Source organism: Gorillibacterium sp. CAU 1737 (genome assembly GCF_039888655.1).
GTDB lineage: Bacteria > Bacillota > Bacilli > Paenibacillales > NBRC-103111 > Gorillibacterium.
Window position 1 is genome coordinate 287,496 of the sequence record NZ_JBDQQO010000001.1, and the last position, 115,343, is coordinate 402,838.

A 115,343-nucleotide genomic window follows, 5' to 3' on the forward strand; every position below is an offset into this window, starting at 1 on the left:
ATGAAGCCCTTGCCCGTGTGAATGCGTTCCAGCTGTTTCGTGTTCATGATGGTTCCTCCTCCTGCATTTCGGTGATGGATGATTCATTTTCTTCTATAGTATACCACTTTCTTCCCGGTTCATCCTCTCGCGGGAGACTTCGAAACCTCTGCTACAAGAGCGAGATAGGGTAGTAGAGGTCGCATTCGCAATACTCCCGGCTGCACTTGGCATAATCGATCCATTCAAAGTGAAACGATATCGAAAGCTTGCGTTCCACAGTGGGCAGCCATACCTTGGAGACATAAGTCCAGATTCCTTGCAGTGAGCGGGCGGTAATCTCCTCGGGACGGTGGTTCCCCATATAGGTGAACACTCCGTATTTGTATGCGGGAAGGCGCCGTGCCTTCAGATCGGGCGGAATGATGCTGGCCGAGTTGATCTGGGTCGACGGCTGGTAGAGGGTTGATCCGCGAAAAGGCTCCGGGATCTCCGTGTAGCCGATATAAACATCCTTGGCGACCGGATTGATGATTCGGGGGCGATCCCGGTAAAAGAATTCGATCCCGAGTTTGTTGGCTGTATGGTGGTGCAGATTGTCCTCCACATCCACCTCGGTTTCCCGCCCTGCGAACGAGAAGGAAGGCCTTACGGTTATCGAGCGATTAAAAATGAGGCCGTCCCCGGCCAGATGAAGAAAGTCCGCGTTGAAGCGGTCGAGGATCTTGAGGGGAATCGGGTTTCGGCGCCACTTCGAGGGGGTGGTGCGAAACTCGTCCTGAAAGGCGCGGATGTAGGTCCGTTCACAGCCGAAGGCATATTTGGCAGCCACATAATCGATGCTGCTTCGTCCTTCGATGAGGTCACCGAGCGACTCGGCAATGCGCCTTCGGCGGACGTATTCCATGAGCCCGGTGGCGGTAGCCCCTTTCCAGATCCGCAGCAGGTGGAACTTCGACAGGTTCACCTGCTCGGCGATTCGGTCGAGGTTGAGCTCCTCCAGCAGATGGTCCTCGATGAAGGAGGTCGTGTCATTGATCGTTGTCAGAAGTTGTTGGTCCATACTCGCTCCCAAGACAGCAATTTTTGTCCGTTCTCTATTTTTTCTCTGTAGTATAATTCTACCATATCGGCTAAGGAGAACAAGCATTCGCAACAGAATCATGAAGATCGAACAAAGGAAGGCAGCAGGGGAGCGCGGAGGAAATGGATTACGACCAGAGGGGGATTCGTATTGACGGAGCTTGAGCAAGCAGAATTGCGGGAGCGGTTTCTTGCAGCAGTGGACAGTTTCATTGGGAAGATCAAGGATGATCCGAATGTGTTGGCCGTCATCGTAGGAGGAAGTCTTGCCTATGACGTCATCTGGGAAAAGAGCGACGTGGACATGACCGTCGTGGTGCGCGATCAGACCTTGAAGCGAACGTCGTACAGCATCATCGAAGACGGCATTACTCTGAACGTATCGCTCGTGGTAAGGAGTGAATTCCGCCGCTTGCTGGATCAACTGACAGGAGGTTCGTTCTTTCATTCTTACCTGTCCAAGAGCAAGATGGTCTATACCACGGATGACAGCCTGGCGAACGTATTCGAGGAGATGAAGGTGGTCGGCCGCGACGATATGGCTTTGTCCGCCATGATTTGTGCGGGTGAACTCATCTCCCTCATGGAGAAGACGGAGAAGTGGTTAACGGTTAGAAAGGACCCGCAGTACGCTCAATATTATGTGCTAAAGGCGGCGGAGGCTCTCGCTCACATGGAGCTGCGTCTGATGGGTGAACCCAGTTCTCGGGAGTCCATTCAGAAGGTAATGAAGACCCGTCCCGAGCTGCTTCGCCCCTTTTACGAGGAGCCGATGACTCATTTCCTGACGGAAGAAGAAATTCGGGAGAAGTTGAACCTGCTGGATAATTACTTGGTGCTTCATCTAGATGTGATCGCCAGACCCGTCCTGGAGTTCATGGCCGATCAGGAGATCAAGACGCTCACGCAGATTTCGAAGTGGTTTCATAATGATGGACACTTCTTGGTCCTCATTTTCGATTACCTGGTGGAGAAGGGTATCATCGAGAAAGTGGGCCAGACGATCCGCATCACCCCGAAGAGCAAGCTGGCCGTAGAAGAGATTGGATACCTGTACATCCCCATTTCCTAAGCAAGAGGAGGAGCGTCCACTCATGTCAGTACGTACAACCATAGAAATTACTGGAGCTAAGCAAAACAACCTCAAGAACATCTCCGTCGAGATTCCGCGCGACAAGCTCACCGTGATCACCGGGGTATCCGGCTCCGGGAAATCATCGCTCGCCTTTGACATCATCTATGGAGAGGGACAGCGGCGCTTCCTGGACTCCATCTCCACCTTTGCCAAGAGTCGGATCAGCCAGGTCAAGAAGGCAAAGGTCGAGTCCGTGCGCGGGCTGTCCCCCGTCATCGCCATTGAGCAGAAGAAGAGCAACAACAATCCTCGTTCCACGGTCGGAACCGTTACGGACATCAACGACTATCTGAGGCTGCTCTACTCAACAGCGGGGGTCGGCTGCTGCCCGGAGTGCAGCCAGTCGCTATCACAGCTCTCCGCCGCCCAGATCGCCGAGCACATTTCCTCCCTTCCGACAGGCACGGTGGTCGAGCTGCGCGCCCCGGTCTACAAGCTGTTCAGTGAAGGGTATGAACACACCTTTCAGACGCTTCGGGAAAAGGGCTTCAAGAACCTGCTCGTGGACGGCGAGCCGTTCTCCCTGGCGGACAAGAGAGAGCTGGATGAGACGAAGGAACATGTGATCGAACTGATCATGGAGAAGTTTACAGTGAAGCCGGATGTTTATATCCAACTGACGAAGTCGATCGAAGCCGCTATGGTCGCTCTGGATGAGGACATCATGATCAAGGTGGAGGTAGAAGGCGGAGTAGACCGTTCCTTTTATGAGGGGTTCGGCTGTCCGGAGCATCATGTCTTTCTGTGCGACCTCCAACCCTTTCACTTCTCATTCAACGTCCCGGCGAGCGCCTGTCACACCTGTCTTGGAGTAGGCATGTCTTATGTGGTGGAGCCGCGCTTCCTTGTGGTTGCCCCGGAGAAGAGCATCAACAAAGGTGCGTTGAAGAATACCATCTACAACACATCGAGCAAGGACAGCTACCGAATGGTGACGATGTACAGCTTGTCCCAGAAGTACGGCTTCAGCCTGGAGACGCCGTTTTGCGACTTGCCCAAGGAAGTTCACGATATTCTGTTCTATGGAACCCGCGGGGAAGTTGTTCCGATGATCCAACCGCCCAATGCGACGAAGAAGAATTGGAGTATCGGCCGGGATCGTCCGTTCTGGGGCTTCGTTCATGAGATGGAGTATTGGTATAAGCAATACATACGCAAAACCGCAACAGGAGAAGCCTACGAGCCGAACTTCATCAAGGATTGCATGATTGAGAAAATCTGTCCGGAATGCGGGGGAGCGAGACTCAAGAAGCAACGGCTGTCCGTTACGGTCGGCGGCAAAAACATGGACCAGCTCAGCCGAATGCAGCTCCCGGACCTGCATCGCTTCCTCTCGTCGCTCACGTTCGACGAAGATACCCGGGAGGTTGCGGAGACGATCATCCGGGAGATTCAGAACCGCTTGAGCCTCCTCATCGAGATCGGGCTGCATTATATCAGCCTGGGGAGAAGAAGCGACAGCATCTCGGGCGGGGAGATGCAGCGGATCAAGATGTCGACCCAGATCAGCAGCGAGCTGATGGGGATGCTCTATGTCATGGATGAGCCGAGCATCGGGCTCCATCCGCGCGACTCCCACCGCGTTATCGAGACGATGAAGAAGCTGCGCGATATCGGCAATACGCTGATCGTCGTCGAGCATGACATGGATACGATCAAGAGCGCCGATCATATCATCGAGATCGGCCCTGGTCCGGGCATCCACGGCGGGAACGTCGTTGCTCTAGGAAGTGCCGAAGACCTCATGAAGGAACCGGAGTCGGTCACAGGCCGATTCATGTCCGGCCAGGCGGTCATCCCGGTTCCAAAGAAGAGAAGATTGCTTGGCGACACGTTCCTGTCCATTCAAGGGGCCCGCGAGAACAACCTGAAAGACGTTCACCTCGACATTCCACTCGGCGTGTTTCTGTGCATCACCGGGGTCTCCGGCTCCGGCAAGAGCTCGCTGATCAACGAGATTCTCTACAAGCAGCTCAAGATCAACATGTCGGGAGCCCGGATTATAGCGGGAGAACACGACTTTGTCTTCGGAGCGGACCTGCTGAACAACGTCATCAACATCGACCAGACGCCGATCGGCCGCAACAGCAAGTCCAACCCGGCGACCTACATCGGTCTCTATGACAAGATCCGCGATCTCTTCGCGATGCAGCCGGAGGCTGTCGATCGGGGCTATACCTCGCTGGACTTCAGCCTGACCCATGCAAACGGGACACGCTGCGAGCACTGCTCGGGAGACGGGATCATTGTGACGAACCTTCAATTCATGGCAGACATCGAGACGATCTGTCCCGTGTGCAAAGGCATGCGCTTTAATGAAGAGGGCTTGGAGATCAAGTACAAGGGCAAGAATATCTCCGAGGTGCTGGAGATGACCGTCGAGGAGGCGTGTGCCTTCTTCCAGGACCACAAATACCTCCGCCACAAGCTCGCCATCATGCAAGAGCTTGGCCTTGGGTACATGGGCCTCGGGCAGAGCTCAACCACGCTCTCCGGCGGGGAAGCACAGCGCGTCAAGCTGGCTTCGGAGTTGGCCAAGATCAAGCGGGGTGCCCACAATCTCTACATCCTCGATGAACCGACGACCGGGCTTCATCTCTCCGACATCCAGAAGCTGCTCCTCTCGCTGAACAAGCTGGTGGATCAAGGCCATACGGTGATGGTCATCGAGCATCACCTGGATGTCATCAAGTCGGCCGACTACATCATCGACATGGGGCCGGAGGGCGGACATGAAGGCGGCCTCGTCGTTGCAGAAGGAACGCCAGAGCAGATCGCGAGGATAGAAGCATCACACACCGGAAGGTATCTTCGCGAAGTTTTGAATTCGTAATTCCATAAGTTGGATAGCAGGGAGCCTCCCGTTTCTTTCGCGAAACGGGAGGCTTTATTTGCGAATAAACAAGGCTTCCTGCCGGGAAACTTAGTTCTATCAGGAAGACAAAATGAAACCTCTTGTAATTCCGAGTATTCCGCTATATAATGACAAACATCACACACAGAAACTACATCAACGTAGGGGGAGTCTTCACATGCTGAAACGCCAAACCAGCTTTATCGTTCTGATCCTGTTAACCCTTCTGGTGACCGCTTGCTCCTCCGGGAATAACGCGGCTTCGCCTTCCGCTTCCGCTGGCGGTAATTCTCCGGCGGCTACCCAGCAAGCCGAGACCGGCACGCCCAAAGACGGCGGCAGCCTGATTATCGGAGTTGCGTCCGACCCGGTTTCCCTCAACCCGCTCTATGCCGGCGACCGCGTCAGCCTGACCATCGACCAGGCACTGTTCGCTCCGCTGTTCCAAGTGAACAACGGCAAGAAGACGTTCTATCTGGCCGACAGCCTGACAGCTTCCGCCGACAACCTCACGTATACGCTCAAGCTGAAAGATGGGCTCACCTGGCATGACGGGCAAAAGCTGACGGCAGACGATGTGGTCTTCACGGTTGACAGCATCCTCGACGAGAAGCAAAACAGCTTCCTGCGCGAAAACTTCTTCGTGAACGGCAACCCGATCAAGGCTGTCAAGGTAGACGACCTCACGGTGGAATTCAAACTCCCGCAAGTGAGCCCGGCCTTTGAAGCTACGCTCGTTCAAGTTTCTCCGATTCCGAAGCACGTCTTCGAGAACGAAGCGAGCATTGAGAAGAGCACGAAGAATGCCGCTCCGGTCGGTTCGGGGGCATTCAAATTCAAGGAATACAAGACCGGTGAGTATGTAACGCTGGACCGCTTCGACAACTACTTCGGCGGCAAGCCTCACCTGGATTCCGTAACGTACCGCATCGCCAAGGATACGAACGCGGCAAACCTCGCCCTGCAAAACGGCGAAATCAACGTGAAGTACCTGGACCCGCAGGACGTATCCACGATTCAAGCAACCAACAACTTTGAAATTCTGCCTTATAGCGAAGGACGTCTGGCTTACCTGATGTTCAACGCAGACAGCAATACCGGCGCTCTTGCCAAGAAGGAAGTTCGCCAGGCTCTGTCCTACGCTTTGAGCCGCGAAGAAATCATTCAAACGGCTTACACGTCCGGTGAATATGCGGATCCGGCCAAGTCGTTCCTGACTCCTGACGCCCTGTTCTTCACCAACGATGTCGCTTCCTTCGACAACGATCCGGCCAAAGCCAAAGAACTGCTGGAAGCGGCTGGCGTCAAGAACCTGAAGCTGCGCTTCATCGTGCAAAGCGGCAACAAGGCTCAAGAAGCCGTATCCCTGTACGTGCAGCAAAAGCTGAAAGCCATCGGCGTTGAAGTGGAACTGCAAAACATGGACTCCAGCGCTTGGGTGCAAAAGTTCATCGACCTGAAATCGACTGATTTTGAAATCGCGATGACCGGGTATATAATGGGGTATGACCCGGATGCTTACCGCATCCTGTACACCTCGACAGGAAGCTCGAACTACGCTCGCTACAAAAACACCGAAGTCGACAAGCTGCTGAATGACGGAGCAGGTGAAGCGGATGCGGCGAAGCGCGAAGCGCTGTACAAGAAAGCGCAAGAGCTGGTAGCAGACGATGCTCCGATCTATCCCATTGCCTACACGAAGACCGTCGTGGCGGTATCCAAGGAATACGGCGGCATCGACGAAGCGGTGCTGAAGCCGGTCGTCATCTTCGAAGACCTGTCGAAGGTTTACAAGAAATAACAGTACGTTCAAAAAAATAAGCCGGTCCTTGCCGAAGCTGGTGATCCCGGCTTATTTTTTTGTCATGGGGCATAAGGGGGAGTTCGATGAAACGAATGATCATCCGAAGACTGCTGCAGACGATCCCGATGCTCTTCTTCGTCTCGGTGGTTTGTTTTTCTATGATTAAGCTGGCGCCGGGGGATCCCGTCCTGTCCTTCGTGACGCCCAATATGCACGCGGAGGACATTGAGCGCATCCGACATAACCTGGGATTGGACCAGCCGGCTTATGTGCAGTATGGAATCTGGCTGAAGGAAGTGCTCCAGGGCAATTTCGGGTACTCGCTCGTCAACCATCAACCGGTGCTGGATCAGATTACCGCCCGTCTTCCCGCAACAGCAGGACTCATGGGCAGTGCGATTTTGCTTGCGGTTCTGTTAGCCATTCCGCTCGGGTTGCTCGGCGGGGCTAATCGCAACCGGTGGGTGGACAAGACGATCAATTTCTTTTCCTACCTGGGGATCTCCGTCCCCTTGTTTTGGCTGGGCATTCTGCTCATCTACCTATTTGCGATCCATCTGCGCCTCTTGCCTAGTATGGGAATGCGAACGATCGGCGTGAATTCCGCCTGGGACGTGATCAAGCACGGCATTCTGCCCTGCGTGACGCTGGCTTTCGGCTTCCTTGCCGTGTATGTCCGCTACATCCGGTCAAGCACGATCAGCCAATTGAAAGAAGAATACGTTCAAATTCAGTATGCCTTCGGCTCGAACAAGCGCACGGTGCTGTTCCGTCACGTATTGAAGCATGTCATGCTCCCGGTCATCACCTTGCTGGGGCTCTCCATGGGGGACCTTGTGGCGGGAGCCATCGTGACCGAATCGGTCTTTTCCTGGCCGGGGATCGGCTCTCTTGGGATGACTGCCGTAAGAGGGATGGACTATCCGCTTATCATGGGCATTACGCTTCTGTCCTCGGTCATGCTGATTCTGGGCAATCTGCTCGCCGACATTCTCTATGGCATCGTAGATCCGCGCATCAAAGGAGGGAGGTGACGGAAGATGAACCGACGGACCTGGAAAAATGTTTACTACGAGCTGACCCGCAATCGGTGGGGGCTAGCGGCTCTTTTGCTCTTATTTGTACTTATCTTGGGGGCCTTGTTCGCTTCCTTGTCCCCTCATGACCCCAATGCCATGAATGTTCTGCAACGCTTGAAGGGGCCGGGACCGGGCCACTGGTTTGGTACGGATGAATACGGACGTGATTACTTGACCCGTGCTCTGTATGGCGGCCGCATCTCGCTTCTCGTCGGCTTCTCGTCCATGGTGGTGGCGACATTTATTGGGGTAACGGTTGGTGTCGTGAGCGGTTACTTTGGCGGATGGATCGACAGCCTGCTCATGCGGATGCTGGATATCATCCTGTCGATTCCGTCCTTCCTGATCCTGCTGCTCCTGAGTGTCTTCCTGAAGCCGAGTGTGGGGAACATCATCCTCATTATCGCCTTCCTGATGTGGATGAACATTTCGCGGATTGTTCGCGCCGAGACACTCACCATCAAGGAGCGCGAGTTCGTGCTCTATGCCAAGGCATCAGGGCAAAGCCACCTCGGGATCATTGTGCGTCATATCCTGCCGGGCCTCATCCCGGTAATTATCGTAGGTGCAACAAACAGCATTGCTTCCGCGATCATGATGGAGTCGTCGCTCAGCTTTCTTGGCTTCGGCGTTCAGCCGCCGAATGCGACATGGGGAAGCATGCTGAACAATGCGCAGGGAGCGATGGCGCAAGCGCCTTACCTGGCAGTGTTCCCCGGGCTGCTCATTTTGCTGACGGTGCTTTCTTTTAATGTATTGGGTGATATTTTACGAGTGGGCTTCGAGCCGAAGCTCATCAAACGATAGGAGGAGACGAAGCATGACGGAACCGTTGTTGTCCGTTCAGGATCTGCATGTCTCGTTTCTGACGCGAGACGGGGAGAATCAGGCCGTTCGCGGAGTCAGCTTCCAGATCGAAGCGGGTGAGACGCTCGGCATTGTCGGAGAATCCGGCAGCGGCAAGAGCGTTACGGCCAAAGCCATCATGGCGCTCATCGCACCCCCCGGTGAAATTCAGTCTGGCGAAATCCGCTACCACGGCAAAAATCTGTTGGATTTATCGGAAAAGGAGTGGCGAACCCTTCGCGGCAATCGCATCTCTATGGTCTTCCAAGACCCCATGACCTCGCTAAATCCCGTGAAGCGCATCGGCGACCAGATCACCGAGGTCATCCGCCGCCACCGCGGCTTGTCCAAGACGCAAGCGGACGAGGAAGCCGTGAAGCTGCTCGCGCAGGTGGGCATCTCCAATCCCCGCGAGCGCTTGAAGCAGTACCCGCATGAGTTCAGCGGCGGCATGCGGCAGCGGGTCATGATCGCGATGGCGCTGTCCTGCTCGCCGGAGCTGCTTATCGCCGACGAGCCGACGACCGCGCTCGACGTGACGATTCAGGCGCAGATCCTAGACCTGTTCAAGCAGCTGAAGCAGGATTCCAAGACCGCGGTAGCTCTCATTACGCATGACCTCGGTGTAGTCGCTCAGGTGTGTACGCGCGTCGTGGTCATGTATGGGGGCCTGATCATGGAAGAGGGGAGCGTCGAGGACATCTTCTATCGTCCTCAGCATCCGTACACGCTCGGGCTGCTGCGCTCCTTGCCTCGCCGTGGGGAAAAGTCGCGCGAGCGGCTCGTTCCGATCGAGGGCTCTCCGCCCGATCTCATTAATCCCCCGAGCGGCTGTCCGTTCCGGGACCGCTGTCCGCATGCGTTCGAGCGCTGTGTCGAGCGGCCGCCAGCCTTCGACCTCGGTCCCGGCCATCACTCCATGTGCTGGCTGGCCGATGACAAGGTGACACGCGAAGCAGCGACTCCCGCATCGGACGAAGGAGGTGCCGCGCATGGCTGATTCGAATATTCTAGTAGATGTTCGCGGCTTGAAGAAGCATTTCGGCAAGGAAAAGTCCTGGCTGGGCGGCGAAACCAACGTCCTCAAAGCGGTGGACGGGGTCAGCTTCCAGATTCGCAAGGGCGAAACCTTCGGGCTCGTCGGTGAATCGGGGAGCGGCAAGTCCACGGTGGGACGCTGCCTGCTTCGGCTCTACGACTATACGGCAGGAGAAGTGGCATTCGACGGCCAGTCCATCGGCAGCCTGAAGGAGAAGGCCTTGAAGCCCTTCCGCCGCCGTATCCAGTCGATCTTCCAGGACCCTTACTCCTCGCTCAACCCAAGCTTAAGCGTGCAAGAGCTCATTGCGGAGCCGATGAAAATCCATGGAGTTTACCGTGGAGCGGAAAGCAAGGAGGAGATCGCCGCCCTTTTGGAGAAGGTAGGGTTAAAGCAGGAGCACCTGACCCGTTATCCGCATGAATTCAGCGGCGGTCAGCGCCAGCGGATCTCGATTGCGCGGGCCTTGTCCGTGCGACCGGAGTTCGTCGTCTGCGACGAGCCGATCTCAGCATTGGATGTGTCGGTTCAGGCTCAAGTGGTGAACATGCTAGAGGACCTGCAAGCGGAGTATGGGCTGACATACCTGTTCATTGCCCACGATCTCTCGATGGTCCGTCACATTTCGGATCGGATTGGCGTCATGTACGGAGGCCGCCTCGTCGAAGTGGCCGACAGCGACGAGCTCTACGAGAACCCGCTGCATCCGTACACGAAGGCGCTGCTCTCCTCGATCCTGGAGCCAGACCCTCATGCCAGTCGGGAGCGCATTGCCTTTGATCGAAGCGCGTGGCAATTCACGGCAGGCGAGGGATCGGAGCTTCGCGAGGTTCGCCCCGGCCACTATGTGGCTGATTATCAGTTAGGTTAGGTGCGGGAGCAAGCAGAGAAGGTTGCGCCGTGCTGAACATTACGATCAGAAAAGGAGTGGGGAACATGTCTCATCCTTCCACGAAGGTAAAGCTGTCCCAATGGGATGCCCTGTTGATCGAATCGCTGAAAGGCTTCGGGTGGTCCCCCGAAGAGATCGAAACCCGCGTCAAGTCCGGCGATCTGCCTGACGACGAGAGCAAGTTTCACTTTGATTACCGAGAGCTCGGCAAGCTGCTGGAAGCGAGCCCGGACGACTTCCGCCGTGCGCTCCGCGAAGGCTACCAGATCAAGTACAACACGATCGGCGGCATTCGCAGCTGGATCGAGGTTACCCTCGACCGAGAAGCACTGCTGGAGCTGGCCGAAGGCAAGCAAGCCGTCGAGGTGCGCCTGACCGAAGAGGAGAAGGCGAAGCTGGACGGCGTCCTGTCCCACGGCTGGCACATCGCCAGCGCGACTCCCGAGGACAACGGCGAAGAGTTCTACGTAATCGTGAAGCCGAATCGTTCCTGATTCGGATGAAAGGAAATGAAGATCGCCACTCCCAAGCTTATCAGGCTTGGTGGGTGGCGATTTTTTAAGTTCGTATTTGAATTTAATTGATAATATGGAGGATATAGATTTTTGACAAGTGGTATTATATGAGCGCATCACCATTTCTCCAAGTTCTCCGGGTAGCATTTTTAAACCTGATTCTTTCATCTTTTGCTTGCATAGAAGTAAAGTCCACATGATCAACAACTATTAATTGAGGTTTTATACCAGTATCTTTGAAGATTTGATCAATTTCATCAAACATAACCTTATACATTTTTGTAACAGCAAGTTTGTCATTCTGAAGTTCATGCGTAGACTTTTTGTTGTTTTTTCTTATAGTATCTTGTGGAAAGTAAACTTGGCTTGGTTGATCAAAAAACATAATTAATGGCATTGGAGATTTGCTTTTCTGAGAAGTAAAATATCGTAAAAGGCTTAAAAAAAGAGCAATATGGCATGAGACCCAGTTAGCACCGCTCCCCATTTCACTTAAACTGACTCTCTCACCGTTTTTTCCTTTCAAAGCGAGTTCGAATTCATCTAGATTAAAAGATAGGTGGTATTGCTTGAATTCTTCCTCGAAATCCAAATGACTTTTTAGGCGATTCATATTTTGATTGATCTTTTTTAATGCAATATTCTTTTCAGCATCGAAATTGAATTTTTCTAATTTCTTATTGCAATCATTAATTTTGTTAGTAATATCCTCTAACTCATTGTTTAAATTAATGAAAAGTCCCTTGTCAATCGTTTCAATGTATATTTGAATTTCTAATCTACAGTACTCTAATTTTTTTTCTAAGTTGAACTCATTACTTTGAGATAAATAATTACGTTCTATATTCCTTTTTTGTGCCCATAAACTTCTTATTTGCTTAATAACAGAATCTATTTGATCCGAAATTTTTCTTCTTTCTTCAGAAAAATGATCACTGCTCGTTGAAATTGAACTTATTTCGTCTACTAGCCATAAGTTAGCTTGTTGTAATTCTATGGCAATATCATGAAGATTCTGGCACTCAGAACCACATAGAGGGCAAGAATGGTTAGAGTCAGGGATGCTGGCCATTTCTGACTTATCTTTTAGTGTCTGTAGAGAAGTGATATAATCATTACTGTTATTTGAGGCTGATTCTAGTTTTATCAATCTACTTTTTAGAAGTTGTTCTTGTGCTCGTAGTTCTTCAATCTCCTTATTAATTTCTTCATATCGCGAAATAATTCGATCTGATGTATATGAGTTTTTATTAAGCTTTGGCAAATTATTAACTATGGTGATGAGTTCTTCTAAAGTATATTTACTTTTCATTTCTTTTCCAATGAGTGCATAGTAATTTTGCACTCTTGGTAAGAGATTGTTTAATGCATCATCTTTAATCCTTTGATCGCTAATTATATTATTCTGAACTTTTTTTAATTCTTTTTTGTAGGTGTTTAAGAGCATGAGTGTTGTATAGTATTCTTGCCCAACAATTCCAGCAAAGATTGGAAACTGTTGTATGACATCTTTTTTCTTTTGATAATCGTCAAATCTATAAAAAAGTGCAAATTTGCTTGCCATCAAATTTTGATGTTGAAACATGTAAGAGGTCATATGTCTTAGAGAGGCTGCTTCTTTAGTATCTTCAGCATTATCCTTTAGATTAGATACCCTCAAATTCAAAACTTTCTCTAATTGTTTTTGCACAACTTTATAGTCTTTAAAATTTTCTTCATCGAAATATGATTTAGTAATTGTTGAGAAAGTTATTTCGGGCGCTATTGGTGAAAAAAACATTTTTTTCTTCTCAAGATAAATGTTCTTTCTTGCTATAATGTATCTTTTTGTGTTAATTATGAGTATCAATGCAAATATACTCGCGAATTCTGTAATTTTGCCCTTCGGAATTGTTGATCGAGAACTACACAGACAATAGTCTATAATCTCAACGAGAGCGCTTTTTCCTGTTTTAGACTCTCCAGTGACTATATTAACTCCATCACGAAAATCCACGAATTTCTTTTCCCCATCATCATTCAATATAATGATTGCTTCAATTATGCTCTGCATAAAGTTCACCTACGCTTCAATATGGATTTCTAGAAAGTTTTCTAACTCTAATATTTCTATATTTCCGAATATTACCCCTAGATAATGTGAACTTTTGAAATACTCACGAATAGAAGGGGGTGTTTTTTTATAGTCAAATTGTTCTAGTAAAACAATTTTCTCTTTTATTTGTATGCTTTTTTGAGATCCAAGAATCAATAGACATTTTTTTGTTGTATCGATGTATTCCTCGAATAATTCAGCAACTTGGCTAAGAGTGAACTTTGAATTCAACTTTGAGTTATAGTCAGTAAATTCAACTTCTCTTAAGAAGATAGAATATAAGGTGCTATCTATTCTGGCAGTGTTGAGTCTATCCCTAGAATCCTTATACATAATGATTGGTAAGACGTAGAAAATAGTTTTTAAGTCGGCTTCCTTTTTATAACCAGTAAGAAATGATTGAATTATTTTACTTAAGAAGAATGGATTATACATTAAAGTTTCTATGTGCTGTATGTTCATCAGTTATCACCTATATGCCAAGTAAGTTCTTTATCGTCAACCATGCCGTGAATAACTCCTCTTTGAAAAAAATCACGATTATTACTTATTCCATTAATTTGTCTTGCTTCCAGTGACATTGATCCGAAATACAATTTTTGTGATTCGGTTAGTATTTTTGTGAGATCATTTTTGCAATTTATTATAGATAGCTTTTTATGGGTGACTAATGTTTTATGCAGTTGGCTTCTGTAATCTTTTAAGTCTTTTGATTTAACAATGTTAGTTTCAAAAAACGAGATTATGGTTTTACTGGCCCTGCAATAATCATTGATTGCATCTGTAACCTCATCTGTCAGATCAATTCTTTGAATTTCCGATACAAAATGTTTTTTTATTAGAGATTGATGCTCAGAAGGAGTTGGTTCATAAAATTCAAATTGAAGTTGCATTGGGGTTTCAGAACTTCCCACAAAGCGTTTTGCATATTCTCCAAAAAGGTTGTTAAAAACATCGTAAGTAACTTCCCATTTTTGATGTTTTATTGGTATTGTAAGTAAGTGTCCGACCATAGAAGATACGAATTCTTCCATTCGCTGTTTATCTTCAAGAAATCTAAAAGTCGTTTCATAATACTGATCAATAATTGTTTTTATAGTCTGTTGTTCAGAAAGAATTTTGAAACGAGAAAGAATGCTTTTTAATTTCTCTGGATCATGTTTAGGCGAGAAAATTTTGTTGTATGTTTGGCGAAATTGCTGCTCGTTTTTTTTGAAAATCTCACCAATTCTTTTGAATGCAAGATACCTTTGTTCAGCATTCATTGTAGCCCAATGACTAAACATAGATTTTTGTGACAGTTTTGAGGTAGTAAAAAGTATGAATTCATAATTTCCCGAATACTGTTTGGAATTATTATACCAATTCCAAACAGTGTTCCAAATCTCTAGACTACGATCTGTGAGAGTCGCATCTTCAAAATGATGTTTAACCTCAATTTGTTGTGATACTGAAGAGATTGAGATTTTGGTTACGTCTCCTAAGTGTTCCATAATAACTCTTTCCCCAGGTCTTAATTCGAGACATTTAATTAAGCCAATATACGCCTGATATATGAAACCTATGGTTTTTAGTGTGTTATCGTTAGTAGTCATGATATCCCTCCAGATGCTGCATTTGTTTCTAGATCAGTGGTCCAGGAAACGATGCTCTATTGGAATTATTTCTCTACTATTACTATACTATATAGGTCTAGGGGAGGGGAACCATTGGAGGTTTAATTGAGTTTGGGAGAATAGGCTGGAGATGGGGGTAGTAGTTTTCAAATTAATAAAGCGTTACGTTTAGCAGGGTGTAATATTTAGATGTTGTATTTTAATAAATAATACAAATTTTATGCTCCGCGAAGGCTACCAGATCAAGTACAACACGATCGGCGGCATTCGCAGCTGGATCGAGGTTGCCCTTGACCGAGAAGCATTGTTGGAGCTGGCCGAAGGCAAGCAAGCCGTTGAGGTGCGCCTGATCGAAGAGGAGAAGGCGAAGCTGGAGGGCGTCCTGTCCCACGGCTGGCACATCGCCAGCGCGACGCCCGAGGACAACGGCGAAGAGTTCTATGTGATCGTGAAGCCGAATCATTCCTATGCGGATGCAAGGAAAGGAAGATCGCTACTCCCCAAGCTTACCAGGCTTGGTGGGCGGCGATTTTTTATTAACGAGTGTTACTAACAACTTCAGAATTGAAACGGTAGAGAATCAAAATCCTCCTAAAAAAGCACCCCCTATTTCGACAATAACAATACATCAATGTTATCAAGTTAAAATTTTCCCATTTATTTGAATGAACTAATCGAGATCCTTTGCAAAACAAGTAACAGAAGAAAATAATAATAGTTGAATAATTAACATATTATTTTGGTTACTCATAGTCTAGATAGGCTCTTACTTGCTAGTATTTCTATCTTAGAAATAGGTATGTGATACGAACATCTTGATTAATAAAGAAGCTACCGTATTTATGTTTTTTGCATGACCCACGAAAGTCAAGTTTTATTGAAGGCAATAGCAGAGTGTTTATAGAAATAGCGGAATGTGCCAGCAAATACCGCGAATAAACAATACTTGCGACTTACGTCTGGGGGGGATTTTTGCGGAAGGGATCAAAGTTCTGAAAATGACTTAATCGTCCAGTAAAATGAAATATAGTGTCAAAAAAAATATATAGACTATTTACATATAAAAGTAATTGAATTACAATAAAATACATATACAGGAAATCGGCCGACTAATGTATAAATAATCCAAGGAGAATGAATTCTATATGAAAAGGAAGATTCTCTTTTTAACGTTAGCCCTAACTCTTTTACCGACTTTTGCATACGCAGAAAAGGTCAACAACGAAAAAGTAAAGCTACTCACTCAACAAGAGATTAGTATACTTATTGATGAAGTGGGATTTATTAAAGAAGATTTTGAAGCTGTACCAGTAGAAGTTGCACGTGATCTTATTGAGCAGAAAGCTAAAAAGATATCCAATGGAGTTGTTAAATCGTTCACAATGGAAAAGCAACCCCAGACAGGTATTGTTCCTATGTCTCTAGAACCAGTAGACATTGATCTATACGGAAATGCTTATGTAACTCAAGGGACTGATCTGCCTGGTTTCAAGAAGATCTTAATGGTAGCTTCGTTTAAGTGGAAGTTCAATCCCAATTGGAGGCTAACCGATAAAATGAGTATTGGTTATCCTGCAACTAACAAGTTTATTTTAAACGCATCAAATGGACAAGTCTTGGGCCATACGAATAGAACATACCTTTTACAAGATCCATCTCTCAGATCTGAATCTTATACACCTAGTGATTTCGTCCTAGGTGCTGGTGTGGCAGCTACCTTTGAGCTATATAATGCGCCAACTGGTGGCAGTATTATTCAATATGTTTATGTTCCTGATAGTGAGAGTGGTACAAGCAATGTTTTAGTTCGCTATGGTCACAAAAAACTAACATGGGGTGCTCCATCTATTGGTGTTTACCCAGCGGGGTTGGCAGTATCTCCTTCGACAAATGTTGAGAATGCAGACTATTGGTTAACATTAACGTGGTGAGGATTTTCCATAATGCTCTAAAAGATGATTATCTAATAAGGAGAATGATCGAAAGTGAAAAGAAAATTACTTTCCATAACGTTAGCTTTATCACTATTACCGACATTTTCATATGCTGAAAGCAAAAGTTATGAAGCTCAAGAAAAGAAGCAGCTCTCTCAGCAAGAGTTGCGTGTGTTAACGGATGAAGTTGGATTCACTAAAGAAGATTTTGAAGCCGTTCCAGTTGAAGTTGCACGTGATCTTATTGAACAAAAGGCTAGAAAAATTTCGAACGGTGTGGTTCAATCGTACACAATGGAAAAGAATGATCAACCTTCGACAGTCATTGCTCCCATGTCTTTTGATGCAGCAGATATCAATCTATACGGAAATGCTTATTTAACACAGGGAACTGATAAGCCTGGTTTTAAAAGGATCTTAATGGTAGCTTCATTTCAGTGGCAAAGCCAACCGAGATACAAATATACAGATAAGATGAGTATAGGATATCCTTCAACAAACAAATTCATCTTCAACACTTCGAATGGAAAAATCCAAGGACACACCAACAGGAGTTACTTTTATTTTGAAGATAACTTACTCAATTTCGAAAGCAATACTCCTACTGATGCTGATCCAGGTGCAGGAGTTGCTGCGGATTACTATTACCATCCGTTTGCTGAAAAACTGAATGGTAGCATCATCCAGTACGTGTATGTTCCAGATAATCAATCAGGAACTAGCAATGTTTGTATTAGATATGGGCACAAATATTTAACTTTAGGTTCACCATCTGTTAGTATATATCCATATGGACTTTCGGTAACACCCTCCACTACTGTTCAAACAGCGGATTACATACTAACACTAACATGGTAAAATTAATAGAAAAGTGTGCAACTCGTTTGCACACTTTTCTCTATCGAGATAAACTCTTTATATTGTTGAGGTGCCAATTTTGAAAAAGATAATTATATCGATTATGGTTTTAGTTGTAATTGGAGCTATTCTTATTGTATGTTATGCCAATAATTTTGAAAAAACAATTAAGGCAGCAATAGAGCGAAAAAGTGGATATACGGTTAATGATTTTATGAATATTCAGATAAGCAATAGAGAGTATTATGTTATCTTTAATGAGAATAATAAGCTGCATTCCGCTTCGATTACTAAAAATATGTTTGGATATAAATTACAAATATTAAATTCATATACATTAGAAGTGCCAATTAATAGTGAAGATGATTTATTGCATAGAAATTTGATTGTCGATAGAAAAACAAATATTGTTTATGGTTTAACCAACAATATTGAATCATTAACAGTTAATAATTCTCCAATCTATGAGTTACCACTATCCATGTATTTTAAGGATTTCAAGAAATCTTCTTTGAAATTTTGGTATTTTAGGCCCGGAGTGACTTTTGATCATTAAACACAATATCGATTTGTGTGAATTGCCAATCACTCATTAATCGTTGCATAAGTATTTATTTGAATCTCTTGGATATCTTAATAAGTGCTACATTCACATATACTCAACAAAAATTCGGTTTCCCGCCTCGCGCTACAACTCTCTCCGAAACTCCCCAGGGGTCTTGCCCTCCAGCTTCTTGAATACCTTGCTGAAGTATTTCTCATCCGGGTAGCCGACCATTTCGGCGATCTGGACGATGCGCAGGTTCGGGTTTTGCAGGAGAAGCTTGGCCTTGCCAATGCGAACCCGGCCGAGGTAGTCGGACAGATTCTCCTGAAACTCCTGCTTGAATCGGCGGGAGATGTATTCCCGACTAAGGTAGAAATGATCCGCAATGTCCTGTAAGCTCAGGTCGCGGGAATAGTGTTCCTCCAGGTAGCGGGCAATGTCCTTCATGCTGCCTTTTTCCCGTTGGCAGCGTTCCTGTTCGCCAAGCAATTGTTCCAAGGAGGCGGAGAACTCATCGGCCCATTTCCCCAGATCGACGCTGCCGTCCGCATGAAGCGGGATGCAGCGCTCCGTTTGCCTTTCCCCAGCCTCATCTGCCCCCAGGTCAGAGCCATGCCGTGTCCTTCGGAGCTTGGCGAGGAGTGCCCTCCATTCCTCGCTCCAGCTCAGCACTTGCTCCCAGGTGATGCAGGGCAACTCCTGGACAGCCGTGAACCAACTGCCCACTGCCTTTGCGATCTCCTCGCGCCTGCCGCTGAGCAGAGCGACCCGAAAGAGCTCGGTACTATCGGTTAAACGAAGCATACGGGAAGCGCCAGAAGGCTCACTTTCCGCATGAATCCACCGATTCTTCACCCGCATGTTGCGCAGCAAAAGCGTCGTGCGAGCTTCCTTCGCCGAGCGTGCGGCCCCTGCCGGAAACGGTTCGGTGCTGCCAACTCCGATCATCAGGCGGGTGCCGAAGGTTTGTAGGATCCCATCGCTGATTTGCCGGAGCAGGAGAGGAAGCTCCTCTGTCCTCGACCAGACGAGCACCAGCACCTCCTGGTCACTGTTCCAGTTTCGGCAAGCCAGTCCGCGGTTGCTGCGCCGCAAAAACTCGTTGGCGATGTTGGCCAGGCTGAAGAAGAGAAGGTCCCGATTGTCGAGGAATCGGTTCAGGATCGCATCGGCAGCGGAATCCAGGCTGATGATCGCCACCCGGCATTCCTCGGTCACGCCTTCTCCAAACTCGTCGATCAGCTGAGAGCGAAGGCGAACGGGATATTCCGGCGGGTTGGCAATGAGTCCCGACATTACTTTATCCCAGTAGACTGGCTTAATCTGGTTCATCTGCATGCTTCGTTTGTGGTTGGACTGGCGTTCCGCTTCTGCCTGATGCCAGCTTGCGACGGCGCGGGTGAGCGCTTCCGACAGCTGGGTCGGATCAATCGGCTTCAGCAGGTAGTCCTGCCCGCCGAATTTCATCGTGCTGCGAACGAGTTCAAAATCCGTATGCCCGCTGATCACGATCTTCTGCATTTGCGGGTGATTCTTTTGTGCGTATTCTAACAGCTTGACGCCATCCTGGATCGGCATGCGCATATCCGTCAGGAGGAGCTCAGGGTGTGCCGCATCGATCAGCTCTGCCGCCGTCTGCCCGTTATCGGCTTCCAGCAGCTCGGTGATGCCAAGCTTCCTCCAATCGGTCAAAAGCCGGATGGCCTCTCGCACATGCTGTTCGTCATCGACGATGAGTGCCTTCACTCGGGTTCCTCCTTTTTCTCTTCGAACGGAAGGGTAATCGTTACCTGAAAGCCTTGACCCCGCTCGGCTTCGAGCTGGATCGAGGCTTCTTCGCCGTAATACAGACGAATACGCATGGCCACGTTATGAAGGCCGATATGATCACCTTCGACTTCCCCCTCTGCCTGGTTGAAACCGGGACTGTAGAGCCTTTCGCTCAGCTCCCGCAGGTCGAACGCATCCATTCCCGCCCCGTTATCCTTCACTTGCAGCACAAGCCGCCCATCCGCTTCCACGAGTGAGGTGATGTGCAGAATTCCGGTTCCGCCTTGAGGCTCGAAGCCATGCTTGAAGTAATTTTCCACCAGCGGTTGAATGATCATCTTCGGTACCCGAATGGCAAGAGAAGAGGGGGCAATGGCGTAGTCCACCTCGATCCGGTCGGCAAAACGCTGCTGCTGCAGCTCCAGGTAAGCCTTCACATGCTCGATTTCGGCGGAGAGCGGGACGAGCGTCTCCTCGGTGTTCATGCTGTAGCGCATCATCCGTGCGATGGCCGAGATGAGCGAATAGACCTTTGGAGCGTCTGCTTGCAGGGCGAGGGTGCCGATCGACTGAAGCGCGTTGTTCAGAAAATGCGGATTCACCTGGGCTTGCATCGCCTTCAGCTGATTGGTTTTGTTCGCGAGCTCCAGCTTGTATTCCCGGTTGATCAGGTCGTTGATGGTCTCCGTCATCGTATTGAAGCGCTGCGCGAGGATGCTGATTTCATCCTTGCCCTGCACGGGAACACTTCCCTGGAAGTGTCCGGTCTGCATCCGGGCAACATGGCGGGTGAGCCGCTTGATCGGCTTGGTGAACGAGACCGAGATGAACAGGGTGGCGATCACCACAATGATGAGGCTTACGGTGATGATGAAGGTGTTGATCGTGTTGATGGTGTTCGCATTTTCGTACAGGTAGGAGTCCGGCAGCCGCTTGATGATGATCCAGTTCATGTAATTGGTCTTGAGTGTATCGTAGAGGATGATTCCGCTGAAGTGATCGTCCTTCCAGAGCAGATGGCCGCTGTCCTTCCCCGAGGAGAGAATCGGGTCCATCCAAGGCTCCTGACCGGCGCGGGTTCGAAGCGCTTCCGGCACATTTTTGGTCCCGATGATGGTTTTGCTCGGGTCGATTACGTAGAGCTCTTCCTTGGAGGAAGGGGTGAGATCCTCGCAAATCTTGTTCAATTCACTCGTCTGCACATCGATGCTGAGGTAGGCAATGACCTCGTCGCTGGGCGTTCGGATGATGGGACGGCGCAGGGTGATGACATCCGCGTCAGGTATACTGCGATTGAAATCGAGCGGGTAGTGGACGCTCGGATGGGTCGCTTCCACAAAGGGCTTCGGATCGTCAATTCGGTCGGCAGGCCAGGCGATAGCGTTTTCAAACCCGCTGCGAAAAAAGCCCCGTGACATCAAATACGAGAGCTTATCTTGACCTGCGAATTGCAGGTGGATTTGATGAATTTCCTTTTGCGTTTGATACATATTCAGCATGTGGGCGTAGAGAGCCATCTGGTTTTTCAGGTTGAACTCCTCGGGCTCCTTCGTGGCCTGGCCTTTTTCAATTAGCGCGTATAGAGAGTTGGAGGAGTTGAGGGAATTGTAGACCGTGAGGGAGATGCGGTTCAAGGAGTTCATGTAGGAGAGAAGGTTGGTTTTGCCCAACGAGAGCAAGCTCTGATTCTCGGCAATCGACCGCTCGGTGACGGCCCGCTTGATATAGAAATTGGACAAGGTCATGGAGATGGCAATGGGAATGATGGTGGCGGCAAGCAGCAGTGACATCAGCTTGCGGCGAATACTGGTCGTAAACAAGCGGTTTCCCTCCCGATTCTTGCAGGTCAATATATTCCACCAAACCCATCATATCCGTCAGTGTTCAAAAAGACAACGCCCCCTTATGATGAGGCTATCCTCCCCGGAAAGGGAAACCATAGCTCGATCGGAAAGGAGACTTATCATGAAAGCATCCAAACGGGTGAGCGAGTGGACGCAGCAGACGATCTTCGTCGGTCCCGGCCTCCTTGCCTTCACCCTCATCGTGCTCATTCCGTTCCTCCTTGGCTTCTACTACTCCTTCACCGAGTGGAACGGGCTAGACCTCGACAAAGCGAAATGGATCGGGATGAATAACTTTCAACGGATCTTTCTGCATGACGACAACTTCTGGACGGCGTTTCGTTTTACCCTCAAGTTTACGGTGCTGACGGTCGTTGGGGCGAACCTGCTCGCGTTCCTGCTTGCCTTGATGCTGACGAGTGCCATGAAGGGGCGCAATGCGCTGCGCACGATCTTTTTTCTGCCGAATGTCATCGGCGGCATCCTGCTCGGTTACATCTGGCAGTTTATCTTTACCAAAGGGTTCAAGACAATCGGAGAATTGACCGGCTGGTCTCTGTTCGAGCTCCCTTGGCTCGGCACGCCCGGGACGGGCTTCTGGGGCTTGGTCATCGTCTTCATCTGGCAGACAGCGGGCTATATGATGGTTATCTACATCGCGGCCATCGTGGGCGTCCCGAAGGACCTGATCGAAGCGGCGCGAATCGATGGTGCCAGCTACTTCCAAACCATCCGCAAGGTAATGCTGCCCCTCGTCGTTCCGGCGATCACCATCTGTCTGTTCCTGACCACATCCAATGCCTTCAAGATGTTCGACCTCAACCTCTCGCTGACAAAAGGAGGCCCGGGCACTTCGACGCAATCACTCGCCTATAACATCTATGCGGAAGCGCTCGTCAACAATCGGTATGGGCTCGGTACGGCGAAGGCGCTGTTGTTCTTCCTCGTCATCTCGATCATCTCGGTCACCCAGGTCTGGTTGACCAAGCGCAAGGAGGTCGAAGCCTGATGCTTACTTGCTCGCAGCGAATCCGGGTCGGATTCGTTCATGTGCTGGTCGTGCTGCTCGCCGTTCTTTTTCTGGCACCGTTCTATTTCGTCCTTGTCAATTCCGTCAAATCGCTTGGAGAGATCATGGTGGACGCCGCTTCCTTCCCGCAAAAGTACTTGTTCAGCAATTACTCAAAGGTGTGGGATATCATTCGGTTTCCGAAGGTGTTGGGGAATTCGGTTCTGATTACCGTACTCAGCGTAGCAGGGATCGTGGTCTTGAGCTCGATGACGGCCTATCGTCTGGCCCGCAAGCCTACCTGGTTCAACCGGATTTTGTTCACCGCCTTCATCGCGGCCATGATCATTCCGTTTCAATCGATTATGCTTCAATTGGTGCGCGTAACCAGTCTGCTGGAGCTCCGCGGCAACCTGCTCGGTATCCTGGTGTGCTACCTCGGCTTCGGGATGTCCCTGTCCGTCTTCCTGTTCCACGGGTTCATCAAGTCGGTCCCCTTTGAAATCGAGGAAGCCGCTGTTGTCGATGGCTGTTCGCCCTACGGGGTCTTCTGGCGGATTGTCTTCCCGCTTCTGCGGCCTATTGTGATGACGGTGGTCATTCTGAACGGACTCTGGATCTGGAACGACTACCTGCTTCCCGTGCTGATTATCGGCTCGAACAAGGACATGACGACGATTCCGCTTGCTGTCACCCGCTTTTTTGGACAGTTCACCAAGCAGTGGGATTTAGCACTGGCCGGCTTGACCATGAGTGTAGCTCCGATCATCGCTGTCTTCATCCTGCTGCAAAAGTATATCGTGGAAGGAATCGTAGCCGGTTCGTTGAAAGGGTGAAGAAGGCAGATCAATATAATGCACCTAAGAGGTCAAATCCGTCGGTTTCCGAATCTGCAAACGTTTCCTAAAATGGACTTATACCAGAACCAAACATATTAGGGAGGTTAAGGAATGAAACGTTATTCTCGTTTACCCCTTCTTCTGTTGGCTGCGACTCTCAGTCTTGCACCGCTTGCCGGATGCAGCAAGAAGTCCTCGGAAGAAGCTTCACCGTCGGGCACATCCACAGAGGCCAGCAAGGCTCCTGAGAAAAAGAACGTCACGATCAAGGTATTCCAATTCAAGGTTGAGATTGCGGATGCCCTGACCAAGATGGCGGCGGAGTATGAAAAGGAAACCGGAGTGAAGGTCGATATCGAAACCCACGGCGGGGGAGAAGATTACAACGCCTTGCTGAAAGCACAGATTGCTTCGGGCGACGAACCGGAGATCTTCAACGCCGAAGGCTTTGATGCTTTGAAGGCGTACTACGACCGAGCTGCTGACTTGGCTGGTGAGCCTTGGGCCAGCAGTGTTATTCCGGCAGCCGCTGCCCCGGCTCAAGTGGACGGCAAGCTCTTGGGCATGCCGATGAACATCGAAGGCTACGGGATTATCTACAACAAGGACTTGTTCGAGAAAGCTGGAATCACGGAGCTGCCGAAGACGTTGACCGAGCTTAAGGCGGTTTGCGAGAAGCTGAAGGAAGCGGGCATCACCCCGTTCTCGACGACCAACGAATGGTGGTCGATCGGTCATCACACCATCAACATCGGGATTGCAGAGCAGCCGGACCCCATCAAGTTTACGGACGACTCGAAGGCAGGAACGGGGTCCTTCAAGGGCAACGACGTCTTCAACAATTGGATCAACTACGTGGATGTTGTGTTCGGCAACAGCCAGAAGGATAAGCTGACCACGGACTATGCCACCCAGGTCGCGTACTTCGCCACGGGCAAAGCAGCCATGATCCAACAGGGCAACTGGATTCAAGGAGATGTCGACAAGGTCGCCAAGCTGAACCTCGGCGTGCTGCCGATTCCGATTGACGACAGCGGCAAGGCTCGCATCTATACCGGTCCCGCCAACTTCTGGATCGTGAACAGCAAGTCCGAGCATCCGGATGAAGCGAAGGCTTTCCTCAACTGGATGGTCACCTCTGATCTCGGCAAGCAGTACCTGACCAAGGAATTCAAGTTCATCCCCGCCCTTACCTCGATCAAGGCTACCGCAGAAGACATCGGCCAGATTGGAGCCGCCGTCTCCGAGCAAGCGGCAACCGCCGGCGGCTGGCATTGGGGCCGCTATCCGGACGGAGTCATTCAAGCCTGGGGCGCTGCGATGCAAGAATACGAAGGCGCTCAGATCGACAAAGACAAACTGTTCGAGAAGTTCGATAAGGGCGTTGAAGACATTGTGAAGAAGTAAGCGAATCTTTCGCGCCAAGCTCCCCCGCAAGAGCCGTTAACAGCGGTTCTGCGGGGGAGTTTTTTTGCGGCCGGAGAATGCAGATAAATGCTGCGATGGGGTGGTTATTGCGAAGCGATTGGTAAAACTGAACGAATTCATCGAAAAAAACCTTGAAATCGAGAAGTGAGTCCCGATATGCTGGAGATAAGAGCATGAACACGGAGGACTCCGGTTGTTATGAACGAAAAGCAGAAGTATCAAATCATCATGCAGGGGATCAAGAGCAAGAACATCTCCCGCGTATGCAAGGAGTATGGAATCTCGCGGACCTTGTACTATCGGTGGAACAAGGAATATCGCGAGCATGGGATGAAGGGGTTGGCGGCAAAAGAACGGAAGCCGCGCATGCCCAATCGGGCTGATCGGCCGACGGAGAAACGCATCCTTCAACATGCGGCGAAATATCCGCAGGACGGACCGAAGCGGATTTTCTATGAATTGCGCGACGAAGGATATCCGCTTGGCGAATCCGGGGTTTACAATGTGCTGAAGCGAAATGGGCTGTCGACGCGAAAGGAGCGGGAAGCTTTCTCCGAAGGGAGTAAGGGCCGACAGGGGAACCGACGGGTTCTCTCCAGATCAGAGGTCCCGTCCACCCAGAGCGGCAGGATCAAGCAGTTGGAGTTCGGGTTGAAGCAGCCGGAGAACGCCAGACCCGGCTATCTGTGCCTGCAGAGCATTCACAACATGGGACGATTCCCGAAGATCGGGATGGTCTACCTGTACACGCTCTTTGATGTTCATTCCCGCCTTGCGCTCGTTAAGCTGTACCCCCGCAAAGATTCCATTCAAGTGAAGGACTTTATGGAGACGAAAGTGCTCCCCCTCCTGAAAACCTTCCAGTTCCGCATCGAACATCTCGTGACCAACCGGAGCCGCGAATTTATGACGCATTGGGAGCGCGGAACACATTCCTATTCGGCGTTTTTGTCTTCGCACGGCATCATTCAGATCGGTGTTCCCGCCTCCCGCGAAGAGATGTTCCGCCCCATCCATCAATTTACTGCGCTTGTTGCCAAGGATTATTTCCAGCAAGCCTGGTCTAATGAGACCTTGACGAGCTTTGATGAGCTGGAGAGGGGCTTAAAGGAATTTTTGGTGGAATACAACTTCACAAGAGAAATCAAGGACGGACCCAATCGGGGGAGGACGCCTGCTGATGTGGCTTTGGCTACGGTGGGGCAGCAGGAACCGCTTCCCCTGTGGGTCTTTACAAGGAGATAGCGCATGCAGACGAAGGAACATCAGCCTGCCATCGGCATCATCGGTTCCGGAATGTCTGGAGCCGCTGCCGCTCATTATTTGAGAAAAAAGGGATACACACGCCTCACCTTGCTCGAAAAGGAAGACAGTGTCGGCGGGAAGTGTCATTCCATCACCTACCGAGGCCGAACTTACGAGATGGGGGCTTTGATTGGCCTGCCTACCTCCCGCTATACGATGGAGCTGATGAAGGACTATGGTCTGGAGGACAAGGGTCCGCTTCTGGAGCGGGGTTTTTTCGATCGGGAGGGCCGTAAGATTTCCCAAATCCCCGTGACTCATGTTCCCGAGTTCGTCAAGGAATTCAAGGACCTCCCTGCTCTATTGGAGCGGTACCGAAAGCTTCAAGAGCCGGGCTTCCTCGGGCTTCCGCCCGATTTGTGCCAGCCCTTCGATCAGTGGTGCGCCGACAACGGCTTGTCCGTGACCCAGGAGGTCTTTCGACATTACTACAGCACGTTTGGGTTCGGCAGTGTCGAGCAGATTCCAGCGGCGTATGTGCTTAAATTTTTGAGCTATGAGAACCTGCTGTCCTTCATCGAGATCACTCACATGATTACCTGGCCCTCCGGAGTGCGGGAGCTTATCCGGCGAATGGCCGAACGGGTAGAAGATTTGCACCTTACCTGCGGAGTAACCCGTATGGTGCCTCTTCCAGAGGGGGGCGTACGGGTGGAGACGGATCAGGAGCATTTTGTCTTCGATCGTGTGATTTATACGGCTCCTATGCACCGATTAAGCGAAGTACTCGTCCTGCCGGAGGAAGATCAGGAACTGCTTCGATTGATTCGTCATGAGCACTTCCGTGTCTACGCTTACAGCGTGAAGAATCTGCCGCCCCATTCCGGTTATCTCCCCGAGAACTTGGACCCGGAGCGGAAGGGAGAGATGATGGCCTGGTACTTCCGCTGGAAAAGCCGGGAGGACAACGATCTGGTTACCATCTACGTGATGGAGGACGAATCCCGCAGCGAGGCGGAAATGCGGGAGGGCATCGAGGAGACGCTAAGGCGTTTGGGCGGAACGGAGGTCCGGTTGTTTATGATGAAGCGGTGGCAGCATTTTCCCCACGTGGATGCAGAGGCGCTTCAAGCCGGGTTCTACGAACGGCTGGATCGGCTCCAAGGAAGAGATGACATCTACTACGCGGGGGAACTGTTCAATTTCCCTACCTTGGAAAAATGCGCTGCCTACTCGAAGCATTTGGTCGATCGATTTTTCTGACGAAATTTTACTTTGGAGATAAGTGTACACACATAAATAAGAATGCGCTTTCATTTCGAGTGGTTGTGCGGTTTTTGCCATCGCATCTAATTCGCAAGACCCAAGCTTATGTAGGTGAAATCGGGAGATTCCGACATGCAAACCGGACTTCAAAGAGATTCAAGAAAATTGCGTCAGATCAAGGTTTTTGCAAAATTGCTTGATGATTTCTCCCTGAGCTATAGTCGTGGTGAAGAGGTTACACTATTTAGGGGAAGGAAGTCATCATTATGTTTCTCTTTGAAGCAATGCCGTGGTATTCTGTGGCCATGTGGTTCATCGTTCTGGCGGGTCTCATGTTGGTCAATGAACTCGCTCGGCTCAGCAAGTGGGTTTCCATCGGCTTGTTCCTCGTCCTGCCTGTGATCTTGACGATCGCGGTATGGCCGAATACAGCAGGGGAAGGCTCCAGCGTCGGAACCTGGTTCCACTGGGTCAAGGTTTATTCGGCTCTTGCCGGTTGCCTTGGGTTCCTCGCCATCCGGTTCATCAAGGGCTGGAGCAACAACAAATACGCTCTCCTGTTCCCGCCTGCTATTCTTGCCTTGAATATCCTCGAAGCGGTCATTCGGGATTTCCAAGTGTACGGGCTGGATGGAATCGTAGACGGTGTTATGATGAACGGTGGTCCGTGGAACATCATGAACGGGATTGCCGGGATCTTGAACATCATCACGATCTCCGGCTGGATGGGCATCTACATCAGCAAGGATCGTCAAAAGGACATGATCTGGCCGGACCAACTCTGGTTCTGGGTCATCGCGTATGACATCTGGAATTTCGCTTATGTCTACAACTGCGTCTCCGATCACTCGTTCTATGCAGGCGCTGCGCTCCTGATCTCCTGCACCATCCCGGCCTTCTTCTTCAAGAAGGGCGCTTGGCTGCAACACCGCGCACAAACCCTGGCGATCTGGATGATGTTCACGATGTCGGTTCCGGCCTTCGTCGGCACGTCCAAGTTCGCGGTACAATCCTCGCATAGCGAGGCAGCCTTGTGGACCGTGAGCGGCTTGTCTCTCGCAGCTAACGTTGCGGTGATGATCTACCACGTCTACAAGATCGTCAAGAAGAAGCGCAATCCGCTGAAGGAAGAGGTTTACACCGACCTTCCCGCTTACAAGAAGCTTGCTGATCCGAGCCACACGATCGCCGGTTAAGCTCAACCTCCTTGCATGCACGCTAGGATAGAGGGGACTCCATCGGGACTTCGGCCCTTGGAATCCCCCGCTAAGAAGGGCGGCTCTCCTCGCAGGAATAAACCTGCAGGGAGGGCCGCCCTTTTCTTCCTAACGTAGAAACCAAAATCCCCATCCAAGCCGCTTGCGGGACGGCTTGGATGGGGATTTTGGCATTCGAGCGAGGATGCTATTTCCTGGGACGCTGGCCTCGCAGCGGTCCCAGGGAGTAGCAGAGGAGCGGGCCATCTGAGTAGACTTGTGGATTGAGAAAGTCCATTAATAGGAATCAGCCTGAGCTATGATGTGGCGTATGCCGGATCACATCAATAGCCTAGATGGGATCAGCCGAGGCCCGGATTAAGCTTCAGGCCCGCTGGTTCCCTTTAATGGCTAGATGAGACCCAGGCTGGACTTTTCAGCACAAGCGGCCTGAGCCAGCAAGATGTAGGCTCACGCTTTCTGGCGAAGCAGCAAATAGAGGAAGTAGGGGGCTCCAATGAAGGCCACCATGATCCCGGCGGGAATCCCGTTCGGGTCGGCTAGGTTGCGGCCGATTGTGTCTGCCACGAGCAGCAGCCAGCCGCCTGTGAGAATCGCCACGGGCAACGATAGCTGGCTGCGCGGGCCGGCGAGCGCCCGGGCGATGTGCGGAGCCATCAGTCCGATGAAGCTGATGCCCCCGGTTACGGACACCGAGGAGGCGGCGAGGGCAACAGCAGCGGTGAGCAGCAGCACCCGCTCACGGTGGAGACGGACGCCGACGCCTATGCTGACCGAATCCCCCAGCTCCAGCAGGTTCAAGGCGTTCGCCTTGAACAGCACATACGGGATGAGGAGGACTAGCCAAGGCAGCAAGGTCCAGACAAAGCCGGCATCGGTTCCCCAGATGCTACCCGCCAGCCATTTGGCGATGAAGTCCACCTTGCTCCGCTCGCTGGAGGAGATGAGCACCATCATCGTGCCCGAGAGGGCAAGCGAGAAGCCGATGCCGACCAGCACGAGCCGAATCGGCTGCAAGCCTTCTCCTCTTCGATAAGAGAAGGCATAAATGAGGGCGGCTGTTACGAGCGCTCCGGCAAATGCCGCGAACGGCAAGGTGTATACGAATGAGCCGGGATCAATAGGCAGGAATAGGAAGAAGACGGCGACGCCGACTCCGGCGCCGGAATTGATCCCGATGATGCCCGGATCGGCCAAATCATTGCGTGTTAGCCGCTGGAGGATAGCGCCCGATAGAGCGAGTCCCATGCCAGCCAAGAGCGTGATGAAGATGCGAGGCAACCGGATCGAGAAGAGGACGAAGGCCTCCTTTTTCGTTCCGTACCCAAACAGGACAGGCAAGAGACGATCATAAGACAGCGAGGAATAGCCCCAACCGGCGGCGACCCAGATGGTCGCGAGAATAAGCGAGAAGAGGGCGAGCAATATCCAGCGCTGTCGCCGAATGCGCCCTTCGGGAGTCAAGTGACACCGCCTCCCTTCTTGCTGACAATCCAGATGAAGAAGGGCAGTCCAAGCATCGCAACGATTGCGCTCACGGAGGTTTCGTAAGGAGCATTGATCGTTCGACCGACCGTATCCGCGAGCAGCATGAATACCGCGCCGGTCAGGGCGGACAAGGGAATGATCCGGCGGTAATCCGGTCCTGCAACCGTCCGCACGATGTGCGGGATCATCAGGCCGAGGAAGGCGAGGTTCCCGACCAAGGCAACAGAAGCCCCGGCAAGCAGGATAATGGCGAGAAACAGGATGCTCTTCACCCGCGCAGTATGCTGCCCGAGCCCGGAAGCCACCTCATCGCTCAAGCTGAGTACGGTCAATTGACGGCTGAAGAACAGGGCGATGAGGATGCCGACGGCAAGAAAAGGCGTGATGGCGCCAAGCTCCTTCCAGGTCGTCCCGATCACGCCTCCTGCGCTCCACAAGGAGATCTCTTGGGAGAGCCGGAAGGTAATCCCGATCGCTTCCGCGACAGCGGTTAGCAGCGTAGAAACCGCTGCACCGGCAAGCACCAGGCGCAGCGGAGAGAAGCCGCGCCGATTCAGGGCGCCGATGCCAAAGACGAGCAAGGTGCCGAATGCAGCGCCGAGAAAGCAGGCGGTCATGATGCCCAGGAAGCCGACGCCGGGGAGAAAGGCAAGCACGACCGCGAGCATCGCATTGGCGCCTGCTGTCAAACCGAGCAAGCCCGGATCGGCAAGCGGATTGCGCGTCATGCCCTGCATGATGGCGCCAGCTACGGCGAGTGCCGCCCCGACTGCGAGAGCGGCGAGCTCACGGGGAAGGCGCAGCTCGCGGATGAGCAGGCTCGCCTTGCCATCCGGCTTGCCGATGAGGGCAAGCCAGACGTCGCGCAGTGTGCTGTCCGCCGCCCCGAACAGCAGGGCGAGCAGGAACATTACGGCAAGCGCCGCAAAGCCGCAAATCAAGAGGACCCCGAAAGAGATCCGGTTGGAGGGTTCTTGCATGGAATCAACTTCCTTTACGGGTTTCAACGAGTCAGATCGGCTTATTTGTGGCCGAGGAAGAATTCCTTGAAGGTTTCCAACTGGTATTCCAGGGTGATGGCATCATTGAAGTAGAATTCCTTCATGGGAACCTCCAGGACATGCTGATTCTTGACGGCCGGAATGGTTTTATAGGTTTCCGTATCCTGATAGGAGTTGTCTGTATCCGGGTCCTTGCTGACGATGAGGTAATCTCCGGTGTAATCGGGCAAAACCTCGGCGGAGAGGGCAAAATATCCATCCTTCGTGGTCGCTTCCTTCACTTTATCCGGCATCACCAGCTTCATGCCTTGATAGAGAATTTCAGTGCCGCGGCCCCAGTGATCGCCGTACAGATAAAGCTGCTTGCTGAAGTTCTCGATGACGGAAACCGATGTGTTCTGGCCGAGTTTGGCCCGGATTTCGTCTCCTGCTTCTTGCTCGCGCTTGCGGAAATCGTCAGCCCAGGCTTGCGCTTCCTCGCCTTTATTCAGCAGCTTGCCGATTTCGACATGCTGCGCTAGGTAATCCAGCTTGCCATAGGTGAATGTAACGGTCGGAGCGATTTCCTTCAGCTTGTCGACATTCTTGATTGTAGAGAGACCGATGATCAGGTCTGGCTCGAGCTCTAGAATTTTCTCGATGTTCTCATCTGAGACTTCCACCGCGTCCTTCAATTTGTCTTCAAAGCGCGGATTCATCTTCGCCCACGAGTCCACACCCACAACGGGGACACCCAGCGCAAGAACACTGCCGGCATAGGACGAGAGGACAACAACTCGCTTTGGATGAGCAGGAACTTCAACCGGACCGTTCTCCGATTGATAGGTGATGGTGTCCGAATTACTGGCAGCGGGGGATGCACTGGCTGGAGCAGTAGTGGCAGATGGGCTTGCACTTGGGCTCGTGCTGGAGATGTCGGCAGATTTGCCGTTTCCGCAGGCCGACAGGACGAGAAGGAAGATCATAATGAGAGGCAGGGTGAGCTTTTTCATAAATTCAGGTCTCCTTATGTAACTGATAATGATTCTCAATATCATACTAGATGAATTATTACTCATTTTGTGTTCGCCTGTCAATGGGATTTTCTTGACGATTTGCCTGATGAGGATGGACAGAATACCCGCCATTCAAATGATAAGAGGTGCTATCTATTCGTGATAAGGGAAACTTTCTACGAATTACGTTCTTTGTTTCACAAGGGGGATAGCTAGGGTGCGGAATGTCCCGTATAATGAGGATTTTAAGGGATGTGCGAGCGCTGGGATAGGCCGGGTCACACTCTAGTCTGATAGAGAAAGGAATCGATCGAAATGAGCTCGAATTCGTCGATCATGAAGAAATCGGTAACCGTCGTGGAGGCTCTGGCCATTGTCGTGGGGATGATTATTGGTTCAGGGATCTTCCTTAAGCCCTCCATTGTGTTGAGCGATGCAGGGACGCCTACCCTCAGCATTCTGGCGTGGACGCTTGGCGGTATCATCACGTTGGCCTCGGCTTTGTCCATCTCGGAGATCGCAGCGGCGATTCCGAAGCCAGGCGGTCTGTATGTGTACCTGGAGGAGCTGTACGGGGGGGTCTTCGGCTTTCTGCTGGGATGGGTGCAAACCATCATCTCCTATCCCGCTTCGGTTGCCGCGCTGGCCATCGCATTCGCTACATACTCCGGTTATTTTCTCCCCATGAATGAGGGAGAGCAGAAGCTTCTCGCCATCGGGATTCTGGCGTTTATCTTGACTATGAATGTCCTCTCGACCAAATACGGCGGCTTCATTCAGACCGCCGCAACGATCGGAAAGCTCATTCCCATCATCGGCATCGTTGCGTTTGGGCTTCTCTCCGATGCGGCGCCCGGGCTGGACGGAATCTCTGCGGCGGCTTCTTCGGCGGGGTTTGGGGTGGCGATCCTGGGAACCCTGTGGGCTTATGATGGATGGATCGGAGTCACCAATATGGCCGGGGAGATGAAGAACCCGTCCCGAACGCTTCCCCGGGTCATTACGGGTGGTGTCCTCTTTGTCATTGTGGTTTACGTCCTGTTCAATCTAGCAATCTTCCAGGTACTTCCGGTGGAAACAATCATCTCTTCCAAGACGCCGGGAGCGGATGCGGCCAAGGTGCTCTTTGGCAGCGATGGAGCAGCATTTTTAACAGCAGGGATCATGATATCCGTACTCGGCGCACTAAACGGGTACTTGATGACCGCTGCTCGTGTTCCCCAGGCTATGGGCCAGGAAGGCAAACTGCCCTTTTCCCGGTTTCTCGGCGGCATTCATCCTCGCTTTAAGACCCCTGCCAATGCATTGGCGCTACAATCCGTGCTTGCCGTGATCTATATTCTGTCCGGGAGCTTCAACACGCTGACGGATATGCTGGTGTTCGTGCTCTGGATTTTCTTCACGATGGGTGTGTTCGGGGTGTTTCTGCTTCGTCGGAAGTATCCGGTAGAGAAGGGGCGCTACCGCGTTCCGCTCTATCCCATCACTCCTCTTATTGGGGGGCTGGGAGGAGCCTACATTTTATACAGCACCATCGTGGGCGATCCCGTGCGCTCGCTGGTAGGGATCGGCATCACCCTCATCGGGCTTCCGGTTTATTTCATCATGCGTAACCGCTCCACTTCGAGAGGGGCTTAATAAACAATAGAATTGGATCATGTTTGTAGATAAGCAATTTGGAGAAAGGGCGAGGTTACAATGGAAATGGAAAACGCTACGGAAAGCTGGTTAAAGAGCAACCGCACCTTCATGAAAAGCGATTTTGCCGATGAGGACATCGAGTCGGATCAAGAAAAAAAGCTGCCACAGCCCCCGCTTTCTAAGGCAGCTGTGCGAGAGGAACGCATCCCGCTGCCTAAGGAGTATTCCGAGGTTATTCAAACCTCGGATTATCTTCAATTGTTGGGCCAGAGAAAAAGCAGTCGAGTCTTCCAGCAGGAAGCCCTCACGTTGACGGAGCTGGCCTTCTTGTTGTGGAGCACGCAAGGGGTGACCGGTATTCGGGGGTCTCATTATGCGACCACTCGCCCTGTGCCCTCAGCAGGTGCTCGGCATCCGTTCGAAACCTATTTGGCGGTGTTCCAAGTGGAGGGACTCGAGCCCGGAATCTATCACTACCTTCCGCTTGAACATGAGCTGGAATGGATCTCCCATCCCGAGGAATTGAAGGAGCTCGTCGGTGTCAGTCTGTGTGATCAGACGTGGGCTGCAAAGGGAGCGGTAACCTTTTACTATACTGTTGTGCCTTACCGCAGCGAATGGAGGTACACGGTACGCTCCCATCGGGTCATGCTGATGGATGTCGGTCACGTCATGCAGAACCTGTACCTGTCCTGTCATGCCATTGGTTGCGGAACGTGCGCGATTGCGGCTTTTCATCAGGAAGAGGCCGACCGCTTGCTTCAAGTTGACGGAGAAGAAGAGTTTGTCCTCTATGCAGCTCCGGTTGGCAGGATAAAAGGCAGCAAGGAGGAATGACATGATCTTGGTCAGTGCTTGTCTGGCAGGCATGAAGGTTCGATATGATGGAAGAGACAATCTAGTAGAGACCTTGGGCCGATTCATCGAGGAAGGGCGGGCCCTTCCGGTCTGCCCGGAGGTGCTGGGTGGCCTGTCAACGCCGCGAGAGCCTGCGGAAATCGTGGGCGGCACAGGAGAAGATGTGCTGGATGGTCACGCAAGAATCATTGACCGAACCGGTTGCGATGTCACGACGGAATTCGTGAGCGGGGCTTATGAGGCGCTGCGGGTTGCGAGGGAAGCAAAGGCAACGGTCGTGGTGCTGAAGGAATCCAGCCCCTCCTGCGGCAGTTCGCGAATCTACGACGGCACGCATTCAGGGCACAAGATTCCGGGGATGGGCGTTACGGCCGCTCTGCTTCAAAGAGAGGGCATCCGGGTCTTCTCGGAAAACCAATTGGATGAGTTGTTCCGAGAGTTTGAGTAAGTAGATATGGAGTAGCCTCAACCCGGACTCGGTTCCCGGTTCAGTTAGCAGGCTCCGTGTTGATCGCAGCTAAGCAAATGATCATTCACCAAGCCGACGGCTTGCATGTAGGCATAGCAAATCGTAGGGCCGACGAACTTAAAGCCTCGCCTGAGCAAATCCTTGCTCATGGCCTCCGAGATGGAGGTTTTGGCAGGGACTTCGGTAACCTCGGTCCATTGGTTTTGAATAGGAGAATGGTTCACCCAGCTCCATAGGTACCGGTCAAAGCTCCCAAACTCCTCTTGTACGCGAAGGAACGCCTGAGCATTCAGCGGAAGAGCGGAAATCTTCGCTCGGTTGCGGATGATCTCCGGGTTTTGCAGCAACTCTTGCAGCTTGCCCTCATCGTAGTGGGAAATGAGATGGGGATCGAAGCGATCAAACGCTTTGGACATCGCCTCTCTTTTGCGGAGAATGGTTGACCAGCTTAGCCCGGCCTGCATTCCTTCGAGAATGAGCATTTCAAATAGACGTCGATCGTCATGCTCGGGTTTTCCCCAGACGGTGTCGTGATAAGCTTGGTCCAGCTCGGATTTGGCCCATGGACATCGTTGGATAGAAGGCGTTAGGGTGGAATTCGAGGGTGCGACGGTCATGGTCATCAAAACCTCCTTGGGAGAATTGTGTAACTTTGATCACACTGTTAGGCAACCCCTTGCGTTATAATCGAAAGGCTTTGCTTTCCGTAAGAGACTGCAACGAAATAAGTACCGCTAAATTGGTGACAAAACTCCCAAAACCGTGGAGCTTTTGTCACCAAAAGCGGATACTACTTTCCTTGCAGCTCCTAAGTCTATCGCAGGAGGGGTTTGAATGACGTACAAATCACTTGAGCTTGTAAAACCGGAAGAATACACCTTGGAAGGGCTGGAGATCGGCGTTACTTCCAATTGTAACTTTAAATGTGAGTACTGCTGTGCCTACAATCGCGACGACGGCCAATCTCTGGACAGCGGAGAGATTATTCGCATTCTGGAAGGGCTACCGGAGTTGAAACGTGTTCGTCTGTCCGGCGGCGAAGTAACATTGAATTTCAAGGATTGCGAGGAAGTCGTGGCCTACTGCTCCTCACGAGGAATTGCCACCCAATTGAACAGCAACGCGAGCTTGCTCAGCGCCTCCCGCATTGAGCGGCTAGATAAGGCTGGGCTAACCACCCTGCACGTATCTTACAACTATACGGATGCTGCGGAATGGTCCAGCTATTATCATCTGCCGGAATCCGTTCATCGGAAGATTCAGGAAAACCTTCGACTCGCGGCCCAAACGTCGTTCGACACCGTCGTGGAGACGCTCTTGTTCGAAGGGACCATGGAACGGCTTTCGGAAATCCATGAGTCAGCCTACGAGATGGGCATTCGCACCCATGAAATTCAAAATGCGATCCGTATGAACCACACCGGATGGTCCGCCATCGCTGCTCGCGACCAGTTGAAACAAGCGGTCGAGGGGCTTGTCCGAGCAAAGAAAGACGACATGAAGCTCTATTTGACCTGTATGGATCGGTTTGTGGATCTGCTGGGATTGCCGCAAGGAGACAACATTTTCTATTCCCACTGCATCGACGGCAAAACCCAGCTTCACCTGCACGGCAACGGGGATGTGCTCATCTGTGAGCTTTGTCATCCCGTTGTGATCGGCAATATTTACTCCGGCACCGATCTGAATACCATCTATCGAGATCGCCCTGCTGCTTTGGACTCTTACTTAAAGAAGCTTCCTTGCCCGGCGCTCGATGCGCTCTTCCCTCAGTCGACCCGATAAAAACGCATCATCTCCGCAGGAATTCCATTGCGTCGGAAGAACTGTTCAAGCGTCTCCTCCGAACCAGGCTCGTCCATTCCGGCGAGCAGGTGCACCGCGAACTCATTCGCTTCCTTCTCGATCCGGTCGATGGGATACAGCGTGTTGCTGCGGAGAAAAGGCGTGTTGGTCTTCGGGTGAATGACCCCGTGTCCCAACTCGTGCGAGCAGACAAAGCGCTGCCAGTCCTCATCAAGATTCTGATTGATGTGGATGATGGGAATGCGTTTGTACGTGCTGAAGTACCCCAAAGTAGCCCCTAACGGTTCAAAAAGAACCGGAATCCGGCGGGCTTCCGCGATCGCGAACGGATTGTTGGTGCCATAACGGCGGATGAGCGCCGCTGCCATTCCCTTGATCGTGTTCATGAAACGCTCCCCTCCGGGTTTCTATTGTCGGTATTTATGGGGTGTAAATCGTTGTTTTGAGAGCTGCTTGGCCAGTCGCATGGAATTTTCCAGCGAGAGGCGGAGCAGCTCTTTTGTTTGATCGTCCATGGCTTCTCCATGGAAGGCGAGGGCCTCGTTGCTTTCCAGGTCATTCATCATCTTCTCCAGATCTTTGGCGATATCGCGTTCCTCCTTCCTGCTGATCAATCCTTCACCGGCCAGTTCAGGGGCAGCATCCTGGCTGCGGCCGAGCAAGTAATCGACGCTCACCCCGTGAACTTCCGCAAGTTTGCCGATCATCTCGAGGTCAGGTCTAGCGATGTTGTTCTCCCAGGCATTGTAGCGGGCGCGCTTGACGCCAAGGCGGTCGGCCATTTCATCCTGGGTGAGATGCTCGCGGGCGCGCAGCTCGCTGAGGGTTTTGCCGATCTTCATAAGGCAGGCTCCTTTGCTAGGAATTGGTGTAGGGCGGTTGATAATAATTTTATCGCAATGGCGAATTGACGATAAGAATATTATCAACTATACTGAGGAGGAAGTCAACAATTTCCATATGCTGACGTTTTTTTTACCAGGATTGATAATAATTTTATCATTATGTCGTATAAGAAGATACCCATTTTTCGAAGGAGGAATCAGCATGAATCAGGAACAGGTCATTCAACAACTAAAGGGCTATAAGCGGATTGTAAGCCGCATCAAATACCTGGAGAAATTCCCCGTAGGAGGAGGCATTCGCCTGAGCACCATCAGCCAGGACGACAACCTGCAGCAGCTCCATCGGCAACTCCGGACGATGCCTACCACCGCCTATTTGACCAAGAGAGAGCAGGAGCTGGAGAAGACAGCCCATTCCTATTTAACCCGCTATCCAACCGGAACGAAAGCCCAGCTTCGGGAGGTTCAAGGGCTCTATTCCGAGGATCGAGAGGACGAGGGCAAGCTGCGGGAGGTGGAGCAGAAGATTCGCAAGGTGCTGGAGACGCGGACCGGACAATCGGAAGGGTTTCACGGCGTTTTGGAACGGTTATCCGAAATCCAGGACCTGGAACAGGAGAAGGAGCAGATCGACAATGCGCTCGAGGCACTCGGCGAATACAAACCGGAATACGCGGAGCTCCTTCGTCTTCGTTATATTGAAGGGAAAGCCGTCGATCAAGTGGCAGACGACCTTGCCATCTCCCGGGTGACCTTCTTTCGATGGAAGACGCGTTCCCTTGAGGAATACGCCAACGTGGCAGGCGGGAGAGAATGGTGATACTTTTGTGATCGCGAAGAGGGACGCGAAGGAAACGGAGTTGGCACCACAGCCCTGTTTTGACCGTGGTAAGATGATAACGTGCAAGAGATAGGGAATACGAGAGAGCGGCCTACACAGGGCCGCTTTTTTGTTTGCCGGTTGAGGAAGGAGGGGAAGCGAAAGGCGACTCGGTCGGCCCGTTAACCGTTGCACAGCTCAAGGCAGAAAGAAAGGGGGACGGCCCATGGCACTTACCCAAGCCATTCGGACCTCGTTGGAAGAGCTCCTTCGAGGATTCAATCCAGCCATTTCGATTCGCGGCATCGACAACCCGCCGCCCGCTGAGCCCTATTGGGAGCTTACTCTTCAGACAAGCGGGTCGACCCGGGAGACCGGACAGCGGATTCGCCAGTCAGACGGCTTCCAACTGGGATTGATCGGTGCTGGCGAGGAAGTCGGGATGGAGGCGATCTCTTATCTGTTTGAACAGCTGGAGTACTTGTCCATTCCGGGCAGGACGCTTGCTGGAACGGAGATCTCCGCCGAACGAACCGACAGCGGCCTGATGATTCGGGTTCGTTATGTGTACCACATGCTCAAGGCGCGGCCTGCCGTGCCCAAGATGCAAACTCTCCAACAGAAAGGAACGATCGCTCATGGCGAAGCGTGATTCCGCCAAGACGGCCCTTCCGAAACCGGACGCAAAGCTTGTCCCGGCGACAGTCTTTACCAAGAAGCAATTGCTGCAATCCAAGCGGTTCGAAACAAAGAAGGATCTCCTCGACATGCTCCTCGCTCCGAACGAACGAGTGACGATGGCGGAAGCAGAAAAACGAATGAAAACATTTTTAGCCAAGGAGGCGCGATAAACAATGGCAGGTGGAACATTTACGGCGCAAAACAAAGTGAGACCTGGGGTTTACATCAATTTTGCAAGCAATGGGGGAGCGCTCGGCGCGATCGGTGGCCGCGGAACGGCGGCACTGCCGATTGCTCTTTCTTGGGGAGAGCCGAAGAAGCTGCTTACCCTTCAAGCCGGCGAGGATCTGTCCACGAAGCTGGGCTACGATCTGACAGCACCGGAATTGGTGCTGGTTCGCGAAGCACTGAAGCGGGCAGGAACTCTGCTTCTTTACCGGTTGAATACTGGGGAAAAGGCCAAGGCAACGGCTGAGAATCTGACGATCACGGCCAAGTTCGGGGGAACCCGCGGCAACGATATTCAAGTTACCATTGAATCGAATGTGGACCGCGAGGGCCAGTTCGACGTTCATACCTATTTGGCTGGCAAGCAAGTGGATGTGCAGACGGCCGCTACGGTGGCCGAGCTTGCGGCGAATGCCTGGGTTGACTTCAGCGGCAGCGGTGTCCTTGCTCCAACGGCAGGAGTTTCCTTGACCGGCGGTGCAAACGGCACAGTCGTCAATCAGGACTATGTCGACTTCCTCACGGCTCTGGAGCTTCATGACTTCCAAACGGTAGCTCTGCCTTCCAGCGACGCGGCGATGAAAAGCTTGTTCGTCTCGTTCGTGAAGCGTCTGCGTGACGGCGAAGGCCGCAAGATTCAAGCCGTGCTTGAAAACTACCCGGAAGCCGACTCCGAAGGCATTATCAGTGTGAAGAACGGCGTTCAACTGAGTGACGGCACCGTCTTGACGGCGGCACAAGCTACGGCATGGGTGGCTGGCGCTACGGCGACGGCAGCTGCGAATCAGTCACTGACCTACACCGCTTACGATGATGCAGTGGATGCGGCTCCGCGCTTGACCAACTCCGAAATCGAAAATGCCTTGAAGAACGGGGAGTTCGTCTTTACCAGCCTGAGCGGCAAAGCGGTCGTCGAACAGGACCTCAACACCTTCAAGAGCTATACCCCGGAGAAGGGCAAATCCTTTTCCAAGAACCGAACGCTCCGCGTGCTGGACGGGCTGGCCGGCGACTGGAAGAAGGTATACGAGTCGTATTACATTGGCAAGGTTGACAACAATGCGGACGGCCGAAGCCTGTTCCGTAATGAATGCGTCAAGCTGGCTGAGCAATACCAGAACATGGGGGCTCTGCAAAACCTGAAGCCTGCCGATGACATTCAAGTACTTCCGGGAGCGGATGCGGACTCCATCCTCGTTGAAGCGACTCTTCAGCCGGTGGATTCCATCGAAAAAATCTACATGAAAGTACAGGTGATCTGATATGGGATACTTGAACGCAGGCGATACCATTTCCGGCAAGGAAGGCCGGGCTTATTCCGTGATTAACGGCGTGACGGAGGAAATGTTCTTCGTGAAGACGCTGGAAGCGAAGATCGAGAAGCAAAAGGCCGAGATCAAAACCCTCGGCAGCCGCCGAACGCAGCACAAGACGACCGGATGGTCGGGTACCGGCAGCATGACCATCTATTACATGACCTCGAAATTCCGCAAGCTGATGCAGGATTACCTGGAAACGGGCAAGGATACCTACTTTGACATCATGGTGGTCAATGAAGACCCGTCCTCCTCGGTGGGCAGCCAGAAGATTGTGCTGCGCAACGTCAACCTGAACAGTGTCATTCTGGCAAAGCTGGACGTGGAGTCGGATGCGCTGGAAGAAGAAACGGAATTCACCTTCGAAGGCGTGACCTTCGCCGAGCATTTCTCGGAGCCGGTTATCGGCTAATCGACAAACAAGGGAGGCCAAACTCGTGGCAGATTTAAGTGTATTTTTCGCGCAAAATGCGGTGGCAGGCGCCATCGAAGAATTTATCGTATCGGATCGGTTTCAAGAGGACGGCGTGCCGGTAGCCTGGAAGCTCCGCAGCATGACCGAAGAAGAGAATGAGGAATGCCGCAAAGCGGCAACCCGGCGCGTGAAAGCCAAAGGCGGCGCCATGATTCCGGAGACGAACCCGGAGGAGTATCTGGCTCGTCTCGCCGTGGCTAGTATCGTCTACCCCGAGCTCAAGAACGCGGAGCTGCAGCGCTCCTATGGGGTAATGGGCGCTGAAGTGCTGCTCCGGAAAATGCTGCTTCCGGGGGAATATGCTTCGCTGGTTCAAAAGGTTCAAGAACTGAACGGCTTTGACAAGGACATGAACGAGCTTGTCGATGAGGTAAAAAACTGATTCGGGAGGGCGATGGGGAAGCGAATTATGCTTACTACGCCCTCCACGAATTCCATCTCCTGCCGCATGAATTCGTCCGCTTGGATCGACGGGAAAAGGCGGCACTCTATGCGATGATCGACATCCGCATCGAGCAGGAGAAGAAACGTAAGAAGAAGTAAAATCAGACGTCGGCCCTCATGGGGTCGGCGTCTTACTTTTTTAGGAAAGGAGGGATTCGGATGGCAGAAGTAAAAGAAGCACAGCTTGTTGTGAGGCAATCGGCTTCGCCAACTGTGGTGAAGGCACTTCAACCGTTTGATCAGGCTACATCCCGATTCAGTCGAATGGCTAGCGGCTTTCAGCAGGCGGCACAGCAGATGGAACGGCTTACCCGTGCTTTGGAGCAAGGAGCCATTGCCATGAGGAGAGCAACAGAAGCCCAACGAACGATGACGCAAGGCATGAAGAATACGGGAAATAAAACGGGGAAAACCACAGACGGTGGAAATTCCGGCAAAGCAAGCGCTTCGAAATCGAATGGCTTCTGGAGGGAAATGGCCTCTACCTTTGGTCCTATCATCAAGACCAAGCTGGCAGAGCTTCTTGTTAACAAAATCATTCAAAAGTTTTCCTCGGCCAACACCAAAAACACAACCGGCAGCTCCTCAAGTAGTGCCGCATCTGATAAGAAAACGGGCGGATTTCGGCAAAAGATGACCGATGTGGGCGGGGCTTTTAAGAGTCTTATCCCGGTGGGGCAAATCAAGCAGTTGGCTTCCAGCTCGATTAAGGGTGCACTTGAAAACCAGAAGACTCGGGACTTATTCATTGCGAAAACCGGAAGCAACCAGCAGGGCGGGGCCATGTACGACACCCTGCGCAAGCAAGCCGTTCAATCGGGTGTGAAAGTGGATGACTCGATGAAAGGCTCGATGGCCATGCTCAGCAAGACTCAAGATGTCGGTCAGGTCTCGAAGCTTTCGGGCTTAGCTCAGCGGCTTGCCGCTTTTGACTCATCTGGCGGAGGAATTGGAGAAGCCATGACCCAGATCAATGACGTCATGTCGGGCAGTCTGGATAGTCTGGCGGCTCGCTTAAAGCTTCCAAAGGATAAGCTGATGGGGCTTAACCTGGAAAAGCTGGCCGCCGGCAAGGATTGGGACGGCTTGACCAAAGCCCTTGACCAGGTCATGACTCAGCAGGGAATGGGGCAGGATCGGTACCAGGATCTTCAACAGCAGCCGACGCAGCAGCTGGATACGTTGAAGAACAATGCCACAGCTGCTTTGCAGGATGCGGGAATGGGGGCGGTTGCCGCCTTGCAGCCCCTCCTCACCATGTTGAATGAGGCCTTCCAGGAAGGAAAGTTCCAGCCCTTCTTCGATGCCATTGCGGTTGGTTTCCAGTTTATCGGGTCCGTGGTGATGGAGGTGGCTTCCTTTATCATGGAGCATCTGGATACCATCAAGCTCATTTTGCTTGCCATCGGAATTGCGGCGGCAATATTTGGCGCGATCTGGCTTGTTTCGTGGTTGATTGCCGCGCTTCCGGTTATCGCGATTATCGCACTCATTGTGGTGATCTTGTTGGCTCTCCAGCAAATGGGGGTTACCACAGACCAAATTATTGGGTTCGTGATGGGCGTCTTCTACGGGTTGTTTGCCTTCTTGTGGAACTCTTTCGCTTTCCTGCAAAATATCATCCTATCGGTTGCCGAGTTTCTGATCAATGTCTTTAATGATCCGATCTATGCAATCAAAAAGCTGTTCTTTGACATTTTTAATTCCGTAGCGGATTTCGTCAATGGGATCATCGGCGGAATTATTAGTGGAGTAAACAAGGTACTCGGATTCATTAATAAAGTTACCGGATCCAGCTTTGGCGAGATCGAGCAATTTGCCATACAAAAGTTCGACACCTCGCAGCTTAAGTCGGATAAGGATGTCATCTCTCTCGATAAGTACAAAATGGAAATGAAGGATGTCAAAGAGTGGTCTCAAAAAGGATACGACAAGGGCAGCGGCATTGGCAGCAAATTAGGAGGGGCTACCGACAAGCTGAACTCATTCGGCAAAGGGTGGGGCGACGCAAAGAACCCCGCTGCGGATAGCTTGGCCACGATGGGAGCGGGCTCTGCTCTCACTCCAACCACCTCCTCGCCGGCTGTTGCCAATATCGGCAACGTGGATCGGGTAGGGAGTATCGGGAAGGTTGACGATACCGTGAGCGTTTCGAGCGAAGATATGGAAATGATGCATGATCTCGCGGAGATGCAGAGCATTCAGAACTTCGTTTCCTTGACCCCGACAGTCAATGTCAAAACCGGGGACATCAAGAACGGCTACGACATTGATACCATCATCGGTCGCATTCAATCCAGCCTGGAAAATGAAATCGCCATTTCGGCACAGGGGGTGTATGGCTGATGGCTACTCAACATGACAGTCCCGTTGCCATCTATCTTTCTTATAACAACCAAAAGGAAGGCTTTATCCTCCCTGTTCTGCCGGAATCCATCGAGATCAGCAACAGCGGAAACGATGCCACCTATTCGACAGCCGCGGGCGAAATTCAAGTGATCAAAAGCCCGAAGCTACGGGAGTACAAATTCAACAGTATGTTCCCTTATAATCCGTACCCTTTTATCATGGCCTACGATTACAATGCAAAAGATCTCATAGCAATGATGGAAAGATGGATGAAAACGAAAGCCCCCATTCGCTTTATCTACAAAGGGACCGGTTATTCCATCAACGAAGCAGTCAGCATTGCTTCGTTCACCTGGAAAGAGGTGGCGGGAACCCCGGGGGATATCGAGTACGACCTGACGTTGAAGCGCTATGTCTTCTATGGGGCTCGCTTGGTGAAGAATGAGAAGGAAGCGGCAAAAAGCGGGAAGACCGAGAAGAGACCGGAGCAGACCACACCGGCTACCTACAAGCTCAAGGCAGGAGACAGCCTGTGGAAGGTATCGCAGAAATTCAAGGTGAGTGTTGCTGCCCTGCAGAAGCTTAACAAAATCAGCGATGCGGAAGTTCGCCGTCTTGCGATCGGCCGCGAGCTTAAGCTGAGGTAGGGGGTGGGCATGTGGAAGTGATGGTGGACAATCGAGACGGGCTCATCTGGGATGTCTCTTCATTGGTGAGTGATGTAAGTTGGAAGACTAGTCGGGTAGGCAAGCCCTCGACCTTTAGCTTCACCTGTGTGAAGGGTAGCCCGTTCGAAGACAGCCGATTCAAGCTGGAGCCGGGCAATCTCATCAATGTGACGCGGAATGGACGCGGGATTTTCTTTGGCTATGTCTTCACGGTGGAGAGCTCCCAGGATGAAAAGCTGTCCATTACCGCGTACGACCAGGTTCGGTATTTGCAAGCGAATGACTCGATGAACTTCACCAATATGACGGCGACGGCGGTCATTCGCAAAATTGCGAATGAATACCAGTTGAAGACTGGCAAGCTTGCCGAGACAGGCTATGTCATCCCGAGCATGCCGATGAAGGACAAGAAGCTGATCGATATGATCTGCCAGGCTTTGGAGAAGACGACCGTCGGGGAAAAGAAGATCTACACGTTTTACGATCATTTCGGAGAGTTGACTCTTCAAAGTGCGCAGGACATGCTTCTGGACTTGTGGATTGGGGATGGAAGCCTGATGACGGGCTACTCGTACACCCGCTCCATTGACAACGACACGTACAATCATATCCAGATGCGGCAGGACGACCAACTGGAACAGGAAGGGAAGGAGCGGAAGCCGCTCGTCTGGAAGGACAGTGCCTCTATCGCCAAATGGGGACGGCTCCAATTCTACAAATCGATCGATGGCAAGATGAACCTGGCTCAGTTGGCGGAGTATGCGGCCAATCTGCTGGCCCTTCATAACCGGGAGCAGCAGAAGCTGTCGCTTGAAGCCATTGGTGATCTTCGCGTTCGAGCAGGCTGCTACTTGCGGGTGTACATCGAGGAGTTGGGCATCAAACAAGCTTTTCTGGTCGAAGAATGCACACATGACCAATTGGAAGAAGAAGAATCGATCATGAAACTGGAATTGAAGGTGATCTAAATGGGATTGTTGGAAACGATCAAAAAGGCAGGGAAGGACGCCGTGGCTTCGGATAGCCCCGTGGAGGTTTGTTTTGCTTCGGTGGTGGCAGAAACCCCTTTGCAGATTGCTATCAGTCAGCGGTTTGTGCTGGATGCGGATCAGCTGGTGCTCCCGGAATCGCTGCTTCCCCGAAAATTGGAGGTACACGGAACGGAGTATGTCCTTCAGGAGGGCTTGAAGATGGGGGATCGGGTAATCCTCCTGCAAATGCAGGGGGGCGGCCGCTATCTCGTATTGGATAGGGTGGTGATGGCATGATCCCCGCGGGAAGTCCACTCTTCACCGCAACTGAACAAGAGGTTGAACAGGAGACCAGCCGAACCTATCGATTGGATCTGGCGAACGGACGAATCTCGGGTATCGTTGACGGGCTTGAGGCGGTCAAACAGGCGGCGTTCAAACTTTTGCAGACCGAGCGCTTTGAATACCTGATCTATGATTCCGATTACGGAGCGGAGCTTCAGGCCATGATTGGACTGCCGGGGATCTTCGTCCCCACGGAGCTGGAAAGGGTCATTCGGGAAGCCCTGTTGTCGGATGAACGCATTGAAGATGTTCGCAATCTGGAGATGAGAACAAATCAGGATGAGACGTTGGTCCGCTTCGATGTCATTACATCGGAGGGGACCTTTTCCATGGATAAGGAGGTGAGCGAGTATGTATGAATCGGAAACGTATGACGCCATACTGCAGCGGATGCTGGACCGGGTTCCGGGTGAGTTGGATAAGCGCCAAGGGAGCGTTCTCTATGATGCGTTGGCTCCAGCAGCAGCAGAGCTGGCCCAGGCTTATGCCGGGTTGGATGCGGTCGCACGATTGATCTCGGCTACCACATCCAGTGGAGAGTTTTTGACTCGTAAAGCACAGGACGACGGAATGGAACGCAAAGCCGCCAGTCCAGCCAAACGGAAGGGAACCTTCGCAGACAGCAAAGGACAACCTCTCGATGTCCCCCTGGGTGCGAGGTTCGCCCGAGAGGATATCGTCTTCTTCGTAGAGTCGAAACGGGGCTCTGGCGATTTTGTGTTGGAATGTGAACAAGCAGGAACGGTGGGGAACGGGATTACGGGAACCCTCCTGCCGGTTGATTATGTTCCCGGATTAGCCAAGGCAGAGCTGGGGGATTTGCTTGTTCCGGGTGAAGATGTGGAGACGGATGAATCGCTTCGCAAGCGATACCTGGACCGGAACCGCAATCCCGCGACGAGCGGCAACAAGGCGCAATACCGGGCATGGGCTCTCGATTATCCGGGTGTTGGAGAAGTACAGGTTCTTCCGCTCTGGGATGGTCCCGGAACAGTCAAGGTGGTCATTCTGGACGCCATGCATCTTCCGGCGTCGGAATCGCTGGTGGCCGAGCTGCAAGCTTACCTGGACCCTTCTCCCGGTTTGGGAGAAGGCAAAGCTCCGCTTGGAGCGGTGGTGACCGTTGAGGCGGCGGAACCGGTTGTCATTCCACTTAAGGCGATGATTCTGAGAAATGGAAGCCGCACGCTGGCGCAAATCCAGGAAGATATCGAGCGGGAGTTCGCCGCTTATTTGAAGGGAATCGCCTTTGGAAACGACCCGTCGGTCAAGGTGGCGAAGGTGGGTGCCCTTCTGCTCGATGTTCCGGGGATTCAGGATTACTCCTTACTCCAGGTAGCGGATGGAACAGCCAACATTCCCATCTCCGCCGGTCAAGTGGCGGTTCCGGGGGCGGTGACCCTTCTTGAATGAACAAGTAATCGGGGTGTTGAGCGAAAAAGAAGATGAACTGATGCAGTATTTGCCGGACTTCTATAAGGGGGTCCGAGAGTTCCAGGTGCTGTTCCGCTTGGAAGAAACCGAGCTGGACCGCTTGCATCAGTCGGTGGAGGACGTACTGGATCAAGGCTTTGTGAGCACGGCCGACTGGGGGCTAGCCCTTTGGGAAGCCGAATTGGGTATCCCTACCGATATCGGGAAGCCGTTTGAGCAGCGGAGGAGCGTTATCAATTCAAAGCGACGCGGGATTGGCCCCGTCAGCGCTTCTCTCCTGCGGAAGGTAGCAGAAGCCTATGATCGAGGGCGGATTCTGGTGACGATCGAACCGAACGCTCATCGAATCATTGTCACCTTTATTGATACGAAGGGTTTTCCTCCTAATCTGGATGACGTGAAACGAGCGATCGAGGAGACAAAGCCTGCTCATCTTGACGTCGTATACCGATTCCGGTATTTGATGGTGGCGGAAGTGGAGCGCATGACGCTCGCTGAGCTGGAACGAACGACTATGGATCAATTTGCATGGGGGTGAAGGGAGTGACAACTCCGAAGACAACGAATCTAGGATTAAACAAAGTCGATCGCACGTCGCCTGAGACGACGACCTTCAACACGAAGACGCTGATCGATGATAACGCCGATCTGCTTGATGCCAAGTTCGGTGCGGATGCCAGCGGACACAAGCATGACGGTACGGCAGGCAATGGTCCCAAGCTGGACAGTGCCTCTCTCGCCGATGGGGCCGTCACCGATGCGGTGATCGGCAATCGCACGATCTCCGACACGGCCACGCCAACGGGAGATACCGCAAAGCCGGCCACCTTGTTCGGCTGGATCGCCAACATGGTGAAGCAGATCACCGGCAAAGCCAACTGGCGCACACCGCCGGCGATCACGCTGGAAGCGGCGAAGGGTCATGTGGATGCGACTAGTGCACATGGTAGCACATCTGCTTCGACACCGGGAGCGATTATCCAGCGTGATGCGAATGGCCGAGCCAAAGTAGCCGCACCATCGGCTGCCGATGATATCGCTCGTAAGGCGGAAGTGGATGAGGTCATGAACGAACTAAGTCCTGTTGGTAAATCCGGACTGAATTTAATGAACGGAAAGCAGACCATTAGTGTAAAAAAACCTTCGATTCTTTCAAATGTTAGGTTTCGAGGAAGAACTCTAGTCAACATTTTGGGCAAGGGTGGGAATTTCGAAACCTCTTCTTGGCTTAGTAATTCTGCTAACCTGGAACTGGCTTCTGATAAATTTATTTACGGATCAAAATCGCAAAAAGTTATTACCACAGCTACAACGGGAACGGCTTGGTCTACAAATTACATCGGTAAACTTGACTCTACCAAGAACTACATTGCGATTTGTGATGTGCTAAACGAGGATGCTGAAACAAAAGCTGCTGTTTATGTGGAAATTATCGGGGGTCAGTCTAAGACTGGAACACACGTCCCTTTAGGGACAACTTGGGGTTTGTCCTGGGTGAAAATTAGTCCAAATGATCTGAAGAATGGGACTGCTATTAATCTTCATTGTTTCGTTCAAGGTACAGTAAAGGGCCGAACTGCTTATTTCGATGGTTATCGTATTTATGAGATTTCATCGGCAGAATCAGCTGCAATCGATTCTATGAACGCTGAACAGATAGCGGTAAAGTATCCTTACACGGAAGGTATAGTCAATGTCGATCGAGTTTGGATACATCGATATGGTAAGGATGGGGCGACTGTTGAGGACCACCTGTATCTTACGAATATGCAAGCGGGCGCTAGCGTTGACGGGAGCGTTTTTGATGAGGTATATCAGGATAAGGATGGGCGGTTTCGAGTAAATCGTCAGTTCGGCATGATGAATTTGTCAGGAGATCTTCAATGGGCAATGGTATTTCCAGTAGTAAACAAGGATGGGTATAAGGTTATTCCCCTTGAGCTAACTAACGGGCAATTCACTTTTGGCAAGGCGGTTCTCGTTGATTACTTTGGGAGGCCTCTTTTTCACCATGTAGAACCTTCATCGGGGACTCTACCGAAAGAGAGTTTTTTTGTTAACAATAGTGCTTTACGAATTGCAATCTCAAATGATGACTCTGGTTGGAGTGACTCATATACACCATCCTCTGATGAAATCAGAGCATTTTTTAATGGTTGGACTATGTGGCAAAAGGATTCCGGAGATTCCAGAATTCCATATACTTCTGGAACCAAGGCATGGCATGGTCGATCGACGGGAATAGAACCTGTTAATGTAGTTCCTACAACTATTGAACCGGAATCTATTTATTACCAACCATATCGTCTTCAGTATAAGCTTACTGCAACCACGGATGATTCAATGAACCAAGAAGGTACGATCACTCTTTGCGCAGGAAGTAACCTGATCGAACTAGGGACGGGCATTGTCGTGCGGGAGCGAGCAAATCCGCAAGTATTAGATGGTCGCTGGTTTATCAATGATATGCTTCTGCCAGTGAGCAATCTATCTTTCCGTTTATCACATGCAATTGCTGCCTATCGTGGGCGGGCAATCGACAAATCGTGGGCATTGAGCACGTTTCAGCACCTCCACGCCAATGGATATTATTTCATGCACTCTGTCTACTATGACCCTACTTCCGTCTACACCGTTACCTACCTTGCACTAGACACGTACAAGCTCGGTATCGCCCCGGACATAATTACGGCTGAACACGAGCCTAACTTACGGGGGACGGTTGATACGTTGGTTGATGTGTTCCCAAGCGTTCAGACACGCCTCGATGCTCTAGAGAACGAAGCAGCCAGTATCAATCAATCACAATGGATCACACCGACATTGCTTAACGGGTGGATGGCTAGTACTCCTCCGATTCAGTACCGCCGCGAGGGAAACAAGGTTCGAATTCGAGGTCGACTAAAGTCCGGAGTTGTCGGTCAGTATGTGTTTAAACTCCCAGCCGACCTACTTCCCGAGGCATTCACATCGACACCAGCCTTCCAATTTAACGGTAATGTGTGGTCGCCTGGAGTTATTGATATTGGAACTAACGGAGCTGTAGTTGTATCTACCATAAATTCGGCAACGGCAGATGTTCTTTTCGGTGAAATCGTCATCGATATAAAGGGGGCATAAGCTATATGAAAGAAGCGGTAAAAATTATTGATACAAATGGCTATTTGCTGCGAGATTTAAATGAACCTATTTATGAGGCAAACCTCACACCGATCTATGAGACGTCGAATGGTGAGAATCAAGAATCCTTACTAGTTGGTTATCGCGCGGCTGTTCCAGTTACTCCAGGTCTTTTTAGGCCAAGATTCGATTTTACTGCTTGGAACGTGCATCAATCTGTATTGGAAAAGGCGCGGAAGGACTTTATGGAAGCGGTCGAACAGTGGTCAAGCAAGAACGTGAATACACGAGGCAAAACACCTGTGTTTACTCCCCCTGAAACTCCCGTATTTTGGATCGAGAGTATGACGTCTGAGGAATTCCAAGCGATTAAAGTTGATCAGAAGCCAACTGAGTTAGAGATGCTCAAAGCTAGTAATGACGTCTTACAGTTGGCAATCGCTGAATTGACTGTACTCTTGATGACAAAGGGGGGTGTTGCGCCATGATGTTCTCGAGAGAATCAGGATTGGTAAAAGTTTGGGTCGAGCTTGTCATAATTGGCGTATATAACGTCGAGCAGGTACCGCAGCTGTTCAACCTTAAAGAAGTCGTAACTGAGGTTGTAAATTCCTATAAGGAGTAAATGGATATCTTATCAAACTCTTTTTGCACCCCCGGATCGCTCCGGGGGTTTTTCATTTTCTACGAAAAGGAGGGAGGGTGTGATGCCCGAAACGGATCAAGCAGTCCTCATGGAAATTTTGCAGCGCATCACGAAGATTGAGACGAAGATCGAGAACCTGACCAACCTCGATCGAGTGGCCGCGGATGCTTACAAGGTGGCGAACGAAGCCCTTCAGTCCAGCAAAGCGGCTCACCATCGGTTGGATGAGCTGCAGGCGGTGAAGGCCACCGCCGAAGAAGCCGTCCGGCGTGCTGATGATGCACTAGAGCAGCTTGAGCAGATTCACCAGTCGAACAAATGGCTGCGTGATAAGGTGCTGGGGACAGCCATTACGGCTTTGGTCGGAATCCTCGTCGCCGCTGCGTGGGCCGCCATTCAAATCACCGGAGGTGGCAAATGAACGCGCTACACACAGTCAAGCCCATCGTCCAAAAAGGAAACTCCTACACCAACAGCAGCAGCCGGGACGGCCACGTGCCGTTCGTCATTGTCAATCACATCAGCGCGGGATCGATGACGAGCATGGACGCTTGGTTTACCTCGCCTTCGAATACGGTATCCAGTGCTCATTATGGTGTCAGCCGAGCCGGCGAGATTCATCAATACGTTCCTATCAATCGGATGGCCTGGGCGAATGGGCTGACCAAGGAGACCATTCCGAAGGCGACGGCACTGATCATCCGGCAGCATGCGCCGATTAATCCAAACAAATATACCGTCAGCATTGAGCATGAGGGAACAGACGGAGACCTGACGGAAGACCAATTTCAGGCCAGTGTATGGCTGCACCGATATATCGCGGACGAAGTGAAACGGCTTTATCATCAGGAGCTTGTGCTCGATGATCAGCATGTGATCGGTCATTATCAGGTAGACCCCGTTCGGAAGCCGAACTGTCCTGGTCCGCGTTTTCCATGGAAGCGGCTCTATCAAGCTCTATCTCAAGCGGAGTCAGCTCATGAAAAAGAGGAGGAATCTCTCGTGTCCAACGAAACCTGGACTGCCCTCACCAATCGCATCACCCAACTGGAGAAGCAGGCAGATGCCGCGGAAGAAATGCTGAAGCTGCTCACCCGGAAGCTGGTAGAGGTGGAGAAACAGACGGTGTTATCCCCACCGCCGGCATGGGCTCAGGAAGCGTATGCTTCCTTTGCGGAAGCCATTCATGAACCGACAGGCTCGACCGAATTCTGGCGCTTGCTTACCATCCTCTACCGGACGGGGCATATGCCTGCCAAAAAGGAGGAATCGCATTGAACGTGATGCCGTATCTTCAACCCTACCTGGAAGCGATCGTAACCGCCCTCGTCGGGCTGGGGGTGACGCTTCTCTTGGCCCTCATCGCCAAGCTCCGTGTTAGCGTCCAGCAATGGCTGGATGCTCGAACCACGGCGTCCGAGCAAGAGGTGCTTCACTTGCTAGCCAAAGAAGCCTATGCTCTCTCCGAGCGCTTGTACATCGAAGGCGGCGGCCCCGAGAAGCGAAAGCAAGCCATTGCCTATATCACCGAGCAGTTAGCGCAAAAGGGGTTGATCTTGTCCCCGGTCAAGCTGGAGGCCGCGATTGAAGCCGCTTGGCTGGATTACCAGACCCGAAGCCGGCGTAGTGAAGCATGATCTGAACAACAGAAGTCGAGCCCTCATCATCCGTAAGGAGATGGGGGCTCGACTTTTTTATTTGGAGGAAAGGTTCCAATAGACGTCCTTTCCCTTCTGAGTGACCAAATACTGCTTCGCCCACTCTTGAACGATCGTTGGTCCGGTGGTCAAATCGGAGAAGTCACCCGTTGCCAGCCCCGTCTCCACGTAAGGGACAACGGCTGGGGGCAAAGGGATCGTCATTCGTTTGCTGGGCGGATCGGAATCGAGCGAGTAGAATTCCAAAACCAATCCGAACGGCAGCAGAGGGACCGCGCCCGTCCGAATGGCTTTCACCATAGCCAGTTCCAGGCGGCCGTCCCGATCGTAATCCTGAATACCATAGGCGGTCACAGCCCTCTCTTCCACTGTTCCCTCCGCCAACGAGTCATAGATTCTCTTGGACACGGGAACCCTTTCCTTGTAGTGATAGGAGGGTACCTCCATCCATGCCGATTCCGCCTCATATTGGCTCATACGATAGGAGACTTGCTGAATCGATTCCTGATTGGTCCACACCTCTTGAGGCTGTCCATCCTTCCATTCAAAAAGCTGCAACTGCGCGGTGGAGCCAATCCCATTGGTTTTCCAAACAACGGAAGCGAGGAAGCGTGCAGGATCAGAATCGATTGTTGGCAGAATGCGCAATGCGGGCTCTTCCAAGACATTCTCGGGAGTAGCTGGGATTGAAGCCAGTTCCACGAGCCCTTGGTGGGTGCCGCTCCATTTCAAGGAAAGGGACTCCTCGCTCTCAATGAAGGAAAGGGATTCCGGTATTCCATCACCATCCAGGTCTTCTCGAATTGACGGAGAATGAGAGGGGAGGAATGGAGAAGCAGAGCCGATCTCTACTCCTATCAAGAGCAACAGCAGCAAAGGGAGGGTTATCGTCAATGGAGAACGAACACGTTTCATTTTGCACCTCAATCCGTGTTTTCATCTTCATAGACGATTCATCTGATTTCCTCGTTGCATATCAGGAAGAAAACGCTTGCCAATCCGAAACAATTGGTGTTAACTATATACATAATGGAATAGCTAATCGATTCATATAATTATTAATCCAACATCAAAAAGGAGCTGCTGACATGACTGCTTCCCAACCTGCGAAAACGACCTTGGTTACCGTTCGTCCCTCCGATCGTCCGGTTACGATCAGCAAACACATTTACGGGCACTTTTCCGAGCATCTCGGCCGTTGCATTTATGAAGGAATCTGGGTCGGAACCGACTCTCCCATTCCCAATACAGAAGGCTATCGCAACGATGTGCTGGAAGCTTTGAAGGAGCTCAAGGTGCCGGTGCTTCGTTGGCCGGGCGGTTGTTTTGCGGATGAGTATCACTGGATGGACGGGATTGGTCCGTATGAGAAGCGCGCTCGCATGGTGAACAGCCATTGGGGCGGCGTCGAGGAGAACAATCATTTCGGGACGCATGAATTTTTGCGTTATTGTGAGTTGATTGAGACGGAGCCGTACATCAGCGGCAACCTGGGCAGCGGAACGATTCAGGAGATGCAGCAGTGGGTGGAATACATGACCCTGGATGGGGAATCACCCATGGCCAATCTGCGCAAAGAAAACGGGCAGGAGAAGCCTTGGAAGCTGACCTACTTCGGAGTAGGCAACGAAAACTGGGGCTGCGGCGGCAACATGCGTGCCCAGTACTATGCTGATGAATATAAGCGGTATGCCACGTATGTGCGCAACTACTCCTCCAATCAGATCTACAAAATCGCTTGCGGACCGAGCGCGGACGACTACAACTGGACCGAGGTGCTCATGCGGGAAGCAGGCAATCACATGCACGGATTAAGCCTGCACTATTACACCCTTCCGACGGGCGATTGGGGTCGCAAAGGCGCCGCGACGGGATTCCCGGTCGAGGAATGGTTTGAAACATTGCGCCGCACGCTCTACATGGAAGAAATGATCGTCAAGCATACGGCGATCATGGATAAATACGATCCCGGCAAACGGGTTGGGCTGATCGTGGACGAATGGGGAACGTGGTATGACGTGGAGCCGGGCAGCAATCCGGGCTTCCTCTATCAGCAAAATACGCTGCGAGACGCCCTCGTCGCCGGCATCAACCTCAACCTGTTCCATCAGCATGCGGACCGGGTGCACATGGCGAACATTGCTCAGGTGATCAATGTCCTGCAAGCCATGATCCTCACCGAAGGAGAGAAGATGATTCTCACCCCGACTTATCACGTGTTCAATATGTTCAAGGTTCACCAGGATGCCGAGCTGCTCCCGCTGGAGTTTGAATCGCCAAAGTACACTTTCGGTGCCGTACATGTTCCGCAACTGAGCGCATCTGCATCCCGGGACAAGGAGGGCAAGGTTCATCTTTCTCTGTGCAACCTCCATCATGAGGAAGAATTGACGCTGAGCCTGGACATCAGCAGTCTGAACGTCTCCATCGGCAGCGGGCAAGTGCTGACGCACGAGAAGCTGGATGCCCACAATGACTTTTCCAGCCCAGACGTACTCAAGCCTGCTCTGCTGGAGGGCATTGTCTTGGAAGAGGGGACGCTGCGCGTAACCCTGCCTGCGGCTTCCGTTGCCGTCATCGAATTGACGGCATGAGGACGGTTGTACAAGCGGACGCCCCCTGCAAAGGCTGCCGGGAAACGGTTAGGCCGGGAGACGACCGGATTGCTGTTCTTGTGGATAAGATTCGCAAGGGCAGTGACCGCGAGTTGGCAAGTGACGATGAGTATGCCAGGAGGCTTGCGGCATGCCGAGTCTGCGAAAGCCTGCAGTACGACTCCACGTGCAAGCATTGCGGGTGCCTGGTGGACATTCGTGCGCTTCAGCAGGAGTCAGCCTGCCCCTTTCCCTATGCCCCGAAATGGTAATCACCTTGCAAAACCGATTCTTTGCTGGTCTCCAGCAGGAATCGGTTTTTGGTTGTCTGGGATGAGCGGTTGGTATTGGACCTTGTACGGACAACATCCGCTTTGCTACAATAGGGGACAGACAAGTCGGACGGGATGGCGGAGGAACATGACGAAAGCAGAACCGAAATACAAGCAGTTGAAACGGGAGCTTTTGACTCAAATGCAAAATGGGCGCAGAAAGCCGGGGGACATGCTTCCATCGGAGTTTGAGCTGGCCGATCAGTTTGGCATGAGCCGCCAGACGGTAAGGCAAGCCATGGGGGAGCTCGTTCAGGAAGGCCTGCTTCGGCGTGTGCAGGGCAAAGGCACCTTTGTGACCGAAACCCGAACCACGGCAACCGATCTTCAAACCATCGGGATCGTGACGACCTCGATTTCGGATTATATTTTTCCCTTGATTGTAAGAGGGGCGGAAGCTACCCTGCGGGAAAAGGGCTATCGACTCCTGCTGTCCAGCACGGATAACGACAAGGACCGCGAACGGGAATGCTTGGAGATGATGATGAGCCATCCCCTCAAGGGGCTGATTATTGAACCGACCAAAAGCGCCGGTGGAAACCCGAATTTGGCGTACTACCTGGACCTGGATCAGCGGGCAATCCCCTACCTGATGATCAATGAACGATACGGAGAGCTGCAATGCCCTGTTGTGAAGATGGAGGACGAGCTCGGCGGCTTTCTGGCGGCTGATCATCTGCTGAAGCTCGGGCATCGGCGAATTGCGGGCTTCTTCAAGACAGATGACCTGCAAGGCTTGAACCGGCTGAAGGGCTTCATTCGCGCCCACCGGGAAAATCGAGCAGAGCTGCCATCCCGGCAGGTCATTCAATACACGACGGAGGAGAAGGCGGAAAAGCCTTTTGCCGCGGCTCTCGCGATGTTGAAGGGAGCGGATCGTCCGACAGCGTTCGTCTGCTATAACGATGAGCTGGCGGTTAAGCTGCTGGAGGCCGCTCGCCGACTTCGCCTCTCGGTACCGGAGGACCTGTCGGTTGTGGGCTTTGACGATGCGTCGCTGGCTACCGCGACCGAGGTCAAGCTGACCACGATCGCCCATCCCAAGCTTGAGATGGGCGTGTATGCGGCCAAGCAGCTCATGGCGATGATTGAGCAAGGCGGCGCATCCTCTTCTGTTGACATGGTATATGAGCCCATCTGGGTGGAACGGCATTCGACCTGCCCGCCTCCAGCTGAAGCCATGTAGGGAGAGATAACGAGTTCTTCAATCTGTACCGGACTCGGGCTGCTTTTGGGGAGTCATCTACTCCTCACTCGCCTGAGGCTGCCTCACATTACGCAATCCGGTTATAAAACAAACAGCCTCTCCTGCCGGAAAAACCGGCGGGAGAGGCTGTTTTGCGTTTAAGGAGCCCAAGCGGATGGGGAGTGCTAGTTGACGCGGAAGAGGGAGGACTCTCGGACGATCAGCCGATGAGGAATGATGAGCCGATTCTGAGAAGCGGGCTCTCCCTTCACGATCTTGTGCAAAAGCTGGGAAGCCGTGTACCCGAGCTCGTAGATGCCGATGTCGATGCTGGTAAGCGGCGGCGAAGTCAGCTCAGTCACGGCGATGTTGTTGAAGCCGACCAGGCTGATGTCCTGCGGCACCCGCACCCCGAGCTCAGTCAGCCCGCGCAGCACCCCGAACGCGACCATGTCGTCGATGACGACGAAGGCGGTCGGTCGCTCCGGCTGGCTCATGATGATCGACATGGCCCGGTAACCGCTCTCCTGCAGGAAGTCACCTTCCAGAATCCATTCGGGCCGGAGCGGAAGACCGGCGCTTTCGAGAGCCTTCAAATACCCTTCCTTGCGATCCTCCGAAATCACCAGGTTGGGCGGGCCGCTGACGAAGCCGATCCGCTGATGGCCTTGATCGATCAAGTGGCGGGTGGCATCGAACGCGGCTTGCTTGTTATCGGTATCCACCGTGTAGATCGGCGTCTCGTAATTGCTCCTGCCGACCAGCACGAACGGAAAGTCCTGCTTTTGCAGAAACTCGATGGTGGGGTCTTCCTTGCGGGAATAGAGCAGGAGAATGCCATCGACCTTGCGTCCGCGCACGAGGCGGGATACGGCATCAACCTCTTCCCGTTCCGTAGCCCCGGTGGTCATCATCAGATCGATCTCGGCACGTGAGCATTGAGTAAGGATTCCGCGGATCAGCTCCGAAAAGAAGTGATTGAGAAACAACTCTTCAGCCGGCTTCGGCAGCACCAGCCCGATGGAATTGGTTGTTTTGGATACCAGGCTCTTGGCGATGCTGTTCGGCACATAGCCCAGCTCATCCATGATTGTGCGAATCCGCTCTGTTGTCTGAGGGCTGATTCGCGAGCTTCCCGTAATGACGCGCGACACCGTGGAAGGAGAGACCCCGGCTTTCTTGGCAACGTCGATGATGGTTACGGCCATGCTGCTACCTCCATTTGTACAAACGTTTGTCCTACTCGTTACTGTACCGTACTTTGCTTATCCTGTAAACTGATGGTGTTTTTCCGGCATGATTTAAATTGCGAAAAAGTGAGAAATCGAGAGAAAAGCGATGGAAACGAGAGCCATGGGCGGGTTTTCCTTGGGTATTGGCGGAAGTATACCCTTTAATGCAAATGCGCTTTGGTGTATGATTCATTTGCACAGTATTAAGCGCTTTCAGATGTGCAAACGCTAAGTTTGTGGGGGTCAATTTGGTGGCAAGCCATCGGTTGCGCAACAATTTGCACAAACGTTTGCTCAAAAAAGCGGAAAAAGCTCTAGTAAGTCGACTATCCATTTCATGAAAGGTGGGTCTTTCGAAATGACAGGAAAGAAAGCGGCAACAATCCTATTGGCGGCTTCATTGGTCGCAAGCTTGGCAGCATGCAGCAAGAGTGAATCGGGGTCTAGTGCTTCACCGGAGGCATCGCAAGTGCCTTCTGCTTCTACAGCGCCTTCTGCATCCGAGGCTCCAGTTGAGGAAGCACTTCAACCTGAACCGGGCGCAACTTTGAAAATCTGGGAAGATAAGCCTCAGCAAAGCTTCGTTGAAGCTCGCATCAAGGAATTCCAGGAAAAATACGGGGTGACGGTAACGTTTGAGGAATTGCCTCCCACGGATCAGGTCACGAAGCTGACGACGGACGGTCCCGCCGGACTTGGCGCAGATGTTGTCGTATTTCCCCATGACAAGGTTGGCGGTGCTGTTCAAGCCGGTCTGATCCTGCCCAACGACGTCTTCGCTGGCGAAGTAACGGCTGCGAACGCCGAGAATGCCGTCAAAGCCGTCACATTCGAGGATGTCTTGTACGGCTACCCATACAGCATTGAAACCTATGGGCTGTTCTACAACAAGAAGCTGTTCCCGACGCCTCCTACAACCTTTGACGAAATCATTAATTTTGCAAAAACCTACAACGACCCGAAGAACAACAAGTATACGCTCATGTGGGAGCTGCAGCAGTTCTATTACGACTTCGGCTTCATGGCCACAACCGGCGGTTATATCTTCGGCGACGACAACACCAATAAAGAGGACATCGGGCTGAACAATGAGGGAGCCATTGAAGGCATCACGTTCATGAAATCCCTTAAGGATGCGGTCCTGCCGGTCAAAACCGGTGATGTCAGCGGCGATATCAAGAATGGACTGTTTTCGGACGGTACACTGGCTTTGGATATTAACGGGCCGTGGAGAATTAGCGAATTCAAGGAAGCTGGCGTTGATTTCGGCGTAGCTCCACTGCCTTCCTTTAACGGTAAGCCGATGAAATCCTTCTCCGGGGTAAAAGGATACTACGTCAACGCCTTTACCAAATACCCGAACGCTTCCAAATTGTTGGCTGAATTCCTTTCCAACAAGGATTCGCAAATGAAGAACTTCGAAATGAACGGCACTTTGCCTGCCAACAAAGAAGTGGCGAGCGATCCGAAGGTAACCGGGGATCCGACCAACCAAGCCTTCCTGAAGCAATTTGAAAACTCGGTTCCGATGCCTTCTCTCCCTGAAATGAATAGTGTTTGGGGACCGATCACCTCCGCGATCAGCGACATCTGGGATGGAGGAAAGGATGTAAAGACCTCCTTGGATACAGCTGTCCAACAGATCAAGGATTCCATGAAGTCCTCCAAATAAAAACAGCCGATTCAGTGAATCACCCGTCGCAGCAGTCGGCGGGTGATTCCGACTTACAGTGGAGAGGAGCCATACGCCATGAAACAGCACCGGACAACGGCTGCGATATTGTCTGTATTGGTGCAAGGGTTAGGCCAATTCTATAACGGGCAACGATTAAAAGGGATCTTGCTCGCTGCAATCGAGGCGCTGGGTCTCGTCTATTTGATTCCAAGGTTCAGCCATGCGATGTGGGGCTTGGCAACGTTAGGCGAGACGACTCAAAAATTCGTTAAGGTGAAAAACTCAGTCGTCCTGCAAAAGGGCGATCACTCCATCTTTCTGCTGCTCGATGGCATGATTGTCTTGCTTGTGTTCCTCCTGTTTGCCCTTATCTATGTTCTTACGATCCGCGATGCTTATCAAACGGGAAAACTGAGGGATGAAGGAAAGCGAGTGGCTGGCTTTTCCAAATCCGTTAGCAACCTGAAGGACAACTACTTTCCTCATTTAATGCTTTCCTTGCCGGCAGTAGGTGTTCTGTTTTTCACGATCATGCCGATCTTGTTTACAATCCTCTTGGCTTTCACCAACTACTCGGCACCTGACCATATTCCGCCGGCGAAGCTGGTCGATTGGGTCGGCTTCCGGACCTTTACCGATCTGGTTCAATTGAAATCATGGAGTCGCACCTTTTTTGGCGTTCTTTCGTGGACGATCATTTGGGCTGTAACCGCGACAATCACCACCTATTTCGGCGGCATGCTCGTCGCTCTTCTCATCGAACAGAAGGGTATCCGGTTCAAGAAGATGTGGCGCACGATCTTGATTCTCCCGTACGCCATTCCTCAAGTGATTTCCTTGCTGATTATGAGAAACCTCTTTAATGGTCAATTCGGGCCCATTAATCAATATTTTAAAGCGTTCGGACTCGACGGCCTTCCCTGGCTGACCGATCCTTTCTGGGCAAAAGTGACGGTCATCATCGTCAACATGTGGGTCGGGATTCCGGTCAGCATGGTGCTGATTCTCGGTGTGCTGACATCGATTCCGAGGGATCTGTATGAGGCGGCTGAAGTGGACGGAGCTACTTCCTTCCAGAAATTCCGCATCATCACGCTTCCGTTCATCCTGTTCACGACGGTACCGGTGCTCATCATGCAGTTCGCGGGCAATATCAACAACTTCAACGTCATCTTCCTACTGACCAACGGAAATCCGATGAAGGGCGAGTATCAATACGCGGGAGCCACGGACTTGCTTGTTACCTGGCTGTACAAACTGACGCTGGACAACAGCAAATTCAATATGGCTGCCGCGATCGGGATCATCATCTTCCTTATTATCGCTTCGTTCTCCATCTGGAATTTCCGGCGTTCGCGGTCGTTTAAAGAGGAGGATATGATCCAATGAAGAAAAAAAAGAATGTGCTTTGGCTAACGATCAGCTATCTGATTCTTATTGCGATTGCCGTTGTCGCGATCTATCCTGTGCTATGGATTGTCTTGTCATCTCTGCGACCGGGTACGGCTTTATACAGTCAGCATTTTATACCAAAACGCTTTACGATCATCCATTACAAAGAGCTGTTCACAACCAAATCCTTTATGTATGGAACCTGGTACCTGAACACGTTGAAAATCGCAACATTAACAATGATTCTGTCGACCTTTCTGGAGACGCTTGGCATGTACTCGCTGTCTCGATTCCGCTTCAAGGGTCGGCAGACGGCTTTGACGTTAATGCTGGTGCTTGGCATGTTTCCGAGCTTTATGAGTCTCACTGCGATTTATATCATTCTGATGCAGCTCAACCTGCTGGATACGCACACAGCTATCATTCTTGTCTATTCGTGTGGAGCGGTGCTTGGAGGATTCATTGTCAAAGGGTTCTTTGACACGATTCCGCGCAGCCTGGATGAGGCTGCTCGAATTGACGGAGCGAGTCACATGAAGGTCTTCACCCGGATCATCCTGCCTCTGTCTCGGCCCATGCTGACCTATGTAGCGCTGACGAGCTTTGTAGGCCCGTGGATGGACTTCATCTTTGCGAGACTGGTTCTTCGCACCAAGGAAAAGTGGACGGTTGCCGTAGGGATGTGGGATTTGGTCAGCCGGTATCAAGACAGCAACTTCACGCTGTTTGCGGCCGGTGCGGTGTTGATCGCCATTCCGATCACTCTGCTGTTCTTCTTCCTGCAGAAGTTCCTGGTACAAGGTCTGACGTCGGGAGCAAACAAAGGATGACTCAAGCTTATTTCAATCACCAGGAAGGGAACCGATCTTCGGTTCCCTCTTTCAAATGGCGAAGGAAAATGTCGGCCATTGGGCTCGTTCTGCTGATAGTCGGAACAGGACTCCTGTCGGGTTGCACCAAGAGCGAAGATAACGCAGATCCAGCAGCTAGCCTCAAACCGTCTGCTGCGACGGTCGCTTCCGCTCCGGTAGGTACCCAGGCACCTTCGGAAAACCCGGCTCCGACAGTTGTTCCTTCCGTTGCGGAGACGCACCAGCAGCCATCCACGGCCTACTATCAAATCTTCGTGCGCTCCTTCTATGATTCAAATGATGACGGCATCGGGGACTTGAACGGGATCACGGAGAAGCTCGACTATATCAAGGAGCTGGGGTTCAGGGGAATTTGGCTCATGCCGATCATGAAATCTCCGAGCTATCACGGCTATGATGTCGCGGACTATGAATCGGTGAATCCCGATTACGGAACGGTAGAGGATCTCGCTCGTTTGACACAGGAAGCCCACAAGCGGGACATCAAGGTCATTCTGGACTTCGTCGTGAATCACACCAGTACGGAACACCCATGGTTTCTGGATGCGGCCAAAGGACCAAGCAGCAAGTACCGGGACTGGTACATCTGGGCGGAGGATCAGAAGCGGGAGCCCGTCGGAACCAGTGCGGCAAGCGCGGGAAGTCCGTGGCACTCCGTGAATGGCTCGCATTATCTCGGGATCTTTTGGCAGGGGATGCCCGATCTGAACCTGGACCATCCGGATGTGCGCGCAGAGCTGATCAAATCCGCACAGTTCTGGTTAAAACAAGGAGTGGACGGCTTCCGTCTGGATGCCGCGAAGCACGTCTACGAGGACTTTTCCGACCAGAAGGGAAAGCCCGAGATTTTCGCCAAGAATGCGGAGTGGTGGCAGGTCTTCCGCAAGGGACTGGATGAAGTGAATCCGAATGCTTACCTCGTGGGTGAAGTGTGGGATTCGGCGGCGGCTTCCGGACCTCTTTTGAATAAGGGGCTGAATGGAACCTTCAACTTTGAGCTGGCTTCGATGCTGATTAGCTCCGCACGCACCGAATCTGCCTCCGACTTCGCAGGCAAGCTGGAGCCGGTGTACACTTATTTCGATAAGACCTCTGAGGGGAAGTTCCTTGACGCCACCTTCCTCACCAACCATGACCAGAATCGGGTCATGAACGAGGTAGCCCAAAACGTCGACCATGCGAAGATGGCGGCGGGACTGCTTCTGACGCTTCCCGGGAATCCCTTTGTCTATTACGGAGAAGAGATTGGGATGAGAGGGACAAAGCCGGATGAACAGATTCGCGAGCCCTTCCTCTGGTATGCCGGCGGGACGAAGGGAAAAGGGCAGGCCGCCTGGGAGCCACTTCAAGCGAACGTGAACCCCGGCACCGGTTGGTCGGCAGAGGAACAACTGACGGACTCGAACTCGCTTCTTGCCCGGTACCGAACTCTGCTGCACTGGAGAAAGGAAAATGCAGCATTGAAAAACGGGGGGATCGCCCGTTACGACACGGGAGCGAAGACGGTGGCCGGGTTCTGGCGCACAACCCCGGAGGAACGAGTGCTGGTGCTGCACAATTTGTCCGGCAAGCCTCAGACGGTCACCGTAATCGGTACTGGAACCAGGACGAACTCGACTTCGGCAGTCCTTCTTTACAGTACCTCGGACAGCGTCAAGCTGGAAGCCGGTAAGGTTGAGCTTCCGCCCTATACGACGGTTGTGCTTCAATAGGCATGATCGGAAATGGAAGTCGGCGAGCAACGCCATTCTTACTGCGATGAGCAGAAGGATGGCGTTATTTGTTTTGCTATAACTTTTCAGAAAAATTTAATGAGAATAATACTCATTCCACTTGACAGGATCGTACCGAGGAAACTATGTTGTATATAATAATATATTTTTCCCTGAGGAAACAAAATTATCTTCGAGAAACAGGAGGGTCAACCCAATGAAAAAAAGATTCAGAACATCTCGATTTCTGGCGGGAGCCGTAGCCCTATTGGCAACGGGCTTGCTTTTAGCCGCTTGTGGAGAGCAGGAACAAGCGACAGGAACGGCACCAGAAGGCAGTAAGCTCCGCATTGTGACGACCATCGCGCAAATTGCCGAACCTCTATCGGTGATCGGCGGGGATCAGGTACAGGTAGAGAGCTTGATGGGAGCAGGTGTTGATCCTCACCTCTACAATGCGACGCAGGGGGATATCCGCAAGCTGGAGGAGAGCGACATGATCTTCTATAGCGGACTGCACCTGGAAGCCAATCTGATTCGAGCGTTTGAGGAGATTGGCAAAACAAAGCCCACGCTTGGAATTGGCGAGACGGTGCCTGTGGATCAGTTGCTGAAGGACGAGGAAGGCAACGTAGATCCCCACATCTGGTTCGATATCGACTTGTGGAAGCAGGGGCTGTCGGCTGCCACAGAGAAGCTGAAGGAGCTTTCCAAGGAGCATGCCGATTATTTCGAAGCGAATAAGGTGAAGTATTTCGCCCAACTGGATGCGCTAAAGAAGAAATCCATCGACAAGATCGGAGAGATCCCGCAGGATAAGAGGGTTTTGATCACGGCGCATGACGCTTTCCGTTATTTTGGCCGCATGCTGAATCTGAAGGTCATCGGGCTCCAGGGACTGAGTACCGAGGATGAGGTGGGGCTGACGGATATTGAAGATACCGTCAAGCTTCTGATGGAGCACAAGGTTCCGGCTGTGTTTGTGGAAAGCAGCATCAACCCCGCCTCGATTCAGGCCGTTATCGAAGGTGCCAAAAAGCAAGGGCTGGATGTCAAGCAAGGCGGGGAGCTATTCTCAGATGCGATGGGAGCAGCAGGTACCTCGGAGGGGACTTATCAAGGAATGTACAGCCACAATGTGGAGACCATCTACCACGCCTTGATCGGAGGGGAGTAAGCCATGCAAGCTGTGTTGAAGGTAAACGGACTGACCGCTTCCTACCATCGAAACAAAGTGCTGGATCAGGTGAGCTTCGAGGTAAAACCAGGAACGCTGACAGCCATTGTCGGACCGAACGGAGCGGGGAAGTCTACCCTCTTGAAGGCGCTGCTCCAGCAGCACCCTACATTGGCTGGTGAGGTTTCGTTCTTCGGCTCACCTTACCCGAAGGTCAAAGCCCGCATTGGGTACGTGCCCCAGCGCGGCTCCGTGGATTGGGACTTTCCTACCCATGCCCTTGATGTTGTTCTCATGGGGCTGTATGGACAGATCGGATGGTTGAAATGGCCGAAGAAGGATCACCGGGAAAAAGCCATGCAGGCGTTGATGGAGATGGGGATGGAGGACTATGCCAAGCGGCAGATCAGCCAACTCTCGGGAGGGCAGCAGCAGAGGGTGTTTTTAGCGAGAGCACTGGCCCAGGATGCCGATCTCTACTTCCTAGATGAGCCCCTTGCTGGTGTAGATGCGACGACGGAGCGAGTGATTATGGCAACCTTGAACGCTTTGAAGAACAAGGGGAAGACGGTACTGGTGGTCCACCATGATCTGCAGACCGTTGAGGACTATTTCGACCATGTCCTGTTATTGAATCGTACTGTCATGGCCCACGGGCCGACCGCAGATTCCTTCACCAAGGAGACAATCGGTCGGACGTATGGAGGAGTTCTTCGTTGGATGGGGGAGAAGTCCGGATGATTCAGCTCTCGCATAATGCGCAGTGGGTACTCTTAAGCACTTTTATTCTGGGGATTGCAGCGGGGGTCGTCGGCTGCTTTGCCTACTGGAAGCGGCAAAGCCTGATGAGCGATGCCCTGTCTCACGCGGCTCTCCCCGGTGTTGTCATTGGATTTATGGCCGCAGGCGTCAAAAGCTTACCCGCCATGATTGCAGGAGCTGCCATCAGTGCCTTGCTGGGCGCAGCATTGATTCAGGGGATTCGTTCATCCTCCAGGGTGAAGGAGGACGCGGCTATGGGGATCATTCTCTCCGTATTCTTTGGACTCGGCATCATGCTTCTCACTCTCGTCAATCGAATGGGTGGCGGAAACCAGAGCGGGCTGGACAGCTTCATCTTCGGGCAGGCGGCATCGATGGTACGGCAGGATGTTTGGATCATGACCGCCCTTGCGCTCCTTGTCCTTATGGTTGCAGCGGTCGGCTTTAAGGAATGGAAGCTCTTCTTGTTCGACTCCGCTTTCGGTGGGGGCTTGGGCCTCTCGGTACGCTGGATGAACGGTTTGTACGTGTTTGTACTGGTGCTGGTGATTGTCATCGGCATTCAATCGGTAGGCGTCATTCTGATGTCGGCCCTGTTGATTATTCCCCCGGTCAGCGCCCGTTATTGGACGAATTCCTTCGCCGGCATGGTCGTTCTGTCCGGACTGCTTGGAGGTGGAGCCGGTATGCTTGGAACCCTGATCAGCACGATGGGCAAAGGGTGGCCAACCGGTCCCTTCATTGTTCTGGTGGCGTCCGGCCTGTTCCTTGTGTCGCTCTTCTTCGGTACCCGGAAGGGACTGTTGATTGTGCAGTTGGAGCAGCGCAGCCAGAGGAGGAGGTTGACTAGGGCCTCTATTGACATGCGAAGCCTGAAGGAGGAGTACAGCCATGAGCTATAGCGGATGGATTCTTCTAACCGCTTCCCTAGTCGGGTTATCCTGTGGATTCATTGGAGTGCTGTTGATCTTAAGAAGAATGGCCATGATGGCCGATGCCATCAGCCATACGGTGCTCTTGGGCATCGTGATCTCCTTCCTGATTACCCGGGAACTGAGCGGGATATCCATGCTGATCGGCTCGATCGCGGCGGGACTTCTCACTTCGGTGCTTGTTCAATGGGTTCACAATCGAGGCGTTCAGCAGGAGGCAGCGATCGGCATTGTCTTCACGACGCTGTTCGCCTTGGGCGTGGTGCTCATTGCGACGAAGGTCGGAAATGCCCATCTTGACGTCAAGCATGCCCTCATGGGGGAGATTACTTTTATTCCTTGGGAGACAATTACCCTTCCGGTACTTGGCGCTATCCCTGAAGCGGTCTTCCTTCTTTCGATTGTGTTGCTTGTCGTTGTCGTGATCCTGGTCCTCTTCTATAAAGAGTGGAAAATCACCGCCTTCGATCCTGCTCTGGCGGCCAGTCTTGGGATTCCGACAGCTCTCCTGCATTATGTCTTTATGTCACTTGTCTCCGTTACCACCGTGGCTTCCTTCGATGCCGTCGGTGCGATCATGGTCGTCGCCATGCTGATTACCCCAGCTTCGGCGGCGTATCTCTGGACCGACCGCTTGTCCGTCATGCTGCTGCTCAGCGGTGCCTTCGGCGTTTTATCTGCTGTGTTGGGTTATTCCGTCGCGGTCTGGTTGGATACCTCCATCTCGGGGTCCATGGCCTTTTCCACCGGTATTATATTCGGCGTTAGCTTTCTACTGTCCCCCAAGCATGGCATGATTGTCAAACGGGTCAGACCGTCTATGGCAATAGGGAAGGAAGAAGCATAGAAAGACGCCTCCAAACCACTAACCCGTGGATGGAGGCGTCTTCGCTAGTTACAGTTTACAGAGCTTTTTCTGCCTTGTCTTTCTTGACGAGAATGGAGAACCCATAAGCGGGGAGAGTCAAGGCAACCGCCTTTTTCTTGCCGGAAGCGGCGGGTTTCTCCTTCGCGGATACTCCTGCTTCTTCTCCGGTCAGCCAATCAACCCAGCGGCCTTCTCCAATCGGAAGGGAAAGAGAGGCTTCCTTCTTCGAGGCGTTAACGGCTACCACAATGTGCTCGCCATCCAACTCGCGTTCGTAGGCGATGATCGGGCTGCCGGGTTCCCGAAGCAGGAAGCGCAGCTTCCCGGTTCGGAGGGCGGGATGCTCCTTGCGGAAGCGGATGATGGCTTGGTAGAACCGGAAGAGGTCAAGGTCCTGCTTGCTCTTGTCCCATTCCATACATTGCCGACACCCCGGGTCTTCTCCACCGGTCAGGCCCACTTCATCTCCGTAGAAGATGCAGGGAACTCCCGGATGGGTGAATAGAAGCGCAACGGCGGCTTTCATCATATCCTTGTTGTCCTTGCACCGATACAGGAGACGTTCCGTATCGTGGCTGTCCAGCAGGTTGAAGGCAGCGTCGGTAATCGCTTTGGAATGGGCGGCGATTTGATGCCCGACCTCGGCAGCATAGCCTGCGGCATCCAGCTTGCCTTTGGTGACAAAGTGGATGACGGCATCCGTAAAGGGATAGTTCATGACGGCATCGAACTGGTCCCCTTGAAGCCAGGGCAGAGAATCGTGCCAGATCTCGCCCAGGATATAGGCTTCGGGATTGGCTTTCTTTACGACGGCCCGGAACTCGCGCCAGAATGCGTGATCCACTTCGTCTGCTACATCCAGCCGCCAGCCGTCTACCCCGATGTCCTCGACCCAATAGCGGGCCACCTCGAGCAAATACTGCTTCACCTCGGTATTCTCGGTATTCAGCTTCGGCATGATCGGTTCGAAGGCGAACGTATCGTAGGTCGGCAGTCCTTCTTTTACCGCGAGCGGCCATTCCCGAACATGGAACCAGTTGGCATAAGGCGAGTCCTGCCCTTTTTCCAGCACGTCCACGAAGGGCTTAAAGCCGTTTCCGCTATGGTTGAATACAGCGTCCAGCACCACTTTGATTCCGCGCTCATGGAAGGCGGCGACCAGGTCTTTCATCAGTTCGTTGCTGCCAAAATGGGGATCAATCTTCATATAGTCGGTGGTATCGTATTTGTGATTGGTCGTAGCCTCGAAGACCGGCGTGAAGTAGACCGCGGTAATGCCCAGCTCTTGCAGATGATCTAAATGGTCCATCACGCCTTGCAAGTCGCCGCCGAAGAAGTTCGTTCGCTCCGGTTTGCCGCCCCATTCCTCCACCTCGGTCGGGTCGTTCAGGACATTGCCGTTGGCAAAGCGCTCCGGGAAAATTTGATAGAACACCGCGTCTTTCACCCACTCGGGGGCGGAGAAGATTTCACCGGCATGAAGGAACGGATACTCGAACAGTCCCCAGGAATCCGGCGGGGTTTCCTCGAAGAAGCCCTTTTCGGTAAACCACAGGGTTTCGCCTTCTGACTCCAGCTTGAACGCGTATCGAAGGCGTCGAAGGGGAAGCGTGACCGTGGTTTCCCAATAATCGAACAGGGCGTCCGAGATCAGGCACTCCATCGGCTTAACGCCATTGCTGTTTTCCCAATCGTACTTGTCACCATGCAGCAGACTGACCTGGGTCATGTCGCCTTTTTTGGTTTGGAGGCGGATTTGAACGGTGTGGGAGTCGATGGCAAACGCCCAGTTCATCTTTGGACGGTGAAACACAGCTTCGAGCAGCATGAGAACACACTCCTTTATCGAATGAAGGTTGAGCGCGGAGCATGCAAAAAAGGTACACCCTCTGCATACTCAGCGAGGTTGTACCTGTTCGGTAGCATTGCCTTTGAATTGCTTCTATTATAGCAAAAAATCCCTTGAAGAAGCAAGGGGTTAGCCATCCAAACCCGCGCGGCAGAGGGCTTCCTCGGCCGAATCCCTGCTTTTCGGCGAGTACGCCACAAGACGCACTTCCACCCCGATCGCTTGTGACATTCGGGCCTCCAGCTCGCCAAGCTCATCCACCCATTCGTCATGCTCCCTCAGGTTGGTGTATTGATAAGATTTCATGCCGTTCTCCTCCCTTTGTTCAGGAAACGCTTCGCTTTGGCTTCATCTTTGCCTTTTCTAGACCTTGCTATACGTACTTGCATCATTCTTCTAGCGGCAGGGGAATCTGAATATGATGGAAAAAAAGAAATTCTCGTGAGAAGAAAGAGGTGCTGAGGAGAATGGACCCACGCGTGCAAATGCCTCTGTTTAAGCATGATCGGATGCAGTATTTGCAGGAGATGGCCGAATGGCATCGGTCGCTTGCCACCGAACCGGGGAACGAAGGCGTCTTTCATTCGGAACGGGCGCGCAATTATTTGGAAATGCTGAAGGGAAAACCGGAGGAGCAGCCGGAGAACTATTATTCCTGAAGTTCTGCATATGAATCCGATTTGAAAGCCTTCCCGTTTGGATGGCACCTGGTGCGGTTAAGAAGAAGTAATGCCTTCAACCTGACCGACCGGGGGGAGCGAGCGATGGAGGATGAATTGCTGGAAAAGTACGGGGAATTTTACTGCAGTCGCTATGTGGCCAAGAATCAACCCTGGATTCGAACCATTCCGTTTGGGGAGTGGGTGGAACGCCAGCTTACCTTAAGACAAGGAGCCGCTTTTGCCCGGATGGGGGAGGCTTCAGAGGAAGCGGACCTTGCCGGTGCAGACGGCTTTGCTGATGCAGATTTCCCTTTGCCAGAGATTGCTTAGCGCGAATACTTACTTATGGAGGACCCTCCCGGTGCGGAGGGTTTTTCGTTTCATTAGGTGATGAAGCGGGTAAAGAGACATGTGCCACCAGAACCTCATTATAGACAACAAAGGAGTGGATCCTCTTGAACGAACACGTACTGAAAGGGAAATGGATGCAGGTCAAGGGCGAAGCCCGGAAACAGTGGGGGAAGCTCACCGATGACGACCTGGATATTATCGCCGGGGAAAAGGATAAGCTGATCGGCAAGCTTCAGGAGCGCTATGGACACAGCAAGGAAGATGCGGAACGGGAATATGAGAAATGGACGAACGACTGGAAGAGTCCGGTCTGAATCTCTTCTCTGCCCGCGTTCCGGATAGAGTGCGGAGCAATGACCTGCAAATCGGGAAGCCTTTCTTAAGGCGGCCGGCTTGCAGGTCTTTTCAAGTTGCGGGGCTCTACCGACGACTCTGCAAAGGGTCCCTTCTGTGCTATACTGGAAGCAAATGTGAAGGGGGAGGAACCCCGTGGGTAAATTTTTTCTATTTGGCCTGTTCGCGTGGCTAACCGGCAGCCCGCTCATGGCTTTGCTCGTTATTCTCGTTCTCTATTATGTTCTGGATCGCCGCTTCATTGGCATTCTTCCGAGCGTGTCGGCTCCATTGAAGCGAAACCGTCGACTCCGCGAGCTGCGTCAGCACCTCCGTACGCATCTGCATGATACGGCTGCGAAGGTGGAGGTGGCCCGCCTTTATCTGGCTAAGAAGAAATATCGGGAGGCAGAGCCCTACCTGCGGCAGGCTCAGCCGATCATGGAGGATTCCGCGGAAGTCATGGTTGAGCTGGGCTTGTGCCGGTTGAAGCAGGGAGATTTGGCAGAGGGACGCGAATGGATCGTTCGAGCGCTGGAGATCAATCCGCGCGTCGCTTACGGGGACCCTTATCTGTGGCTTGGAGAAGCGCTGGCTGAAACGGACCCGGAGAGCGCGGTGAGCTATCTCCAGCAGTTTCGCGAGATCAACAGCTCGTCCGTGGAAGCCTATTACCGGCTTGGCCTGCTCTTCTCGAAGGTCGGCAAGCAGGCGGAGGCCAAGGAGGCATTCCGCGAAGCCGTGGAAGTCTATCGCTCCCTCCCCAAGTACAAGAAGCGATCGGAACGTCGTTATGCGTTGTTAGCCTCCGTTCGGCGATAAAAAGATTCGCAAACCAGTGTCAAATCGGCTCCCCCCCGCTATACTGTAGTATCCAAAAGCATAGGCATTCGTCTATAGCGGGAAAGGGAGCGGAAAAGATGAGCCAAACAAAAGGCAAACCATTCTTGATCGGAGCGGTTGTGGGCAGCACCCTCGGAGCGATCAGCGCTCTGCTGTTTGCCCCGAAGGCGGGCAAGGAGCTGCGCGGCGATCTGGCCAACCAGGCGAAGGCGGTGGGCGAGAAGTCTCAAGCCATTGTCAAAACAGTAGGCGATCACACGACCGAATGGGCTGGAAAAGTGAAGGATGCGGGGAGCTACGTGCTGGATGAACTGCGCAGCTTAAAACCCGGAAAGAAAGGGGAAGCAATCCCGGAGGAAGTGGCCGCGATTTCTTCTTTCACCGATGAAAGTGAGCTTTCAGACAACCCCGGTCAGAACGGATAGCTCTCCTGCAATTTTCTGAATCCTCGTAACCCGCTTAAACCGCGGAGTGCGGGGATTCTTTCGATTGGCAGGGGGAGGAGAGACAGGAAATGGGCGAAATCTGTCGAAGTACATACCCAATGCGCAAGGGGGGACTTCTCATGGCAAATCGTCGATTGTACCCGTTGGCTGCTGCTGTCGCTCTGCTTGGAATGGTAACGACGGCCTGTTCAAGCTCCTCGAATCAGGGTGCGGCACCAACAGAACAGCTCGCAACACCGATTGCATCCCTTTCGGTCACTTCAACCGCTTCACCCCTGCCTTCTGTGCCCGGTCTGTCACCGACAGCTTCCGTTGTACCGACTCCACTTCCAAGCATCGGGGAGGCTGCTTCACCTTCACCTGAAGAAACCTCCTCCGTCGTCCCGTCGATATCCCCGACTGCCCAGCCAAGTCCATCTAGCGAACCAACGCCGACTGCATCAGCATCCCCCTCTTCGGTGGCGGGAGATCGAGCGGCTTTGTCCTGGTATTACCTAAAAAAAGGGGCCGGGATCGTCCCGGGTTTTCCGAAGGAAGTCAAAGCATACGGCCCGGAGCGGAAGGCGGTGTATGTCGGGGCCGGCCATAAGGTTTATTTAACCTTTGATTCCGGCGGCTCCTTGGACGCGTCGGATGAGTTTTTGGCGATTTTGCGCAAATATGACGTGAAGGCAACCTTCTTCCTGGTCGGGTACAATGTGAAGAAGGACGAGACGTTTATCAAGAAGCTCTTGCAGGAAGGGCACCTCGTCGCCAATCATACGATGAGCCATCCGGACATGACAAAGCTTACGGACGAAGAAGTGGACAAGGAGATCCAAGGCTTCGAAGCCTTGTTTCAAGAGGTCACAGGTCAACCTCCTGCCAAGTTGTTCCGATTCCCTTACGGAAAATACAGCCTGCATCTTCTCGAAAAGCTCACCTCGATGGGCTACACTTCCGCCTTTTGGTCCACGGCGATGAGGGACTGGGAGCCTCGCAAGAACGGGCCGGAGGATGCGTACCGGGATGTCATGAACGGGCTTCATGATGGAAACATCATTCTTATGCATCTAGGTTCGGATGACAACCTCAAGGCGCTGGACCGCATCCTGCAAGGGATTCAGGAGCAAGGATATACTTTTGGGCTGTTAACGGATTTCTCCAGTTGAGCAAGTTGTCCCCCTTAGCGGCTGTACGTTTCCGGAGACACTGACATATCTTGAAGAGAAAGAGAACCATCATCCGGGAATAAAGGAAGCGTTCATCTCGTGAATCAAGCCATTGCCGTTATGGATTCAGGTGTCGGCGGATTAACCGTTGTGAAGGAAATTCTGGGGCAGCTTCCCCAGGAGCCGGTCATTTATTTTGGAGATACAGCGCGGGCTCCTTATGGCTCGCGTGACCCCGAGGAGGTGGTTCGCTTCACGTGTGAAATTGCGGATTACCTCCTGCGCTATCAGCCGAAAATGATCGTGCTGGCCTGCAACACGGCGACGGCGGTGGCATTGGAAGTCATTCGCTCGCGGGTAAGCCTTCCCGTCATCGGGGTCATTAAACCGGGAGCACGCGCGGCAATCAAGGCGAGCTCAAACGGCCGGATCGGCGTCATTGGCACAGAAGGGACGGTGCGAAGCGGTGCTTATGACGAAGCCCTTCGCGAGATATCCCCTCAGCTTGATATCGTCAGCCAGGCCTGTCCGGAACTCGTCCCCCTTGTGGAGGCGGGAGACTTCCGCTCTTCCCGGGTTTATGATGCGGTCCGCCGATCCTTGGCCCCGCTCAAGGGAAGGGATCGGGATTGCCTCATCTTGGGATGTACGCATTACCCCTTCTTGGCCGGACCGATTGCAGAAGCGATGGGCCATGACGTACAACTCATCAATTCCGCCGAGGAGACGGTACGTGAGATTGGAGCCATTCTCTCCTATCACGAAAAGCTGGCGAGACCGGCTGACAGTCGGCCGAAGCATCGCTTTCTATGCAGCGGCGATCCGGTCATGTTTCACCGCATTGCCCAAGCGTGGCTCGGCGACCAGCTAGACGAGAACGCATTCGTCGGGCAAGTTCACTCTACCTGCTGATGACGTACAAAGACCTCGATGGCCGAATAGCCGTCGGGGTCTTTGTACGTTTGGGCTGGCCTATTCCACCCTGCTTTGGCATATAGTAGCTACATTGCGAAGGGGAGGAACAAGGAAAGGTGGAGAGAAGCATGGCCTACCCGTACACGGTTCAACGCGGAGATACACTCTACCGGATAGCGCGCAAAACAGGCATCTCGTTGGGAGAATTGGCTGCGGCCAACCCGCAGCTGGAGGGTACCGTCCTCTACCCGGGGCAGGTGCTGACCATCCCCGATCCGGTTCCGAGGCATTATGAGGTTCAGCGGGGAGATACCTTTTACGAGATTGCGAAGAGGTTCAACATTTCGCTGGAAGACTTGCTGCGAGCCAACCCGGGTGTGGATCCGGGCCGAATGCCGATTGGAACGCGCCTCGTCCTGCCCCCGAGTCGAGGAATGGCGGTGGTGGTTCCGGCATGGCCGTACGGGTACCCCGAGGTTACGGAGGATTTACAATTGCTCCAGCTCCGCTACCCCTTCCTGGAGGTCGTGGAGATCGGGGAAAGCGTACTGGGTAAGCCGCTGCCAGCCGTTAAAATAGGCGAAGGACCCGTAAGGGTGCATGTAAATGCCGCCATCCACGCGAATGAATGGATCACAGCCGCCGCGGCCATGAAGATGGTGGAGGAGCTGAGCGCTGCTTATCAGAGCGGAACCCCCTTGCAGGGGAAAGACGTACGTTCTCTGCTCTCATCGGTTACGCTATGGGTGGTTCCGATGTTGAATCCAGACGGAGTTGAACTTGTACAGGAGGGACTGACTGCTGAACACCCTTATTCCGCTCAGCTTTTGGAATGGAACGGGGGGTCTTATGACTTTCAGGGCTGGAAGGCGAACATTCGCGGGGTCGATCTGAACGATCAGTTTCCCGCCGGTTGGGAGACGGAGAGAGACCGCCGAGCGGTATCAGGACCGGGTCCTCGCGATTGGCCGGGGGAAGCGCCCCTCACCGAGCCGGAAGTGATCGCCATTGCGGAATTCACAAGGAACAACGGCTTTCGAGTGGTGGTGGCGCTGCATACCCAAGGGCAGGAAATCTACTACACCTACCGGGGGTTGGAGCCTCCCATCTCTTCTGTCATGGCCGAGGATTTCGCAAGAGTGAGCGGGTATACCCCCGTTCCGAATATCGAAAGCGACGCAGGCTACAAAGACTGGTTCATTCAAGAGTATCGCTTGCCCGGGTTTACGATCGAAGCAGGAAAAGGAGCGAATCCTTTGCCCGCGGACCAGTTTCCCGCCATCAAGCGAGAAATTACGGCCATCGTGCTGGAATCGCTCCGAAGGGCTCCCGAGGTGGAAGCCGGGGATTAACGGGACCAGGGAGGAGTTTCGTATTCATCCTCCGGCAGCCGGATCCAGCGCTGGAGGTAGCCTTGCACATAGAGAGCCTTGAGGGTAATGATCAGAATGGGCGAGAGAATAAGGCCCGCCACCCCAAACAGCGACATGGAGATCACCATAAAGGCGAGCATTGTGAAAGCCGAGACGCCCAGGGTATCGCCGGTAATCTTCGGTTCGAGAATTTGACGAACCAGGAGAACCACGGCGAGCAGGACAGTAAGGGAGATGGCAAGCGTCGTTTGGCCGACCACGAACAAGTAGATAATCCATGGGATGAAGACCGTGGAGACACCCAGCAGCGGCAGCAGATCGAATACAGCGGCCAGAAGCGAAATGGAGAGCGCGTTGTCAACCCCCAGCACCAGAAGCGCGATGAAGATGACGACGAAGGTGACGGTAATCATCTTGAGTTGGGCACGAAGGTATCCGCCGATTCCGGCAAGGACATTCACACGCAGGAAGGTAAAAGCTGTCTTGAAGGTTCGCGGTGTTTTCTCCCCCGCGAGCCTCTTCCATGTGTCGATCTCGATACTCAGGAAATAGGCGAGTACAATGGCAATGACGAAGTTCAACATAAAGGAAGAAAAGGACGTCAGCCACCCGATCAAAGCCCCGAAGAACGCGGTCATCCAACGGGAGAGGAAAGAGAGGGCCGTACTGCTGTACTCCTGGAGCTTCGCCATGAGGTCCGGCGGGAGAATCTCGCTCAGCCGGCTTTGCCAGCTGCTGGATTGGTCCAGGACGAGGGACTGCACCTGCCCGCTGTACAGGGTGACCTTCTCGGCGATATTATGGAATTGCAGGACGACGACGGCGCCAAGCCCAAACAAGACCCCGAGCAGAACCAATACGAACAACAGGGTGGAGATGGTGGTGGCTAATGTTTTCTTCATCCCGAGGCGATGAAGCCGTTTCGCCAGCGGTTCGATGATGGCGAAGATGACAAGCGACAAGAAGATCGGCGTGGCAATTTTGTAAAGAAAGCTGAAAAGCAGCATGAACAGGTAGACGGTAACGGCGATGAGGGCAATATCAAATACCGTCTTGTAATACTTCCGGTAGAACGACATCATAATGGATAAGGTCACCTCTTGTGGCCAAAATGGCGAGTCGTCGGCATCACCGGGGTTCCGTGTGGCCGCTATTGCCATTGTATCGTATGGAGACCAAACCGTCACGGAGCTATACGAGAAGAAACCAAGCAGAGGAGGCTGTAAAATGGCAACAACCGATCATGAAACGCTTCGCATTCTCATGAACCACCGCTCGATACGTCGGTACAAGCCCGATCCCGTCGGAGATGATGTGCTCTTGCAGCTCGTTCAAGCCGCCCAAATGGCCTCTACTTCCAGCGGAGTGCAGGCTTTCAGCGTCATTTCCGTGCGCAATCCCGACACCAAGAAGAAGCTGGCTGCCCTAAGCGGCAATCAAGTGTACGTCGAGGAGTGCCCCTTGTTTCTCGTCTGGTGCGCGGATATGCACCGCCTGGAAATCGCTGGAACCGTAGGAGTGGGGGAACCGGTGAAGTCGGCTCGCAATACCGAGCAGTTTCTGATCGCGACGGTCGATGTTGCGCTTGCAGCCCAGAATGCGGCCATCGCAGCGGAAGCGATGGGACTCGGTATGGTCTACATCGGCGGGATTCGCAACCACATCGATGAGGTTAGCGAACTGCTCGGTCTGCCGGAGCTGGTCTATCCCGTGTTCGGCATGTGCATAGGCTACCCGGATCAAGAGCCGCTTCTCCGTCCCCGTCTGCCTTTGGAGGCGGTTTTGCATGAGGAGCGCTATGACGATACCCGGCAGGCCGATCACATATCCGCATACGATCAGGTATACCGGGCTTATATGAGCGAACGCTCCGGCGGGAAGCTGACAGGCTCCTGGTCGGAAGCAATGGCAGCGAAGATTCCGGTTCCCGCTCGAACGCACCTCCTCGCCTATTTGGAGAAGCAGGGCTTCCGCTTGGAATGAAGGTCGCTAGATTCGGTTGCTTCGGGCAACCGTTTCTTTTACAATAGAAACAAATTGCAGCAGCAAGGAGAGAACAAGAATGAACGCAAAAATCACCCGCAATGCGGCCAAAGTGATTCAACGAGAATTAGATAACGAAACGGACAAGGAGCTGAAGCTCCGCGTCAAGATCACGCATAAACACGGGGACCACGCTCACTATGCCATGGATTTGGACAAGCCGGGCGAGCATGACGAGGTCGTAGAGACCGATAAAGGCATCACCCTTATCCTCGATCGCCGGGAGCCGCTCCTGGACGGCGTGAAGGTCGATTATCTCTATTTCCCGCAGGAAGGCTTTGTCGTGACGAACCCGAGCAAGGGGAACAACGGGGACCATTAATGGGGAAGAAGAATGAATTCCAGATCTGCCCCAAGTGCAAGCACATCAAGCCGAAGAAGCTTAAGTCTGAGCTTGCGGAGCTTGTGCCGGATGCCAAAATCCGGTTGGGCTGCATGTCCTATTGCGAGCCGTGCAAGCGGTCGCCGCTTCTGTACGTGAACGGCCGCTACATTACCGCGGCTACCCAGGAAGAATTAATCGAGAAGTCCAAGTCCTTTCTCAAGTAAATCCGTATACCCGATTTCGAAGGGCGCCATTTTGGCGCTCTTCGCTGTGAGCGGCGATGGTTGCATTCGGCGGATAGCCGCCTCTAGGATAGCCTTGCATCGAGGGGAGGGGGAGCATGAGCAAGCTGGATTATCCATTCTGGAGTTATGGCATTGTTCTGGCCGCGATCGTGCTCCCGCCCGGTTTTGGAGGCATCGATCTCGCGCTCTTGATTTTCCGCGGCAGCTTTGCCGCGATGTTGACACTTCTAGCGCTTCTTCGCTTCGAAGCCTCTTCCGGCTTGGATGAGAAGATGCGACAGGTGAGGAGAGGGGCTTGGAGCGGCACGGCTCTAGTGCTTCTCTTTGCCATTCTACTCGGATGGGCGGCGAAGGAATGGCTGCCTGAAGCCCGCACCGGTTGGGTTGCCATCGCCTCCTCCAGCATCGTTCTCTCCTTTGGCCTGAGGCTGCACAGCAGCGAGCGAACGGCGGCATGGAGGCATCAGGTGAGCATGAGCGCGGCCAATGATCAGGAAGATACGGCAGGCAGATCGTTTTTCCGTCACTCGCTGCTTCCTCTTCTCGCCGCGGGGGTCATCTTGCGCGACGGACTGGAGGCGGCTCTCTACATACCCGCTCTTATGCTCTCGCTGAATTCCGTTTCCCTGGGAATAGGCGTTTTGTTGGGACTGCTTCTGGTTGGATTCGGGCGGACCGTTCTTCCCCGCCTTTCCGGACAGCGGCCGTTGCGCCGGCTATCGTGCCTGATGCCGGCCCTTACGCTGTTTTTGGGGCTTCGCCTATTCGGGCTTGGCGTCATCATGCTTCAGCAGGCTGGACTCATGCGGGAAACCCCTTTTCCTTATTGGCCGTATCCTGCCACTTGGGAATGGCTGCTGTCTCAGCTCGGGCTGCTCCTCGCCATGAGCTTGGCGGCACATCGGTTTCGTAAGCACAGCAATGCCTTCATTCATCAGATCAATCTATAAAGCCCGTTCTTACGCGTTTCGCTTCAACCAACCCGGGTTTACATGTCTTATCTGCCGCAAAGGAGCTGTGTCGTGAGTTTATCATCCCTTGCTGCCCGTTTGCGCGAGCTTCCGTCCCGGACCGGGGGGTACCTGCGGGATTTTCATCCTGTGGTTCATACCCTCGTGCTCGGAACGGTGCTGGCTCGGGCGGCTTCCAGTATGAGCATTCCGTTTCTCGCCATATATCTGGCCCGGTATAGCGATGCCGGTATAGTCGCCAACAGCTTGATCATTGGGATGTCGTCCTTGGCGGGTACCTTTGGCGGGTTCATCGGGGGAACCATTTCCGATCGGATCGGACGCAAGACTGTCATGATGGCCGCTCTTTTTTGCTGGAGTCTCGTGTTTATCGGCTTCGGCCTCGCCCGCGACCCGCTCGCCTTCGTGTTTCTCAACCTGGTGAACGGGCTTTGCCGATCCTTCTACGAGCCGGTTTCGCAGGCGCTCATGGCGGATTTGACTCCAAAGGAAAAACGCTTCAAGGTCTTTTCCATGCGTTATTTCGCGATCAATGTCGGGGTAGCCGTTGGGCCGCTGGCAGGAGCTTACTTTAGCACACGAAACGCTTCCCTTGCCTTCTTCTTGACAGGAGTCATCTACTTCCTCTATGCGATCGTCCTGCAACTGCTCTTGACTCGCTTCGGCATTCGTCGGATCGAAGGGGAGACCAATCGGGAAGCGACCTTTAAACGAGCCGTCGGCGTCATTCGCCGGGATGTAAAGTTCCGCTATTTTCTGATCGGCTCGATGATCGGGTCGATCAGCTACTCGCAGATGAATGTCTCGCTTCCTCAATACCTCGAACTCAGTCCGAGTATACCCAACAGTGTTGAGCTTTTCGGGATTTTGCTCAGCGTTAATGCCATTACGGTGATTCTGCTGCAGCTGCCGCTTACGTCCTGGAGCGGGCGCAAAACGCCGGTCACCTCCATCGTGATGGGGAATGCGATGTTCGCGCTCGGCAACATCGGCTACGCGTTCTCTCATCATGAGGCAGCCTTCCTCGTTTCGATGTTCCTGTTTACGCTGGGAGAAATCCTCTGTTTTCCGGCGGGGAATCTGCTCATCGACGGGATCGCCCCGGACGGCATGAGAGGAACCTATTTCGGAGCGCAGTCCCTTCAAAACATCGGCCAGTTTCTCGGGCCTTTGATCGGAGGGCTTCTGCTGAAGGAAGCGAGCGGAATGGTGCTGTTCACGGGAATGGCGGTGCTCTGTTTGGCAGGCACCTGGTTTTACATCCAGGGGGACCGCTTGAAGGTACCCCATGCAGCGGTACACGCGAAATCGAGTTAGGTTTCTTCTTGTACTTTTATATGTCGATTTGAATGATTCTCTATTCAGGTCAGCCAGTTCTTTCTGGCTGGCTTCTTTACTTTTGGTATAGCCACGATGGATTTTCTGTTTGATATAGCTTAACTTTTTCATACCAGGTATAAAAATCGAATCTATTTTAAACCTAAAGATTGTTAGGAACATAAAAATCTTAAATTAGTTCTTATTTATATAAAAAGAAAAATATGTTGTAAAAATCCATATTATAGTTTATGCTGACACTTGTTAAGTTATAATGACAATAAATGTAATGGAGGTTGAAGAATGAAACAGAAAAAGCTATTTTTTATTTCTATCGGTATTATTTCAGTTACGTCATTAATGATAGGCGGATTGACAGCGCATGCATATAATTTATTTTCAAATCACTGGAAGGCGAGTACTAACTTTAACTATTCAGTTGGGTCTGATATAAGTGCTGCGGGTGTTACATCAATAACAATTGCTGACAATCAATATAATAATCCTGGATGGTATAATAATGCATTTACTAGAAAGGTTTATTTTCAAAACTTGAACTCTTCAAACTCCATAAAAGCATATACTCAAAACTATAAAAATGAGATATTCAAAACTAATTATGGCACTGGGGAATCACTAATGGTGACACAACGATGGAATTCGGGAGGCAATACTGTAGAAGCGGATGTACTAATTAATACATCCTATTATTGGTCAAATGAATCGGTTTGTCCGCCTGGAAATTATGATCTTTCTACAGTAATGCTTCATGAATTTGGCCATGTACTCGGTCTAGATCATAGTGAAAACACAAAAGCGATCATGAGACCAACGTTTAAAGCAACGGAAATGCAACGTACTTTAGATAAGGATGATATAAACGGATATAATGCTATCAATTGGTGAAAGGGAGTTTAAAATGAGAAATAAGAAGACCTCTTTTTTATTTTTATCAACAGCTATTATCATGGGTACCATAGGATTTCTTGGTTATAACGCTCTCGGAACCTCGCCAAAAGATGCAATTTTCATTCATCAGTCACTTCCGAAATTAGACACCTCCATTCTTTCCTCTGATTCTGATCTAATTGTAAGAGGACAGGTAAAGGAAATTATGGATGCTGAATGGAATACGATTGACAAGAAGGCACCTATTGAGCCCTCTGGATTTGATGTTGTTTATACCGATGTTAAAGTCGGTGTAAAGGAAGTCATTAAAGGGAGCTCTGATAACGAGATTGTTGTGCGAGTTTATGCTGGGAAAGCTTCTGAAGGAGTTGAAGTTATTAATGACGGTGAAAGTAGCTTTGAAAATGGGGAAGAAATTATATTATTCTTAATTCCAGATCGTACTCCGTTTAACAAAGAAAATGAACATGGGCATTACAGAGTAATGGGAGGATACCAAGGAAAATATCTAATTGAGGGTCAAACTGGCCTAAGTAAACAAGTAACAAATCAATTCGAAAACAAAAATCTGAATTACCTTCTTCAAGAAATAGAAAATAGTAAATACAAGCCAAAGCAAATTATAGAGAATATAGAAGGAAAGTTGTAATATAATGAATCACCCTTTTTATCGTTGTTTGGTAAAAAGGGTGATTCTTTTTGATAAAGGGTTAATGTTATATTTTTCATTGTGAGCAACATTCATGTTGTTCTATTCGTTATTATGGCAAGGAGGCGATAAGAAATGAAAAAATTGGTTGCAATAATCGGCATCGCTTTGATTATCTTGTCAGGCTGCTCAAAACCGGAAAAGGCACCTGTTGCAGAGAAGATGGAAAGCGATACTATACAGGAAGGTGTTCTTCAAGGAACGGCCTCTGTAGAAAAAGATGGAGCGAAAACAACAATAGAGTATTCTTTCGAAAATACAAGCAGTATAAAAGTGACCATTTTTGGAGGAGCGACTTACCAATTGGTAAGGGATCAGAAAGTAATTGAGGAAGGCTCAGTTCCAGTCGCCGATTATATCTCCCTTAATCCTGGAGAGAAATATAAGGATCGTGTGACCTTTTCTGATTTAGAGCCTGGGAGTTATCGCGTGGATATTAATTGGAACAAAGGAAAGATAGCAACAGAGTTTGTTGTACCTTAAGTTAGAAAAAGGGAAGCCCCGAGCCAAAGCTCAGGGCTTCCCTTCTTGTCTTCCTGCCAGCGAGGAGGCGTTAGTCCTTCTTCTCCATGGCGGCCTTCAACGCATCGGCAAGGCTGTTGCCGACGGATTCTTTCTCGGTATAGCGGGTGAGGAGATCCTTATTCTCCCTGGAGTTCTTGCGCCCTCTGCCGCCGCCGCTTCCTTGAGCACTTCCGTCGTTGTCGAGCATTTCGACCAAGTTGCAGGGACGGCATTGAAAGAACTTGCCTGCCTTGCCGCTGCGAAGCTCCATCTTCTTGTGGCATTGGGGGCAGCGGTGATTGGTCAAGTTCGGCTCCGCCGAGCGGCGGTATTGGCATTCCCGACTGGAGCAGACGAGGCTCTTGCCGCGCTTCGTCTTGATCTCCTGCAGCCGTTCCCCGCATTCCGGGCAGCGGCTCGCCGTCAGATTGTGCGGCTTGTACTCCGCTTCGCTCGCCTTGACGCCGGCTACGAGCCGGGAGGCTTGCTCCCGGATCTGATGCATGAAGCGCTCGGCGTCTCCCTTGCCGTGTGCGATCGCCTCCAGCTCGCGCTCCCAGTTGGCCGTGAGCTCCGGGGTGCGAAGCTCGGGAGCCGCCAGCTCAATGAGCTGAAAGCCCTTGCCTGTCGGCACGAGGCGGGACCCGCTGCGCTCGATGGTATCGGTCGAGACCAGCTTCTCGATCAGATCGGCGCGGGTAGCCGGCGTGCCGAGTCCGTTCTTATCCATCGCGCCAAGCAGGGCCGCTTCGGTGTACCGGGCGGGCGGCTGAGTGAAGCCGCGCTCCAGGATCGCCTTATGGACGGGCAGGCTTTCGCCTTTTGCCACATCCGGCAGCATCTGCTTGCGCACGGACAAGCCATCCGAGGGGGTATCCTCCTCGGAATCCTCCCCATCGCCGTCTGTCATCCCGCTGTCCTGGTAGACGGTCCTCCAGCCGGGCTCCCGCTCGACACGTCCGGAAGCATGCAGCTTCTCGCCTCCGGCTTCGAGAACCAAGGTGGTCTCTTCATAGCGGCTGACCGGGTAGAAGAGGGAGAGGAAGCGGCGGACGATGAGGTCGTACAGCTTCCGTTCTTCGACGGATAGTGCTCCGAGGTTGACATATTCATCGGTAGGGATGATTGCATGGTGATCGCTCACCTTGGTGTCGTCAACGATCCGCTTGGTCACTGCAAGAGGCTTGACGAGGAGCGTACGGGCCAGCTTGGCGTAAGGCCCGACGGCAATCCGTTCGATTCGCCCTTTGAGCGTGGGGACCATGTCCTGAGTCAAATAACGGGAATCGGTACGCGGATAGGTGACCAGCTTGTGCTGTTCGTAAAGCCTTTGCAGGACCGTAGACGTCTGCTTGGCACTGAATCCGTAGCGCTTGTTGGCGTCGCGCTGCAGCTCGGTGAGGTCGTACGCAAGCGGCTGCGGAACGGTTTTCTCCTGGCGAGTCAGTTGAGTCACCCTGGCGGTTTTGCCGTTTATGGCAGCTGCGACGCGATCGGCGGCTTCCCGCTCGAAGATCCGGCTGTCGCCGCTTGTCGGCTGCCGCCACCAGGCTTTAAACCGGCCCAAATCGGCGGCGACGGTCCAATATTCCTTGGGCTGAAACGCCTTGATCTCCTGATCGCGACGCACCAGAAGGCCGAGGGTCGGCGTCTGAACGCGGCCGGCGGAGAGCTGCGCCTGATGCTTGGTAGTGAGAGCCCGGGTCACGTTCAATCCGATCAGCCAGTCGGCTTCCGCTCGGCAGACGGCGGAGCGATAGAGGCGGTCATAGTCTTTGCCGGGTTTGAGCGACGCGAAGCCTTGCCGTATCGCTTGATCGGTCTGGGAAGAGATCCAGAGCCGCTTGAACGGCTTCTTCCAGCGAACCAGCTCCATGATCCAACGGGCGACGAGTTCACCTTCCCGCCCGGCGTCGGTGGCGATGACCAGTTCGCCGAGATCGGCGCGCTTTGCCAGCTCTTGGATGCCGCGGAACTGGTGCTGGGTCTCCCGCATCACCTTGAGGCGAAGCTTGTCCGGGAGGATGGGGAGCGATTCCAGCTCCCAGGTTTTCCACTTGGCGTCATAATCCTCCGGCTCGGCCAAGGTGACGAGATGGCCGAGCGCCCAGGTGACGACATAGCGCGGCCCTTCGAAGGCATGCTTGCTTTTATTCGTAGCGCCGAGGACGCGAGCGAGCTCCTTGGCTACGCTCGGTTTTTCGGCGAGGACGAGAGTTTTCATCAGGATCTCCTTGTGGAACGTATCGTGTTCGGTGGGGTCTCAAGCAGGGAGAGGAGCCGCTCCAGATCGAAGTCGGTCGGCTTGCCGACCGGATGCCAATGCTTGCGGCAGGAGCAGGAATCCAGCAGCACGCACTGAGAAGGAATGCCTGCTTTCCTCAGCTTGAGCCCGCCGTCAATAAGGGTGGCGGCACAGGCGATGCCGATGACACCGGTTCCTTCCGCTCGAAGCCTTTGGAGGGCTTCGGGTTGAAAGATGCCGGACAGGTGCGGCATGATTCGTACCTGAAAGTCTTGCTGCCGGCTGAGAGCCGTTAGGGTCCGAACCCGACAGTTCGGGGAGCATTCGGTACAAGTGAGGCCGAAATCAGCCTGTTCTGCCGGGCAGCTTGACCCCCGAAGGGCGAGACAGCCCGGAACAAGCACAAGCTGACGAGCGGCAGCTTCATAATCGGGCCGGTAGGCCCGGCTGAGCAAATCCGCACCGGTCATTTGCAAGTGATAAACCGCACGGGGCTTAGCTCGCAGGAGCAAGTCTTCCCGTTGTGGAGAAGAGGCCCGTTCTCGTTCGCGAAAACGCTCCACCTCTTCCGTATAGGGGTGCAGAAGCTCCACGCTTCGATGAACAAACCAATCGCCCAGCTCAATGAAGTCGTCCAGAACGTTCGCCAGGTTCGAGCTGCGAAGGGCGCCTTCGGCTTCCTGCTTCCAGCGGGTGAGGAAGGCTTTCGCCATCGCGGCCTCGCGGTCATACTCGCCAGAGGACCGCAGCCAGTTGGCAAAGCGGGCCCAGGCGGCGGTTGTGAGCCAGAGCCGCAGGTGATCGCGCTCCTCGCCGGGGGAATCCTCTCCTCGAGCCGGGAGCATCAAGCCTGCCGTTCGCGCGAGGAGAGGATCAAGCCAGCTCCGTGACGAGGCGGGCAGTGTCGTTCGCAACTGCAGAAGCCGGCGGCGGGCGAACGAAATCGACCGGCTGACCCGCTGCGCCTTTCGGCCATATTCACGCCACAGCACGCTTAGGGCAAGCAGGTCGTACACCGGCTCTAGGGTTTTGCCTTGTGCTTCAATAGAGGAAACGGGCCGGCCGGTGTAAAACCGATACAAGTCGGCACAGCGGTATGCGATCTCCTCGACGGTTTCATCAGCGAGCTGCGCAGTCAGCTCGTAAAACCGGCGAGAAGGAGTGTTTCCCGGACGAAGCGAATAGGGCGGTTGGATCAAGGTTTTCTTCCTCCCGTGCTTACCAGATCCTCTCTTTTGCTGAATCTGGAGCATTAAGGTTTCAGTCCCTCACTTGGAGTCGCGGGAATAGAGAGGGCCTTTGCCGAAGAATTGATAGTAGGTGCATTCGATTCGGCCGTTGAACAGCTTGCGCTTCTTGTTCGCCGGCCTTCCGATGTAGTGCTCCATCTGCTTGCTCGGCGTGATCACGAAGGTAGACCAACTGTCTTCGGTGAGGAGAATCGAGCCGAGATCGCGCAGGGCGAATGTGGCCTCATCTTTATCCCCAAGCCGCTCCCCGTAGGGCGGATTCGTGATCAGACAGCCGCTTTCTCCAGACAAGTGAACCTTGGCTACCGGGAGCACCTTTAGCTTCAGTTCCTTGGCTAACCCGGCACTCTTGGCCGCGGCTTGGGCGACCTCAATCGCATTCGGATCAATATCCGAACCTGTAATCTCAAGGGGAATGTCGTCCTTGACGGCATCGTAGGCTTCTTCACGAGCTTGCTCCCAGAGCTCTTCCGACACGCGAGGCCAACTCTCCGCAGAGAAGTGCCGACGAAGGCCGGGCGCGATATTCCATCCCATCAAAGCGGCTTCGACAGGAATCGTTCCCGAGCCGCAGAAGGGATCATAGAGCGGTCGGTCCGGGCGCCAGCGGCTGAGTTGAATCAGAGCGGCGGCCATCGTCTCCTTGAGCGGGGCTTCCGTCACCAGCTTGCGATACCCTCGTTTGTGGAGGCTCGGTCCGGTTGTGTCCAACGTCAGCAGAGCACGGTCGTTCAACAGGGAAACCTCGATGACGTACCGCCCGCCGTTTTCCGGAAACCATTCCCGTTTGTAGCGCTGCTTCATTTTTTCGACGATGGCTTTTTTGACGATGCCCTGGCACGCAGGAACGCTGGACAGCTGGGATTTGTGGGAGCGTCCCTCTACGGGGAACTCGCCGGATTCGGGAATCCAATCGGGCCAGGAGAGCGCTTTTGTTCCCTCGAACAGCTCGTCGAAGGTGAGGGCTTTGAATTCGCCCATCTTGACCAGGACGCGGTCCGCGGTGCGAAGCCAGAGATTCGCCCGACAGATGGCCAACTCGTCTCCTTTAAAAGTAATGCGTCCGTTCTCGACCTGCATGTCCTCGTAGCCGAGCTCCTTGATTTCTCTTGCCACAATAGCTTCCAGCCCCATGGGGCAGGTTGCGATTAACTGAAGGCTAGCCATGAGACAACTCCGTTTCTCTAGGTTCGTGACCGTATGGGGAAGGCGCATTGTAACAAGCGCTGGAAACCCCTACAATAGATTAAGTATAGGGAAAGGAAAGCGGCTTGACAAATCAAGCTTTTTTCAAGCTTTTCGAATGAAAGGAAGGACCGTTCCACATGGATTTGACAGCAGGAGTTCGGTACGCAGAAGAACTATATTCGGCGGACGAGCCGTTAGAGGACGTGCTCGCTTCCATACGGGAAAAGGGCATGCCGGAAATCTCTGTATCCCCCGGATACGGACGGTTGCTCACCTTGCTTGTGCGGATGACGGGGGCCAAACAGGTTCTCGAAATTGGTGCACTCGGGGGATACAGCGGCATCTGCCTGGCGCGAGGGCTTACAGAAGGAGGACGCTTGCTCTCGCTGGAGCTGCGAGAGGATTATGCGGCTCTTGCACGCGACAACTTGAAGCGGGCCGGTTTTGAGGCCTGCACGGAAGTCCGGGTAGGGGATGCCCGAGAGCAGTTGGATGAGCTGATCCGAGAGGGGCGAAGCTTCGACCTGTTCTTCATCGATGCGGACAAGGTCTATGCCCCCGACTATCTGGACAAGGCGCTCGCTTTGGCGAAACCCGGGAGTGTGATTATCGGCGACAATGCCTTTTATCATGGAAAAGCCTACAATCCGGATAATCAAGGACCGGGTGCCATCGGCATTCGACGCTTCAACGAGCGGATGGCGACGGATTCCAGGCTGGAGAGCACGCTTCTGCCCGCTTACGATGGGATGACGATCGCCCGAGTTAAGGGATAAGTACGTTCATCAAACAAGACCCCCCGGCCTATCATACGGCCGGGGGGTCTTGTTTAAAAGGGTTGATCAGATTTCTTGCGGCATTAATGCTTTGCCGGTATCCCCAATGGCTTCCGGCCTGGCCGTGTCGATCCCTTCCTCGGAATCTTTGGATTCAGGCGCTTTCGTCTTGAACCGAGAGATCATGGCCTGCAGGTCCTCTGACATCCGGGCGAGTGCATCCGATGCGGAGGCAATGCTTTGCGTGTCCGCAAGCTGACGGCCCGATACTTCGACTAGCGCATGATTTTCGGTCACACTCGCCGTTGTGACCGCGGCTAAGCGATTCATCGAATGGACAATTTCACCGGAGCTCGCTGCAAGTTGCTCGACGGCGGCCGAGACGTCCTGTACTTGACCGGATACTCCGCTCACCGAGTCGTTGATCTTCTGGAAGGCTTGCCCCGCTCTCCCCAATTGAGCAGAGCCTTCTTGCACCTCTTGCGTGGTGATTCTCATCGATTTCAAAGCGCTGTCGGTATCGCGGCGGATGCCTTGGACGACATCGATGACATGGCTGGCCGATTCACCTGATTGCAGCGCGAGCTTCTTCACCTCTTGGGCTACCACGGTAAAGCCTTTGCCATGCTCCCCGGCTCGCGCCGCTTCAATCGAAGCGTTGAGGGCGAGCAGGTTTGTTTGCGCTGCAATTTCGGTGATGGTGCCGATCACTTGCTCGATTTCACTAGAGCGGGCGGCGAGGCCATCCAATACCCTCGAGAGCTCGTGAATGGACTGCCCGATGATCTCCATTTGCTGAATGGCATTTCGGATGGATCCGTTGCCGGATTTGGACAGCTCGGTGGAATCGTAAGCGGCATTGGCCACCAGTTGAACATGATCGGCGATCTGGGAGATGCCGATGGACATCTCTTGAATCGTCAGCTCGTTGTTGCGGAGCTCGCCCACTTGCTCCTGCGCGCTGTTTGCGAAGCGGAGAAGCGACTGGCCGATCTGCTCGGTCCTCTCCCGGCTGCTTGCGGAGGACACCAGCATGTTTTGGCTGGAACTCGCCACCGAATAGGCCGACTCGCGGATGTGATGAACGAATTCGTTCAGGTTCTCGAGCATTTGATTGAAGTAGAGCGCCAGCTCGCCCACTTCATCGTTGGAACGGACGGTGAGTCTGCCCGTGAGATCGGCTTCTCCTTCCGCGATAACCTTCAATTGCTGTGTAACTGCGCGGATGGGCTTGGAGATCCGCGAAGCGAGCAGGAGGGCGATCACGGCTCCGATCGCGATGGCGGCAGTCGTGATGCTGATGCTGATCCACAGCACCCACGAATTATAGGAATCGTATGTACGTTCTTGCTTCGTTATGTCCGTAAGGAGGTTCATTCGATAATTGATTAGGGAGTTTAACGCGGTATCCAAAGGGTTATTCCCGAACGCCTCCGCTGCTTGGTCTTTGTTTCCCGCTTCATAGAGGGAGAACGCCTCTTGGTTTGCCTTTTGATAAGCGGTCCAGGCCGTTTGGAAGGTGGTCAGAGCAGTCACGGTCGCTTCGTCATTGCTCTCCAGCATCGTCTTCACCTGCTGGTTCACTTGCGAGACTTGCATTTCATAGAGGGATTGCGGGTCCGAGCTTAGGGCGGGGGCGTTGTTGTCTCCGGAAGCATCGGCAGGCGGCAGCTCTCCAGATTCGGGAGCGGAAGGAGGGACCTCCCCTGCAGCCGACTCAGCCGTTGGATCAGGGGCAGGCGCATTCCCACCTGCTTGATCGGTCGGTGCTTGTCCGCCGGGTAATCCAGCCGTAGAAGCCGCATCGAGCAAATAGCGCGAAGCTTGAGCGTCGGTCGATCGGGTCAGATAGTTCAGCTTCTCGATGTTGGTGAGAGCATCCTTCTTCAACATCATGTTCTCATTGAGCTCGGAGGATTTCAGCTGAAGGAAGGTTGTCGCACTTACAGCGATGAAAAACAGAAACAGAATAAAGGAAATGCCGGTAATCAATTTGATGCGAACGGATCGGAACATAAGCAGGCCTCCATCTCGGTTGAATGATTCTTAAGAGAGAGCATACTGCTTTATGCCTAATCCAATATGAAGGGAACCTTAATCTGGCATGAATTTCGACACGGATGCCTCAATGTTCTGATCCGAACGACCTATCTTTCCATAATCCAGCTTCGAAGGCAGGGTTAAGCTCGATCTACCCGAGGAGAGCGGCGACGGTTGAGCGACTGCCTCACCCATACCGCATTCAGCAAGAGAAGCCCGGCCGAGACGAGAAAGACGCCTTTGATTCCGTAGAGGGGAGACAAGAGACCGCCGGTGACAGGACCGAGCACATTGCCGAGCGCGAGCATGCTGGTATTCAGGCTGTACGAGCGGCTTTCCATGCCGCCAGGTGTGAACTTGCGAATCAAGGAGTAAACGGAAGGGAGCAGTCCGCCCATAAACACCCCCTGCAAAAAACGCATAGCGAACAGATGCCAGACCGAGAAAACGAAAGCTTGCAGCACGAAGGTACAGGCCACTCCGATCAGGCAGAGATTCAACACTCGTTGGGAACCGTAGCGGTCGCCCAGCTTCCCGAGAAACGGGGAAACGATCATATTGGAAAGGCCGTTTGCCGAGCTGATCAAGCCCGCAACAAAGGCCAGGTTGGCGGTGTTCGGATAATAGAGATCCTGGATGAACAGAGGGAGCAGCTGGGAAGGCCCAAGCAGGGCGAATTGAAACAGGAAGCTGACCATGAACAAGGCAGGAAGCTGCTTCACATGCGCCAGCTCCCGGAAGCCTTCGATGAGGCTCACTTTGGGTACAGCGAGGGCGGCTTTGCGGTCGAATTGGTCATGCACCAGGAAGGTGACCAATAGTGAAGCCAGGAGCAACATGATGCCGGTTACGAAGAAGATGTTGCGGTACCCGATCGAATCCGCGAGCAGCCCGCCAATGAGGGGGCCGAGGATCGTGCCCGCCACGCCTCCCGATTGCAGTGTTCCCATTGCGAACCCGACTTTCTCCTTCGGGGTGGTAGCGGAGATCAGGGTAACGGATGCGGGATTGAAGCCCGAGATGGTGCCGTTCAGCAAGCGCAGGCCGAGCAGCATCCAGGGGGTGGTGGCAAAGCCCATGAGTCCCATGACGATCGCCATGCCGTAGCCGGAGCGCATAAGCATCATTTTCCGGCCATACCGGTCGGCAATTCCTCCCCATAGGGGCTGAAAGAGAAACGAGGTGATGAAATTCGATGAGAAAATCAGACTGGACCAGAGGGCCACTTGATGCGGATCGTGCAGCCCCATTTCCTGCAGGTAATAAGAGAGAAACGGGATGATCATTGTCGTTCCCGACATAACAAAAAACTGGCCGATCCAGAGGACCGCCAGGTTCATTTTCCATCGTTCCATTCGCAGCAGCGTCCCTTCGTGTAAGTAACATTCGTGCAGCTGTACGGTGCTCGCGTTAGTCAAGCATCCCCTTTACTTTACTCCAGTTGGCTGGGAATTGCCAGTCTTCGAACGCGTGCGAGTCTTCCAGGAGATTCTTTGGTATAATAGACAAGGCTTATTTTCCATCGATCATAAGGAGACAAATCCATGAATGCGAATCGTTCGAGCCGCACGGCGGCTCATCGCAAGAAGAGAAAGCGCCAGCAGGCGAGCCGTCTGCTTCTGGCTGCGGCCGTGGTCCTGATCATCTGGGGAGGATACAGCTATTGGAATCAGCGTACCGATCGGGAGGCAGCCCAGACTCCTTCGACCACGGAGCCTCCGCCGTCCGCTGCATCCGTAGAACCCTCGGCCTCCGTTGCTGCATCAGGCAGTCCGATTGGGGAAGAACCCACTCCGCAACCACCTGCCGAGAGTACTCTTCCTTCTCCTGTTGATACAGGGGGAGCAACGGCATCTTCGAATCCCTTGCCAACCGCATCCGCAGCGGAGTCGATCCTGACGGGCAGTCCCATTCCCTATGAGCCGGGTGTCTTCAACGATCCAGCCCGCGTGCAGATGAGCTTTGTCGGCGATGTGCTTTTGGGAAGTACGGTAGAGAAGCTTCTAACCACCTACGGCTATGATTATCCTTATCGCCAGATTCTGCCTTATCTCAAAAGAGCTGATGTGACGGTTGCCGATCTGGAGACGCCGATTACAAACGGAGCGGGAGCCAAGCAGGATAAGCAGTATGTATACACAAGCTCGCCCAGCACCTTGCCCGCCTTTAAGGACGCGGGCTTCGATCTGGTCAACTTGGCAAACAATCACGTGATGGACTATGGAGTGGAAGGCTTACTCGAAACGTTCCGTCACTTGGAAGATCAAGATATCCCGTATGTGGGGGCCGGACGCAATGCCAAGGAAGCCTTCTCTCCCGTCATCGTGGAGCGAAAGGGAATGAAGATTGCCTTTCTCGGCTTCAGCCGGGTCGTTCCCGATGCTTCCTGGAAAGCCGGAGCGTCCGCGCCTGGTGTGGCAGACACCTACAATTACACATTGCCGGTAGAGGCGATCAAGCAGGCGAAGGAGCAAGCGAACCTTGTCGTGGTCATCGCCCATTGGGGCGTGGAGCGGCAGGACATGCCAGAGGATTACCAGCGAGAGCTGGCTCATCGCTTCATTGACGCGGGAGCCGATCTGATTGTGGCCAGCCATCCCCATGTTCTGCAGGGGTTTGAACGCTACAAGGACAAATGGATTGCTTACAGCCTGGGCAACTTCATCTTCACGACGAACGATGTGGTCAAGACTTGGGACAGCACGGTCCTGGAGGCCTCCTGTACGCAGGACGGAGATTGTGCCTTAAATGCCGTTCCGGTGCTCACCAAGGCCGCCCAGCCGACGGTCATGCTGCCCGATGAAGCCAAGCAGCTGTTCCGACGGCTCACTTCGATTTCCTTTGGCGTGAAGGTGATGGATAACGGTAACATCGTCCCGGTGCGGCCATAGGGGGAGGATAACATGATGAGTCAGACAGCCAATGACATTCGCAATGTGTACGCCATCGGGCGGAATTATCGTCTGCATGCGGAAGAGTTGGGCAATGCGGTCCCCGATGAGCCGATGATTTTCCTGAAGCCCTCCCATGCGGTTGTTCCGGCAGACGGCCGGGTGCTCACGTTGCCCGGCAGTCAGGGAGAAGTTCATTATGAAGCGGAGGTTGTTCTTCGCATTCGCCGCCCTTATGAGAACGGCATCGCGGTGGAGGAGCTGGTGGACGGACTGGCGATGGGCATCGATTTTACTCTGCGAGATGTGCAAACCGTCTTGAAGGCAAAGGGCCATCCGTGGCTTGCGGCGAAAGGGTTCCTGGGGTCAGCTCCAGTAGGAACGTTTCGTCCCTTCCCGGGAGAGGCCGGCGTGCAGGACATTCCCTTTACCTTAAAGCACAATGGAAAAGAAGTTCAGCTCGGGTATATGCGTGACATGATTTTCCCCCTTTCGCGCATCCTGAAAGAGATCGGTACGCGCTACGGCCTTGGGCCGGGAGATTTGATCTTCACGGGAACTCCAGCAGGCGTCGGTCGGGTGAAGGACGGCGATCTTCTCGAGCTCTTCTGGAAGGAAGAGCGCTCGGGGCACGTTGTTCTTCATCTGGAGAGCGCGGATGAAGGGCGGGAGGCTTGATGGTGGAGTGGACGGAGCCGATTCCCTCCATTCTCCGCGACCTGCCGTTCTATGAGTGGCTCACTCCGGATCGAACCGGGCTCACGCCATGGGTCCTGGGCGCGTCGGGAGGAATCTTCGCCGGAGCCGGGGCCTATCGCAAGCGCAAGTTGACGGCTTCCGGCGCCTTGCTCGCCGCTCTGATCGGAGCGGTGCTGTATGCCGCGGGCTCGCTCGTCTGGTTTGCCGCGCTGCTCGCGTTCTTCTCCTCCTCCACCTTCTTCTCGAAGTGGAAGAGGCACAAGCGCCGCTTGGCCGAGCAGAGCTACGAGAAAGGCAGCACCCGCGATGCGGCCCAGGTTGCCGCGAACGGCCTCCTCGGCGCACTCTTCTGCGTAGCGGACCGGCTCTTTCCCGATCCGCTCTGGCTCGCGGGCTTTCTCGGCGTCATGGCAGCGGTCACCGCCGATACCTGGGCCACCGAGCTCGGCGGGCTGAGCAAGCGCGAGCCGCGCTCCATCTTGACCGGCAAGCGGGTGCCGGCGGGCACTTCGGGCGGCATCTCCGCCCTCGGCACGCTGGCCAGCGCAGCCGGTGCCTTGTTCATCGGCGTGTTCGGGGCGGCCTGCCTGTACCTGGTGCCGGAGCCGGCCGTACCGGCGAGCCCTTTCGTGCTCGCAGGGTTGGCCGCGTCCGCCTTCGCAGGCGGCTTTGTCGGCGCACTCGCCGATTCCTTGCTCGGTGCGACCGTGCAGCGCATGTACCGCTGCACGGAGTGCAGGCGGCTCCTGGAGCGCAAGGAGCATTGCGGCCGCCCGGCCTCTCTCGCCAGAGGCATCAAGTGGATGAATAACGATGCCGTCAACATAATCAGTTCGGTTGCCGGCGCTGTTGTATCGATTCTGCTCGCTCATCTGTTCATCGGTTTGTAACCCATTCAACTTAGAGAGGAGTCGCCGCGTATGAAAGCGAACAAGCCTGAGAACGGAGCAACCCAACCTCCTCGTCATCCCGAGGAAATCTTTCTGAGACCGCTGGAAAGGAAAGATGCCGAAGCTTTGCTTCAGCTTCGGCTGGCGAGTCGATCCAACTATGAATCGTTCCAGCCTGCCCGAGAGGATGCCTATTATACATTGTCCTCTCAGAAGGAAGAGATCGAGGAAGGGCTATTCGCTGCAGAGCAGGGGACCGACTATACCTTTGGAATATTCCGTGGCCCGGAGGAAGAACTGGCAGGCCGCATCCGCTTGTCGGCGGTCCATCGCGGCGTTTGGCAGAATGCCAACGTCGGCTATTTCGTGGGGGTTCCCTATCAGGGGCTTGGCTGTGGAACGGAAGCAGTAAAGCAGGCTGCTCGGTTCGCTTTTCTTGAGGCAGGGCTGCATCGCCTTCAAGCCGCAGTCATGCCATGGAACCATGCCTCTCTGCGCGTGATGGAGAAGGCGGGCTTTCGTCGGGAGGGCCTCGCTGAACGGTACTTGCGCATCAACGGAATTTGGGAGGACCATGTCCTGTTCGCGTTGACCGCCGAGGAACTGGAGAGAGACGAAGAATCTCATTCGAGTCCATGAGCGCTTGCCGAGTTAAAGAAGGCTGTCTCAAGCGTCATCGGAGATGAACGAGGAACAGCCTTAATTCTCACAATAACGAAATCAAAAGAAACCACCCCTTGGTAGAATGGAAGCGCGAGCAGCCATTTTCGGCAAAGGAGCGGTTTCTTTTGTGCCTTCATTTTGTGCCTACCAAATCTGCAATTGGGGAAATCAGATGACAAAACGTACGTTGACGCTCCTTATGATCACCCTGACCGGTCTGTTGATGCTTTTCATTCCGTCTTTTTTGAAGGATGGACGAACCTCGGAGGCAATCCCAGCGGCTCATCAAGGGAAAATGAATGCGGCTGGATGGGATGTTGCCAACAGCCCGGTCATCCGGCTGGACGGTCAGTGGGAGTTTTACTGGAACCGTCTGCTGACGCCTCAGGATTTTGCAGATGCCTCCCCGATTCCCGATGGATACATGCAGGTGCCTTCTCTCTGGAATGGAAAAACCATTAACGGCCAAAAGCTCCCCACCCACGGCTATGCAACCTATCGGCTGGTGCTGGAAAATACTCCGTATCAGGGAATGCTGGCGCTGAAAAAGGTGAATGTGCGCTTTTCCAGTCGAGTGTTTGTGAATGGGCAAGAGTTGCTTGCCGATGGTGTCCCCGCGCGAATGGCAGCAGAATACCGTTCCGGCAACACGCCGCAGTTGGGTTTTTTTGAGCATAAAGGGGGGCCCATCGAAATCATTGTGCAGCAAGCCAATTATGAATACATCAATTCCGGTATTCCGGCTTCGCTTGAGCTGGGCTTGGAGGAGTCCATGCTGCTGCAGCATCAGCAAAAGCATCTGATGTCGCTTTTAATATTTGGATTGTTATGCACGCTTGCCCTGCTGTACCTGATTTTCTTCCTGGTTACCCGGGACGGCGTACTGAGAAATCCCATGCTTCTGCTCTTCTCCCTGTTCTGTGTTTTGTTTGCGTTGGGGAACGGGCTGGCGGATCAGCGCTCTCTGCTGCTGCTTTGGCAGGACATCCCCTTTATCCTGGTCTTTAAACTCAAGGATTTCTTTCTCAGTGCCTGTTTTATCGTCCTGCTGTGGATTTTTTATCATTTTAAGAGCGGCCTGCTGCCGCTGCGCCTGGCCGTCACCATCTCGCTACTATACGCTTGTTATCTGGCGACCATTTTGGGGTTCCCTATCCAGACCTACCTCAGAATCCATGGGCTTGTGATGATCGCAAACACCGTTGTACTGCTGGGGCTGTTAGCCCGGTCCAGTTCTGTTTATATCAAAAAGGGAGAAGGGTTTCTGCTATTTACCGCCCTGTTATCCATAAATCTATATTCCGCCGATTCCATCCTGTTCTCCCTGGGGTTTGAGGAAAGTTCGAGTTTTTTGCAGATCTATATCATGTTTTTTACTGCGGTGATGATTGGGTATTTGTCCGTTGAATACCGCAGTACGGTAGCGCGCTTGAGAATCTCCATGCAGCAAGTTCAGGATGCGGAGATCGCTTTTCTGCGCGCGCAGATCAAGCCTCATTTCCTCTACAATTCCCTTGGCGTCATTGCGGCTCAGACGACACAGGAACCTCAGAAAGCGAAGAACCTGCTCTACGACCTGACCGATTACTTGCGGGGGAGCTTTCATTTCAAAACGCAGGACGGTAAAATTCCTCTTTCGGAGGAAATGAACACGGTCCGGGCGTATCTTTCCATTGAGCAGGCACGGTTTGACAATCTCCTGCGGATTGATTATGACATCGAGGAAAATTTGGATGCGATGGTTCCCCTTCTGTGCCTCCAGCCGATAGTAGAGAATGCTGTCCGTCACGGCATTTTCAAGCGGGCGGAGGGGGGCAGCGTGCGATTGCGAATTCATCGAAAGGACGACCTTGTCGTGATCCGGGTGGAGGACAACGGCTTAGGCATTCCGCAAGCGCAGCTGGAGAGGATACGCCGGGGAGACAGCGCCGGCGTGGGATTGAAGAATATTCAGCAGAGACTGGGGACACGTCGGGGTGCGGGTCTTGAACTAGAGAGTGCAGAAGGGGTAGGAACGGCGGTAACCCTCAAAATCCCTTATGAAGAGGTGCGGGATGCGGATTATTTTAGTGGATGATGAAGCGCCGCTGCTGCGGGAGATGGCGGAGCTGCTCTCCTGTTACCCGGATTTTGAGCTGGCGGGCAGCTACACCGATCCCCTGCAGGCGTTGGAGGAACTCGAAGCTACAAGGCCGGAGCTAGCCTTCCTGGATATTGAAATGCGCACCATGGACGGAATTGAGCTGGCGGAGCGGCTGCTGGCGAACAATCCGGAGCTGGATGTCCTGTTTGTAACCGCCTACAACCAATATGCGGTGATGGCCTTCGAGATCAACGCCATCGATTATCTCCTGAAGCCGGTGCGTCCCGAGCGGCTGGAAAAAGCGGTGGAGCGGATACGAAGAAAGCGGAGACGGACACAGGAGGCTAAGAAGCTGCAGATCCAGTTTTTCGGCAAGTTTACCTTGTATTACGGCAGTGAAGCGGTCAAATGGAGCAGGAGCAAGCCAAGGGAGCTGCTGGCCTATCTCCTCGCAAACGAGAGCATTTGGATGGATAAATACAAGATTTGCGATGATCTTTGGCCAGATAGCCCGCCCCATCAGGCACTGCGTAATTTGCAGACGGCGGTGTGGGCCATCCGCAAATGCCTGCGGGACTACGGGATATCGTCCATTCAAATCAGCTATGCCAACGACAGCTATCTGCTGAAGGTTGCAGCGGGGCAATGGGATCTGCGGCAGTATGATAAGGCGTTTACGTTGTATATGCAGGCCGACAGCTATGCTGCCGGGCAGGAGGCAGCAGAGTTGTACCGGGAGGGTTATTTGGCGTATGAAGATTGGCGTTGGGCGCTTCAAAGGCGAGCAGATTACGTCTTGAAGCAGCGGGAACTGCTGACAGGGTTATCAGCCGATAAGAAAGTGCCATAAGGTGTGCCTCGATTGGTGTTGAGAATCTGTAGAGATTTGCCTGCTAAAATGCGATTTGGATTATTGTCAAAAAAGGGCGAAATCTGACGATTTGCAGCATTCTCAAAGCCAGTAGCAATGAGGAGGAATTTATACGAGAAAGCACACTTATTTACAACGCATGTTGGCGGTGGCACTGTCCGCTGTCATGGTGCTGAGCAGCGCTCCGGCCCCAGCCAAGGCGGCAGGGAACAACTCCACTTGGCAGCAGGTAGCCGGTGATGTGCTGAGCAGCGCAGCTCAAGCTACCTCTCTGTATGTGGTCAACGGTGTACCCTATGTATCAGCCGCCAGCGCCAGCAAGGTTCAGGCTTGGAAGGGAAATGGCTCAGGTTGGACGTCCTTGTTGGACCAGTCCACCACCGCACCAACCAACACCTCCTTGTTTTTAAATGAAGCTGGCAAGCCCTATGTGGCTTACAGCAATTCAGCAACCGCAGGCTACACGAAGGTGATGAAATTTACTTCAGGCACATCTTGGACTTCATTGGATGCTCCTGTCCCCGCAAATGATACGCCACCTCTCAAAGCATCCTCCATCTCCTTGACCATCGATGAAGACGGAACCCCCTATCTGGCGGCCAATCAAACCAGCATGTCCGGTCGTGTCTCGGTAACCAAATACAAGAACTCTGCCTGGGAGTATGTGGGCAGCAAGTCGATAGCGGGAGAGCAAGCTTTTTCCGCATCCATGGATCTCTACCAAAGCACTCCCTATGTGGCCTACTGTGTCAATGACAGTTTCGCCTATGGCGCTTACGTAACCATGAAGAAGTATGACGGAACTCAGTGGAATACAGTAGGCAACGCCCAAATCTCTACCAAGTCGTCGTCGTATTTGTCTGGTGCCTATGTAGCCATGAAGATTTCAAGCAACGGTACTCCTTATGTCGCCTTTGCGGATCCAGGCACCGGCAATCGCCTGATGGTGAAGAAGCTCAGCGGGTCAAACTGGATAACCGTTGGCAGCGATTACCTCACCGCCGGGGAAGCTTCCTCCATATCCCTGTATGTGGATGGCGAAACGCCCTACGTGGCTTATAAGGACGGAACTGCCGCCTCAACGGCCGGCGTTACGGTGAAAGGATTTAACTCGCAAAGCAACGGCTGGATAACCTTAGGCAATTCGGAAATCGCCCAAAGCAGTAACGCGAAAGGCATTTCCCTGTTTGTGGAAAGCGGAATACCCTATGTATCCTATTCCACCAATTCCGCTGTTAAAGTGATGAAATACGCAGAACCGCCAAAGCAGCTGGTCACCATCACTCCTGGCAATGCCTCTGTCGTTTACGCCGGCACGACCATTGACCTTTCCTCCGTATCCGGTTTGTTTACGGTAACGAACGGTGCAGGTGCGAGAACCTATTCCCTTGAAGCTGCATCCTCCGAGGGCAGCGGCGAGGGACAACTCAACAACGGGACTTCCCTCAGCGTCACCAAGGCGGGGATCTTCCGAATCGGTCTAGTGACAGCGGAATCATCAACCCATACCGCAGGCAGCAAGGCCATCGCCACCCTGACGGTAGGGAAGGGAACGCAGATCGCCCCAAGCGGACTTAGTGCGGGATATGCTTCCTCCTCCACTGCTAGCGACGGCAAAATCACCGGGCTGACGAATGGCAGGGAGTATGAATACAAGCTGACCGGAGGGCCCGCCTATACCAAAGTAACCGCAAGTGCAAGCGGCGAAATTCCTGACTTGCCGGTGGGAACCTATGTGGTGCGCCTTCCCGAAACTTCCCTATACAACGCAAGCGCGGACTCAACCGAGATCATGGTTGTGGATGCCGCTTCTCTGACCTATTCCGCTACGGTTAACACGGCTAGCTACACCTATCCAGCGGCAACGGCGAATTATGCGCAGCAAGCGGAGCAGCAATTCACCCTTACCAACACGGGAACCGGTACCCTTACCGGCCTGTCCGTCTCTCTTTCTAACGCTGACTTTACCATCACGTCGATGGTGTTTGTGACCCAGCTTGCGCCAAATGGACAGGCGACCATCCGTGTGCGCCCGCAGACGGGTCTCGCAGCCGGAACCCATACCGGTACGCTGACCTTCACAGGAGCTGACGGGATTTCCCTGACGGTGGATTTGTCCTTCACGGTAAATAAGATCCAGACCTACAACTCCCTCATCCCCGGAGCCTCTTCTTCCTACAATTCCATATACAATGGTACTGCCTGGGAGCTCGTTCACTGGTTTAAATTTGGTGCGAGTGACGGCAAACGAGTCTATACCCTTGAAGAAGGAACGACTGGCCAGGGGTTCTTCCGTGGCTCACAACTTACCTTTACCAGTGTGGGAACCTTTGTAGTCGGCTTGGTAACCGAAGAAACCGATATCTATGCGCAAACCCCCAAGATTCTCTTCACTATAAACGTGTCAAAGGGAACCATTCCCACACCAACTATTGGCGCAGTGAATGCTTCCGCTGGCAGCAGTGACGGGAAAATCACGGGGCTGATCGCCAACAAAGAATGTGAATACAAACTTGTAGGCGAAAGCAGCTATACCACAGTGACCACCAATGCAAACGGGCAGATCACCGGACTTCCTGCAGGAACCTATGTGGTGCGTTATCCCGACAACGACCTGCACACCGCAAGCTCGGACTCCAACTCGGCTACCATTGGAGAGGATGCCTTGGCCTACTCCGCTGCCGTGAACCCGTCCAGCCACACCTTTGCGGCTGCCGGGTATGGGTATGGTCCGCAGCAGGAGCAGCCATTCACGATCACCAACACCGGAACCAGCACCATCACCAACCTATCGGCTTCCCTCATCAATGGGGAACGTTTTACCATCAGCACGCCGCTGTCTGCAGCAGAGCTTGCGCCCCATGCAACGGCAACCGTCAGCGTACAGCCCAATTCCGGGCTTTCCGTCGGAACCCACACCGGTACGCTGGCCATTACGGGAGCAGACGGGATATCCCTGATGGTGGATTTGTCCTTCGCGGTAAGGAAAGGAGACCAGAATCGCCCGGAAGGTCTCGGTACCGAGAATGCAACGCCCGGAACCAGCGACGGGAAAATCATCCATCTGATACCCGGCACCAAGTATGAGTACAGGCTCAGCTCCGAGAGCGAGTATAGGGAAGGGGTAGCCGATGCAAACGGGCAGATCACCGGCCTTCCCGCAGGCGCCTATTTGGTTCGGTTTGCCGCAACGGACCTGTACAACGCAAGCCCGGACTCCAATTCCGTGACGATCGGAGAGGGTGCTTTGACTTACTCTGCCAGCGTGAACCCGTCCAGCCACTCCTTTACGGCGGCTACGTATGGGTACGGTCCGCAGCAGACGCAGGAGTTCACGATCACCAACACCGGTAATAGCCCTTTGACCGGCCTATCGGCTTCCCTCATCAATGGGGAACGCTTTACCATCAGCACGCCGCTGTCTGCAGCAGAGCTTGCGCCCCATGCAACGGCAATCGTCAGCGTACAGCCCAATTCCGGGCTTTCCGTTGGAACTCACACCGGTACGCTGGCCCTCACAGGAGCTGACGGGATTTCCCTGACGGTAGATTTGTCCTTCACGGTATATAAGAGAGATCAAAATCGCCCGGAAGGACTCGGCGCTGAGCATGCAACGATCGGACACAGCGACGGGAAAATCATCCATCTGGTACCCGGCACCAAGGTTGAGTACAGGCTCAACTCCGAGAGCGCGTATAGGGAAGGGATGGCCGATGCAAACGGGCAGATCACCGGTCTTCCCGCAGGAGCCTATGTGGTGCGCTTTGCCGCAACGGACCTGTACAACGCAAGCCCGGATTCGAATGTCATCGAAATTCGAAATCGGCAAAGCAGTGAAAGCTCTGTTATCGCCGTTACGGCTCCAGCGAATGCAGTCATCAACCAAGACGAGGCTGCCATCACGGCCACGGTTACGAACAGTGTTGTCGACCTGACCGTCCAAGTTACAGTGAGTGCGGGTGCAAGCTGGATGCTGTACAGTGACTCCGCATGTACTCATGAGATCAGCAAGACCCTGCAGTTGAGTGTGGGCTTAAACACGGCCTATCTCAAGGTCATTGCCCAGGACGGCACTTCAACGGTCTATAAAGTGAATATTACCCGCAAGAGCCCTTCCAGCGACGGAGATTCCAACTCCACAGGAGGTTCCACTTCTGCCGGGTCAAGTGACGGTGCTTCTGTTATTGTCAACGGCGAAACCAAAATCGCCGGAACCGCGCAGACCACTACCGACCCGGATGGGAGAACCACCACCACCGTCACCGTCGATTCCGGCAGACTGGAAAGTATCCTCGCTTCTGAGAAGAGCGGCGCTGTTGTTGTGATTCCTGTTGCAGGGAACGCGGATACAGCGGCTGGCGTTCTGACGGGTCAAATGGTTAAGATCATGGAGAATCAGGCTGCGACCCTTGTGGTCAGAACCGATTCAAGCACCTATACGCTGCCTGCCTCCGAAATCAATATCACGGCGGTATCACAGCAGCTCGGTACAAACGTAGACCTTAAGGACATTACGGTGGTCGTCAGGATCGCGGACCCATCCAATCAGATGGCTAGTGCTGTGGAAAAAGCCGCGAAGAACGGTGGTTTTTCCCTGATGCTGCCGTCCGTGGACTATACGGTCACCGGCAGCTACGGCGGACGTACGGTTTCCATCAGCAGCTTTAATGCCTACGTAGAAAGAAGGATTGCGATCCCGGAAGGCATTGATCCTGCAAAGATTACGACCGGAGTTGTGGTGGAACCGAATGGAACGGTCTATCATGTTCCTACTCAGGTTACCGTAATGGACAGCAAATACTACGCAGTCATCAACAGTCTCACCAACAGCACCTATTCCGTCATCTGGAATCCGATTGAATTTACCGACATGAACAACCATTGGGCAAAGGCTTCGGTCAATAACATGGGTTCCCGAAAGGTCGTTACCGGGGTTGGAAATGGCGAGTATGACCCCGATCGAAACATGACACGCGCAGAATTTGCAGCCGTCATGGTTCGGGGACTGGGGCTTGCTCCTGACAAAGGAAGCAGTAGCTTCCGCGATGTTGCTTCTACGGAGTGGTACTGCGGATATATTAAAACAGCTGCAGCCTATGGAATAATAAAGGGCTATTCCGATACGAAATTCGGACCTAACGACACCATTACCCGCGAGCAGGCGATGACGATGATCGCGCGGGCTATGAAGATTACCGGGCTTACTTCCGGACTGGCAAACGGAGAAGGCAGCAAGCTGCTTGAAGCTTATAACGACAGCGCGAACGTGTCGGCTTTTGCTTATGAGAGTATAACCGAGTGTATTAAAACCGGTGTGGTTTCGGGCAGAGGAAGCCATACGCTTGCACCAAAGGCTTATGTGACACGCGCTGAGGTCGCCGCAATGGTAGAGAGGCTGTTGCAAAAATCGAAGTTGATCTAGCGCGGTGACGTCTTCGGCCAAGATGGCATCATGTTGTTTTGCTTGTAGATCGATTTTCATAGAAGGGGTCTGGAGGTCGATTCCAGACCCTTTTCTTTGTCTACTCTTATTTGCTGCGCCCCTTTCCTCTTTTTCCTTCTATTAAAAATATCTAAATTTCCCAAAAACCCCTATATTCTTCCTCCTTTTCAAGATAGGATAGGAGAGGGTAGTGCGATTATCCAATATTTTGAAGGAGGAAGGGTATGAGAGAGCATTCTAGTTGGAAGAAGAAGCTGCTGCACGGTGCATTGGCATTCGCGGTGGCGATGCCGCTGCAGTGGTTTGCCTTGGGGTCTGCGCCTTCGGCGTTCGCCGAGGGACCGGCTGATCCTGCGCCTTACATCGATGCCAAGGTTGTCAACGAGCATGCGGGGCAAAAGATTTTGTTCGACAATACCCATGAGCAGACTGCAGGAGCAGCTGATTGGGTCATCGACGGCGCTTTCTCCGACTTCGGCAATGCGCTGGCCCAGGAAGGCTATTACGTAAAAGAGCTCCGCAAATCGACGCCGATCACGCTGAGCGATCTCACCGATTACGATGTCTTCATCACGGCGGAGTCCAATGTTCCCTACAAAGCCAGCGAGCAAGCGGCCCTGGCCGAGTATGTGGAGAATGGCGGCAGCATCTTCTTCATCTCCGATCACTACAATGCAGATCGCAATAAGAACCGCTGGGATGGCTCTGAGGTCTATAATGGCTTCCGGCGCGGCGCTTGGGACAACCCCGCGAAGGGCATGAACGCCGACGAAGCGAATTCCTCGGCGATGCAGGGAGTTGTGAGCTCCGACTGGCTCGCGGACGAATTCGGCGTGCGCTTCCGCTATAATGCGCTGGGCGACCTGAATGCGACTCAGATCGTCCCGCCGTCGCAGTCCTTTGGCATCACACAGGGCGTCTCCGCCGTGGCCATGCATGCGGGCTCCACGCTGGCGATTCTGGACCCGAGCCGGGCGAAGGGCATCGTCTACCTGCCGAAGACCAGTGAGGCATGGGCTAACGCCGTGGACCAAGGCGTCTATGCTGGCGGCGGCGTGGCGGAAGGGCCTTATGTCGCCATCGCGAAGAAGGGTGCCGGGAAAGCGGCGTTCATCGGCGATTCCTCGCCGGTGGAGGATGCGACGCCGAAGTACCTGCGCGAGGATACGGGGGCCAAGAAGACCACCTACGACGGCTTCAAAGAAGGGAATGACGGGACCCTGTTGGTCAACACGGTCAATTGGCTGGCCAAGCAAGAGAGCTATACGGATTTCACGCAGGTGAACGGCCTGACGCTGGATCAGCCGACGCCGCTCCTCTCCTTCGAGCAGCCGGCGCTGTCCACGGAGCCAAAGTCGGAGCCGTGGGCGGCTCCCGAGGCGGGCTACAAATGGTACGACCGCAGCACCTTCAAGGCGGGCTCGTACGGCGGACCGACGACGACGGCCAATGCTGCATACGGCTTTACGCATCAGGCGGTGCTGCCGAATGCGGTGGATTTCCAAATCCGGGTGACGGCCGATAACCTGCCTGCCGGCACGACCGTCTCCGGCTTCCAGGTCGGCATCTACCAGGTCAGCGGCGGCACCCAGATAGCCAAGATTCAGAACAGCGACGGCACCTGGCCGTCCAGCTATGCCTACAGCTCTTCCTTCAGCCTGACGGCCGACGTGAACGGTCATGCCTATCGGGACCTGACCGTTCGGATCAAGCCGGGTACGACGGCTGCGTCCAATCTGCGGCTACGTCTGAACAGCACCAACCTGAAGACAGAGACGGTGACGCTGGGCAACGTTCCGGCCGAGCCGCTGCCGGCGGAGGAGGATCCGATCCCGGCACTGAGCTCGATCGGGGCAGCGCGGGCAAAGACCGTCGGCTCGTTGGTGACGGTAGAGGGCGTGGTGACGACCGAGCCGGGTATTTTCGGCGGGCAAGCCTTTTACCTGCAGGATGCCACGGGCGGCATTTACGTTTACCAGAGCCAAAGTGGCTTCCATGTCGGCGATACCGTTAAGGTAACGGCACCCACCACGCTGTACAACACCGAGCTGGAGCTGACCAGCCCCGTGCAGATCGCCAAGACCGGAACGGCAGCGCTGCCGCAGCCGATCGGCACGAAGACGATCTCCGAGGCGAACCAAGGACAGCTGCTTAAGCTGGATGGAGTGACGGTAACGGGGATCGTCAGTGCGACGCCCAGCGGCTCGTTTGAATTCGAGGCGGTCGCCGCCGACGGGACGAGCCAGCATGTGCGTGTGGATGCCCGGACGGGGATCACACAGAGCAGCTTCCCCTATCAGGAAGGCCAGAAGCTGAACATCCAGGGAGTGGCCGCCATTTTCAAGGGCGTGTATCAGCTGAAGCCGCGCAACCTGGGGGATTTTACGGTGGCGGAGAGCGAGGCAGCCGTACCGGTGACGACGGCGACGATTTCGCCGGATGCGAACACCGCCGGTTGGCATAATCGGTCGGTCACGATCAAGCTGGCGACAACCGTCGCTGATGGCGCGACCGCCGCGATCCAGTACCAGTTGGACAACGGAGACAAGCAGGTCTATACCGCGCCGGTCGTGCTGAGCGCAGACGGACGGCACACACTGACGTATTATGCCGTTTCCAGCAAGGGAGCGACGGAGGAGCCGCATACCCTGACGCTGAACCTCGATACGACGGCTCCTGCCGTGCAGCTGACCCAATCGGGGCAAGCCGTTGGCGATGTGGACCAGCAGGCTTCGCTGCGCTTTGACCTGACGGCGAGTGACGCCTTGTCGGGCCTGGCGTCCCAACGTCTGCTTCTGGACGGTCAACCGCTCACGAGCGGGCAGAGCCTGCGCGCAGCCGATCTGGGGATCGGCGCGCACACGGTCGGCTACTCCGTGACGGATGCGGCGGGCAATACGGCGGAGCGAAGCTATTCATTCCAGGTAACCGGCAAGGTGCTGGCGACGAGCCAGCCCGGCCAACCGGTCCTGTCTTCGAACAGCGGCCATCAAAATGGATTGAGCGACGGCCAGTACACGGTGACGATGAACCTGTGGTGGGGCAATAACGGCTCGACCTATAAGCTCTATGAGAACGGGGTATTGGTGGATACCCGCACGCTGGCCGACGCTTCTCCGGCTGCGCAGACGGCTGTTTCGTCCTTCCAGGGCAAGCCGAACAGTACCTATGTCTATACCGCCGAGCTGATCAATGCCTACGGGACGACAACCAGCGCTCCCTTGACGGTAACGATCCGCGATGCCGCTCCGGGCAAGTCGGTGCTTTCCCACGATAACTGGGACGACGACGGCGCGTACGAGGTGGCGATGAACCTGTGGTGGGGAACCAATGCCACGGAATACCGGCTGTATGAGAACGGACGATTGATCGATACCCAGGTGCTGACCGCGGCAACGCCGTCGGCTCAGCGGGCCGTGACGGCCATCCGCGACCGGGCTGTTGGGGTGTACGAGTACCGGGCCGAGCTGATCAATGCGGCCGGAGTGACGTCCAGCGACACGATCCGGGTAACGGTCAGCAAGTAACCGATCGAAGATGAAATCGGGTTGACGTCCATTGAGGGCACTGTGCACAAAAACATAAGGGAATCGTGGGATTAGGGATCAGCAAGCGATGAACGCAAAAAAGAAGGAACTAGGCGATAAAAGACCGCTTAGCTCCTTCTTTTGTTTTCGAGTGCACCCATGTTCCTGGGTTGTTCCAAAGCGATTACTTCGTCAATTCCTCCATCTGCTCGATCAGGCTCTTGAAGACATCCATCGCTTGCTTGATCGGCTCCGGCGAGGACATGTCGACACCGGCCTTTTTCAAGATGTTGATGGAATAGTCGCTGCCGCCGCTCTTCAGGAAGCCGAGGTAACGATCGACGGCGGGAGTCCCTTCCTCCAGAATCTGCTTGGAGAAGCTGGTGGCAGCGGAGAAGCCCGTCGCATACTTGTACACATAGAAGCTGGTGTAGAAGTGGGGGATCCGCGCCCATTCCATTTCAATGGCCTGATCCACAGCCATTTCATTCCCATGGTAGAGCTTGTTGAGGTCGTAATAAATCTTGCTCAGGTCCTGAGGAGTGAGCGATTCTCCGGCTTCGCTCTTCTCATGGGTAAGCTTCTCGAACTCGGCGAACATCGTCTGCCGGAAGACCGTCGTCCGGAATTGATCCGCGTAATAGGTCAGCAGGTACATCTTCGCCTTCGGGTCATCCGTCTTCTTAAGCAGATAGTCCATGAGCAGCGCTTCGTTCAGGGTCGAGGCTACTTCTGCAAGGAAGATCGTGTATTGGGCATCGCGGTACTCCTGATTCGTATCGGAGAGATAGGAATGCATCGCATGACCCATTTCGTGAGCGAGCGTGAACATGCTGTTCAGGTTGTTCTTGTGGTTCAGCAGCACGTATGGGTGAGTGCCGTAAGCTCCCCAGCTGTAAGCGCCGCTGCGCTTGCCTTCATTCTCGTAGATGTCGATCCAGCGGGTATCAAAGCCGTCCTTCAGCACCTTCAAGTAATCCTCGCCAAGGGGTTGAAGGGCTTCGGTCACCATCTTCTTCGCTTCTTCGTAGTCGATGTCCCATTTAAATTCCTCAACAAGCGGAGCGAACAAGTCATACATATGCAGTTCGTCAACCTTAAGCAGCTTGGCCCGCAGCTTCATGTAGCGATGGAGAAGAGGCAGCGCCTCATGGATCGTGTCGATCAGGTTCGTATAGACGTCCGTCGGGATGTTGTCTCCATACAAGGACATTTCCAGCACGGATGGATACTTCCGGGCCTTGGCATAGAACATGTTCTTAGCGATATTGGAGCTGAGCGTGGCGCCGAGGGTGTTCTTCAGCTTGCCGTACGTATCGTACATCGCTTCAAAGGCAGCTTTCCGAACCGCCTGGTTGTCGCTCTCCAGGAATTGAATGTAGTTGCCGTGCGTAAGCTCAACCTCGTCGCCGTCCTCATCCTTGACCTTCGGGAACTTCAAATCGGCGTTGTTCAGCAGGTTGAAAATTTTGTTCGGGGCTTGGGTCACGTTGCCGGCTTGCGCGAGCAGCGACTCCATCTCCTTGGAGAGAACGTGGGCCTTTTGCCGAATCATTTCGTCTAAGGTATGCTTGTAGCGAGCGAGCTCGGGAGCTTTCACAAGCGCCTGCAGAGCCTCGTCCGAGAGGCCGAGAATTTCTGGAGTAATGAAGGAAAGGGCTTCTCCAACCTCGACGCTCAGCTTTTGGGCTTTGTCCAAAAGGGCCTGTGGGCCTGATTCGGCCGTATCGCCGTGATGAAGCATGCTGGAATAGACATAGAGGCGTTCCGTATGTAAGGAAATTTCATCTTCGAGCTCAAAGCATTCTTTTACCTTAACGGGGTCCTTGAGGGTACCTTGATAAGGGGCAATCTTGCCCAGCAGCGTCTTCACCTCTTGGTACTCTTTGTCCCAAGCTGCTTGATCGGCGACCAGGTCTTCCAGTTTCCACGTGTTCTCCACTGCTACGTTTTTGCGTTTCACTGTCTGTTTCACAGGATCCCTCCTCATGGTTGGTGCTGTGTCGCTGCTGGAGGCCAGGTTCTGGGAGAGGGCAAGCGCGAGAGGCTGCCCGTTCGCAGCGAACAAGGCTGTGGCAAGGACAGCGCACAGCATAGATGAATATGAGTACATCGATCAATCCTCCGGCATCAGCGTGTGAGAGGAGTCTTTCCTAAATAGAAGAGACTCGAGCTCACTGCTAGTGTGTCCCTGACTGCTGGGAAGCATTACCGGAGGGCACTTCTTCATGATACCAGAAAAGACCAGGAGCGTAAAAAGACGAAAAGCCGCCCACCGCGGGGGTGTCCATCATCGAGTGGTTCTCCGCTAGAAGTGGACTCCCTGGGTGAGCAAGTAGACCAGGAAAGCGAAAGCGAGGATCATCATGACGATGGCCGTAATGGCGAGATAGCGCCTCATCGGCATTGCAATCCGATTTCTGGACAAGATCACAACACCTGCAAAGCAAAAGCAGGAGATGATGAAGGCGACGGTCGTGCCAGTCTCATTCAAGGGGGATCACCTCATTTCCAAGGGGCAGGCGTAGTTTAGATTTCTTTAAACTTGAGGAGGAGGGCTTCGTATTCCTCATCCGTTCCGTCAAACCGATCGCGGCTGAACCGATTTCCCACCCAGTTCATGAGGGCCGGACGGCTGAGAAAGGTGTGACATTCTTCTCCCCATTGATCGGAGATCTCGCGGACGATCAAGCTCTTGCCATTTTCCTCAACCGTGAGCATGTTCCATTTGTCCTTCTTATAGATCAAGTGTTTTTGTAGCACGGGGCATGTCTCCATTCTTTGTGGCATGGGAATCTTTGACGATTCCTCGCTTGAATGATACCCGAAGCCTGTCCGAAACGCAATCCGCTGGACCCTGGGAGTTTGCATGCTGATTACAAGAAATTATCCGGCATTTCGTTGGTTTTGCTTGTAACAGGTGGGGGCTGATGGTATAATGAGTTCATTCGCCAAGAATGGCGGAATCTTAGGAGGTTGTTAGTTTGAAAGGTATCGTGAAATGGTTTAACGCAGAAAAAGGTTACGGTTTCCTTCAAGTTGAAGGCGGCGAAGACGTATTCGTTCACTTCTCGGCTATCCAAGGCGACGGTTTCAAGACCCTCGACGAAGGCCAAGAAGTTGAATTCGAAATTACGCAAGGCAACCGTGGTCCTCAAGCAGCTAACGTCATCAAATTGTAAGATCACCTCTTATCAATTTATGTGCTAGCGTATTTAGCGGTATCCCGATGGGATACCGCTTTTTATATTTATCGGGTCGTTGCTCCGTGGCTCCTCATTCCTGGGCATTCCTGTGCTGTTCCTTGTGAGTACAGTCACAGAGTAAGGAGAAGCTTGCGTGCTACTCTAGATTGAGAATATTTCTCGTTATAAGGGAGGCGACGCTGCGCTATGGAACGATACGTCCAGATGAAAGAGAGCATTTACGACTTGGCGGGAAGGCATCCCGAAGCGATTGAAATTATGGTGGAGCTGGGGTTCCGTGATATTGCCAAACCGGGGATGCTTCAAACGGCGGGGAGGTTCATGACGCTGGAGAAGGGAATTCGCCTTAAAAAGAAGGATGCGGAAGAGGTCAAAGACGCTTTTCGGCAAAGGGGATTCCAAATTATGGAGTGACAAACATCACATAGAATAGCAGTGTTTTTCGCAGCCGGCGGACAATTGGTCCCCGGCTTTTTTTGATTTTAACCTCTGAAATGCGGAGGGAAAAATATCCTTGACAACATCTGGGTTATGAAATATCGTTAAAAACATTAATTCCGATAAGATTAATCGACTAACTGATTAGCGGTCGGAATGCAGCACGAAAGCTGCATCATTTTAGATCTGGTGGAGGGTTCTCGATGAAAAGAAAACGAATCGGTCTCGCAAGTTTGCTTCTCGCCTCCGTGATGCTCGTCATGACCGCTTGCAGCGGCAACGGCTCGAAGGCATCGGAATCGCCCAGTGCAACAACGGCGGCGACAACAGCTCCATCGGCAACAACGGCCCCATCGGAGAATGCAACGGTGGAGAAGGACCCCGATCAAACGCTTCGGCTCGTATTCCTGGAGCCCGAATCGCTTGATCCGAACGCAGCCTACGACACCGGCACGTTCTCGATCCTGAACGCGACCCAGGAAGGGCTTGTTCGGGTGAAGAACACCGGCAATGGGGACGAGATCGTTCCGTCCGGAGCCGAGAGCTGGGAAACATCCAGCGACGGCCTGACTTGGACCTTCCACCTGCGGGATTACAACTGGTCTGACGGCAAGCCGGTCGTTGCTCAAAACTATGTTGACTCGGTAATCCGGCTTCTGACCAAGGACAATGCTTATCCGTATGCTTACTTCGGCTACGATATCAAAAATGGCGAAGCCTTCAATCTGGGCACAGCCAAAGCTGAGGATGTCGGGGTAAAAGCCGTTGACGAGAAGACGCTTCAATTCACTCTCGAACGTCCCGTGCCCTTCTTCCTTTCGAAGATTGAGTACCCGGTCTTCTATCCGATTCGTCTCGATGTCATTCAAGCAGGCGGAGAGAGCTGGGAGAGCGATCCTGCCAAGCAAGTGTACAGCGGTCCTTTTACCATTAAAGAATGGGTGCGGAATAATAGCATCACGCTGGAAAAGAATCCGAATTACTGGGATGCAGCCAACATTTCGATCACCTCGGTGGTCATGAACGACATTCCGGAATTCGCTACGCAAGCCCAGCTGTTTGAATCGCAGCAGCTCGATGTAACCGGTGCTCTGCAAGAATATGTAGCCAAATGGAAGCAGGACGCTTCTGCCGGGAAATTCGTTGGGGTAAGCGGAGATACGCCAATGACAGGCTTTATTGCCTTCAATCAAAAGACCGGTGGGCCGAGCGGCATTCTGAAGAGCGTCAAGGTTCGCCAAGCCCTTTCGCTGGCCTTTGACCGTGAAGAGCTCATCAGCGCCATCTATGGCCGGTACAGCCCAGCGTACGGCTTCGTGCCCAAGACCTTGAAGAGCGGCGACGTTGATTATCGTTCGACCGTGCCGGAACCGTTGAAAGCCCTGACCGAGCAATACCAAGGCAAGCCGGAGGAACTCCAGAAGCTGTTCCACGAAGGCTTGAAGGAGATCGGCAAAGATACCGCCAACCTGAAGGACATCAAGCTGACCTTCATCACCACGGGAACCGGAGCAACCGACAAGCAGCGCCAGGAATGGTGGAAGCAGCAGTTCGAAACGAATCTGGGCATCACAGTAGACATGAAGGTGTTCGGGGATTCCAAGCTTTACAACCAAGCGAAGAACGCATGGGAGTTTGACATCATGAGCTCCGGTTGGATTGGAGACTACAACGATCCGCTGACCTTCCTCGACATGTGGACAACGGACAACGGCAACAACTATTCCGGGTACAGCAGCCCCGAATACGACAAGCTGATCGAGGAACTGCAGAGCGTGACGGACCAAACGGCGCGCCTGGAGCTCTACAAGAAGCTGGAGCAGAAGCTTGTGGCGGAAGAATTCGGCATCACGCCAACCTACTACGGAGATACCCAGCGCTTTATCCAGAACTACGTCAAGGACTTCTACTTCCCGACGTTTGGACCGGTCTATGAATGGAGATGGGCTTCCATCGCCAAGCGATCCTAATCTGGCATAACCCCAAACCGGTATCATCCCATTTAAGCAGGTATGCGCGCCTTTACCGGATGTGCATACCTGCATCCATGTTAAGGAGTTTACTGGAGGAGAACGTATGGTTCGCTATCTTGCCCGCAGGGTGTCGCAGATGCTGCTCACGCTGCTTATCATCACCACCGCTACCTTCTTCTTGCTCTCGGCCATCCCGGGAGATCCATTGACCGAGAAGGTTGCCAAGCTTCCGCCTAACATCAAAGCGGAGATGTACAAAAAGTACGGCTATGACCGGCCGATAGTGGAGCGCTATTTCAAGCTTATGAAAGGCATCGTTACCCGCGGGGATTTTGGAGAGTCAGTCGTGTACCCGGGACAGACGATGCAAAGCATTATCAAGGATAAGCTCCCCGTTTCGGCGAGGCTCGGGATTCAACAGGCGGTTGTCGGCGTGACGCTCGGTCTGCTGCTCGGCATCATCGCCGCGGTCAAGCGAGGATCATGGGCCGATCATCTCATCGTAACCCTGTCGATGGTGCTCATCTCTACCCCGACTCTGGTGTGCGCGCTGCTTGTTCAGAAATATTTTGCCGGCTCGTACTTTCCGATTATCGGCTGGCCCAAGGGAGAGCAGCTGTGGTTCGGCGGTTGGAAGTACACCATTTTGCCCACCTTGTCCGGGTGCCTGGGGTATATAGCCTCCTATTCCAGGTTGATGAAGACTTCGATGCTGGATTCGGTCAATCAGGACTACATTCTTACGGCACGCGCGAAGGGACTTTCCGAACGAAAGATCATCTTCCGCCATGTGCTTCGCAATTCCTTTATCCCGATTGTAACCATCCTTCCGCTGACGATCGCGTTTGTCATCACCGGCTCGTTCTTCATCGAACGCGTGTATTCCATCCCTGGAATCGGCTTGTACTTTATCGGAGCCGTCACCGGTAGAGATGTGCCCATCATTATGGGAGAAACGGTCTTGCTCACGATCCTGTACCTGGCCGTCATCTTCTTTACCGATGTGCTCTATACCCTTGTCGATCCTCGCATTCGAATCGTCGGAACGAACAGATAGGAGAGAACGCATGATCATCCATGAATCTATGCTTCGGAAAGTGGATTCCGTCGCTCAGCAGTCGGACCAACTGGTCCGGGAACCGATCTCTTATTGGCAGGACGCATGGAGGAGACTGAGAAGAAACCCGGTGGCGATGGCTTCCCTCGTTGTCTTGTTCCTTATCCTCTGCTTTGCTCTCTTCGGTCCGATGATTCGGGGAGCCGATTACATTACCATTGCCGCAAAGTACAAGAATACAAAGCCGAATGGAACCTTTTGGTTCGGCACCGATTCGCTCGGGCGCGACCTGTTCTCCCGCGTAGCGATCGGGACGCGTATCTCCGTCTCCGTCGCCTTGGTCGCCAGCTTCATTCAGATCGTGGTCGGTTCCGTCTACGGCGGCGTGATGGCTTATTTCGGCGGAGTTGTCGATGAGATCATGATGCGGATCATCGAAGTGCTGAACAGCATTCCTTCGTTGATCATCACCATCCTCATCATGATTTTGCTGGGCAACGGGATGATCCCTTTGCTCATCGCCTTGTGTATAGCCTCCTGGACAGGCACAGCCCGGATGATCCGCGGGCAAGTCATGCAGCTACGGGAGAGCGAATATGTATTGGCAGCCCAGACCCTGGGTGCTTCCCATGCCCGGGTAATCGGCAAGCATCTGCTGCCGAATACGCTCGGCCTCTTGATCCTGAATGCTTCCACGAGCATTCCGGCCGTCATCTTCGATGAGACGGTGCTGTCCTTTCTCGGCATTGGCATTCAGCCGCCGAAATTCAGCCTGGGCACCCTCATTTCGCTCGGGCAAGACATGATGTCGTTCTATCCCTATCAATTGCTATTCCCGGCGGGAATCCTGTGCCTCATGGTGCTCGCCTTCAACTTATTCGGGGAAGGCCTGCGAGATGCCTTGGACCCCAAGCTTCGCAAGTAGGAGAGAGATAAGCATGGACAAATTGCTGGAAGTGAAAGACCTCGCGGTATCTTATCATACCTATGCCGGCGAGGTTCAGGCGGTCAGAGGAATCACCTTTGATGTGCATCGAGGAGAGACCGTTGCGGTCGTCGGAGAATCCGGCTGCGGCAAGAGTGTCACGGCTCGCGCGATCATGGGATTGATCCAGAAGCCGCAAGGGGAAATCAAGCCGAACAGTCAGATCCTCTACAATGGGCAGGACATCACGAAGATGTCTCGCCGCGAGCTGCGCCGCTATCGAGGCCGGGAGAGCGCCATCATCTTTCAGGATGCGCTGTCCTCGTTGAATCCGACCATGAAGGTC

Annotated in this window: 109 protein-coding genes (2 of these 109 cut by a window edge); 83 read left to right on the forward strand and 26 right to left on the reverse strand. The window is 53.1% G+C overall.

The features are described 5' to 3' along the window. Together AAFN83_RS01330 and AAFN83_RS01335 are read right to left on the reverse strand one after the other, a co-directional pair. Window positions 1-47: the 5' portion of a fructose bisphosphate aldolase gene (locus AAFN83_RS01330; RefSeq protein ID WP_347766545.1), read on the reverse strand. It extends 841 nt beyond the left edge of the window; the window shows 47 of its 888 coding nt (coding positions 1-47); the start codon lies at window positions 45-47; its stop codon lies beyond the left edge, outside the window. Between the two features lie 104 nt (window positions 48-151). Next, entirely contained in the window at window positions 152-1,042 is an 891-nt protein-coding gene (locus AAFN83_RS01335; RefSeq protein WP_347766546.1) for a helix-turn-helix domain-containing protein, read from the reverse strand. 171 nt (window positions 1,043-1,213) lie between these two features. On the opposite strand from AAFN83_RS01335, the gene AAFN83_RS01340 reads away from it, so the two are divergent. The 8 genes from AAFN83_RS01340 (at window position 1,214) to AAFN83_RS01375 (ending at window position 11,205) form a co-directional block, all read left to right on the forward strand. Then, complete coding sequence (locus AAFN83_RS01340; RefSeq protein ID WP_347766547.1) at window positions 1,214-2,134, forward strand: nucleotidyltransferase; 921 nt, start codon at window positions 1,214-1,216, stop codon at window positions 2,132-2,134. Between the two features lie 22 nt (window positions 2,135-2,156). Beyond that, complete coding sequence (uvrA, locus tag AAFN83_RS01345; RefSeq protein ID WP_347766548.1) at window positions 2,157-5,030, forward strand: excinuclease ABC subunit UvrA; 2,874 nt, start codon at window positions 2,157-2,159, stop codon at window positions 5,028-5,030. 199 nt (window positions 5,031-5,229) lie between these two features. After that, a complete protein-coding gene (locus AAFN83_RS01350) occupies window positions 5,230-6,852 on the forward strand; it encodes an ABC transporter substrate-binding protein (RefSeq protein WP_347766549.1) in 1,623 nt (540 codons plus the stop codon). Between the two features lie 86 nt (window positions 6,853-6,938). Beyond that, window positions 6,939-7,889 (forward strand): ABC transporter permease, encoded by a 951-nt coding sequence (locus AAFN83_RS01355; RefSeq protein WP_347766550.1) that lies wholly within the window; start codon window positions 6,939-6,941, stop codon window positions 7,887-7,889. Window positions 7,890-7,895: 6 nt separating this feature from the next. Continuing rightward, the gene (locus AAFN83_RS01360) at window positions 7,896-8,741 is read left to right on the forward strand and encodes an ABC transporter permease (RefSeq protein WP_347766551.1); all 846 of its coding nucleotides are present in this window, start codon (window positions 7,896-7,898) and stop codon (window positions 8,739-8,741) included. 13 nt (window positions 8,742-8,754) lie between these two features. After that, on the forward strand, window positions 8,755-9,780 hold the full coding sequence (locus AAFN83_RS01365; RefSeq protein WP_347766552.1) for an ABC transporter ATP-binding protein: 1,026 nt from the start codon (window positions 8,755-8,757) through the stop codon (window positions 9,778-9,780). Next, complete coding sequence (locus AAFN83_RS01370) at window positions 9,773-10,690, forward strand: ABC transporter ATP-binding protein (RefSeq protein ID WP_347766553.1); 918 nt, start codon at window positions 9,773-9,775, stop codon at window positions 10,688-10,690. Before AAFN83_RS01365 ends, AAFN83_RS01370 begins: the two co-directional genes overlap by 8 nt. 65 nt (window positions 10,691-10,755) lie before the next feature. Beyond that, complete coding sequence (locus tag AAFN83_RS01375) at window positions 10,756-11,205, forward strand: hypothetical protein (RefSeq protein WP_347766554.1); 450 nt, start codon at window positions 10,756-10,758, stop codon at window positions 11,203-11,205. 124 nt (window positions 11,206-11,329) lie between these two features. Here the strand turns inward: AAFN83_RS01375 and AAFN83_RS01380 are convergent, their stop codons facing one another. Genes AAFN83_RS01380 through AAFN83_RS01390 form a run of 3 tightly spaced genes read right to left on the reverse strand, consistent with a single transcriptional unit; the run spans window position 11,330 to window position 14,916 of the window. Continuing rightward, window positions 11,330-13,279 carry a DUF3732 domain-containing protein gene (locus AAFN83_RS01380; RefSeq protein WP_347766555.1) on the reverse strand — a complete coding sequence of 650 codons (1,950 nt, stop codon included), beginning with the start codon at window positions 13,277-13,279 and terminating at the stop codon, window positions 11,330-11,332. A 9-nt stretch (window positions 13,280-13,288) separates the two neighbouring features. Continuing rightward, the gene (locus AAFN83_RS01385; protein ID WP_347766556.1) at window positions 13,289-13,783 is read right to left on the reverse strand and encodes a three component ABC system middle component; all 495 of its coding nucleotides are present in this window, start codon (window positions 13,781-13,783) and stop codon (window positions 13,289-13,291) included. Further along, window positions 13,783-14,916 (reverse strand): ABC-three component system protein, encoded by a 1,134-nt coding sequence (locus AAFN83_RS01390; RefSeq protein WP_347766557.1) that lies wholly within the window; start codon window positions 14,914-14,916, stop codon window positions 13,783-13,785. Before AAFN83_RS01390 ends, AAFN83_RS01385 begins: the two co-directional genes overlap by 1 nt. A gap of 241 nt (window positions 14,917-15,157) precedes the next feature. Between AAFN83_RS01390 and AAFN83_RS01395 the strand changes: the two genes are divergently transcribed. The 4 genes from AAFN83_RS01395 to AAFN83_RS01410 all read left to right on the forward strand — a co-directional run bounded on the left by AAFN83_RS01395 (window position 15,158) and on the right by AAFN83_RS01410 (window position 18,285). Further along, window positions 15,158-15,490, forward strand: coding sequence for a hypothetical protein (locus AAFN83_RS01395; RefSeq protein ID WP_347766558.1), 333 nt, complete (start codon window positions 15,158-15,160; stop codon window positions 15,488-15,490). Window positions 15,491-16,082: 592 nt separating this feature from the next. Then, window positions 16,083-16,868, forward strand: a complete 786-nt coding sequence (locus tag AAFN83_RS01400) for a hypothetical protein (RefSeq protein ID WP_347766559.1) — start codon at window positions 16,083-16,085, stop codon at window positions 16,866-16,868. A 54-nt stretch (window positions 16,869-16,922) separates the two neighbouring features. Beyond that, a complete protein-coding gene (locus AAFN83_RS01405; protein ID WP_347766560.1) occupies window positions 16,923-17,729 on the forward strand; it encodes a hypothetical protein in 807 nt (268 codons plus the stop codon). A gap of 79 nt (window positions 17,730-17,808) precedes the next feature. Beyond that, the gene (locus AAFN83_RS01410; RefSeq protein ID WP_347766561.1) at window positions 17,809-18,285 is read left to right on the forward strand and encodes a hypothetical protein; all 477 of its coding nucleotides are present in this window, start codon (window positions 17,809-17,811) and stop codon (window positions 18,283-18,285) included. Between the two features lie 132 nt (window positions 18,286-18,417). Here AAFN83_RS01410 and AAFN83_RS01415 read toward each other — a convergent pair whose 3' ends face one another. Both AAFN83_RS01415 and AAFN83_RS01420 read right to left on the reverse strand, forming a co-directional pair. Beyond that, on the reverse strand, window positions 18,418-20,022 hold the full coding sequence (locus AAFN83_RS01415; RefSeq protein ID WP_347766562.1) for a response regulator: 1,605 nt from the start codon (window positions 20,020-20,022) through the stop codon (window positions 18,418-18,420). Then, window positions 20,019-21,866, reverse strand: coding sequence for a cache domain-containing sensor histidine kinase (locus AAFN83_RS01420; protein ID WP_347766563.1), 1,848 nt, complete (start codon window positions 21,864-21,866; stop codon window positions 20,019-20,021). The genes AAFN83_RS01415 and AAFN83_RS01420 overlap by 4 nt, the downstream gene beginning before the upstream one ends. Window positions 21,867-22,011: 145 nt before the next feature. On the opposite strand from AAFN83_RS01420, the gene AAFN83_RS01425 reads away from it, so the two are divergent. From AAFN83_RS01425 to AAFN83_RS01450, 6 genes are all read left to right on the forward strand, one after another. Further along, complete coding sequence (locus tag AAFN83_RS01425; RefSeq protein WP_347766564.1) at window positions 22,012-22,899, forward strand: carbohydrate ABC transporter permease; 888 nt, start codon at window positions 22,012-22,014, stop codon at window positions 22,897-22,899. Then, on the forward strand, window positions 22,899-23,735 hold the full coding sequence (locus AAFN83_RS01430; protein WP_347766565.1) for a carbohydrate ABC transporter permease: 837 nt from the start codon (window positions 22,899-22,901) through the stop codon (window positions 23,733-23,735). Before AAFN83_RS01425 ends, AAFN83_RS01430 begins: the two co-directional genes overlap by 1 nt. Before the next feature lie 114 nt (window positions 23,736-23,849). Next, on the forward strand, window positions 23,850-25,145 hold the full coding sequence (locus AAFN83_RS01435; RefSeq protein WP_347766566.1) for an ABC transporter substrate-binding protein: 1,296 nt from the start codon (window positions 23,850-23,852) through the stop codon (window positions 25,143-25,145). A gap of 219 nt (window positions 25,146-25,364) precedes the next feature. Beyond that, window positions 25,365-26,411, forward strand: coding sequence for a helix-turn-helix domain-containing protein (locus AAFN83_RS01440; RefSeq protein WP_347766567.1), 1,047 nt, complete (start codon window positions 25,365-25,367; stop codon window positions 26,409-26,411). Window positions 26,412-26,414: 3 nt separating this feature from the next. Further along, window positions 26,415-27,674, forward strand: coding sequence for an FAD-dependent oxidoreductase (locus AAFN83_RS01445; RefSeq protein WP_347766568.1), 1,260 nt, complete (start codon window positions 26,415-26,417; stop codon window positions 27,672-27,674). Window positions 27,675-27,943: 269 nt separating this feature from the next. Next, complete coding sequence (locus AAFN83_RS01450) at window positions 27,944-28,873, forward strand: DUF5692 family protein (protein ID WP_347766569.1); 930 nt, start codon at window positions 27,944-27,946, stop codon at window positions 28,871-28,873. Between the two features lie 471 nt (window positions 28,874-29,344). Here AAFN83_RS01450 and AAFN83_RS01455 read toward each other — a convergent pair whose 3' ends face one another. The 3 genes from AAFN83_RS01455 to AAFN83_RS01465 are packed head-to-tail and all read right to left on the reverse strand — an operon-like array spanning window position 29,345 to window position 32,375. Then, on the reverse strand, window positions 29,345-30,358 hold the full coding sequence (locus tag AAFN83_RS01455; protein WP_347766570.1) for a FecCD family ABC transporter permease: 1,014 nt from the start codon (window positions 30,356-30,358) through the stop codon (window positions 29,345-29,347). Next, a complete protein-coding gene (locus AAFN83_RS01460; RefSeq protein ID WP_347766571.1) occupies window positions 30,355-31,362 on the reverse strand; it encodes a FecCD family ABC transporter permease in 1,008 nt (335 codons plus the stop codon). The genes AAFN83_RS01455 and AAFN83_RS01460 overlap by 4 nt, the downstream gene beginning before the upstream one ends. 41 nt (window positions 31,363-31,403) lie before the next feature. Beyond that, on the reverse strand, window positions 31,404-32,375 hold the full coding sequence (locus tag AAFN83_RS01465) for an iron-hydroxamate ABC transporter substrate-binding protein (RefSeq protein WP_347766572.1): 972 nt from the start codon (window positions 32,373-32,375) through the stop codon (window positions 31,404-31,406). Window positions 32,376-32,693: 318 nt separating this feature from the next. On the opposite strand from AAFN83_RS01465, the gene AAFN83_RS01470 reads away from it, so the two are divergent. Genes AAFN83_RS01470 through AAFN83_RS01480 form a run of 3 tightly spaced genes read left to right on the forward strand, consistent with a single transcriptional unit; the run spans window position 32,694 to window position 35,325 of the window. Further along, window positions 32,694-34,016: an APC family permease gene (locus AAFN83_RS01470; protein WP_347766573.1), complete on the forward strand. Its 1,323-nt coding sequence runs from the start codon at window positions 32,694-32,696 to the stop codon at window positions 34,014-34,016. A 60-nt stretch (window positions 34,017-34,076) separates the two neighbouring features. Continuing rightward, a complete protein-coding gene (locus AAFN83_RS01475) occupies window positions 34,077-34,856 on the forward strand; it encodes a SagB/ThcOx family dehydrogenase (RefSeq protein WP_347766574.1) in 780 nt (259 codons plus the stop codon). A gap of 1 nt (window position 34,857) precedes the next feature. Next, window positions 34,858-35,325 (forward strand): 2-thiouracil desulfurase family protein, encoded by a 468-nt coding sequence (locus tag AAFN83_RS01480; protein ID WP_347766575.1) that lies wholly within the window; start codon window positions 34,858-34,860, stop codon window positions 35,323-35,325. Window positions 35,326-35,369: 44 nt separating this feature from the next. Here the strand turns inward: AAFN83_RS01480 and AAFN83_RS01485 are convergent, their stop codons facing one another. Continuing rightward, on the reverse strand, window positions 35,370-35,969 hold the full coding sequence (locus AAFN83_RS01485) for a DNA-3-methyladenine glycosylase I (protein ID WP_347766576.1): 600 nt from the start codon (window positions 35,967-35,969) through the stop codon (window positions 35,370-35,372). Window positions 35,970-36,180: 211 nt separating this feature from the next. Here AAFN83_RS01485 and AAFN83_RS01490 point away from each other — a divergent pair, with 211 nt between their 5' ends. Continuing rightward, entirely contained in the window at window positions 36,181-37,131 is a 951-nt protein-coding gene (locus AAFN83_RS01490; RefSeq protein ID WP_347766577.1) for a radical SAM protein, read from the forward strand. Here the strand turns inward: AAFN83_RS01490 and AAFN83_RS01495 are convergent. Next, a complete protein-coding gene (locus tag AAFN83_RS01495; RefSeq protein WP_347766578.1) occupies window positions 37,116-37,538 on the reverse strand; it encodes an ImmA/IrrE family metallo-endopeptidase in 423 nt (140 codons plus the stop codon). The two genes, AAFN83_RS01490 and AAFN83_RS01495, sit on opposite strands and share 16 nt — an antisense overlap. 21 nt (window positions 37,539-37,559) lie before the next feature. Next, on the reverse strand, window positions 37,560-37,994 hold the full coding sequence (locus tag AAFN83_RS01500; protein ID WP_347766579.1) for a helix-turn-helix domain-containing protein: 435 nt from the start codon (window positions 37,992-37,994) through the stop codon (window positions 37,560-37,562). A gap of 205 nt (window positions 37,995-38,199) precedes the next feature. Between AAFN83_RS01500 and AAFN83_RS01505 the strand changes: the two genes are divergently transcribed. The 18 genes from AAFN83_RS01505 to AAFN83_RS01590 all read left to right on the forward strand — a co-directional run bounded on the left by AAFN83_RS01505 (window position 38,200) and on the right by AAFN83_RS01590 (window position 53,131). Then, entirely contained in the window at window positions 38,200-38,817 is a 618-nt protein-coding gene (locus AAFN83_RS01505) for a DUF1492 domain-containing protein (RefSeq protein WP_347766580.1), read from the forward strand. 226 nt (window positions 38,818-39,043) lie between these two features. After that, entirely contained in the window at window positions 39,044-39,469 is a 426-nt protein-coding gene (locus AAFN83_RS01510) for a phage tail terminator family protein (protein ID WP_347766581.1), read from the forward strand. Next, window positions 39,456-39,668: a hypothetical protein gene (locus AAFN83_RS01515; protein ID WP_347766582.1), complete on the forward strand. Its 213-nt coding sequence runs from the start codon at window positions 39,456-39,458 to the stop codon at window positions 39,666-39,668. The genes AAFN83_RS01510 and AAFN83_RS01515 overlap by 14 nt, the downstream gene beginning before the upstream one ends. A gap of 3 nt (window positions 39,669-39,671) precedes the next feature. After that, entirely contained in the window at window positions 39,672-40,988 is a 1,317-nt protein-coding gene (locus AAFN83_RS01520) for a phage tail sheath family protein (protein ID WP_347766583.1), read from the forward strand. Between the two features lies 1 nt (window position 40,989). Continuing rightward, window positions 40,990-41,454, forward strand: coding sequence for a phage tail tube protein (locus AAFN83_RS01525; protein WP_347766584.1), 465 nt, complete (start codon window positions 40,990-40,992; stop codon window positions 41,452-41,454). A gap of 25 nt (window positions 41,455-41,479) precedes the next feature. Beyond that, complete coding sequence (locus tag AAFN83_RS01530) at window positions 41,480-41,899, forward strand: phage tail assembly chaperone (RefSeq protein ID WP_347766585.1); 420 nt, start codon at window positions 41,480-41,482, stop codon at window positions 41,897-41,899. Between the two features lie 221 nt (window positions 41,900-42,120). Beyond that, window positions 42,121-44,307 carry a phage tail family protein gene (locus AAFN83_RS01535; protein WP_347766586.1) on the forward strand — a complete coding sequence of 729 codons (2,187 nt, stop codon included), beginning with the start codon at window positions 42,121-42,123 and terminating at the stop codon, window positions 44,305-44,307. Then, window positions 44,307-44,957 (forward strand): muramidase family protein, encoded by a 651-nt coding sequence (locus tag AAFN83_RS01540; RefSeq protein ID WP_347766587.1) that lies wholly within the window; start codon window positions 44,307-44,309, stop codon window positions 44,955-44,957. The genes AAFN83_RS01535 and AAFN83_RS01540 overlap by 1 nt, the downstream gene beginning before the upstream one ends. Before the next feature lie 20 nt (window positions 44,958-44,977). Next, window positions 44,978-45,946 (forward strand): XkdQ/YqbQ family protein, encoded by a 969-nt coding sequence (locus AAFN83_RS01545; RefSeq protein ID WP_481810469.1) that lies wholly within the window; start codon window positions 44,978-44,980, stop codon window positions 45,944-45,946. Further along, on the forward strand, window positions 45,947-46,246 hold the full coding sequence (locus AAFN83_RS01550) for a DUF2577 domain-containing protein (RefSeq protein WP_347766589.1): 300 nt from the start codon (window positions 45,947-45,949) through the stop codon (window positions 46,244-46,246). Next, entirely contained in the window at window positions 46,243-46,653 is a 411-nt protein-coding gene (locus AAFN83_RS01555) for a DUF2634 domain-containing protein (RefSeq protein ID WP_347766590.1), read from the forward strand. The genes AAFN83_RS01550 and AAFN83_RS01555 overlap by 4 nt, the downstream gene beginning before the upstream one ends. Next, window positions 46,646-47,707, forward strand: a complete 1,062-nt coding sequence (locus AAFN83_RS01560) for a baseplate J/gp47 family protein (RefSeq protein ID WP_347766591.1) — start codon at window positions 46,646-46,648, stop codon at window positions 47,705-47,707. Before AAFN83_RS01555 ends, AAFN83_RS01560 begins: the two co-directional genes overlap by 8 nt. Further along, on the forward strand, window positions 47,700-48,266 hold the full coding sequence (locus AAFN83_RS01565) for a YmfQ family protein (protein WP_347766592.1): 567 nt from the start codon (window positions 47,700-47,702) through the stop codon (window positions 48,264-48,266). The genes AAFN83_RS01560 and AAFN83_RS01565 overlap by 8 nt, the downstream gene beginning before the upstream one ends. A 5-nt stretch (window positions 48,267-48,271) precedes the next feature. Then, on the forward strand, window positions 48,272-50,848 hold the full coding sequence (locus AAFN83_RS01570; RefSeq protein WP_347766593.1) for a hypothetical protein: 2,577 nt from the start codon (window positions 48,272-48,274) through the stop codon (window positions 50,846-50,848). A gap of 5 nt (window positions 50,849-50,853) precedes the next feature. Further along, a complete protein-coding gene (locus tag AAFN83_RS01575) occupies window positions 50,854-51,336 on the forward strand; it encodes a hypothetical protein (RefSeq protein WP_347766594.1) in 483 nt (160 codons plus the stop codon). A 219-nt stretch (window positions 51,337-51,555) separates the two neighbouring features. Beyond that, a complete protein-coding gene (locus AAFN83_RS01580; protein ID WP_347766595.1) occupies window positions 51,556-51,915 on the forward strand; it encodes a hypothetical protein in 360 nt (119 codons plus the stop codon). Next, window positions 51,912-52,772, forward strand: coding sequence for an N-acetylmuramoyl-L-alanine amidase (locus AAFN83_RS01585; RefSeq protein WP_347766596.1), 861 nt, complete (start codon window positions 51,912-51,914; stop codon window positions 52,770-52,772). The genes AAFN83_RS01580 and AAFN83_RS01585 overlap by 4 nt, the downstream gene beginning before the upstream one ends. A gap of 5 nt (window positions 52,773-52,777) precedes the next feature. Next, window positions 52,778-53,131 (forward strand): phage holin, encoded by a 354-nt coding sequence (locus AAFN83_RS01590; protein WP_347767356.1) that lies wholly within the window; start codon window positions 52,778-52,780, stop codon window positions 53,129-53,131. 57 nt (window positions 53,132-53,188) lie between these two features. Here the strand turns inward: AAFN83_RS01590 and AAFN83_RS01595 are convergent, their stop codons facing one another. After that, on the reverse strand, window positions 53,189-53,884 hold the full coding sequence (locus AAFN83_RS01595; protein ID WP_347766597.1) for a hypothetical protein: 696 nt from the start codon (window positions 53,882-53,884) through the stop codon (window positions 53,189-53,191). A 356-nt stretch (window positions 53,885-54,240) separates the two neighbouring features. On the opposite strand from AAFN83_RS01595, the gene AAFN83_RS01600 reads away from it, so the two are divergent. The 3 genes from AAFN83_RS01600 to AAFN83_RS01610 all read left to right on the forward strand — a co-directional run bounded on the left by AAFN83_RS01600 (window position 54,241) and on the right by AAFN83_RS01610 (window position 57,264). After that, on the forward strand, window positions 54,241-55,746 hold the full coding sequence (locus AAFN83_RS01600; protein ID WP_347766598.1) for an alpha-N-arabinofuranosidase: 1,506 nt from the start codon (window positions 54,241-54,243) through the stop codon (window positions 55,744-55,746). Further along, complete coding sequence (locus AAFN83_RS01605) at window positions 55,743-56,018, forward strand: DUF6171 family protein (protein WP_347766599.1); 276 nt, start codon at window positions 55,743-55,745, stop codon at window positions 56,016-56,018. The genes AAFN83_RS01600 and AAFN83_RS01605 overlap by 4 nt, the downstream gene beginning before the upstream one ends. Window positions 56,019-56,166: 148 nt before the next feature. Continuing rightward, complete coding sequence (locus AAFN83_RS01610) at window positions 56,167-57,264, forward strand: GntR family transcriptional regulator (RefSeq protein ID WP_347766600.1); 1,098 nt, start codon at window positions 56,167-56,169, stop codon at window positions 57,262-57,264. 185 nt (window positions 57,265-57,449) lie between these two features. Here AAFN83_RS01610 and AAFN83_RS01615 read toward each other — a convergent pair whose 3' ends face one another. After that, entirely contained in the window at window positions 57,450-58,472 is a 1,023-nt protein-coding gene (locus AAFN83_RS01615) for a LacI family DNA-binding transcriptional regulator (RefSeq protein ID WP_347766601.1), read from the reverse strand. A 382-nt stretch (window positions 58,473-58,854) separates the two neighbouring features. Between AAFN83_RS01615 and AAFN83_RS01620 the strand changes: the two genes are divergently transcribed. The 8 genes from AAFN83_RS01620 (at window position 58,855) to AAFN83_RS01655 (ending at window position 67,865) form a co-directional block, all read left to right on the forward strand. Continuing rightward, a complete protein-coding gene (locus AAFN83_RS01620; protein WP_347766602.1) occupies window positions 58,855-60,168 on the forward strand; it encodes a sugar ABC transporter substrate-binding protein in 1,314 nt (437 codons plus the stop codon). A gap of 78 nt (window positions 60,169-60,246) precedes the next feature. Then, on the forward strand, window positions 60,247-61,560 hold the full coding sequence (locus AAFN83_RS01625) for a carbohydrate ABC transporter permease (protein ID WP_347766603.1): 1,314 nt from the start codon (window positions 60,247-60,249) through the stop codon (window positions 61,558-61,560). Then, entirely contained in the window at window positions 61,557-62,393 is an 837-nt protein-coding gene (locus AAFN83_RS01630; protein ID WP_347766604.1) for a sugar ABC transporter permease, read from the forward strand. Before AAFN83_RS01625 ends, AAFN83_RS01630 begins: the two co-directional genes overlap by 4 nt. Next, entirely contained in the window at window positions 62,390-64,147 is a 1,758-nt protein-coding gene (locus AAFN83_RS01635) for an alpha-amylase family glycosyl hydrolase (RefSeq protein WP_347766605.1), read from the forward strand. The genes AAFN83_RS01630 and AAFN83_RS01635 overlap by 4 nt, the downstream gene beginning before the upstream one ends. 217 nt (window positions 64,148-64,364) lie before the next feature. Further along, window positions 64,365-65,324: a metal ABC transporter solute-binding protein, Zn/Mn family gene (locus tag AAFN83_RS01640; protein ID WP_347766606.1), complete on the forward strand. Its 960-nt coding sequence runs from the start codon at window positions 64,365-64,367 to the stop codon at window positions 65,322-65,324. Between the two features lie 3 nt (window positions 65,325-65,327). Further along, window positions 65,328-66,065 (forward strand): metal ABC transporter ATP-binding protein, encoded by a 738-nt coding sequence (locus AAFN83_RS01645; RefSeq protein WP_347766607.1) that lies wholly within the window; start codon window positions 65,328-65,330, stop codon window positions 66,063-66,065. Then, a complete protein-coding gene (locus tag AAFN83_RS01650) occupies window positions 66,062-66,988 on the forward strand; it encodes a metal ABC transporter permease (RefSeq protein ID WP_347766608.1) in 927 nt (308 codons plus the stop codon). Before AAFN83_RS01645 ends, AAFN83_RS01650 begins: the two co-directional genes overlap by 4 nt. Further along, window positions 66,978-67,865 (forward strand): metal ABC transporter permease, encoded by an 888-nt coding sequence (locus tag AAFN83_RS01655; protein ID WP_347766609.1) that lies wholly within the window; start codon window positions 66,978-66,980, stop codon window positions 67,863-67,865. The genes AAFN83_RS01650 and AAFN83_RS01655 overlap by 11 nt, the downstream gene beginning before the upstream one ends. A gap of 55 nt (window positions 67,866-67,920) precedes the next feature. Here the strand turns inward: AAFN83_RS01655 and AAFN83_RS01660 are convergent, their stop codons facing one another. Both AAFN83_RS01660 and AAFN83_RS01665 read right to left on the reverse strand, forming a co-directional pair. Next, on the reverse strand, window positions 67,921-69,714 hold the full coding sequence (locus tag AAFN83_RS01660; RefSeq protein ID WP_347766610.1) for an alpha-glycosidase: 1,794 nt from the start codon (window positions 69,712-69,714) through the stop codon (window positions 67,921-67,923). A gap of 150 nt (window positions 69,715-69,864) precedes the next feature. Then, window positions 69,865-70,041 (reverse strand): hypothetical protein, encoded by a 177-nt coding sequence (locus AAFN83_RS01665; RefSeq protein ID WP_347766611.1) that lies wholly within the window; start codon window positions 70,039-70,041, stop codon window positions 69,865-69,867. 161 nt (window positions 70,042-70,202) lie between these two features. Here AAFN83_RS01665 and AAFN83_RS01670 point away from each other — a divergent pair, with 161 nt between their 5' ends. The 8 genes from AAFN83_RS01670 to AAFN83_RS01705 all read left to right on the forward strand — a co-directional run bounded on the left by AAFN83_RS01670 (window position 70,203) and on the right by AAFN83_RS01705 (window position 75,788). Further along, window positions 70,203-70,394: a hypothetical protein gene (locus AAFN83_RS01670; protein ID WP_347766612.1), complete on the forward strand. Its 192-nt coding sequence runs from the start codon at window positions 70,203-70,205 to the stop codon at window positions 70,392-70,394. Window positions 70,395-70,445: 51 nt separating this feature from the next. Next, the gene (locus AAFN83_RS01675; protein WP_347766613.1) at window positions 70,446-70,727 is read left to right on the forward strand and encodes a hypothetical protein; all 282 of its coding nucleotides are present in this window, start codon (window positions 70,446-70,448) and stop codon (window positions 70,725-70,727) included. Window positions 70,728-70,852: 125 nt separating this feature from the next. Next, window positions 70,853-71,062, forward strand: coding sequence for a CsbD family protein (locus AAFN83_RS01680; RefSeq protein WP_347766614.1), 210 nt, complete (start codon window positions 70,853-70,855; stop codon window positions 71,060-71,062). Between the two features lie 175 nt (window positions 71,063-71,237). Next, on the forward strand, window positions 71,238-71,903 hold the full coding sequence (locus tag AAFN83_RS01685; RefSeq protein WP_347766615.1) for a tetratricopeptide repeat protein: 666 nt from the start codon (window positions 71,238-71,240) through the stop codon (window positions 71,901-71,903). A gap of 98 nt (window positions 71,904-72,001) precedes the next feature. Continuing rightward, window positions 72,002-72,349 carry a YtxH domain-containing protein gene (locus AAFN83_RS01690; RefSeq protein WP_347766616.1) on the forward strand — a complete coding sequence of 116 codons (348 nt, stop codon included), beginning with the start codon at window positions 72,002-72,004 and terminating at the stop codon, window positions 72,347-72,349. A gap of 140 nt (window positions 72,350-72,489) precedes the next feature. Beyond that, window positions 72,490-73,521 (forward strand): polysaccharide deacetylase family protein, encoded by a 1,032-nt coding sequence (locus AAFN83_RS01695; protein WP_347766617.1) that lies wholly within the window; start codon window positions 72,490-72,492, stop codon window positions 73,519-73,521. Window positions 73,522-73,620: 99 nt separating this feature from the next. Then, window positions 73,621-74,433 carry a glutamate racemase gene (gene racE / locus AAFN83_RS01700; protein WP_347766618.1) on the forward strand — a complete coding sequence of 271 codons (813 nt, stop codon included), beginning with the start codon at window positions 73,621-73,623 and terminating at the stop codon, window positions 74,431-74,433. 131 nt (window positions 74,434-74,564) lie between these two features. Continuing rightward, the gene (locus AAFN83_RS01705) at window positions 74,565-75,788 is read left to right on the forward strand and encodes a M14 family metallopeptidase (RefSeq protein WP_347766619.1); all 1,224 of its coding nucleotides are present in this window, start codon (window positions 74,565-74,567) and stop codon (window positions 75,786-75,788) included. Here the strand turns inward: AAFN83_RS01705 and AAFN83_RS01710 are convergent. Further along, window positions 75,785-76,891: an AI-2E family transporter gene (locus tag AAFN83_RS01710; RefSeq protein ID WP_347766620.1), complete on the reverse strand. Its 1,107-nt coding sequence runs from the start codon at window positions 76,889-76,891 to the stop codon at window positions 75,785-75,787. The two genes, AAFN83_RS01705 and AAFN83_RS01710, sit on opposite strands and share 4 nt — an antisense overlap. 145 nt (window positions 76,892-77,036) lie before the next feature. Here AAFN83_RS01710 and nfsA point away from each other — a divergent pair, with 145 nt between their 5' ends. The 8 genes from nfsA (at window position 77,037) to AAFN83_RS01750 (ending at window position 82,811) form a co-directional block, all read left to right on the forward strand. Next, window positions 77,037-77,792, forward strand: a complete 756-nt coding sequence (nfsA, locus tag AAFN83_RS01715) for an oxygen-insensitive NADPH nitroreductase (protein WP_347766621.1) — start codon at window positions 77,037-77,039, stop codon at window positions 77,790-77,792. A 79-nt stretch (window positions 77,793-77,871) separates the two neighbouring features. Next, complete coding sequence (locus tag AAFN83_RS01720; RefSeq protein ID WP_347766622.1) at window positions 77,872-78,174, forward strand: HesB/IscA family protein; 303 nt, start codon at window positions 77,872-77,874, stop codon at window positions 78,172-78,174. Continuing rightward, on the forward strand, window positions 78,174-78,401 hold the full coding sequence (locus AAFN83_RS01725; RefSeq protein WP_347766623.1) for a DUF1450 domain-containing protein: 228 nt from the start codon (window positions 78,174-78,176) through the stop codon (window positions 78,399-78,401). The genes AAFN83_RS01720 and AAFN83_RS01725 overlap by 1 nt, the downstream gene beginning before the upstream one ends. Window positions 78,402-78,517: 116 nt before the next feature. After that, window positions 78,518-79,372 (forward strand): hypothetical protein, encoded by an 855-nt coding sequence (locus tag AAFN83_RS01730; protein ID WP_347766624.1) that lies wholly within the window; start codon window positions 78,518-78,520, stop codon window positions 79,370-79,372. A gap of 72 nt (window positions 79,373-79,444) precedes the next feature. Further along, window positions 79,445-80,710: an MDR family MFS transporter gene (locus tag AAFN83_RS01735; protein ID WP_347766625.1), complete on the forward strand. Its 1,266-nt coding sequence runs from the start codon at window positions 79,445-79,447 to the stop codon at window positions 80,708-80,710. A gap of 303 nt (window positions 80,711-81,013) precedes the next feature. Continuing rightward, window positions 81,014-81,616: a matrixin family metalloprotease gene (locus AAFN83_RS01740; protein WP_347766626.1), complete on the forward strand. Its 603-nt coding sequence runs from the start codon at window positions 81,014-81,016 to the stop codon at window positions 81,614-81,616. A gap of 13 nt (window positions 81,617-81,629) precedes the next feature. Next, on the forward strand, window positions 81,630-82,268 hold the full coding sequence (locus AAFN83_RS01745; protein WP_347766627.1) for a hypothetical protein: 639 nt from the start codon (window positions 81,630-81,632) through the stop codon (window positions 82,266-82,268). 135 nt (window positions 82,269-82,403) lie between these two features. Beyond that, window positions 82,404-82,811 carry a hypothetical protein gene (locus tag AAFN83_RS01750; protein WP_347766628.1) on the forward strand — a complete coding sequence of 136 codons (408 nt, stop codon included), beginning with the start codon at window positions 82,404-82,406 and terminating at the stop codon, window positions 82,809-82,811. Between the two features lie 70 nt (window positions 82,812-82,881). Here AAFN83_RS01750 and AAFN83_RS01755 read toward each other — a convergent pair whose 3' ends face one another. The 3 genes from AAFN83_RS01755 to AAFN83_RS01765 form a co-directional block, all read right to left on the reverse strand. Further along, on the reverse strand, window positions 82,882-85,056 hold the full coding sequence (locus AAFN83_RS01755) for a DNA topoisomerase III (protein ID WP_347766629.1): 2,175 nt from the start codon (window positions 85,054-85,056) through the stop codon (window positions 82,882-82,884). Then, entirely contained in the window at window positions 85,056-86,276 is a 1,221-nt protein-coding gene (locus tag AAFN83_RS01760; RefSeq protein ID WP_347766630.1) for a DUF116 domain-containing protein, read from the reverse strand. Before AAFN83_RS01760 ends, AAFN83_RS01755 begins: the two co-directional genes overlap by 1 nt. Before the next feature lie 69 nt (window positions 86,277-86,345). Beyond that, window positions 86,346-87,494 (reverse strand): THUMP domain-containing class I SAM-dependent RNA methyltransferase, encoded by a 1,149-nt coding sequence (locus AAFN83_RS01765; RefSeq protein WP_347766631.1) that lies wholly within the window; start codon window positions 87,492-87,494, stop codon window positions 86,346-86,348. Between the two features lie 158 nt (window positions 87,495-87,652). Here AAFN83_RS01765 and AAFN83_RS01770 point away from each other — a divergent pair, with 158 nt between their 5' ends. Further along, window positions 87,653-88,291 (forward strand): O-methyltransferase, encoded by a 639-nt coding sequence (locus AAFN83_RS01770; RefSeq protein ID WP_347766632.1) that lies wholly within the window; start codon window positions 87,653-87,655, stop codon window positions 88,289-88,291. A gap of 66 nt (window positions 88,292-88,357) precedes the next feature. Here AAFN83_RS01770 and AAFN83_RS01775 read toward each other — a convergent pair whose 3' ends face one another. After that, window positions 88,358-90,307: a methyl-accepting chemotaxis protein gene (locus AAFN83_RS01775; protein ID WP_347766633.1), complete on the reverse strand. Its 1,950-nt coding sequence runs from the start codon at window positions 90,305-90,307 to the stop codon at window positions 88,358-88,360. A gap of 164 nt (window positions 90,308-90,471) precedes the next feature. Then, complete coding sequence (locus AAFN83_RS01780; RefSeq protein WP_347766634.1) at window positions 90,472-91,686, reverse strand: MFS transporter; 1,215 nt, start codon at window positions 91,684-91,686, stop codon at window positions 90,472-90,474. 189 nt (window positions 91,687-91,875) lie between these two features. On the opposite strand from AAFN83_RS01780, the gene AAFN83_RS01785 reads away from it, so the two are divergent. From AAFN83_RS01785 to AAFN83_RS01820, 8 genes are all read left to right on the forward strand, one after another. Next, window positions 91,876-93,222 carry a CapA family protein gene (locus tag AAFN83_RS01785; protein ID WP_347766635.1) on the forward strand — a complete coding sequence of 449 codons (1,347 nt, stop codon included), beginning with the start codon at window positions 91,876-91,878 and terminating at the stop codon, window positions 93,220-93,222. Window positions 93,223-93,234: 12 nt separating this feature from the next. Beyond that, window positions 93,235-93,900 (forward strand): fumarylacetoacetate hydrolase family protein, encoded by a 666-nt coding sequence (locus AAFN83_RS01790; RefSeq protein WP_347766636.1) that lies wholly within the window; start codon window positions 93,235-93,237, stop codon window positions 93,898-93,900. Then, complete coding sequence (locus AAFN83_RS01795) at window positions 93,900-94,811, forward strand: DUF92 domain-containing protein (RefSeq protein ID WP_347766637.1); 912 nt, start codon at window positions 93,900-93,902, stop codon at window positions 94,809-94,811. The genes AAFN83_RS01790 and AAFN83_RS01795 overlap by 1 nt, the downstream gene beginning before the upstream one ends. Window positions 94,812-94,841: 30 nt before the next feature. Further along, window positions 94,842-95,450 carry a GNAT family N-acetyltransferase gene (locus AAFN83_RS01800; protein WP_347766638.1) on the forward strand — a complete coding sequence of 203 codons (609 nt, stop codon included), beginning with the start codon at window positions 94,842-94,844 and terminating at the stop codon, window positions 95,448-95,450. Between the two features lie 196 nt (window positions 95,451-95,646). Further along, complete coding sequence (locus AAFN83_RS01805; RefSeq protein WP_347766639.1) at window positions 95,647-97,551, forward strand: sensor histidine kinase; 1,905 nt, start codon at window positions 95,647-95,649, stop codon at window positions 97,549-97,551. Beyond that, window positions 97,529-98,407, forward strand: a complete 879-nt coding sequence (locus tag AAFN83_RS01810) for a response regulator (RefSeq protein WP_347766640.1) — start codon at window positions 97,529-97,531, stop codon at window positions 98,405-98,407. Before AAFN83_RS01805 ends, AAFN83_RS01810 begins: the two co-directional genes overlap by 23 nt. Window positions 98,408-98,576: 169 nt before the next feature. Next, on the forward strand, window positions 98,577-103,850 hold the full coding sequence (locus AAFN83_RS01815; protein WP_347766641.1) for an S-layer homology domain-containing protein: 5,274 nt from the start codon (window positions 98,577-98,579) through the stop codon (window positions 103,848-103,850). A gap of 245 nt (window positions 103,851-104,095) precedes the next feature. Then, the gene (locus tag AAFN83_RS01820; protein WP_347766642.1) at window positions 104,096-107,398 is read left to right on the forward strand and encodes a chitinase N-terminal domain-containing protein; all 3,303 of its coding nucleotides are present in this window, start codon (window positions 104,096-104,098) and stop codon (window positions 107,396-107,398) included. A gap of 184 nt (window positions 107,399-107,582) precedes the next feature. Here AAFN83_RS01820 and pepF read toward each other — a convergent pair whose 3' ends face one another. After that, entirely contained in the window at window positions 107,583-109,373 is a 1,791-nt protein-coding gene (gene pepF / locus AAFN83_RS01825; protein ID WP_481810462.1) for an oligoendopeptidase F, read from the reverse strand. A 13-nt stretch (window positions 109,374-109,386) separates the two neighbouring features. On the opposite strand from pepF, the gene AAFN83_RS01830 reads away from it, so the two are divergent. Then, window positions 109,387-109,539, forward strand: coding sequence for a hypothetical protein (locus tag AAFN83_RS01830; protein WP_347767387.1), 153 nt, complete (start codon window positions 109,387-109,389; stop codon window positions 109,537-109,539). 167 nt (window positions 109,540-109,706) lie between these two features. On the opposite strand, the gene AAFN83_RS01835 is transcribed toward AAFN83_RS01830, so the two are convergent. Both AAFN83_RS01835 and AAFN83_RS01840 read right to left on the reverse strand, forming a co-directional pair. Continuing rightward, a complete protein-coding gene (locus AAFN83_RS01835) occupies window positions 109,707-109,892 on the reverse strand; it encodes a hypothetical protein (protein WP_347766643.1) in 186 nt (61 codons plus the stop codon). A 35-nt stretch (window positions 109,893-109,927) separates the two neighbouring features. After that, window positions 109,928-110,161, reverse strand: a complete 234-nt coding sequence (locus AAFN83_RS01840) for a hypothetical protein (RefSeq protein WP_347766644.1) — start codon at window positions 110,159-110,161, stop codon at window positions 109,928-109,930. A gap of 221 nt (window positions 110,162-110,382) precedes the next feature. Here AAFN83_RS01840 and AAFN83_RS01845 point away from each other — a divergent pair, with 221 nt between their 5' ends. The 6 genes from AAFN83_RS01845 to AAFN83_RS01870 all read left to right on the forward strand — a co-directional run. Then, window positions 110,383-110,580, forward strand: a complete 198-nt coding sequence (locus AAFN83_RS01845; RefSeq protein WP_347766645.1) for a cold shock domain-containing protein — start codon at window positions 110,383-110,385, stop codon at window positions 110,578-110,580. Between the two features lie 210 nt (window positions 110,581-110,790). Further along, window positions 110,791-111,018, forward strand: a complete 228-nt coding sequence (locus AAFN83_RS01850) for a DUF1858 domain-containing protein (protein ID WP_347766646.1) — start codon at window positions 110,791-110,793, stop codon at window positions 111,016-111,018. Window positions 111,019-111,245: 227 nt separating this feature from the next. Further along, window positions 111,246-113,012: a peptide ABC transporter substrate-binding protein gene (locus tag AAFN83_RS01855; protein ID WP_347766647.1), complete on the forward strand. Its 1,767-nt coding sequence runs from the start codon at window positions 111,246-111,248 to the stop codon at window positions 113,010-113,012. 106 nt (window positions 113,013-113,118) lie between these two features. After that, the gene (locus AAFN83_RS01860) at window positions 113,119-114,072 is read left to right on the forward strand and encodes an ABC transporter permease (RefSeq protein ID WP_347766648.1); all 954 of its coding nucleotides are present in this window, start codon (window positions 113,119-113,121) and stop codon (window positions 114,070-114,072) included. Window positions 114,073-114,082: 10 nt separating this feature from the next. Beyond that, on the forward strand, window positions 114,083-114,997 hold the full coding sequence (locus tag AAFN83_RS01865; RefSeq protein WP_347766649.1) for an ABC transporter permease: 915 nt from the start codon (window positions 114,083-114,085) through the stop codon (window positions 114,995-114,997). Window positions 114,998-115,010: 13 nt separating this feature from the next. Further along, window positions 115,011-115,343 carry the 5' end (the start) of an ABC transporter ATP-binding protein gene (locus tag AAFN83_RS01870; RefSeq protein ID WP_347766650.1) on the forward strand. 711 nt of this gene lie beyond the right edge of the window, so 333 of the gene's 1,044 nt are visible here — the first part of the coding sequence; the start codon lies at window positions 115,011-115,013; the stop codon falls past the right edge of the window.

Excerpts from the sequence above, each read along its gene's own strand:
- AAFN83_RS01335 (WP_347766546.1), bottom strand. The coding sequence starts at position 1,042 with ATGGACCAACAACTTCTGACAACGATCAATGACACGACCTCCTTCATC.
- uvrA (WP_347766548.1), top strand. The coding sequence starts at position 2,157 with ATGTCAGTACGTACAACCATAGAAATTACTGGAGCTAAGCAAAACAAC.
- AAFN83_RS01350 (WP_347766549.1), top strand. The coding sequence starts at position 5,230 with ATGCTGAAACGCCAAACCAGCTTTATCGTTCTGATCCTGTTAACCCTT.
- AAFN83_RS01355 (WP_347766550.1), top strand. The coding sequence starts at position 6,939 with ATGAAACGAATGATCATCCGAAGACTGCTGCAGACGATCCCGATGCTC.
- AAFN83_RS01360 (WP_347766551.1), top strand. The coding sequence starts at position 7,896 with ATGAACCGACGGACCTGGAAAAATGTTTACTACGAGCTGACCCGCAAT.
- AAFN83_RS01365 (WP_347766552.1), top strand. The coding sequence starts at position 8,755 with ATGACGGAACCGTTGTTGTCCGTTCAGGATCTGCATGTCTCGTTTCTG.
- AAFN83_RS01370 (WP_347766553.1), top strand. The coding sequence starts at position 9,773 with ATGGCTGATTCGAATATTCTAGTAGATGTTCGCGGCTTGAAGAAGCAT.
- AAFN83_RS01375 (WP_347766554.1), top strand. The coding sequence starts at position 10,756 with ATGTCTCATCCTTCCACGAAGGTAAAGCTGTCCCAATGGGATGCCCTG.
- AAFN83_RS01380 (WP_347766555.1), bottom strand. The coding sequence starts at position 13,279 with ATGCAGAGCATAATTGAAGCAATCATTATATTGAATGATGATGGGGAA.
- AAFN83_RS01385 (WP_347766556.1), bottom strand. The coding sequence starts at position 13,783 with ATGAACATACAGCACATAGAAACTTTAATGTATAATCCATTCTTCTTA.
- AAFN83_RS01390 (WP_347766557.1), bottom strand. The coding sequence starts at position 14,916 with ATGACTACTAACGATAACACACTAAAAACCATAGGTTTCATATATCAG.
- AAFN83_RS01395 (WP_347766558.1), top strand. The coding sequence starts at position 15,158 with ATGCTCCGCGAAGGCTACCAGATCAAGTACAACACGATCGGCGGCATT.
- AAFN83_RS01400 (WP_347766559.1), top strand. The coding sequence starts at position 16,083 with ATGAAAAGGAAGATTCTCTTTTTAACGTTAGCCCTAACTCTTTTACCG.
- AAFN83_RS01425 (WP_347766564.1), top strand. The coding sequence starts at position 22,012 with ATGAAAGCATCCAAACGGGTGAGCGAGTGGACGCAGCAGACGATCTTC.
- AAFN83_RS01430 (WP_347766565.1), top strand. The coding sequence starts at position 22,899 with ATGCTTACTTGCTCGCAGCGAATCCGGGTCGGATTCGTTCATGTGCTG.
- AAFN83_RS01435 (WP_347766566.1), top strand. The coding sequence starts at position 23,850 with ATGAAACGTTATTCTCGTTTACCCCTTCTTCTGTTGGCTGCGACTCTC.
- AAFN83_RS01440 (WP_347766567.1), top strand. The coding sequence starts at position 25,365 with ATGAACGAAAAGCAGAAGTATCAAATCATCATGCAGGGGATCAAGAGC.
- AAFN83_RS01445 (WP_347766568.1), top strand. The coding sequence starts at position 26,415 with ATGCAGACGAAGGAACATCAGCCTGCCATCGGCATCATCGGTTCCGGA.
- AAFN83_RS01450 (WP_347766569.1), top strand. The coding sequence starts at position 27,944 with ATGTTTCTCTTTGAAGCAATGCCGTGGTATTCTGTGGCCATGTGGTTC.
- AAFN83_RS01460 (WP_347766571.1), bottom strand. The coding sequence starts at position 31,362 with ATGCAAGAACCCTCCAACCGGATCTCTTTCGGGGTCCTCTTGATTTGC.
- AAFN83_RS01465 (WP_347766572.1), bottom strand. The coding sequence starts at position 32,375 with ATGAAAAAGCTCACCCTGCCTCTCATTATGATCTTCCTTCTCGTCCTG.
- AAFN83_RS01470 (WP_347766573.1), top strand. The coding sequence starts at position 32,694 with ATGAGCTCGAATTCGTCGATCATGAAGAAATCGGTAACCGTCGTGGAG.
- AAFN83_RS01475 (WP_347766574.1), top strand. The coding sequence starts at position 34,077 with ATGGAAATGGAAAACGCTACGGAAAGCTGGTTAAAGAGCAACCGCACC.
- AAFN83_RS01480 (WP_347766575.1), top strand. The coding sequence starts at position 34,858 with ATGATCTTGGTCAGTGCTTGTCTGGCAGGCATGAAGGTTCGATATGAT.
- AAFN83_RS01485 (WP_347766576.1), bottom strand. The coding sequence starts at position 35,969 with ATGACCATGACCGTCGCACCCTCGAATTCCACCCTAACGCCTTCTATC.
- AAFN83_RS01490 (WP_347766577.1), top strand. The coding sequence starts at position 36,181 with ATGACGTACAAATCACTTGAGCTTGTAAAACCGGAAGAATACACCTTG.
- AAFN83_RS01495 (WP_347766578.1), bottom strand. The coding sequence starts at position 37,538 with ATGAACACGATCAAGGGAATGGCAGCGGCGCTCATCCGCCGTTATGGC.
- AAFN83_RS01500 (WP_347766579.1), bottom strand. The coding sequence starts at position 37,994 with ATGAAGATCGGCAAAACCCTCAGCGAGCTGCGCGCCCGCGAGCATCTC.
- AAFN83_RS01505 (WP_347766580.1), top strand. The coding sequence starts at position 38,200 with ATGAATCAGGAACAGGTCATTCAACAACTAAAGGGCTATAAGCGGATT.
- AAFN83_RS01510 (WP_347766581.1), top strand. The coding sequence starts at position 39,044 with ATGGCACTTACCCAAGCCATTCGGACCTCGTTGGAAGAGCTCCTTCGA.
- AAFN83_RS01515 (WP_347766582.1), top strand. The coding sequence starts at position 39,456 with ATGGCGAAGCGTGATTCCGCCAAGACGGCCCTTCCGAAACCGGACGCA.
- AAFN83_RS01520 (WP_347766583.1), top strand. The coding sequence starts at position 39,672 with ATGGCAGGTGGAACATTTACGGCGCAAAACAAAGTGAGACCTGGGGTT.
- AAFN83_RS01525 (WP_347766584.1), top strand. The coding sequence starts at position 40,990 with ATGGGATACTTGAACGCAGGCGATACCATTTCCGGCAAGGAAGGCCGG.
- AAFN83_RS01535 (WP_347766586.1), top strand. The coding sequence starts at position 42,121 with ATGGCAGAAGTAAAAGAAGCACAGCTTGTTGTGAGGCAATCGGCTTCG.
- AAFN83_RS01540 (WP_347766587.1), top strand. The coding sequence starts at position 44,307 with ATGGCTACTCAACATGACAGTCCCGTTGCCATCTATCTTTCTTATAAC.
- AAFN83_RS01545 (WP_481810469.1), top strand. The coding sequence starts at position 44,978 with ATGGTGGACAATCGAGACGGGCTCATCTGGGATGTCTCTTCATTGGTG.
- AAFN83_RS01550 (WP_347766589.1), top strand. The coding sequence starts at position 45,947 with ATGGGATTGTTGGAAACGATCAAAAAGGCAGGGAAGGACGCCGTGGCT.
- AAFN83_RS01555 (WP_347766590.1), top strand. The coding sequence starts at position 46,243 with ATGATCCCCGCGGGAAGTCCACTCTTCACCGCAACTGAACAAGAGGTT.
- AAFN83_RS01560 (WP_347766591.1), top strand. The coding sequence starts at position 46,646 with ATGTATGAATCGGAAACGTATGACGCCATACTGCAGCGGATGCTGGAC.
- AAFN83_RS01575 (WP_347766594.1), top strand. The coding sequence starts at position 50,854 with ATGAAAGAAGCGGTAAAAATTATTGATACAAATGGCTATTTGCTGCGA.
- AAFN83_RS01580 (WP_347766595.1), top strand. The coding sequence starts at position 51,556 with ATGCCCGAAACGGATCAAGCAGTCCTCATGGAAATTTTGCAGCGCATC.
- AAFN83_RS01585 (WP_347766596.1), top strand. The coding sequence starts at position 51,912 with ATGAACGCGCTACACACAGTCAAGCCCATCGTCCAAAAAGGAAACTCC.
- AAFN83_RS01590 (WP_347767356.1), top strand. The coding sequence starts at position 52,778 with ATGCCGTATCTTCAACCCTACCTGGAAGCGATCGTAACCGCCCTCGTC.
- AAFN83_RS01600 (WP_347766598.1), top strand. The coding sequence starts at position 54,241 with ATGACTGCTTCCCAACCTGCGAAAACGACCTTGGTTACCGTTCGTCCC.
- AAFN83_RS01605 (WP_347766599.1), top strand. The coding sequence starts at position 55,743 with ATGAGGACGGTTGTACAAGCGGACGCCCCCTGCAAAGGCTGCCGGGAA.
- AAFN83_RS01610 (WP_347766600.1), top strand. The coding sequence starts at position 56,167 with ATGACGAAAGCAGAACCGAAATACAAGCAGTTGAAACGGGAGCTTTTG.
- AAFN83_RS01615 (WP_347766601.1), bottom strand. The coding sequence starts at position 58,472 with ATGGCCGTAACCATCATCGACGTTGCCAAGAAAGCCGGGGTCTCTCCT.
- AAFN83_RS01620 (WP_347766602.1), top strand. The coding sequence starts at position 58,855 with ATGACAGGAAAGAAAGCGGCAACAATCCTATTGGCGGCTTCATTGGTC.
- AAFN83_RS01625 (WP_347766603.1), top strand. The coding sequence starts at position 60,247 with ATGAAACAGCACCGGACAACGGCTGCGATATTGTCTGTATTGGTGCAA.
- AAFN83_RS01630 (WP_347766604.1), top strand. The coding sequence starts at position 61,557 with ATGAAGAAAAAAAAGAATGTGCTTTGGCTAACGATCAGCTATCTGATT.
- AAFN83_RS01635 (WP_347766605.1), top strand. The coding sequence starts at position 62,390 with ATGACTCAAGCTTATTTCAATCACCAGGAAGGGAACCGATCTTCGGTT.
- AAFN83_RS01640 (WP_347766606.1), top strand. The coding sequence starts at position 64,365 with ATGAAAAAAAGATTCAGAACATCTCGATTTCTGGCGGGAGCCGTAGCC.
- AAFN83_RS01645 (WP_347766607.1), top strand. The coding sequence starts at position 65,328 with ATGCAAGCTGTGTTGAAGGTAAACGGACTGACCGCTTCCTACCATCGA.
- AAFN83_RS01650 (WP_347766608.1), top strand. The coding sequence starts at position 66,062 with ATGATTCAGCTCTCGCATAATGCGCAGTGGGTACTCTTAAGCACTTTT.
- AAFN83_RS01655 (WP_347766609.1), top strand. The coding sequence starts at position 66,978 with ATGAGCTATAGCGGATGGATTCTTCTAACCGCTTCCCTAGTCGGGTTA.
- AAFN83_RS01660 (WP_347766610.1), bottom strand. The coding sequence starts at position 69,714 with ATGCTGCTCGAAGCTGTGTTTCACCGTCCAAAGATGAACTGGGCGTTT.
- AAFN83_RS01665 (WP_347766611.1), bottom strand. The coding sequence starts at position 70,041 with ATGAAATCTTATCAATACACCAACCTGAGGGAGCATGACGAATGGGTG.
- AAFN83_RS01670 (WP_347766612.1), top strand. The coding sequence starts at position 70,203 with ATGGACCCACGCGTGCAAATGCCTCTGTTTAAGCATGATCGGATGCAG.
- AAFN83_RS01690 (WP_347766616.1), top strand. The coding sequence starts at position 72,002 with ATGAGCCAAACAAAAGGCAAACCATTCTTGATCGGAGCGGTTGTGGGC.
- AAFN83_RS01695 (WP_347766617.1), top strand. The coding sequence starts at position 72,490 with ATGGCAAATCGTCGATTGTACCCGTTGGCTGCTGCTGTCGCTCTGCTT.
- AAFN83_RS01705 (WP_347766619.1), top strand. The coding sequence starts at position 74,565 with ATGGCCTACCCGTACACGGTTCAACGCGGAGATACACTCTACCGGATA.
- AAFN83_RS01710 (WP_347766620.1), bottom strand. The coding sequence starts at position 76,891 with ATGATGTCGTTCTACCGGAAGTATTACAAGACGGTATTTGATATTGCC.
- nfsA (WP_347766621.1), top strand. The coding sequence starts at position 77,037 with ATGGCAACAACCGATCATGAAACGCTTCGCATTCTCATGAACCACCGC.
- AAFN83_RS01720 (WP_347766622.1), top strand. The coding sequence starts at position 77,872 with ATGAACGCAAAAATCACCCGCAATGCGGCCAAAGTGATTCAACGAGAA.
- AAFN83_RS01725 (WP_347766623.1), top strand. The coding sequence starts at position 78,174 with ATGGGGAAGAAGAATGAATTCCAGATCTGCCCCAAGTGCAAGCACATC.
- AAFN83_RS01730 (WP_347766624.1), top strand. The coding sequence starts at position 78,518 with ATGAGCAAGCTGGATTATCCATTCTGGAGTTATGGCATTGTTCTGGCC.
- AAFN83_RS01740 (WP_347766626.1), top strand. The coding sequence starts at position 81,014 with ATGAAACAGAAAAAGCTATTTTTTATTTCTATCGGTATTATTTCAGTT.
- AAFN83_RS01745 (WP_347766627.1), top strand. The coding sequence starts at position 81,630 with ATGAGAAATAAGAAGACCTCTTTTTTATTTTTATCAACAGCTATTATC.
- AAFN83_RS01750 (WP_347766628.1), top strand. The coding sequence starts at position 82,404 with ATGAAAAAATTGGTTGCAATAATCGGCATCGCTTTGATTATCTTGTCA.
- AAFN83_RS01755 (WP_347766629.1), bottom strand. The coding sequence starts at position 85,056 with ATGAAAACTCTCGTCCTCGCCGAAAAACCGAGCGTAGCCAAGGAGCTC.
- AAFN83_RS01765 (WP_347766631.1), bottom strand. The coding sequence starts at position 87,494 with ATGGCTAGCCTTCAGTTAATCGCAACCTGCCCCATGGGGCTGGAAGCT.
- AAFN83_RS01770 (WP_347766632.1), top strand. The coding sequence starts at position 87,653 with ATGGATTTGACAGCAGGAGTTCGGTACGCAGAAGAACTATATTCGGCG.
- AAFN83_RS01775 (WP_347766633.1), bottom strand. The coding sequence starts at position 90,307 with ATGTTCCGATCCGTTCGCATCAAATTGATTACCGGCATTTCCTTTATT.
- AAFN83_RS01780 (WP_347766634.1), bottom strand. The coding sequence starts at position 91,686 with ATGGAACGATGGAAAATGAACCTGGCGGTCCTCTGGATCGGCCAGTTT.
- AAFN83_RS01785 (WP_347766635.1), top strand. The coding sequence starts at position 91,876 with ATGAATGCGAATCGTTCGAGCCGCACGGCGGCTCATCGCAAGAAGAGA.
- AAFN83_RS01790 (WP_347766636.1), top strand. The coding sequence starts at position 93,235 with ATGATGAGTCAGACAGCCAATGACATTCGCAATGTGTACGCCATCGGG.
- AAFN83_RS01795 (WP_347766637.1), top strand. The coding sequence starts at position 93,900 with ATGGTGGAGTGGACGGAGCCGATTCCCTCCATTCTCCGCGACCTGCCG.
- AAFN83_RS01800 (WP_347766638.1), top strand. The coding sequence starts at position 94,842 with ATGAAAGCGAACAAGCCTGAGAACGGAGCAACCCAACCTCCTCGTCAT.
- AAFN83_RS01805 (WP_347766639.1), top strand. The coding sequence starts at position 95,647 with ATGACAAAACGTACGTTGACGCTCCTTATGATCACCCTGACCGGTCTG.
- AAFN83_RS01810 (WP_347766640.1), top strand. The coding sequence starts at position 97,529 with ATGCGGATTATTTTAGTGGATGATGAAGCGCCGCTGCTGCGGGAGATG.
- AAFN83_RS01820 (WP_347766642.1), top strand. The coding sequence starts at position 104,096 with ATGAGAGAGCATTCTAGTTGGAAGAAGAAGCTGCTGCACGGTGCATTG.
- AAFN83_RS01830 (WP_347767387.1), top strand. The coding sequence starts at position 109,387 with ATGGTTGGTGCTGTGTCGCTGCTGGAGGCCAGGTTCTGGGAGAGGGCA.
- AAFN83_RS01850 (WP_347766646.1), top strand. The coding sequence starts at position 110,791 with ATGGAACGATACGTCCAGATGAAAGAGAGCATTTACGACTTGGCGGGA.
- AAFN83_RS01855 (WP_347766647.1), top strand. The coding sequence starts at position 111,246 with ATGAAAAGAAAACGAATCGGTCTCGCAAGTTTGCTTCTCGCCTCCGTG.
- AAFN83_RS01860 (WP_347766648.1), top strand. The coding sequence starts at position 113,119 with ATGGTTCGCTATCTTGCCCGCAGGGTGTCGCAGATGCTGCTCACGCTG.
- AAFN83_RS01865 (WP_347766649.1), top strand. The coding sequence starts at position 114,083 with ATGATCATCCATGAATCTATGCTTCGGAAAGTGGATTCCGTCGCTCAG.